Source organism: Mycobacterium vicinigordonae, from assembly GCF_013466425.1.
GTDB lineage: Bacteria > Actinomycetota > Actinomycetes > Mycobacteriales > Mycobacteriaceae > Mycobacterium > Mycobacterium vicinigordonae.
Genome location: NZ_CP059165.1, coordinates 3,328,365 through 3,441,851 on the forward strand (window position 1 = coordinate 3,328,365; position 113,487 = coordinate 3,441,851).

Consider the following 113,487-nt stretch of genomic DNA (forward strand, 5'->3'; position numbering starts at 1 on the left):
GGGCAGACCAGCCTGCTGGGATCTCAGCATCTGGAGTTGGCGGCGCCACTGGACCCCTCTCCGGAGCCGTTGCGGCCGAACGACACTATCCCGCTGAGGAACTCGTCGACGTACCCCACCACCGAGCAGACCCTGGCCAGTCTGGCGATGATCCTGCGCGGCGGCGGTGTCCCCAACGTCGAGGTGGTGCAGAATGAGGTCTACAACGTCCTGAACGGCCGGGCTGGTCAGATTCGAGACTTCCTCGGCAAGCTGGACACATTCACCGCCCGACTGGACGAACAACGCGAAGACATCACCCGTGCAATCGATTCCACCAATCGACTGCTGGGCTACGTGGGTCGTCGGGCGGCCGTCGTGGATCACGTTCTCACCGAGTTCCCACCGTTGCTCAAGCATTTCGCCGAAAAGCAGAACCTGTTGATCAATGCGGTCGACGCGACGGGACGACTCGGGCGGGTCGCCAACCAGCACCTGTCCGCCGCGCAGAGCGACTTCCACCAGGATCTGCTGTCGATGCAGTGTCCGCTACGCGAACTTGGCCGCGCCGCACCGTATTTGATTCGGGCCCTGAAGTTGATGCTGGTCCGGCCGTTCGACGTCGACGCCGTGCTCAAGTCGTTCCGCGGCGACTACTTCAATCTGTCGTTGACGCTCGACTTGACCTTGAGCGCCGTGGACAACGCCGTGCTGACCGGCACTGGCTTCTCCGGGGCGCTGCGCGCCCTCGAACAATCGTGGGGCCGCGACCCAGAAACGATGATTCCCGATGTCCGATACACGCCCAATCCCAACGATGTTCCTGGCGGACCGCTGGTCGAGCGGGCGGACATGCAATGCTGACCCGCTTCATCTGGCGCCAGTTGTTCATGTTCACGATGCTGAGCGCGATCACCGCGGTGGCGCTGGGCTGGTACTACCTCCAGATTCCCACCGCGGTCGGGATCGGCCAGTACACGCTCAAGGCGAACCTGCCGATCTCGGGCGGGCTGTACCGGACGTCCAACGTGACGTATCGCGGTGAAACCATCGGCAAGGTGACCTCCGTCGAGCCGACCGAACGGGGTGCGCTGGTGACCATGAGCATCTCCGACCGCTACCGGATCCCGATCGACGCGTCGGCGAACGTGCATTCGGTATCGGCAGTCGGCGAGCAGTATCTGGATCTGGTGTCGGAAACCGGTGTGCACGAATACTTCTCACCCGGACAGACCATCAGCAAGGGCACCGTACCCACCGAGATCGGACCCGCGCTGGATGCCGCCAATCGCGGGCTGGCTGCGCTACCCAAAGAAAAGATTGCGCTGCTCCTCGACGAGACAGCGCAGGCCGTCGGCGGGCTGGGTCCCGCGCTGCAACGCCTGGTCGACGCCACCCAGGCCATCGCTAGCGACTTGCAGGCCAACCTCTCCGACGTCGATGACATCATCGAGAACTCCGCGCCCATCATCGACAGCCAGGTCACGTCCCGCGATGCGATCGATCGGTGGGCGGACAACCTGGACGTCCTGGCCGCGCAGAGTGCGGAAAACGATCAACACGTGCAGAGCATCCTGGCCCAGGCGGCGCCGACGGCCGATCAGGTCAACGCGGTGTTCGACGACGTTCGCGAGTCGCTACCGCGGACGCTGGCCAACCTTGAGATCGTGCTGGACATGCTCAAGCGCTACCACAAAGGCGTCGAGCAACTGCTGGTGTCTTATCCGCAGGGCGCCGCCGAAGGGCAGACGGTCACGTCGGCTTTCCCTGGCTACGCCGCGCTGGGCACCTCGCTGACAATCAACCAACCCCCACCCTGTCTGACCGGCTTTCTGCCGGCGTCCCAGTGGCGGTCTCCGGCGGACACCAGCCTGGCGCCGATGCCGTCCGGAATCTATTGCAAGATCCCGCAAGACACTCCGGCCAACGCAGTGCGGGGCGCGCGCAACCTGCCGTGTGTCGACGTCCCCGGCAAGCGCGCCGCCACGCCGCGGGAGTGCCGCGACCCTAATCCGTATGTCCCGGCAGGAACCAATCCCTGGTACGGCGACCCGAACCAGATCCTGACCTGCCCGGCACCGGCGGCGCGGTGCGACCAACCAGTGAAGCCTGGTCAGGTGGTGCCGGCGCCGTCGGTCAACAACGGGCTCAACCCGGCGCCGGCCGACCGCGTACCTGGCACGCCTCCGCCGGTCAGTGACCCGTTGACTCGACCCGGGACGGGCAGCGTGGCCTGCAATGGGCAGCAACCCAACCCGTGTGCCTACACGCCCGGTGGGCTTCCGGCGTCGGTGTACCTCCCGCAGAGCGGTGAGCTGATCGGCCCGGATGGGGTCCGATACTCCGTCGGCGACTCGATCGGAATTGGCGACGACGGTTGGAAATTCATGTTGGCACCGCGACCATGAACCACGCGGTACCGCACTGACGGCGTGATGACTGCGCGGCGGCATGCACCTGTGCAGCTTCCCGACATGCGGGTCTTGGTCCGCGCGCCACAAAACACGCCCCGCGAAACCTCTGCCACACTTTGACACTGACCGCACGTACAGTCATATAATGGTCCTGCTGCGGATGGTGTGGCGGACGTCACCGCAGGAACGGAGCGAAATGCCGGAAGTGATTGGCCTGGGCCAACTTCGGAGTGATGCGTGCACCTATCTCGACCGAGTCCGGGCCGGTGAAGCATTTGACGTCATCCGCCGCGGCAGGCTGGTGGCCAGCATCGTGCCGGTCGGAGAGCGGAGAGTAGCTCCGATCCCGACGCAAAGCACCGCAGCAGCGAACCGAGGTGGGTGGGTCCGGCTGGCCGAATTGCGGACCCGCGCCGGGCAGTGCTTCGATCGTGTCGCAGGCGGGGAGACCCTCTACGTCGTTCGCGGCGGCAAGATCCTGGCGCAGATCAAGCCAGCCGGCGATGCACCGCAGCAACCCGTCCCGGCGGATGCCGGAGGGCGGGTTGCGCTGCACGAGCTGAGAAGTCGGCCCGGACGCTACTTGGACCAGGTGGCCGCGGGGCAGAGCATCGAGGTCAGCCGCGGCGGCAAGGTAGTCGCACGAATCGTGTCAGTGGCGTAGCCGGGTCAGACCAACTCGGATGCGTCGAAAATCCACGAGTTGTCGCCGCCGGCCAGCCTTTCGAAGTGCTGTGGTGGCGCGAAACCGACCAGACTATTCATGTCCCAATAGTCCTTCCAGACGGTGATCTTGCCGTCGACCACCTTGTGCACTGTGACAAAGCGCAGCACACCTTGCTCACCACTCTTGAAAGTCCAGGTCTCCGAGTGCTCGTAGATGACATCAGCGCCGTTGGACACCAGCACCCCGTCGTGGTTCTCATAACCCGCGAGGTCTTCCAGACCGAGTTTGAGCCGCGTCACGATGTCCTGCGGGCCGCGCGCCGATGCAGCTGGTATGGGCATGTCGACATAAAGGCAGTCCTCGGACAGGAACGTCTTGATCGCATCCCAGTCCCGCCGGGAGAGTGCCCGCCACATCCCGGTGACGACATCTGCTTCGGAGCTGGACACTGTCGGCGCGGAAACCTCTGTCATGGGGCCAATTAACCGGGCCGGCGGTCGAGTGTCAACCACAGCTCGGCGGCGCATACTCGCCAGACTGCCCGGTTTGCGACACTTCCTCGCCGAGGAGATCGCCACCGATCACGTCGACGGCCCGCTGACCAGGCGCGAGGCACTTTGTCGACTGACGTTGCTGGCGGGTCCGAGCGAACAGTTGCAGCACACCACCCTTGGAGCTAGCTGCCGCATAAATCTACGAAGAAATCAGCGAGTACGCCGGTCGAAGAGTCACCGGTAGCGTCGACCAGCCGCGCAGCACCCGCGTGCTGCGGCGGGTCCCCGACCCGGCGGCGGTTGCCTCGGGGAAGCGGTCGAAGAAGGTCCGTAGCCCGACCTCGCCTTCGGCACGAGCAAGTGCCGCTCCCAAACAGAAGTGGCGCCCGTTGGAGAAGGCGAGATGCTTTCCCGCATTGCGGCGTTCGATGTCGAAACGGTGCGGATCGGCGAACACCGACGGGTCGTGGTTGGCGGCAGCCAGGTAGACCAGAACCACGTCACCGCGCTCGATCTGCCGGCCTGCCAACTCGATGTCCCGGCGGGCGATCCGCGCGGTGAGCTGAACCGGTGAGTCCAGCCGCAGGATCTCCTCGACCGCGTTTGGCCACAACTCCGGACGAGCCCGCAGCTTCGCCAGCTGCGGCGGGTGGTCCAGCAGCATCCGGATTCCGTTGCTGAGCAGATTCACCGTGGTCTCGAAACCGGCTACCAAGACCAGCCCGGCCACCGCCTGGAGTTCAGTTTCGTCAAGATAGGTGTCCGGGCTGCCGCTTTCGGCGGTGCGGATCAACTGACTCATCAGGTCGTCGCCAGGGGCGCGCCGCAGTTGGCCGAGGTGTTGCACAAGCCACGCGTTGAAGCCCGCGATGCCGCGCTGCACCTGCTGGTACTGCCGCCAGGGCAACCCAACATCCAAACTGGGGGCGGCCAACTCACCGAACTCCAGCACGCGCCGGCGGTCGTACTCGGGCACGCCAAGGATGTCGCTGATGACGGTGATGGGCAGCTGCGAGCAATACCGCCCCACCACATCGACCGCGTCGAATCCCTCGCTGAGTTGGTCCAGCAGACCGGTCGCGGTGTGCTCGACCCGATCGCGCAACGCGGCCACCGCCCGGGAGGTGAACACCGCCGAGACGGTCTTGCGGTAGCGCGTGTGATCGGGCGGCTCGACAGCCAACAAGGACGGCGGTCGCAACGGATGCAACATGTCGTCGCGGGCGCGCTTTTCGAGCCAGCGCAACGGCGCCGGCAAACTGTCGCCGAACGAGATCACCTGGAAGTCGTCCGACCGCAGCAGCTCGTGGCAGAGGCGATGGTCGACCGTCATGTAACTCGCGCGGCTACGCACCAACGGGCCGCGGCTGCGGATTTCGTCGTAGAACGGCACCGGGTCCTCGTACACCGCCGGATCGGCGATCAACCGTGCCTGGAAGTCGCCGCGTCGGGCAGCGTACTTGGCGAACCCACGGACAACGCCGTGCATTGCGAACCAGTGCAGTCTGGCCTTCACCTTCACTCCCGAGATCGATCCGAGTGTGTCGTCGCCTAGCGTAGGCGCCTTATCAGCACTCGGCACTGATCTTGAAGTCGGTAGTCACCACCTTGTTGGGGTTGGCGCTATTGATCCCGGACGCACTGCCGGCGATGGTGTAGGCACCGTTGGCGAGGTCGACGTGTGCATCGCCGACCCCGCCCTCGTAGTAGCTGCCGGTGAAACCGTCGACGTCGCGGATTTTCACGAACTGGGGCATGACTCGGTCGCCGCTCATCAGTACCACCGCCTGGATCTGGCCGTCGTGGTCTCGGATGTCGATCGTGCGGTAACCCTGGATCTGGCTGCATGCGGGCGGGCGCGCAGTGTGCGTGCTTCCGTCGATGGTCACGTGTGCGCCCTTTCGGGGCACCGTCTGGGTATCGGCACACCCGGAAACAGCGCCGGCAAAAGTCAAGATGAGTCCCGCCGTCGCGACCAACCGCTTCTGCACCAGCCACCTCCGTGTCAGACCTGAGCGCCGCCCGCAGCAGGACTCATTGCAGGGAACATTATTGCCGCTTCGCGTCGGGCCCCGGCAGTGCTTTCCGGATCAGACCTCGAACCAGTTCGGGGCTGACAGCCTTGAGCCGGTCAATCCAGACGATGCTGCCGGGCACGTACCAATGCAGCCGTCGCGGGTGGTGATAGGCCCGCCAGGCCACCTCGGCGACGCTGGATGCGGGCATCAGCCGGAACATCCCCTTCTTTGGCGCGTTGGCACGAAGCTCGTCGCGCGACATCGGTGGTGCTGCGTTATCGGAGCCGCCGTCGCCGGAGTGCTGGGGCGTCGAGGTCAGGATCGCGGTGTCGATCAACCCGGGCAGCACGTCGGCGACCCGAACGTCGTGGCGCTGCCATTCCGCGCTCAGCGCCTCGGTCAGGCCCTTTACTGCGTGCTTGGTCGCCGAGTAGACGGCTATACGCGGCATGCCGTAAGTGCCCGAGGACGACGACGTCGAGAACATCAGGCTGCCCGGAACCTTCTTCAGATAGGGGAGTGCCCCGTAGGCTCCCGTCAGCACTGCCTTGAAGTTCACGTCGACGACGCGCATCGCGGCTTCGTAGGGAACGTCCTCGAACCAGCCGCCCTCACCGATGCCGGCGTTGTTCCACATCATGTCGAGTCCGCCGCCGGCGTTTCCGGAACAGAAGTCGGCTAACGCCGCGTCGAGCGCGGGCTTGTCCGTGACGTCGACGACCCGAGTCCACAGTCCCGGACCCAGCTCGAGGCTCAACGCGGCCAGCCCCTCGTCGTTGCGATCCACGGCGCCGACGCGCCAGCCTTTTGCGTGGAACAGCTTGACGCCTTCACGGCCCATCCCGCTGCCTGCGCCCGTAATGAATATCGACTTCATCAATCTGATCTCCGCTGTCCCTTAACCGGTTTCGACAACGCCTTTGATGCGCTGCAGCGTCTTCGTCATGTCACGGATGTTCCGGCGCTTACGCAAAAAGCCTCCGAACACCATGTAGACGTTGTTCAACGGCGACGCCGCGAGCCGAAAGGACTCGGTCACGTCCGTGCCGCTGCCATCCGGGCCGGTTGGCAGCAGTCGGTAGTGCCAGTTGTTGACCGCCCGGTCGCCGATCAACACAGCAAATCCGAATTCCCGGCCCGGCTCGCACGCCGTCACCTTGCAGGTGGTCCAGTAGACCGGGCCGATCTCGTTGCGCCGAACGTGGCCACGGAATCTCGCGCCGAGTTCCGGGCCGGCCGCTCCATCAAGCCATTCGGCTTCGAAGGTCTCCGGGGAGAAGCGTCCGGTATTTCTGATATCGGCGATTAATTCCCAGATCTTGTCCGCCGGTGCGGCCATATGCACCGTTACTGAACCCTCCATACGGGGATCCAATCACGTTACGTGTAACGAAACGAGGCTAGCCCTCGATAATAATTATCTGGGTGTGAAAATCCCGATGATCGAAGTCAGCGTCTGCTGCAGTTGCAGGGCCGGGTTGGGGACTCCCCCGTTCGCCGGGGTCATCCCGCCCGCTCGGGAACACTTGGGCCAGGCGCCCGGGCCCTGGCCGGCCAGCACCCGGTTGGCGACGGCTATTTGTTGCTGCTTAGAGGCTTGCGCCGGATTTCCGACGCCACCATATTCCTCCCAAGTCGCTTGCTTGAATTGCAGTCCGCCATAGGCGCCGTTGCCGGTGTTAGCTGCCCAGTTGCCACCGGATTCACATTGCGCGACGGCTTCCCAGTTCATGGAGTCGGCGCTGGCCACTGCGGTTCCCAGTGACATCCATGCGGCGCAGAAACCCGCGGCCACGACCGCCTTGAGGGGGGGCTTCACGATGTGCGTCATGACCGGCATTTCGCCGGGCGTGTTCAATCCGTTACCCGCCGGAAAAAATTATGAGATCAGTTATCCACCACTTTGAGATTGGCGCAAACGGCGGTTGTGCGGCTCGGTCAGGCTGGCTGTGCGGGCTGGCAGTAGGACCGGGTGGCGGCCGTCAGAGCACGTCGATAGAGGTCGTCGAAGTGGCGTTGCTGCATCACCAGCATGCTGGCGAGGGCGAGTTCGGTGGCACATGCGGGGGAGTGCAGCAAACTCCAGTTGAGAGATATGTGAGACAAAATCTTAGTGTTCAGGTCGTCGATCGCCGCCCTTGAGGTGGCCAAGTCTGCCGGTGGCGGCGGCGCGCTCGCGGGCATGAATTTCCAGGCGGCGAACCGGGTGTACTCGATGGCCTCCGTCGCGCTGATCTGGTCGGCGAAGGCCGCGGCGACGTAGTCCGGGTCGATCTGCTCGGACGCGGCCTCCTGGCGCAGGGTGGCGAGTTCGTGCTCGACACGCGCCGGATCCTCGACCGCGCCGTGGGTGTTCCATTTGAACGCGGCCACCGGTTCGGCAATCTGTAGCCGCTGTGCAGCCGCGTCGACCAGCGGCAGCAACGGCCCACCTGGCTCAGCCCGCGCCGGTGGCGCCGCCACCGTTGCCAACAACAGGGCTAGGGTCGCCAACCGGAATTTCAACGGCTCAGCTCCCGTCCAGCCAGATGTTCCGCGCGGTGTCCGCGGCAGCTACCGCCAGTCCACGCAGCAATTCTGGCATCTCGCCGACGCTCGCCGAAGACCCAGCGTCCGGACGCCGGGGCGCCAGTCGGCGTGCATGGTCACTGAGAGAAAGATGGTGTCATGCGGACAGATTGGCTGCGCTCGCGCCAGGCCCGGCTGCTGATCGCGGCCTCGCTGGTGGTCTCGCTGTTGCTGGGCGGAGCATTCCTGGCGTTCGACCAACTCCACTCCACACCGGCCGACGCAATCCGGCCGTCCGACAACCCCGCGACCGACCAACAGAGCCGTGATCAAGCCGTCGGCGCCGCCAGGAACATCGTCGCTGTCGCCAGCCTGCATCCGACGACCGCCGGTTATCTACTCATGTCGTGCCGGGACAGCCACAGCGCTCCGTACCAGGGGGCCGTCTATCTAACGTTCGCGGTGCCCGCCGAGACCCGAGCCGATACCTACCTGCCGGTTGTCGCGGCTCAGCTAGCCGCCGACGGATGGGCCGAGGGCCTGCCGCCGGCCAACCATGCCTTCGGCCGGACCCTCACCAAGAACGCCGTCACCGCGGTTATCTACCGCCACGACGACGACACCCGGCTGGGCGTGCTGCGCCTCTACGGGGAGTGCCGCAACATGAGCGACCATCGCGCTGACGCGACGGCCTGGATTGACATCACCGACCAGTTCGGCTCTACCGGCTGAAACCAGCGATGGCTGCCCCCAAACAGCGCTACTGCGCTTGACAGGAAGCCCGTCAAGCGCAGTAGCGGCTTGTTGCGAGGTCGGTCAGTGTGCGCCCAAGGCGCCCTGCAGGTCACCCTTCATGGCTTGCAGCTGCTGGCCCCAGTACTCCCAGCTGTGCGTCCCGTCGTTCTGGAAGTTGAACACCGCGTTGTGCCCGCCGGCGCCGGTGTAGGCGTCCTGGAACTTGATGTTGCTGCTGCGGACGAAGTTCTCCAGGAACTCGGCCGGCATGTTGGCGCCACCCAGCTCGTTCGGCTTGCCGTTACCGCAGTACACCCACAGCCGGGTGTTGTTGCCGACCAACAGCGGGATCTGCTGGGTCGGGTCGTTGCGCTGCCACGCCGGGTCACTGGACGGACCCCACATGTCGGAGGCCTTGTAGCCGCCGGCGTCACCCATTGCCAGGCCGATCAGCGACGGTCCCATGCCCGAAGACGGGTCCAGCAACGCCGACAGCGAGCCGGCGTAGACGAACTGCGCGGGGTGGTAGGCGGCGAGAATCATTGCCGAAGAGCCGGCCATCGAAATGCCGACTGCGGCGCTGCCGGTCGGCTTAACCGACTTCTGGCTCTGCAAGTAAGAGGGCAGCTCGCTGGTCAGGAACGTCTCCCACTTGTAGGTGGAGCAGCCCGCCTTGCCGCAGGCCGGGTTGTACCAGTCGCTGTAGAAGCTGGACTGGCCGCCCACCGGCATGACGACGGACAGACCGGACTGGTAGTACCACTCGAACGCCGGGGTGTTGATGTCCCAGCCGTTGTAGTCGTCCTGGGCGCGCAGGCCGTCGAGTAGATACACCGCAGGTGAATTGTCGCCGCCGCTCTGGAACTGCACCTTGATGTTGCGTCCCATCCCCGCCGACGGCACCTGCAGGTACTCGACTGGCAGACCCGGCCGCGAGAATGCTCCCGCGCTCGGTGCACCACCGGCGAGGCCGATCAGGCCCGGCAGGGTCGCGGCCGCAGCCGCACCGACCAGGAGTCGGCGACCCCAGGCCCGTATCTTCCCGCTCACCTCTGTCATAACCAGTGCCCCTTGTCCTTATGTCTTTTGCTCCCGGCAGAACTTACCGCGTGAATAGGCCGTATGTCGATTCGGACGCAAACACATTTCAGTTCCATATCGGTTACCGTCGCGGATACAGCAACTGTGTTAGTGGCGGCTCCACGTTGGTTGACCGCATTCGTTATAGCCCCGTCCCGACACGCCCGGGCGAGACACACGCCGCCACGTTATCCACGCGTTATGGACTTGGAATCGGAGCGAGTCGGGAGCGTCAGAAGCAATTGGCGCGGCATCACCACTCCCGCTGGACCATTACATCCGGGAGAGTTCAGCAACCTGCTGCGGAATAACTGAGCCGCGCATACCGGATTCTTGGCGGTAACAGGCGATGTTGAAGCCTTTCCAGGCGCTTTCCAGACCGAGGAAACCGAACTCGCGCGGACCGCGTAGGCTCGCTGCGAGCAAGCAGACTGCGGACACGCTATCTCGGGCCGTCTCATACTTTGCCGCGCCGCACCCGCCCCTTGGTGCCGGTCATATCGCGAAGAGTGCGCCACGCCCGAGAACGATTGAGGTGCGAAACTTTGGATACGGTACTTGGGCTGTCAGTGACTCCGACCACCTTCGGGTGGGTCCTTGCTGAAGGGCATGACGCCGACGGCGCAATTCTTGGCCACCGCGAGCTGCAAGTACAAGACGGCCGGCACGAAGGCCACGGCGTGCGGGCAATCAGCACCGCCGAGCAGGTGGCGGCCGAAGTGCTGCGTGCCCGGGACATCGCGACCGCTAGTGACCACCGGTTGCACGTGGTCGGCGTGACGTGGACCGACGAGGCGGCGGCCCAGGCCGCATTACTGCAGGAGGCGCTAGCCGATGCCGGTTTCGACAACGTAGTGCCGGTCCGCCTGCTGGACGCAGTCGAGACGTTGGCCAAAGCCATCGCACCGGTAATCGGATACCAGCAGACCGCGGTCTGCATTCTCGAGCACGAGTGGGCGACCGTTGTAATGGTCGACACCCACGATGGAGAGACGCAGACCGCCGTCAAGCATGTCCGCGGCGGCTTCGACGGCTTGTCGTCCTGGCTGTCTGGCATGTTCGACCGCAACACCTGGCGGCCGGCGGGCGTGGTCGTGGTCGGCGCCGAGGAAGACGTCAGCGACTTCTCCTGGCAGCTGGAGAAGGTGCTGCCGGTTCCTGTTTTCGCACAGACCATGGCGCAGGTGACAGTGGCGCGGGGCGCCGCGCTGACAGCGGCGCAGAGCACCGAATTCACCGACGCCGAATTGGTGGCCCTGGTGGACGGGGATGAGGAGCCAGTCGCTGCCGCGCCCGCGCGCTCGCGCCGCCAGTATGCCGGTGCGGCCACCACGCTGACTGCGGCCGCAGTGGCTTTCGTTGCGTCGGTCTCCGCGGCCGTGGGTCTTGCGCTGTCGCCGGGCAACGGGTCCGGCGCCGGACAGCACGTCGGGCACGAGCCCAAGCCGCCGGTCGCCGAAGCCGTGGCGTCACCCGCCGCGCCGACGTCCCGCCCTCCGGCGCCGGTGCATCTCACCGGCGGTGCACAGGTCGACGAATCCGTGCCAGGCGGACAGCCGAACCGCGCTGCGCCTGTCCCGGAACCCGCCGCCGGTCCGTATCAGCTCAGCGGAGCGATCGAGCAGCTTCCCGATGCGATCGCAGAACCCAGCCGTCCGCCCGAATAACGGCCGTCAGCGCGTGATCACCGGCCTTTTTGCCGGACAGCGTGGAACGACACCGTGACCTCGTCGGTGACCTGTAGGGAGCCCATGAACATCGAATACGGTTTGACGCCGTAATCTGTTTGGCGCACTACGGATTCGGCGTACAGTCGCCACGAGTCGCCGAGATCCTCGGTGCGCAGGTCGACTTGGTGGGCACGGGATTTTCCGGCTATCTGCAGTGTTCCGGTCAGGCGATAGCCCAGGTCGGTCGACTCGATGGCGTCGGAGGCGAAATGGATCCGAGGAAATCGATTGGCGGCCAACGATTTCAATGCATTGGTACGCACAATGGCTTTTTCTGGACCGGACAGGCTCTTGACGCCACCCTCGCCGCGAAGCACCTCGAACGAGTCGACCTCGACCAGCAACTCAGCCGCATCGGGTTGGTCATCAACCCAGTCCACCTCCGCCCGCCACTTCGTCATTGCGATGGTGAGGCGGTGACCCATCCGCGCTGCGCGCCCCGTGACTCCGGTGCGCAGGAGCAACTCGCCGTCGGCGGCATCGAACAGCCAGGACCCATTGTTGTTAGCAGCCACGGCCGAACTGTACTCGGGCCGCTGTCACATCGTCAGGACGGCGCGAGAGCGCGCTACGCCCTGATCCCGCTCCGCGGCTGAGCCGGGTTAAACCAATTGGATGCGGATATTAGTGCGCCACAGGGCATTTCGCCCCACTCTCGGTATGGTAGTCGACCTGCCAGTGCTTGATTCCGTTGAGCCATCCCGAGCGCAACCGCTCGGGTGTCCCTACCGATTCCAGGTTGGGCATAGCGTCGGCAATCGCGTTGAACATGAGGTCGATCGTCATTCGCGCCAGATTGGCCCCGATGCAGTAGTGCGCACCAGTGCCGCCGAATCCGACGTGCGGGTTGGGGTCCCGCAGAATGTTGAAGCTGAACGGGTCGTCGAACACCTCTTCGTCGAAGTTCGCCGATCGGTAGACCATCACCACCCGCTGACCCTTCTTGATCTGCACCCCGGAGAGTTCGTAGTCCTGTAGCGCGGTGCGCTGGAACGAGGTCACCGGCGTAGCCCAACGGACTATTTCGTCGGCCGTCGTCGCCGGACGCTCCCGCTTGTACAGCTCCCACTGGTCAGGAAAATCGGTGAAGGCCATCATGCCCTGGGTGATCGAGTTGCGGGTGGTCTCGTTGCCGGCGACTGCGAGCAGGATGACAAAGAAGCCGAACTCGTCGTCGGACAGCTTGTGGCCGTCGACGTCGGCCTGGACCAGTTTGGTGACGATGTCTTCGCCGGGGTTCTGAGCCCGATCGGCGGCCATCTGCATGGCGTACATGATCAGCTCCATTGACGCCGTGATGGCGTCGTTGCTTTCGAACTCCGGGTCCTGGTCGCCGACCATTTGATTGGACCAGTGGAAGAGCTTCATCCGATCTTCTTGGGGGACCCCGAGCAACCCGGCGATGGCCTGCAGCGGAAGCTCACAGGACACCTGCTCAACGAAGTCGCCGGCGCCTTGCGCTGCGGCCTGTTCGACGATGCGGCGGGCCCGCTCGTTGAGGTCGTCGCGCAACCGCTCGACGGCCCGGGGCGTGAAGCCGCGCGAGATGATCTTTCGCAGCCGAGTGTGGTGCGGGGCGTCCTGATTGAGCAGAACGAACTTTCCCCGATCGACCTGCTCTTGAACGGTGCCGTCTTTGTACCGGGGCAGCGCCGTTTTCTCGAGGCTGGAGAATACGTCGCTGCGCCGGGAAATCTCTTTGACGTCCTTGTGTTTGGTGACGACCCAGAAGCCGCCGTCATCGAAGCCACCGACTCCATAGGGCTGTTCGTTCCACCAGATCGGGGCGGTGCGACGCAGCTCGGCGAGTTCTTCGACGGGCAAGCGCTGGGCGTGGATATCGGGGTCGGTGAAATCGAATCCGGGCGGCAGGTTCGGCGTGACTTGCACTGCGGCTGCTGGCTGCGTCGTTGACAAGGCCCACTCCTTTGTAGTCCCAGGGGTTGTCTGGTGCCAATACTCCATTGCTACACCGCCATTGGGAAGCACCGGAGCAAAAACGGGGCCACGCCAAATTAAAGCCAAATTTAAGACGTGCAGTTCAGCGCCACTGGCGGCGGCAGCGGCCACGGCGGCGCCGTGCAACGACACCCAACCCGTCACACTCTCGCGCAGCAAACTCCAATCCTCTCCCCTGGGGAGGCACCGGCCGGCCGTCGACGACCTCGAACTGTTCGACGTACCCGCTTGCATCTGCACTTAACGGGGTCTCTGATCGCCGCAACGAGATGTCCCGCTTTCTCGCTGGCGCAGATTGGCAAAGTGAACCGCGCGGCAAGATGCGACCTTGTGGCGTCCGCGGCAATCGTTATGCTCTTTCATGAAGACCGGTGCCGAGAAGGGAACTTGATGATTCGCGAACTGCTCACCGCCACCGCGGTCACGGGTGCGGCGGTCGGACTGGCACCGCTGGCCGGTGCCGACAACGGACGCTGGGAAGGCGACGTGCCGGGAATGAACTACGACGCGTCGTTGGGCGCACCGTGCGACAACTACGAGCGCTTCATCTTCGGGCGCGGCCCCAGCGGTCAAGCCGAAGCTTGCCACTTCCCGCCGCCGAACCAGTTCCCTGCGGCCGAGACGGGGTACTGGGTGATCTCCTACCCGTTGCGCGGTGTCCAGCAGATCGGCGCGCCGTGCCCGGGGCCGAAGGTCGCGGCGCAGTCGCCGGCCGGCCTGCCCATGCTGTGCCTCGGCGCTCAGGGCTGGCAGGAGGGCTGGTTCACCGGGGCAGGATTCTTCCCGCCCGAGCCCTGACCGTTCCCGCCTGGCGACGATGAGCACCGCACCCGAGAGGACCCCAGTCCCGCGGTGGCTGCGCTTCGTCCTGGCTTCGGATCGCGCCGGCTCCGCGTGGTACATCGGGTGCGGTTTCTTCTTCGCACCCGCGCTGGCCGTAGTGTCGCCGTGGCCGACGGTCACCACGGTGCTGTGGTGGTTGATCGGGCTGGCAGGATTGTGGCTCGGTCTGCTTGGAATTGCGATGGCCGCAGGGCTCGCGCGAATCTTGCGGTCCGGCGCCGAGATTCCGGAGGATTACTGGCGAACTCTGGTCGACTACTGACCTTCGTCACTCGTCAGGCGAATTCTCCGGCTCTACAGTCAGATCATCCTCAACGAATAGGAGATTCCCATGGCTTTCGACCCCAAGGATGCCGTCGACGCGGTTCGCGACATTGCCGTGAATGCGGTCGAAAAATCCGCGGACATCGTCGAGAACGTCACCGCGATCATCAAAGGTGATGTTGCCGGTGGCGCCAGCGGCATCGTTCAGAGCTCAGTGGACATCGCCACCGACGCGGTCGACCGGGTGAAAGAGGTTTTCACCGACAAGGACGACGAACTCGATTGACGCGTGGCGAACCGCGCCGCCGTCAGGCGCCGGCGGCGGCGTTGAGTTCGTCGAGCTTGGTTGTCGCCTCGAGGTACTCCTGAACCCAGCGCTCGATCACGGCCGAGGTCTTCTCCACCTTGGTGAACTGGCCGACGACCTGCCCGACCGGATTGAAGGCCACGTCGACGGACTCGTTCGGATACCGGTTGGTGGCACGCACCGCCATGCCGGAGACCATGTACTGCAGCGGCATTCCGAGCGGCTTCGGGTTGTCCGGCTGTTCCCAAGCCTCGGTCCAGTCGTTGCGCAGCATGCGCGCCGGCTTGCCGGTGAATGACCGACTGCGCACGGTGTCGCGGCTACCCGCCTTGACGTAGGCCGCCTGCTGGACCGGGGTGTTGGAGGATTCTTCGACCATCAGCCACTGCGAGCCGGTCCAGGCGCCCTGGCAACCCAGCGCCAGCGCCGCCGCGATCTGTTGGCCGCTGCCGATGCCGCCCGCGCCGAGCACGGGCACCGGTGCGACTTCCTTGACGACCTGCGGCCACAGCACGATCGAGCCGACCTCGCCGCAGTGCCCCCCGGCCTCGCCGCCCTGCGCGATGATGATGTCCACGCCGGCGTCGGCATGCTTGCGCGCTTGCGAGGGAGAACCGCACAGGGCGGCGACCTTGAGGCCCGCGTCGTGGATGTGCTTGATCATCTCAGCCGGCGGGGTACCGAGTGCGTTGGCGATCATCTTCACCTTCGGGTGCTTCAACGCGACCTCGACCTGCGGGGTGGCGGTCGCCTCGGTCCATCCGAGCAGCTGCAGGCTGTCGCCGTCGCTGTCCTCTACCGGGACCCCGTGGTCGGCGAGGATCTTCTTGCCGAAGTCCAGGTGTTCCTGGGGCACCATCTTGCGCAACGTGTCGGCCAGCTCCTCGGCCGACAGGTGCGAATCCATACCCTCGTATTTGTTCGGGATGACGATGTCGACGCCGTAAGGATGGTCGCCGATGTTCTCGTCGATCCAGTTGAGTTCGATCTCGAGCTGCTCGGGTGTGAAGCCGACCGCTCCCAGCACGCCGAAGCCACCGGCCCTACTGACCGCGACCACGACATCGCGGCAGTGAGTGAAGGCGAAGATCGGGAACTCGATGCCGAGTTCATCGCAAATCGCGGTATGCATGCCTGCTCCTAGAAAGCTTGACCGAAGCTGAGGAATTGGAACGTGTTCTAGTTTAATACGGCTGGATGCGGCGAGGCCAGCCAGGTCTCGCGCCTGCCAACTAACGCCCTTCACCAGATGACCCTGCGGCCACCGCCATGCTGCTCTTGATCCGTTACAGGGCCGCGAGGTAGCGTAATCCCGCAATTACGAAACGTAGAGTAGCGTAATTTGAATCCACGGAAAGGACCCGCCTCGATGCGCAGCCGCTACGCCGGGAAGCCCTTCACCACCTCCACCACGGAGATCGCCGCCGCACTCGAAGACGTCAGCATCCCGACGCTACTGCTGTCGCTAGTACACATCACCGGAGATCCGCGCTTCATTCGCGACTTCAAGCAGCTCGGCGTGTTTCTAAACGAGGTCCAGGGATTCATGTCCGAGGAGGACAAGGCCCGTGCCCGCGCCGAGGCGCTGCCGGTGATTGTCGACTACCGCGATCGCGGTTGCCCAGAGCCCGAGCCGCTGAGCGATGACCTGATCCGGGAAATGATGGACTGGACGGCGTGCGAGCACGTTCCCGACGACTATCTGCTGCTGGCCCGCGAAGAGATGGACCTCGAGGGCGTTGACCCGCGCCACCCTGTCGCCCTGCCGCCGGATAGCATGGCCGAATTCCCGGTCGTCGTGATCGGGTGCGGCGAATCGGGCATTTTGGCCGGAATCCGGTTGAGACAAGCCAACATTCCATTCACAATTGTCGAGAAGAACGCCGGACCCGGCGGAACCTGGTGGGAAAACAGCTATCCTGGCGCCCGGGTCGACGTGGCAAATCACTTCTACTGCTACAGCTTCGAACCCAACAACGACTGGACGCACTACTTCGCCGAACAGCCTGAGCTTCGGGACTACTTCACCAAGGTGATGCAGAAGCACGACCTGGCGCCGCACACAAGGTGGAAGACCGAGGTCCTCGGGGCCGAGTGGGACGACGAATCCGACAGCTGGACAGTTCGATTGCGCACGGCCGACGGCGCGGACGACACGTTACGGGCACGCGCGGTGATCACCGCGGTAGGCCAGTTGAACCGGCCGCTGCTTCCCGACATCGAGGGCGCCGATACCTTCGAGGGGCCGTCGTTCCACTCAGCGGCCTGGGACCATTCCGTCGACTTGGCCGGCAAGCGCGTCGCGCTTGTTGGCGCCGGCGCCAGCGGGTTCCAAATCGCACCGGCGATCGCCAACCAGGTCGAGCATCTGACGGTGTTCCAGCGCACCGCACAGTGGATGTTCCCCAACACGATGTACCACGACGAGGTTCCCGCCGGCGTGCGCTGGGCGATGGACCACCTACCTTGCTACGGAAGGTGGTACCGGTTCCTGCTGCTATGGCCGGGCGCCGACAAAGGTCTGGACGCCGCCCAAGGCGACCCGCACTATATAGATCCCGATGGCCGGCAGGACTATGCGGTCAGCGACATCAATGCCGCCGCCCGGATGATGTTCAGCCAGTGGATCACTAGTCAGGTACCGGAAGGCCCGAACTCCGATGAGCTGCTGGCCAAGGTGCTGCCCAACTATCCGGCTACCGGTAAGCGCACTCTGCAGGACAACGGCAGCTGGCTGAAGACGTTGCAACGGGACGACGTCGAACTGGTGCGCACACCGATCCAGCGGATGACTCCGCGCGGCATCGTCACCGAGGACGGCGTTACACACGAGGTGGACATCATCGTCTACGCCACCGGATTCCGCCACACCGATGTACTGTGGCCGCTGAAGATAAAGGGCCGCAACGGAATCGACCTGCGCAAACTGTGGGGTAGCCGGCCATACGCTTACCTGGGCATCACCGTCCCGGGCTTTCCGAACCTGTTCCTGCTCTACGGGCCAGGCACCCACCTGGCCCACGGCGGCAGCCTGATCTTTCAATCCGAACTTCAGATGCGCTACGTCAACCTGTGCCTGCAGCACATGGCCGAACGAAACATCGCCGCCGTAGAGCCCACCGCTGAGGCCGCCACCGATTGGCATCGGCGCACCCAGACCGAGATCAAGAAGATGGTGTGGTCGCACCCCGCGGTCGAGCACTCCTACTTCAAGAACGCCGACGGCGAGATCCACACCGTCAGCCCGTGGCGCCTCAACCAGTACTGGGCCGCGGTACGCGAACCAGATTGGTCCAATTTCGTTGTGACAAAAGGAAAGTGAGCGCAATGCGTACGGTAGTCGTGGAAGGCCCGGCCAACATCCGGGTGGACACCCGGCCAGATCCCGTGCTGACCGGCCCGGACGGGGTGATCATCGCAGTGAGCGCCGCCGGCATCTGCGGCTCCGACCTGCACTTCTACGAGGGCGACTATCCGATGGCCGAGCCGATCGCCTTGGGCCACGAAGCCGTCGGCACGGTGGTTGAAGCCGGTCCCGATGTCCGCACCGTCAAGGTCGGTGACGAGGTGATGGTGTCGTCAGTTGCCGGTTGCGGATCATGCCCGGGGTGCGCCACCAACGACCCGGTGATGTGCCACTCGGGCTTGAACATCTTCGGCGGCGGGGTACTGCCCGGCGCTCAGACCGACCTGCTCGCCGTGCACGCAGCCGATTTCCAGGCCCGCAAGATTCCCGAGGGCATCACCACCGAACAAGCGCTGTTGCTCACCGACAACCTGGCCACCGGCTGGGCCGCCGCACAACGCGCCCACATCCCCTACGGTGGCACCGTCGCAGTGATCGGCTTGGGCGCGGTCGGCCTCTGTGCGTTACGCAGCGCGTTCGCACACGGTGCGGCAACGGTTTTCGCAGTGGACCGGGTACCGGGCCGACTGCAGCGGGCCGCCGACTGGGGCGCCACCCCGATCGAGCCGCCAGCCGTCGAGGCAATCTTGTCCGCCACCGGCGGCCGCGGCGCCGACGCGGTCATCGACGCCGTCGCCACCGATGCCTCGCTGACCGACGCGCTGTTCGCGGTGCGGCCGGGCGGTACCGTCTCCGTAGTCGGTGTGCATGACCTGCAACCGTTTCCGTTCCCGGCACTTGGCTGCCTGATCCGCAGCATCACGGTGCGCTGGACCACCGCGCCGGTGCAGCGCACCTGGCCCGAACTCATCCCGCTGCTGCAGTCGGGCCGGTTGGACGTCGACGGCATCTTCACCCGCACACTGCCGCTAGCCGATGCGGCGGCAGCCTATGCGACGGCCGCGTCACGTTCTGGCGAAGACGTCAAGATCCTCTTGCGGCCTTAACTTTTCGTCGCGGTGACGTATTGCGAGTGCATGAAAGCGTCGAGCTGGACATCGGTTTGCGACGGGGTCAGCCCGTAGCGCTGCTGTAGCTCCGGGTTGGTGCGCGTCGGTTCGACGGCCCAGCCGTGCCGGCTCAGCCATGCGGCGGGGTCGACGGGGTCGGCATAGGTGAGAGCGGAGAAGTCGACCTCACCGGACATGGTGACACCCGGGTGGGTCTTTTCCAATTCCGCCAGCCGATCCCGGTCCAGGCAAGACCCTAGCGCGCCAGTTGAAATCCGGCTGCCCGCTGCGCACAATTCGTCGATTCGCGTGAACAGCGCCTGTTGGGCACCACCGTTGAGATAGGGCAGCAGACCCTCCACCGACCAGGCGCTGGGCTGCCGCGGATCGAAGCCGGCCGCGCTCAACGCGGCCGCCCAATCGGCGCGCAAATCGGCGGCCACCTCGATTCGCCTGGCGGCCGGCACCACCCCCCGATCGGAAAGCACCCGCGTTTTGAACTCCAGCACTTTCGGTAGGTCGACCTCGAAAACTGTTGTGCCAGAGATCCATTGCAGCCGATATGCGCGTGAGTCCAGGCCTGCGGCGACGATTACCGCCTGTCGGATTCCGGCGTTGCCGGCGGCGGCGAAGAACTCGTCGAAGAATCGGGTCTGTACGCCGTAGAGCCGGGGAAAGGTCGTCTCGTCGTGCGAGGTCCCCGGGTTGGCCAACAAACCGGTGAGATAGGGGTCGGCGGACGCCTCGATGAACAGGGCGGCGAAGTCGTCGGCAACCAGCGGTTGCGCGCTTAGCGCGTGCAGCGCACGCCAGCCCGCCACCAACAGGGCGGTGTAGCCGACACCGCTGGCGATGTCCCACTGGTCGTCGTCGGAACGTAGCGAGCCGAATTTGGGTGACGTCATAGGGGCGAAGGTACTTTCACAGCTCGAGCAATACCGTCACCGGCCCGTCATTAACCAGCTCAACCTGCATGTGGGCCCCGAACACCCCGGTTTCCACAATTGCGCCCAGCTGCACAAGAGCGTCGGCGAAGCTCGCCACCAACGGCTCTGCAACCGTACCGGGGGCCGCGGCGTTCCACGACGGGCGCCGGCCCTTTGCAGTGTCGGCGTAGAGAGTGAATTGACTGATCACCAGAATAGGTGCGTCAACGTCGGCTGCGGATTTCTCGTCGGACAGGATGCGCAGGTTCCAGAGCTTCTCGGCCAGCCGCCGCGCCTGGTCGGGTCCGTCGTTGTGGGTGACACCGACCAGAGCCAGCAGGCCCTGCCGGCCGGGTTGGATCGCACCAACGACCTTGCCGTCCACCGAGACCGACGCCGATGTGACTCGCTGCACCAGAACCCGCATGGGCTCCGATGGTGCCATCTGGACCGTTGAGACCGATGCTGGGTACCCTCCCCAGATGTCTGTCTTGGTCGCTTTTTCGGTAACTCCGCTGGGCGTGGGGGAGGGTGTTGGCGAGATCGTCGCCGAAGCGGTTCGGGTAGTCCGTGCTTCGGGGCTACCCAACAAGACGGACTCGATGTTTACCGTGATCGAAGGCGACAGCTGGGACGAGGTGATGTCGGTGGTGCAGCGTGCGGTGGGGGCTGTCGCCGCCCGGGCACCGCGAGTCAGCACCGTTATCAAGGCGGACTGGCGAACCGGGGTCAACGACGCGATGACACGGAAGGTCGAGTCCGTCGAGCGGTATCTCGCCGACGATTAGCGCCGATTGAACTCGGGCCTGCGCGTAGCGTGGTGCGAGTTGACTCCCACCAGGCACAAGGAGGCCGTCCAATGACCGCTCATCGATCCGTTCCGGCGTCATGACCGACTACGAAGGCGGCGGCGCTGGCGGCCAAGGCGGCGCGGGCGGGCAAGGCGGTGCCGGCGGACGAGGCGGCGCGGGTGGAGCCGGCGGCCGCGGCGGCGACGGCGGCCGTGGAGGTCGCGGCGGAGACGGTGGACGCGGCGGCGACGGCGGCGGTGGAGGCCGCGGCGGAGACGGTGGGCGCGGCGGGGACGGCGGTCAGGGTGGTCAGCCAGGCCGGGGCGGTCCCGGCGGTGCCGGTGGATTGCCCGGCCAGCCCGGCGAACCAGGCCAACCGGGACAGCCAGGGCAACCGGGAGAGCCAGGCCAACCAGGCCGACCGGGGCAGCCCGGCCAACCAGGAGAGCCAGGTCAGCCCAGCGCCACCCGTTGAGCCCGGGCGTTCGCACCCGCCCGAACCTAGGGCGCTGCTTCGGGTTCACTCGCGACACTGCGTAGGCTCACGACGGTGAGCGCACGCGCAGGAATCGTGGTCACCGGAACCGAAGTCCTCACCGGACGTGTCCAAGATCAAAACGGCCCATGGATCGCCGATCGGCTCCTGGAGCTCGGCGTCGAGCTGGCCCACATCACTATCTGCGGGGACCGGCCCGCCGATATCGAGGCGCAGCTGCGTTTCATGGCCGGCCAGGGTGTGGACCTGATCGTCACCAGCGGCGGGCTGGGCCCGACCGCCGACGACATGACCGTCGAGGTGGTGGCCCGATTCTGCGATCGCGAGCTGGTGCTCGACGAAGAGGTCGAGGAGAAGATCGCCAATATCCTGAAAAAACTGATGGCACGCAATCCCGCGTTTCAATCCGCCTTGGACCCAGGCACTTTCGAATCTGTACGGGCCGCCAACCGCAAGCAGGCGATGGTCCCCGCCGGGGCGCAGGTGCTTGATCCAGTAGGTACCGCACCGGGCGTGGTGGTGCCCGGCAAGCCGACGGTCATAGTGCTGCCCGGCCCGCCGCGAGAGCTGCAGCCGATGTGGCACACGGCCATCGAAGCTCCCGCGGCGCAGGACGCGATCGCTGGCCGGACCGTCTATCGGCAGGAAATGCTGCGGATGTTCGGACTGCCTGAATCGGGATTAGCCGAGACCCTGCGGGAGGCCGAGACCGCCGTGCCCGGCTTTGCATCGCTGGAGATCACCACCTGCCTGCGCCGGGGCGAGGTCGAGATGGTCACCCGTTACGAGCCAGCCGCAGGCGAGGCATACGCGCAGCTCACCCAGCTGCTACGGGACAAGCACGGGCAACAGCTCTACTCCGAAGACGGTTCCAGCATTGACGATCTGGTCGCTCACCTGTTGAACGGGCGCCGCATCGCGACGGCCGAGTCCTGCACGGCCGGCTTGCTGGCTGCACGGCTCACCGACCGCCCCGGATCATCCGACTACGTGATGGGCGGCGTGGTCAGCTACTCCAATCAGGCCAAGGCCGAACTACTGGGTGTCGACCCGGCGCTAATCGAAGAACAGGGCGCCGTCTCCGAACCGGTCGCACGGGCGATGGCCGCCGGCGCCCTGAAGCGCTTCGGCGCCGACACCGCGGTGGCCATCACCGGGATCGCCGGGCCAGGCGGGGGGACACCCGAAAAGCCAGTCGGCACAGTCTGTTTCACGGTTATGTTGGCTGACGGTCGCGCCGACACCCGGACCATAAGGCTGCCCGGGAACCGTTCCGACGTACGGGAACGCTCCACCACCGTCGCCATGCACATGCTGCTGCGTGCGCTAAGTGGGGATGCGGCGGGATAGCCCAGCCAAACGCCGGGCGTCATGTCGCGTCACTCAGTTGGCAGGAAGGAACTTTCGGCGCTGCCGAACCTGATCCCGGTGGCGTCCTTGCCGACGAACGTCAGTAACGCCACCATCGTCAACACCGGCACGATGGTCGCCGCCAGTGCGAACGGGTAGCCGTGGGTCGCGGCCAGGTGTTCCTGAATCGGTAAGTTGAACGCCGCCAACAAGTTTCCCAATTGATACGTCACACCCGGGTACAGACCGCGGATCGCGTCGGGCGACATCTCCGTGAGGTGCGCTGGAATCACACCCCACGCCCCCTGCACGAACAGCTGCATCAGAAACGAACCCAGGCACAGCATCGCCGCAGTTCGTGAATAGGCGAACAGCGGTACGATCGGCAGCGCTAAGACCGCACAGAACACAATGGTGTAGCGGCGCCCGAATCGTTGCGACAGGGTGCCGAAGATCAGCCCGCCGATGATGGCGCCGACGTTGTAGCCAACCACGATCCAGCGTGCGGTGGTGCTGGTCAGCCCGGCGCCGCCATCGGTGGCCGCGTTCAAGAAGGTGGGGTAGACGTCCTGGGTGCCGTGACTCATCCAGTTGAACGCGGTCATCAACAGCACCAGGTAGAAGAAACGCCGAATAACCTTGGCCTCGCGCAACACATCGCGCACCCGCGTTTTGGTGAGCCGCATCCGGTCCTGTGCGGCCTCCCACACCTCGGATTCCTCGACGCGATACCGGATGATAAGGCTGACCAGCGCCGGGATGATGCTCAACGCAAACAGCCATCGCCACGACAATCCGAAGAGGTCCATCACCACCAGAGACGCAAGGGTGGCCAGCAGGTAACCGAACGAATAACCCTCCTGCAGCAACCCAGAGAAAAATCCCCGCCGCTGCGGCGGCACCTTCTCCATGGCTAGCGCGGCGCCCAAACCCCACTCACCACCCATGCCGATGCCGTAGAGCAGGCGCAGAATCACCAGCACCGTGAAGTTGGGAGCGAACGCGCACAGAAATCCGACAATTGAGTAGAACGCCACGTCGACCATCAACGGAAGCCGCCGGCCCACCCGGTCTGCCCACAACCCGAACAGCAGCGCCCCGACCGGACGCATTACCAGCGTGGCGGTGGTGACGAATGCGACCTCGGTCTTGCTGCGATGAAACGTCTGGGCAATATCCTGATAGACCAGTACGACGATGAAGTAGTCGAAGGCGTCCATCGTCCAACCCAGGAACGCCGCGATGAACGAGTTTCGTTGGTCACTGGTCAGCCGCTGTCGTGTCACGACGTGAATCGTGCCGGACACTCCGCACTACCGCGAATTCGACGCACCGCGAGTATGTTGCCGATATATGCGGATCGTCGACGCCGATGGACACGTTGCCGAGAACCCGACCCTGGCGGCTGAAGCGCTGCGGCGCTGGCCTGATCATGTGAAAGTCAGCGCCGGTGAGCGGCCACGGCTGGTGATCGAAGGCCGCAACTATCCCGAAGACCAAGGTCCTGGCGCAGGTTGCCCGGTCGAGCACGGCATCACTGACGCCCCGACCTGCATTGCACAACCGCCGCCGGGATGCTCGACGACGCCGACCGCGATTACCTCGACACGATGGTGCTCTATCCCAGCCTCGGCCTGTGCGTGCCCACGCTCGAGGATCCAGAGTTCGCGGCGGGCTTCGCGCGCCTCTACAACCAGTGGATCGCGGACTTCTGCGCACCGACGGAGGGCCGGCTGTGGGGTGTGGCGGCGACACCGATCGAACATGGGCAGGTCGCCATCGACGTCATGGCCGAGGCCAAAGACCTCGGGCTGGTCGCCACCCACCTGCCCCCGGCGCTGCGGACGCGCAATCTCGACCACCCCGACCTCGACCCGTTCTACGCCGCCGCGGTCGAACTGGATATGCCGCTGGGAATCCATGGTGCCCCCGGGATGCACCTGCCGAAGATCGGCGTGGACCGGTTCAGCAACTACATCCAGGTGCATTGTGTGAGCTTCCCGTTCGACCAGATGACGGCGATGACCGCGATAGTGTCCGGCGGTGTATTCGATCGCCATCCCGGGTTGCGGGTCGCTTTTCTGGAGGCGGGCGTCGGCTGGGTTCCGTTCTTCATGGATCGGTTGCACGAGCACTACGAGAAGCGTGGTGGGTGGATCGAGCGGGGTTGGCGACGCGACCCGAACGAGTATCTGAGCGCTGGCAACATCTGGGTGACCTGCGAACCGGAAGAGCCGATCCTGCCTGGGGTGATCGACGTGCTCGGCGACGACTTCATCATGTTCGCCAGCGACTACCCGCACTGGGACGGGGAATGGCCGGAGAGCACCAAGCATTTGCGCACCCGGCCCGATATCAGCGAACGGTCTAGAGAAAAGATCGGCGGACTCAACGCGCTCCGCTTCTACACGCTGACTTGAACCGCGCCGGACCGCTGAGAATGGCATTATCAGCGCATGGCGCCTTTTCTGCTGCGCGCGGCTCTGACCGGTGTCGCGCTATGGGTGGTGACTCTTTTCGTTCGCGGGATCAACTTCGTCGGCGGTGGTTCGACTTTGCAGCGGATCGGGATAATCTTCTTCGTCGCAGTGATTTTCGGTTTGGTCAACGCGATCATCAAGCCGATCGTGCAGATCTTGTCCATCCCGATGTACATCCTGACGCTGGGACTGTTCCACATCGTCATCAACGCCTTCATGCTGTGGATTACGGCACGGATCACCGAGCACACGACGTGGGGGCTGCAGATCGACCACTTCTGGTGGACGGCCATCTGGGCGGCGATCCTGCTGTCCGTGGTCAGTTGGTTTCTGTCCCTGCTGACGCGGCGCGCAACTCGATAGTCCGGCCCGGAAATTCGGTCTTACGCCTAGGCTGCCTCGCCTGTTAGACATATGCTGATTAAGCCCGTAATCACGAAACCCCTCGCCGAAACCGGCAGGCACTTACGCTGTCTCTCGGCAGGACGAGACCTGGCTGCCTCCGGACCGAGGTCGGCCCTAACCAAGACGACGGGACATTGCGAACGATGAAGACTGTCGCGATCGGATCTTCTCCTGCTCCGGCGGGCACGCGGCTCAATTCGCAGATCAATGATCCGAACGGCACGTTGACGGCGGTCACCGAGTGCACTGGTTCGGCCGTTGTCGTTCATGTCAGCGGCGATATCGACGCCAGCAACGAGACGATCTGGCAGCGCCTGGTGAACAGGAGTGCGGCCATCGCAATCGCCCCGGGACCGTTCGTCATCGACATTCGCGAACTCGACTTCCTCGGCTCGTGCGCCTACGCGGTGCTGGCCCAGGAGGCGGTGCGCTGCCGGCGGCGCGGTGTGAACCTACGGCTCGTCACCAGTCAGCCAATCGTGGCGCGCACCATTGCTGCGTGTGGGCTTCGCCGCCTGCTGCCGATGTACACCACGGTCGAGACCGCGCTAGCCCCGCCGGCCTAGCGCACGCGAGCGCTTCTTGACGCTGCCCGGGTCAGTTGGGCGGACGCGGACCGTTGGGTGCCAGCAACCCGTTGAGTATGCCGAGCGTTCCCTGCACCTGCGCGGTAGGCGCTTCAGGTGGCGGCGCATCGGTTGTCGGCTGCCACGGTTGGCAACCATTGGTCTTGAATGCCTTGTCGGTGGGCTCGATCTGCACCACCTGCGGCTTCTTGGTCATGGCATTGTCGATGAGTGCGCCGTCCGGGTTGGCGGTTCGCTTCCAGTAACAGGTGCCGCTGCCGACCGGCCCCGCCGAGCTGTAGACACCGGGAACAATGTCTTTGCCGACCAGATACGTCCCGTCGTGGTCGATCGTCGTCTTCGGCGCTCCCGCCGCTGCCGGAGCTCCCGCTGGCGCAGGTCCCGGCGGTGCAGGGGAGGGCGACGGCTCCGGGTCGGCGGAGGCGACACCCGCGGTGGCGGCCCAACCGGCGGTGAGCAGCACCGCGACGCCGAGGCGCACAGCACAACGCGCTGTTTCCTTAGAACCCATAACTAAAAAGAGTACCTCCCTGCGCAATTTGTTCCGAATCTCCGGCGTGACTGGTCACGGGGACGAGTTCAGTTCTCTTGGCTCGCCCGCTCGCGGACCAGCAGTGCACGGGCGTAGCCAAAGCAGAACGTCGTCCCGATGATCAGTGACGGTGCGAGCGTCTGGGCGATGTGCGGCGTGCCGTTTACCACGTGCCCCGCCGTCAGGACCGCCGCGGCCAACGACGATGCACCGAGCGAGGACAACCAGAAGCCCCGAGCTGGGGTACGCGCCCAGTAAAACAGACGCATGAGCAGTAGCTGCAGTAATAGGGAAGCGATAACGCTCGACGACATCTGCGTTACCGCCGCGCGCAGCGCTGCCGTAGTCCCGGCGCCGTGATTGACGAATGCTGCCCAACTCCCGTACAACGCCCCGATTCCCACGGCGAGCAGCAGCGGTCGCCCGCCGAGAGCCGCGCGACCTGCGATCATCGCTGCAGAAGCAGTCGAATCTGGCGATGGATGCCCCCCGCGATAGTCGCCATGTTGAGCGGTATCCACACCAGCAGCGCCTCCCCGTCGGTGTAATTGGGGTTTCGCTCGCGGTAGAACTGCACGTTGGGATGGCCGTCCAGCCGACGCATCCGGGAGACGTCATGCGGAACTGCGTCCGAGCGCACGATCCAGGGGTCGTCATTGACCGGGATGTAGTCGCGACCCGCGCTGAACTTGCGCACCAACGCTTCGACATCGGGTGGGGTTGACCGGGTTGGGCTTGGATAGACGCGCGGCATGGTACGCGCGAATAGGTGGTAAGCAACCGGCGACGACGTGCGAGCCAGGTAGCCCAATGCCACACCCGGGTGACGAAGTTTGAATCGGAGCGCTTCGCGCAGACCGTAGCGCATGCCCGGAACGCCACAGTCGCGATACTCCGGGCGAAAGAAGCCGCCCCCGGAAAACGCCGCGAAGGTTGTGCCCCGGTGCTCGACACACTGGATTCCGATGAAGGCAAAGCCCGCGATCTCGCCGGCGATTCCGTAATAGAGCGCCAAATGCAGGTTGCCGCTCCCCAACAGATGGTGTTCGAATTGTTCGCGGGTGTGACCGTACATGGTGGCGCGGTAGACGTCGTAGATGCCGTCGAATATCTCGGACAACCGCGCCCCGGACAGCGAGTCGGACTCGAAAAATTCGTGTCCGGTGATTCGCGGCGTGTCTATTGTGCGCTTTTTTCGGCCTGTTCGAGAGCGCAAAGACATCGTCGCCATGACAACTCCTCGCCGTTCCTGTGCTACTGCGCGTTTGATGTCGACAACGACACCCGATCCCGCGAATAAGCTAACAAAGGAGTAACAAACAATCGAGGAAACGGGATTCTAGAATCGCTTTTCAAATCTGACCGCCACTTTATCGAATTGCGAATGCACCCCTATACAAACCGGCATCTTGAAATTGCATATTCACCCGTGATTCACGCGCCTGCGCCGGCTGTCGCGTCAGCAGGACCGCCTCCACAACACCCGGCGGTGCTGCTGCTGTCCGAGCGCTCAGCCAACCGTATATTGACGTAGGCGTAGATCGCAGTTTGGAGAGGACCGGGCTGTCCGGTTAACGTCCAGGCAAACCTGAAACGAAGGCGTTCGGGCGGCCGCGCCGCGGGAGGTTGTGCCATTGCTGTTCATGCACGAAGTGCACACAGTGCGGGGACGCGCTGAGGACGAATTCGAAGCTGCGTTCCGTGATGGCTGGATGCCTATGCTCGCCGCCGGCGAAGAAGCCCGGCTGCTGTGGTACACCAACCAGGCGCAGGGCAGCGGACCCGCGTACACCGTCATCACCGTGACCGCAGTGCGCGACGGGGCAGCGTGGGAGCGGTTGACCAAGCGCGTGCAGCAAGGCGATCTGCGGGACTGGATGCATCACACTGACGAACTTCGCCACAGCGTCGACGCCAAGCTTATGGTGCCGCTCACCTGGTCACCCATGCAGGAGGTGTCTTTCGACGAAGTCCCCGTCGACGGACGTGAACACGACGTCAGCCTGTACATGGAAGACACCATGTGGCCTTACGAGGACAAATTCGACGAGTACATCGTGCGGTGCGGCGAGGTATACGCGCGCAGTCTCGAGCAGCCGTCGTCCATGCTCAACATGCACGCATCGTTCCAACCCGCCCTGGGTAGTCACCTGCGCCGCGAGGTGATCCTGATGCAACGAATCAGCCGGCCGGAGGCGTTGCTCGACTTGTTGCGCACCCATGTCCCGGCCGAATACCGCACCCCCGGCACCTGGTTGCACGACGCACTGGACCTGCGCGATCAATGGATCAGCAGGCTGCTGCGAACGTCTACCTGGTCACCGCTTTACTGAAGATCATGAACCTCGGCACGATCATCGACGCCGCCGCGACGCACGATCCGCAGCGCACCGCCCTGATCATCGACGGACATTTCGTCAGCTACGGAGAACTTGGCGGGGCTGTCCGCACGTGTGCCGCCGGTTTGGCCGCGCACGGCGTGGTGTCCGGCGACCGGGTCGCCGTCATCGACACCGCCAGCCCGCTGGCTATCGCATCGCTGCTGGGTGCGGCGCGTCTGGGTGCAACCGCCACGCTGATGAATCCCGCCCTCACCCCGCACGAGCTACGCGCGTTGCTCGACAACGCGGGTTGCGTTGACGCAGCGGTGGCCGGGCAGGCCTACGCGGACCGGGTCCGCGCGGCGAGGGTAGCCACGGTGTTGACCGACGCGCAGCTGCTCGGCAATCAGCGTTACGAATCCGCCGTGCCCGCCGATCACACCGACTCTCTTCCCGCGATGGTCTTGTTCACCAGCGGCACGACGGGACTGCCCAAGACGGTCGAGATCGGTCGCCGCCAGCTCGCCGCGCGGCTGGACAGAACGTCACAACCGTTCTCTCCAGACAGGCCGCCCGTCGCGGTGATGATGTGCGTCCCGTACTTTCACGTCGGCGGTTCCCTCGGGCTGCTGGCCAGCCTGTACTCCGGTAACACCTTGGTGGTGCAGCGGCGATTCGACGCCGGCGAGTGGTTGCGGCTGGTAGCTGAGTACCGGGTGACCGGCATGTTCCTGGTGCCGACGATGCTGCACCGGATTCTGGAACACCCCGAGTTCGCCGACACTGACCTGTCCTCGCTGGCCGCCATCACTTATGGTGCGGCTGCCGCACCAATCACGTTGATGCGCAAGGCAATCGCTGCGTTGCCGCACGTAGGGTTCACCAACGTCTTCGGCCAGACCGAAACCTTGGGCACCTATGCCCAATTGCTGCCCGAGGATCACTACGATCCGGCGCGCGCGGGTTCGGTGGGCCGGCCCCTGCCCGGCGTTCAGGTACGGGTGGTCGACCCTGATACCGGTGCAGACGTCGTTGCGGGGGAGGTCGGCGAACTGTGGGTCAACAGCCCGCTCAACACCGCCGGAGGATGGCTACGCACCGGCGACCTGGGCCGACAAGACCCCGACGGCTACCTCTATCCGAGCGGTAGGCTGCGCGACACGATCAACCGCGGCGGTGAGAAATTCGGCCCGATCGAGGTGGAGGAGGCGTTGCGGTCCCACCCGGCGGTGCGTGACGTCGCGGTAGCTGGAGTCCCTGACGAGGAACTGGGACAGCGGGTGGGAGTGGCAGCGGTGACTCGGGCGCCGTTGACGCTGGAGGATCTGCGGTCGCATTGTCGGCAGGCGATCGCGTACTTCAAGTTGCCCGAACGGCTCGCAATCGTCGACAACATCCCCTACAGCGCTACGGGCAAGATCAACCGCAGCCTGCTTGCCGCACTGATCGCCGAACGCTGCTGAGCCCTCTCGGCGCCGGCGTTAACTCAGTGGCGCCAGTCCCGAACGCACCAGCTCCAGGCTGGTGGCCACGAGTTCACCCAGATCGTCCGCGCACCCGTTTCGTCCCCAATTCTCTACTGCCACAACCAAGGCAGCGGCGATCACCGAACCCGCAACGTCTGCCGCCAGGCCGGCGGCCTCGGGGCGCCGGTCGCGAACGAAGTCGCCGAGCACCGTGGCGAACGACGACTGCACCACCCGCAGGTGTGCGGCGACGCGCTCGGCACTGATCAGTTCAGCACGAGCTGTGGCAGCCTGCCGGACCACCTCGAGGTCGTGCGGGAACGTGGCGACTGCGCCCAGCACCGCCTCGAACAGTGACTCGCCGGGCGGCCGCTGGGCGAGCGCGTCGGCCAGCCAATCCAGCTGGGTCTCGTAGTCCTGGAACAGGACGGCTTCCTTGGTCGGGAAATGCCGGAAGAAGGTCCGCTCGGTGACGCCCGCCTCACGCGCCAATTCCGTCACGGTCACATTGCCGAATCCCTTGTGGGCAAAGCATTTTAGCGCTGCCTGACGCAGTGCCTCGTGGGTCGATCGGCGACGAAGTTCGTGACCATTCGTCGAATCAGTCAGTACTGACATCTTTTGATTATGTCAGTACTGACATATTCTTGTCACGGACTCACCGGAGGAGGCCAACACCATGACTGACTACGACGTGATCGTTGTCGGGGCCGGACACAACGGACTGACTGCGGCAACCATTCTGCAGCGCGCCGGACTGCGCACGGTGTGCCTGGAGGCCAACACCTATGCCGGCGGCATGGCGGCCACGGTCGAGCTGATCGACGGATTTCGTTACGAAATAGCGGGTTCCGTGCAGTTCCCGACCGCGAGCCAGATCACCAAGGACCTCGGCCTGGACACACTGCCCACGGTCGAACCTGAGGTGATGTCGACCAACATCGGCGAGAACGGCGAAGAGGCCATGGTCTTCTACCGCGATCCCGTGCAATTGATGACGCACCTGGGGGACAAGCACGGCTCTGCTGCCGTAACCGGCATGGCTGAACTGATCGGCTGGAGCCTAGGGCCAGCAAAAGCATTGGGGCGCTTCGATGTTCGCACCCCACCCAAGACCTTCGACGAGATGTACGCATGCGCGGCCAACGACGCCGAGCGCCGTGCGATTCACGAGATACTGTTCGGTTCGGCGATGGACGTGATCGACCGCTATCTACCCGATCGCGACCGTCACGCCGTGATCCGCGGGATGTTGGCGTTTCTGGCGGTCAACTCCACCTACCGCGGACCCTACACCCCAGGCAGCGCCACTTGCCTGGCCTTCGCCCTGGCGGTGCCCGACAACAGCACCGCGATGATGACCAAGCTCAAGGGCGGCATCGGTGCCCTCACCGAGCATCTGCGCGAACTCTTCGTCTCCCACGGGGGTGAGATGCGGTTCCGCGCCAAGGTCGAGCAGATCCTCGTCGAGCATGATGCGGTGACTGGGGTACGACTGCGTGACGGATCAACCCTCACCGCGCCGATCGTGGTGTCCAACCTGTCGCCGGATCTCACCCTGACCGGGCTGATCGCCGCCGAACACGTTCCCGCCGAACTCATCTCACGGTTTTCCGGACGCGATCACCGAGCCTCGTTCGTGCAGATGCACTTCGCGCTGGACGGACTACCGGAGTTTTCACCGCCCTACGAGCTGCTGAACGAACCGGGAATGCAGATGTCGATCGGCATTTTCGGTTCACCCGAAGAGCAGCAACGACAATGGGAGAACTGCCGCCGTGGCATCGTCCCCGACAACCCGTCGATGGGTATGCAGATCCCCTCGGTGCACGACCCCGGCCTGGCGCCACCAGGCAAGCACGCCGCCAGCGCCTATGCATACGCTTTCCCGGTGGAAGCTAGCCGCGACCGACACGGCCACTTGAAAAACGAGATGGCCCAGCGTGTTATCGAAAAGATCAGCAGCTACGCACCCAACTTCAAGGACATCGTGCTGCGTCACATCACTTTCGCCCCGTACCACATGAATACCATGTTCGCGGCGCCGGCCGGCGACTTCTGCCACGGTCTGCTACACCCGGACCTGATGGGCCCCAACCGCCCAGGGCCCAAGGGATTTCTCGACTTTCCCATCCCCATCGAAGGCCTCTACCTCGGCGGTGCGGGATGTCATGGCGGACCGGGCATCACCTTCACGCCGGGCTACAACGCCGCCTATCAAGCACTCGACGACATCGCCGCGCGGGCTTAGCCGCTTTTGGTCTGCAGCACCCGCTTGCGCAGGCCGTCGGTGGCGGTCTCCATGAGACCTTTGGCTCCCCTCTTGATCAGGAAACCGGGGACGGGCACGCCGAGGTCGACGGTGAGCTCGAAGTGCACGCGGGTGGAATCACCTTCCCGTGTCAAGGTATAGCGTGCGTTCTGACCGCGCTGCTGCTTGGCGCTGACCAGCGTCCAACTGATGCCGTCATCATGAATCGAGTACTGGAGCACCTGCTCGTCCGTGACGCCGACGACTTTGACCACCTGCCGGGACTTTGTCGGATGTCCCTGTTCGTCTCGCTCGAGGATTTCGATCTTGCGATGCGCCGGCGACCACTCCGGCAGGGACTCCAGGTCGAACAGGACACCCAAGATCTCTTCCGGCGTCGCATCAATGACCACTTCTCTGGACTCGGTGACAGCCATGCACGCTACCTTGCCATGAATTGGGCTTGATTTTAGGGCACCAGCACGACCTTTCCGATGTTCTCCCGCGCCGCAAGGATCCGATGCGCTTCGGGTGCTTGCGAAAATGGAATCGCCGCGTGCACGATCGGCGCGACGATGCCGTCGTCGAGCGCTTTTCGCAGCGGGGTTATCCAGCGTTCCAGGGTGCCGCGGTCGTCCCACAACTTCAACATGTTCAGCCCGATCACCGTCTTGGATTCGGACAGTTGATCCATCAGGTTAAAACCGCGCAGCATCGCCAACGCCTGTGGCGCCACTCGGCGAAGCGACCGCGTCTCGCCCTCCTGCAGGTTCGAAATACCGTAACCGACAACACGACCGCCGGGCCGCAGCATACGGTAGGACCGTCGCAGGGATGTGCCGCCCAGCGCATCGAGGACCAAATCGTAAGGCGGTAGACCCTTCCACCAGTTGTCACGTCGATAGTCGATCGCGCGGTCAACCCCCAGCTCGGCCAGCGTCTGGTGCTTGCCGGGCGAGGCGGTGCCGTGAATCTCGGCCCCGGCGGCCTTGGCGAACTGAATCGCCGCAATACCCACCCCGCCGCCCGCGGCGTGAATCAGCACCCGCTCGCCGGTGCTAAGCGATCCGTAGCCATGTAGCCCTGCCCAGGCGGTTGCATAGTTGACCGGTACAGCGGCACCCTGTTCAAAGCTGACCGACTCCGGCAGCCGCACGGAGTCCGCTTCGGCGACGTTGACGATCTCGGCATAGCCACCGAATCGTGTTCCGGCCAAGACTCTTTCGCCGATGTGTCCGGAATCCACGCCGGCGCCGACGTCCACCACCGTGCCGGCGACTTCATAGCCGACCACGGCGGGCAGCCTGGGCGCGTCCGGATACAGGCCGACGCGGGCGAGGTGGTCGGCGAAGTTGACACCGGACGCCTTCACCTCGATGCGCAGCTGGCCGGGAGCGGGCGGCGGCGGATCGGGACGTTGCTGCACCTGCAGAACCGACGGGTCGCCGTGTTTGGTGATGACCACTGCGCGCATTGCGTTCCTCCCTGGTATTTATCTCGTCATACACGGTCCTCATCACGGCACGACGACAGCCTGCCTGGTTCCGTGTCCATCGGCGGCTGCCGGCATCTAACGTTCCGGGTGTGACTGCTGTGTACGACTCCTACGACATCGGCACCCCAGGCTGCGTCGTCATGATTGTGACCCGGCTGCAGAAGCAGACGGAAGAGATCAGCACGACGATGCGGAAAGCACTCGAAGAGCAGATCCCCGAACTGGGCGCAGACGCGCGGATGAGCGAGATGCTGGCGGCGGGGATCCAGGCCAACATCGAGACGATCTTCGACGCCCTGCTGCGCAACATCCCAGTCGCAGGATTGTCCGCGCCGCCGGCAGCGTTGGATTACGCGCGGCGGGCCGCACAGCACGATCTGCCCGTTACTGTTCTAATCCGTGGCTATCGACTCGGCCAGCGGAATATGACCCAGCGGGTGTTCGCCGAACTGCAGGCACTCGACATCCAAACCAACACCAAGGTCGCGGTCATCGAGGCGATCACCACGAAAGTGTTGGAATACGTCGACCGGGTGTCACAGCTGGTAGTCGCCGAATACGAAGCTGAACGATCTCACTGGTTGGAGAATCAGGACAGCATTCGCGCGATGCGAGTACGCGACGTGCTCATCGACAGCGCTGACGTTGACAGCGAGAAGGCGTCTGCCACAATCGATTACCCGCTTCACGAGCGGCACCTGGCGCTCATCGGTTGGTATCCTGAACGGGCGGCCCCTGCTGACGCGTTGTCCCGGATCCAGCGCTTCATCCGAGTCCTCGCCAGCACCGTGGACACCTCTTCCAACCCCCTTTTTGCGGTCGCCGACCACACCAGCGCCTGGATTTGGCTGCCGTTCCGGTCGGCGCCGAGTCGCGTCGTCGCCGATATTCGCGCCTTCGCGCGCGGTCGGGCAGATTCGCCGCACATGGCACTGGGTGCGGTGGGGACCGGGGTCGCGGGATTTCGGCGCTCTCATCGTCAGGCGCAGCGGGTGCGGGCGGCGGTGTTGGCGCGCGGTTGGGAACAACCCTCGGCGCAACCCATTCCGGATCGGACGATCGCCGCAGCCACCGATCCAGACATGGTGGCCGCGGCCCTGCTGGGCACGGGTGCCGCCGAGATTCGCGGCTGGGTGGCTGACGTGCTGGGCGCCTTGGCTTCGGATACCGCCGACGACGCTCGGCTACGGGAGGCCCTGCGGGTATTCCTGCAGAGCGGCTCGCTACACGAGGTCGCCGCCCGCGAACTCAATGTCACGTTCACTGCCCTGAAGAGCCATCTAGAGCGGGCCGTGGCACGGCGCGGTCGGCCGATCGATGACCGGCTCGATGTTGAGCTGGCGCTGTTCACCTGCCATAGGTATGGCCCAACTGTACTGCGCCCAACCTGAGTCCAAGCGACCGTGCACTACGACTGGGAACAGCTGACCACCACGGTGCATCGTTGCCGCTTGCCCTTCTGCGATGTCACTGTCGGGCTGGTGCGGGGACACAACGGCAGCTTGCTGGTGGACTCCGGTACCACGCTGGAAGAGGCCACGTTCCTCAACGCGGACATCGATGAGCTCGGCGGCGCTCCGGTGACCGACGTTGTGCTGACCCACCAGCACTTCGATCACGTCCTTGGGTCGTCGGTGTTCGCCGACGCTGAAATCCACTGCGCGCCAGAAGTTGTTGACTATATGCGGGCGGGTGCTGCGCTGCTGAGGGCCGATGCCCTTACTCATGGTGCCGACCCGATACAGATTGACCGCGCACTCCAGGCGCTTCGCCTCCCGCGGCAGGGAATCCGCCACGGTGTCGTCGATCTCGGTGACCGCACGGTCAGCATCGGCTACCTAGGCGCGGGCCACACGGCCTCGGACCTGGTCGTACTGGTGCCCGCACGCGGCAGCGACCCGGCGGTGGTGTTCACCGGGGACCTCGTCGAGGAATCCGGCGACCCCGAAATCGATGCCGATTCCGACGTGACGGCCTGGCCGCAAACGCTCGATCGTCTTCTGAAGATCGGGGGACCGGAGGCTATCTACGTTCCAGGACACGGACGCGTGGTCGACGCGGCATTCATTCGCGGTCAGCAAGATTGGTTACGGTTTCACGGCGCCGGTCAATGATTCTGGCGAAACGATGTTGACCGCCGTGGCGCACGCTAGGCAGGCCCCGGACCCCTCCGCGATGACCTCATCCGGTGACCCAGCTCACTATCCGGGGGCATAGACTCACTGGCGTCAGGGGAATCAGGGCTGAGGAGGAGCGAAAGGCCATGGCGATCGCCGAAACGGACAATGCGGTCCATTCACAGTTCGAACAAGAGGTTGCCGCCACCGAGCGGTACTTCGCCAGCTCGCGATTCGACGGAATCACGCGCCTCTATACCGCGCGACAGGTTGTCGAGCAGCGCGGCACCATTTCCGTCGATTACACCGTGGCACGTGAGGCAGCGACCGCCTTCTATCCACGCTTGCGTGAACTCTTTGCCGAGAAGAAGAGCATCACCACCTTCGGCCCGTATTCGCCGGGGCAAGCCGTGAGCATGAAACGGATGGGCATCGAGGCGATCTATCTGGGCGGTTGGGCGACCTCGGCCAAAGGGTCCATCACCGAAGACCCTGGACCAGATCTCGCCAGCTACCCGCTGAGCCAAGTGCCCGATGACGCCGCGGTTCTGGTCCGCGCCCTGCTCACTGCGGATCGCAATCAGGAGTACCTCCGCCTGCAGATGAACGAAAAGCAGCGCGCCGCAGCTACCGTTTATGACTTTCGGCCCTTCATCATCGCCGACGCCGACACCGGCCACGGAGGAGACCCACACGTGCGCAACCTGATTCGGCGTTTCGTCGAGGTAGGTGTGCCGGGCTACCACATCGAGGACCAGCGCCCGGGGACCAAGAAATGTGGTCACCAGGGCGGCAAGGTTCTGGTGCCGTCCGATGAGCAGATCAAGCGACTCAACACCGCCCGCTTCCAACTCGACATCATGAACGTGCCCGGCATCATCGTTGCGCGTACCGACGCCGAGGCGGCAAACCTCATCGACAGCCGCGGCGACGAACGCGACCAGCCTTTCCTACTCGGCGCCACCAACCTGAACATCCCGTCCTACAAAGGATGCTTCTTGGCCATGGTCCGGCGCTTCTATGACCTGGGGCTCGAGGACATCAACGGCCACCTGCTCTATGCGCTCAGCGCCGGTGAATACGCGGCGGCTGACGCGTGGCTGGAACGCCACGGCATCCACGGGCTGATCTCAGACGCGGTCACCTCGTGGAAATCGGAAGCTGCGGAATCGGTTGACGACCTGTTCGACCATGTCGAATCGAAGTTCGTGGCGGCGTGGGAGGAAGACGCCGGCGTGATGACCTACGGCGAGGCGGTGGCCGAGGTGCTGCAGTTCGGCGAAAGCGAAGGCGAACCGAGCACCATGAGCCCCGACGAGTGGCGTGAGTTCGCCGCGACCGCGTCCCTGTACTCGGCCCGGGCAAAGGCCAAAGAGCTTGGTGCCGAAGCTAGCTGGGATTGCGAGCTGACCAAGACGCCGGAGGGCTACTACCAGATCCGCGGCGGGATCCCCTATGCAATCGCCAAGTCGTTGGCCGCGGCACCATTCGCCGACATTCTCTGGATGGAGACCAAGACCGCAGACTTGGCCGACGCCAAGCAGTTCGCCGACGCGATCCACGCCAAGTTCCCCGACCAGATGCTGGCCTACAACCTCTCGCCGTCGTTCAACTGGGACACCACCGGCATGAGCGACGACGAGATGAAGCAGTTCCCGGCGGAACTCGGCAAGATGGGCTTCGTCTTCAACTTCATCACCTACGGCGGACACCAAATCGACGGTGTCGCCGCCGAAGAGTTCGCCACCAACCTCAGGCAGGACGGGATGCTGGCGCTGGCCCGGCTGCAGCGCAAGATGCGTTTGGTCGAGTCGCCGTATCGGACCCCGCAGACTCTGGTCGGCGGACCGCGCAGCGATGCGGCGCTGGCCGCCTCCTCGGGCCGCACCGCCACCACAAAGTCGATGGGCAAGGGCTCTACGCAGCATCAGCATCTGGTGCAGACCGAGGTGCCCAAGAAGCTGCTCGAGGAATGGCTGGGGCTGTGGAGTGACCACTACCAGCTCGGTGAGAAACTGCGTGTCACCTTGCGCCCCCGCCGGGCCGGCAGCGATGTGCTCGAACTCGGTATCTACGGCGAAGGCGAAGACCAGCTAGCTAACGTCGTCGTCGACCCCATCAAGGACCGACACGGCCGCAGCATTCTGCAGGTTCGCGATCAAAACACCTTCGCCGAGAAGCTTCGGCAAAAGCGGCTGATGACGTTGATCCATCTGTGGCTGGTGCATCGGTTCAAGGCCGACGCGGTGTACTACGTCACGCCGACCGAGGACAACCAGTATCAGACCGAGAAGATGAAGTCGCACGGCATCTTCAGCGAGGTTTACCAGGAGGTCGGCGAGATCATCGTCGCTGAGGTCAACAAGCCTCGTATCGAGGAGCTGTTGAAGCCTGACCAAGAAGCGCTGCGGAAATTGATCCTCAAACAGGACTGATTGCCGAAACCTAGCCCCGTCAAACGTAATTCGCGCCCGTCCCGAGGATGGGCGCGAATTACGTTGAGATGAGGCTTATGTCGTTCCCTGGAAGAATAGGCCCGACAGGTTGTTACCGATGTTGGCCAGGCCTGAGACGAAGTTGGTTACTGCTACGCCCAGTGCACCGGTGTTGGCGAAGCCGGAGATGCCGCTGCCAATGTTGTTGAATCCGGAGATCAGGCCGCCGTAGTTCTGAGATCCCGATCCACCGAGCAGGCCCGGTCCGTTGGAGTTCCACCAACCCGACAGACCCGCGCCGTTGTTGGCAAAGCCCGAGTTCCCGCCGATGCCGGAATTGAAGAATCCCGACGATGGATTGACGCTCGAATTCAGGTAGCCCGGTGCCGGGGGGAACGAGATCGAGGCGATAGTCGTGCTCGGCAGGTGGATGCTCGGGATGGTGATCGGTGGTGTGGTGAACGGCGACAAGCCGAACGGAGGAATGCTCAGGGCCGGGGTGGTGAATGCCGCGGTGGTGATGTCGGGCAACGTGAAGCTGCTCAGCCCGATCGGGCCAACCGTCAACGGCGGCGTCGAGAACGCCGGAGTCGTGATATCGGGCAACGTGAAGCTGCTCAACCCAATCGGGCCAACCGTCAACGGCGGCGTCGAGAACGCCGGAGTCGTGATATCGGGCAACGTGAAGCTGCTCAACCCAATCGGGCCAACCGTCAACGGCGGCGTCGAGAACGCCGGAGTCGTGATATCGGGCAACGTGAAGCTGCTCAACCCAATCGGGCCAACCGTCAACGGCGGCGTCGAGAACGCCGGAGTCGTGATATCGGGCAACGTGAAGCTGCTCAACCCAATCGGGCCAACCGTCAACGGCGGCGTCGAGAACGCCGGAGTCGTGATATCGGGCAACGTGAAGCTGCTCAACCCAATCGGGCCAACCGTCAACGGCGGCGTCGAGAACGCCGGAGTCGTGATATCGGGCAACGTGAAGCTGCTCAACCCAATCGGGCCAACCGTCAACGGCGGCGTCGAGAACGCCGGAGTCGTGACACTCGGAAGAGTGAACGCCTGGACCGAAATGGGGTTGATCGTCAAAGGCGGCGTCGAGAACGCCGGAGTCGTGATATTCGGAAGGCTAAATGCTCCCGCCCCGATCGGGTTGATTGTCAACGGCGGCGTGCTGAATGCCGGTGTGGTGATACTCGGGAGGCTAAAGCCAGCCACGCTGATCGGGGACACATTGATACCGGGGATCGTGAAGTCGGGGAGCGTGAAGCCGCCTACCGTGATAGGGGCGGATAGCGAGTACGGATAGATCCTGAGATAGGGCAGGAAGAAATTATCCACCGCGAAAGCACCGCTTATATTAGCGGGTTCGAGGTTAAGCGGCGCCTGCAGCGTAAGTACGTTAGTCCAGTAAGAGAGAGTAAACGGGACAGCAAAGCCGCTAACTTCAATCAAAGGTGTGCTGATGATACTGGACCAGCCGATGCTAGGTAACGTGAATTGGCCAGTCGAAATACCGTTGACATGAATTGACGGCGTACTAATTGCGGGCAGATTGAATCCACCGATCGCGGTGCCCGCCGGAATAGAAATCGATGGCACGCTGATCGCCGGAATGCTCAACGCCGGCAGATTGAACCCGCCCAGGGCCGTGCCCGCCGGAATCGATATCGGCGGCACACTAATCGCGGGAATACCTAACCCGGGCAGCTCGAACCCACCGATCAACGTCCCCGAGGGAAGGGTGAACGACGGCACGTTGATCGCCGGAATGCTCAGCTTGGGCAAGTTGAACGCCCCCAACGCCGTACCCGCCGGAATCGAGATCGGCGGCACGTTGATCGGCGGAATGCTCAACGTCGGCAGATTGAACGCCCCCAACGCCGTACCCGCCGGAATCGAGATCGACGGCACATTCAGCGCCGGAATACTCAACGTCGGCAGATTGAACGCCCCCAACGCCGTACCCGCCGGAATCGAGATCGACGGCACATTCAGCGGCGGAATACTCAACGTCGGCAGATTGAACGCCCCCAACGCCGTACCCGCCGGAATCGAGATCGACGGCACATTCAGCGCCGGAATACTCAACGTCGGCAAGTTGAACGCCCCCAACGCCGTACCCGCCGGAATCGAGATCGACGGCACATTCAGCGCCGGAATACTCAACGTCGGCAAGTTGAACGCCCCCAACGCCGTACCCGCCGGAATCGAGATCGACGGCACATTCAGCGCCGGAATACTCAACGTCGGCAAGTTGAACGCCCCCAACGCCGTACCCGCCGGAATGGAAATCGGCGGCACATTGATCGGCGGAATGCTCAGTGCCGGAAGGTCAAAGCCGGGAATTGAGATGCCGGGTATCTCCAGCGGAGGGAGCGTCAAGTCGGGTGTGGTGATCGCGAATTGGAGGCTGCCCTGTCCGACACCACGATAGAAGATGCCGTTGTTGGCTTGGCCCGTGTTGAAGAGGCCGTTGTTCATGTCACCAAGGTTCCAAAGACCGGTGTTAATGTTGCCGGAATTGAAGAACCCAGTATTGGTGGAGCCGGTGTTGAAGGAGCCAGTGTTCGAGGCTCCCGGATTGAAGTTTCCCATGTTGAAGTTACCGACGTTGAAATTGCCGGTATTTGCATCCCCGACATTCACGGCGCCAGTATTGAACGAGCCGGCATTGAACAAACCCGTGTTACCCGAGCCAGAACTCCAGAAGCCTGTGTTGAAGCTGCCCGAATTCCCAATACCGAAATTGCCGTTGCCCGAGTTGAAGAATCCGATGTTTCCGTTGCCCGAGTTGAACAATCCGATATTGCCGGAGCCCGAGTTCAGTCCGCCAATACCGATCTGCCCCGTACCGTTCAGCCCGAAGCCGATATTGTTGGTACCGGTATTCCCAAAGCCGATATTGCCGGTGCCGATATTTCCGAAACCGAAGTTCCCGTTGCCGAGGTTCGCCAGACCAAAGTTGCCACCGCCCAAGTTGGCGAGGCCAAGATTCCAGGCGCCGGAGTTTCCCCAGCCCAGGTTCATCTCGCCGAGGTTGCCACCACCAAAGTTGCTGTAGCCGAAGTTGCCGTTGCCGACATTGCCGCCACCGAGATTGGCCAACCCGAGGCTAATGGTGAGCAGCCTGCTCGCTGTTAATGCGGGTGTGGCGGCCGCGGCCGGTATGTCCGCGGCCATACCGGCGATCTGGCCGGGAAGGTTGACAAGGCCTTGCAGCGAAGGCGCGAACGGCGCCAGTGCGGAGGCGACCGCCGAGGCGCCGGCGTGGTAAGCCGCCATTGCCGACACGTCGAGCGCCCACATTTCCTCGTAGAGGAACTCGGCGGAGGCGATAGCCGGAGCGTTCTGTCCGAAAATGTTGGACAGCACCAGCGAGACGAACGCCTGCCGGTTGGCGGCCACGAATTCCGGGTGCACCATCGTCGCGCGGACCGCTTCGAACTCGGCAGCCATGGCACCCGCCTGCGCCGCGGATCGCCCTGCCAGCGATGCCGCGGCACTGAGCCATCCCGCATAGGGAGAGGCGGCGGCCGTCATCGCTGCCGCAGCCGGACCCTGCCACGCCCCATTGATCAAATTGGACGTTATAGACCCGAAAGAATTTGCGGCAGTGGCGAGTTCTTCAGCGAGGGCATCCCAGGCCGCCGCGGCGGCCAGCATCGGTTCCGATCCAGCGCCGGCGTAGATGAGGGCCGAGTTGATCTCTGGGGGCAGCACAGCAAAGTTCATTGCCAAGACCTCTTTCAGATTGGCGTGCACCGATAGCAGCTCACGGGAACCCAACCGGCCACCCGGGCCCTTGGTCGCCATCCAGCTGCTGACGTAGCGGTCAAGCTACGGGGTCACCCGCAGACAGAAGTGTCGTACTGATCAGAACGAGATTTAAACGTTACCAAACCGTTATAATTATATAAAGCAAGCTGACTATTTACTTTACAAACGAAAAATGGAGCGCAGGTTCCGGCATTCGTGTCAACGAGCCATAACGGTCGGTACATCGACTTCGTTGCATGCCAATGAATCTCGGCAGCCGCCACCGACCTCGGCCCGCAGAACGGGGATCTTCGGATGCAGACACCTTCCGTCCCATACAAGACTCAGATGTCGCGCAAATAAGTTCGATAAAGCAGGTTTATCGTTTTACCAGAATTCTCTCGAATCGTTCATTTGAGGTGGCACCAGCCGGCGAGAAGATCTCTGACCCAGTAGCCCACTCTGCTGCCGCAGTCCCGACGCCTGTAGTCATGGTCGCTCGGCCCGATGCGAGCGATGCGGAGGCCACCCAAGAGATCGGCCGAATTCCGGAATTCTCGGCGGAGGTGGCCGGTAGGCCAGCAAATCGGTCAACTCCGTACGTGAGTGTCGCTTCAGCCAAAACTATTGCCTCCGCACATGATTCGATCAGAGGACGTCGATCAATCATCAACCCGAACGCGCTCACCTGCATCGCGCCGGATATCACCGTCCTGGAATCGGAAGCCGCCGAAGCCCACGTGCGGCAGGATTACCGGGATGTACGCCAGGCTCGGCGAGTTTCATTTGGCGGTATGCCGGCGGTTCTCGTCGGCGGTGCAAGCCGCAGAAGGAAAGTGGGAGCGAGCCACGCCATGCCCCGACTGGGATGCCCGAGCAATCGTGGAGCATGTGATCGGCTTCCATGATGTGCTGCTGTTGCGCCCACTGGGTTTGAAGCCAGAACGGCCACGTGACGATCCGCGGAAGCGCTGGCAACTCACGTATGAGCGGCTCGAATTGGCCCTTGGGCCTATCGCAGCGCTCGACGAACGGTCCGATCTATTGCCGCGGCTGACCCAGGACGTCCTGATCCACGCGTGGGACCTGGCGCGCGCGGTCGGGGCCGACGACGTTCTCGATCCCGGTTGGTGCCGGCACTTCTTGGACCACCCGCCTGCCGACGCAGCAGCCCTGAGCGCCTCGGGGATGTTCGGGCCGCTCGTCGTGGTAGACCCCGGCAGCAACCCACAGTCGCAGCTGCTCGCTCGGCTCGGCCGTGACCCTCGGTAGAGCAAGTTTCCACCCACGAGTCAGGGGGTATGCGATGCGCGCCCCAATCGAGTCGAGAGTGGAGTTTGGTGAAACTGATGAGATCTGAAGCCAGGACGGCCTTCGCAGTCTTCGGCGGGGGAGCCATGCTGGTTATGGCCGTTGCCTGCGGCCACAATGACAACAAGTCGCCCGGCAGCAGCACCACCCCGACGACTCCGGCGTCGGTTACGTCGACGTCCGCGCCTGCCGGCACTCCTGGACCGTCGGAAACCTCGCCCGCGCCTACGGGACCCAGCGGCACCGGTGGTCCGGGCGGCGGAGGCGGCAGCGTCCCAGGCGGCCCCACCGGTGGCGGTGGACCCAACGGCGGTGGCGGCAGCATTCCCGGCGGCCCCACCGGCGGCGGCGGCCCCGGCGGCGGCAGCGGATCCATTCCGGGTGTTGGCGGAGGTGGTGGCGGACCAGGCGGCGGCGGCGGCTGCGTCGGCAACCTCTGCGGCGGCTTCCCGTGATCGTCCACAGTCGTTGAGTCTGCGTAGTCGAGGGCCGGTAACTACCCGGCCCTCGACTGCTATTTGGTGGGGATTGGTCCTCAGCCCACCGTTCCGGCGAGCATCGTCGTCGGGCTAAGAACACCGGCCCACTCCTCAGCCCACCGTTCCGGCGAGCATCGTCGTCGGGCTAAGAACACCGGCCCACTCCTCAGCCCACCGTTCCGGCGAGCATCGTCGTCGGGCTAAGAACACCGGCCCACTCCTCAGCCCACCGTTCCGGCGAGCATCGTCGTCGGGCTAAAGTTCGGTCAAAGCCGATCGCAAGGGAGACCCCGATGGCCAAGCTCAGGTTCGGGTATTTCATCGCACCATTCCACCGCGCCGGCACCAATCCGACCCTCGCGCTGCAGCGTGACCTGGAGTTCGTCGAACACCTCGACGCGCTCGGCTACGACGAGGCGTGGATCGGCGAACATCATTCGGCAGGCAGCGAGATCATCAGCTCCCCTGAGGTGTTCATCGGCGCAGCGGCGCAGCGCGCCAAGCGAATTCGGTTCGGCACCGGCGTCATCTCGCTGTCGTACCACAACCCGCTGTGGGTCGCGGACCGGCTGATGTTGCTCGACCACCTCACCCACGGCCGCATCATCGGCGGCATGGGACCCGGCTCGCTACCCACCGACTCGTCCATGATCGGGCTAACGCCCACCGACACCCGTGAGCTACTCGAGACCAATCTCGACATCGTGGTCCGTCTGCTGGCGGGGGAGACGGTAAGCGCCAAGACCCCCACCCATCAACTCGTCGACGCCAAGCTGCAATTGGCCCCGTATTCGGATGGCGGAATTCCGCTGGCCGTCGCGGCTGTCGCGTCCCCGACCGGCGCGCGGCTGGCGGGCAAGCACGGCATTGGGCTGTTGTCCATTGGCGCCACCCTGGTGATCGAGGGCTTCGACGCACTCGCCTATCACTGGGGCATAGTGGAGGAGCGCGCCGCGAAATTCGGGACCACCGTCGACCGAAGCAACTGGAGCCTGGTCGGGCCGATGCATATCGCAGAGACTGACGAGCAAGCTCGCGCCGACGTGAAATTCGGTATCGAGCCGTGGTTCCGCTACTTCCAGAAGATCGCCGCCTTCCCGCAAATGACCATGCCGGGCGACCATCTCGACGAAATGATCGACATGATCAACGCGAACGGCGCCGGGGTCATCGGCACCCCCGAACGCGCCCGCGAACAGGTACAGCGGCTGTGGGAACAATCCGGCGGCTTCGGTTGCATGCTGCAAATGGGCCACGAGTGGGCCAACCCCGCGGCAACCCGGCGTTCGGCAGAACTGTTTGCCGCGGAAGTGATTCCGCATTTCCAGGGCCAGGCCCAGCCAACTTTGGACGCTGCGGGGCGAGCCGGTCAGATGCGCGACGACCTGGCCGCGACCCAAATAGAGGCCATAGAGCACATGACAAAGAAGTACCAGGACGAGGTTGGCGCGAATTAGCGTTGCGCGGCAACGGGTTAAACTTTTGCGGCCTCGCGCTCAGCCGCCTGCACCAGCTTGCCGGCGAAAAACTTGACCGCACCGCCCATCGCCGCCTTTGCCGCGGCACCGGTGCCGCGGGCCTTCTCGGTGAACGACCCACTCCAGCGGATGTCGGTGCCCCCGGAGGCGGTCGGGGTCAAGACAACCTCGCCGAAATAGTCGTTGACGGGCTGGCGCGGACCCACCAGCTTGTACTTGTGCCGTCGGTCCTGTTCGTACTCGACGGTCTCCTCCTGCACGAACACTGGAAACATGCCGAGCTTGCGAACGGCGCCGACGCCTCCGGGGGCCGGGTCGCCCTCGCGAGCCCAGCTGGATTGCACGACGATCGGCTTGGCCCAGTCTTTCCAGTTGGCACCATCGGCCACCAGGCGGAACACGATCTCGGGCGGTGCGCTGGTGGTCTTATTGACCTCGAAAGAGAACGTGCGTCCCGTCATGGCTGACTCCCCAATATGCCGACTGCCCGAGTTGGTGCTGCCGGGTACCCTACCGCGCAGCGTCCGAGTGTTCGGTCGCGGTACCTGACCTGCGCAGATGATCAGGTCCGAGTCGCGATGACCCGGAGTCGTCCACCCTCCAGCAACAGCCGCCGATCGAGGTCCAGTTCGTGCAGGAACCGCTCGTCGTGGCTGACGATCACGAGTGCGCCTTGGTAGGCGGTCAGCGCACTCTGTAGTTGCGCGACGCTCGGTAAGTCCAGGTTGTTGGTGGGTTCGTCGAGCAACAGCAGCTGCGGAGGTGGTTCGGCACTGAGCAGACAGGCCAGGGTCGCCCGCAACAGCTCGCCGCCGGAGAGCGTGCCGACAGTCTGGTGTGCCCCCGGACCGGGGAAGAGAAAGCGCGCCAGCCGCGTCATGCGGTCGGCTTGGGACATTGCGGGTGCGTACGCGGCGAGGTTCTCGGCGACGGTCTGCTCCATGCTCAGGACATCCTGCCGCTGCGGCAGGTAGCCGACCGGACCGAACACCGCACGAGAGCCCTGCACGGCAACCTGGCCGCTGATCGCCCGCAGCAAGGTGGATTTGCCGGCGCCGTTGGGGCCGGTCAGCGCGATCCGCTCGGGACCGCGAATCACCAGGTCGACGCCCGGCTCGGCAAATAAGGGTGTCCCGTCAAGCAAAATCTGGATACCTGAGCCGGCAAAGACTGTGCGGCCGGCCGGCACCTGGGTATCGGGCAAATCGACGACGAGGACCGGTTCAGCCCGCAGCTCACGTTCAACCTCGTCGACTCGCGCGGAGGCGGCTTCGATGCGGGCCGTGTGCGTCTGGTATGCCCGGCCCGCAGATTCTTGGGCGCTGCTCTGTCGTTTGTCGAGTAGCGCCTTGGGCAGGCCAAGGTCTCGGCGATTTCGCACCGCGTTTCGGTTCCGTCGAGCGGCACGTTCGCGAGCGCTCTGCCTGGCCCGTTTCTGCCGTTCCAAGTCGAGTTCGGCATTGCGCAGTCCCTGCCGAGCGACCTCCCGATCCCGCTCTACCACCCTCTCGTAGAATGTGAAATCGCCGCCGTACAAACGGATCTCGTCGACCCGCAACTCTGCGATTCGATCCATGCGGTCCAGTAGCGAGCGGTCGTGGCTGGCCAGCACCAGGCAACCGGTGTAACCGTCGAGCACCCGGTAGAGGCGCTGCCGCTGGTCCACGTCGAGGTTGTTGGTGGGCTCATCGAGCACCAGCACATCGGGTCGGCGCAGAAGCTGTGCCGCCAAACCCAGTGCAACGATCTCGCCGCCGGAAATGGTCCGTAACGGACGATCCAGTGCGAGATGGCCGAGGCCGACACGTTCCAATTCGACGCCAACCCGCTCGCCGACATTCCAGTCGTCACCGATCGCAGTGAACACCTCGTCGCGGACGTCTCCGGCATCCAGCGCGTCCAGTGCCGCCAAAACCGGTGCAACGCCCAGCACTTCGGCCACGGATAGATTCGAGGAAGGCTCCGCGGCGAACGGCAGGCGCTGCGGTAGATAACCGAGCACTCCATGCACCGACACGACTCCTTGATCGGGTAGCAGGCGCCCGGCGATCAGTTCCAGCAGCGTGGTCTTGCCCGCACCGTTGGGTGCGACAAGGCCGGTGCGGCCGGTGTCGAAAGTGAACGACATGTGCTCAAGCACTCGGGTGCCGTCGGGCCAGGAGAACGACAGGTTGGAACAGACGACGCGGGCGTCAGACATGGGCGAGCCCTTCGAGGACGAAGTGATGCGAGAAACCGGTGCGAGCCGAAGCTCACGCTGAGATGCCGCTGCTCCTGTCCATGGCTGTATTCCTAACAGCCCCGCTGAGTACCCGCAAACGATTTTTGGCGCCGTCGCCGGCGATCGCATCGGAAAATCGTCATTCCGGTGCGATGAGCACGGTGGTGGCTGTAATCATTCACGTTATGGCGCAATCGTCTCTTCTCACCACCGACAACGGCTTACCTTCTGGCGTTCAAGGTGCATGCGATCCGCATTTCCTGAACGTCATCCGCGCGTTCGCCGGGCTGTATCCGGGACGCAAGTTCGGCGGCGGGGCGCTGTCCGTTTACGTCGAGGGCCGTCAAGTGGTCGACGTGTGGACGGGATATGCCGACCGCAAGGGCGAGGTGCCGTGGACCGCCGACACCGGGGCCATGGTGTTCTCGGCCACAAAAGGCTTGGCGGCCACTATCATTCACCTTCTCGTCGACCGCGGCCTGCTGTCCTACGACGCACCGGTCGCCGACTACTGGCCGGAGTTCGGCGTGAACGGCAAGTCCGAGATCACGGTCAGCGATATGTTGCGGCACCGCGCCGGCCTGTCGCATCTCAAAGGTGTCGACAAGGACACCATCATGGATCACCTGCTGATGGAGAAGCGACTCGCCGCGGCGACGGCGGGCCGCGCCCACGGCAAAATGGCCTACCACGCGATCACCTACGGGTGGTTGCTGTCGGGCCTCGCCCGCGCGGTGACCGGCAAAGGGATGCGCGAGCTGTTCCGCGAAGAGCTGGCCAGACCGCTAAACACCGACGGTCTCCATCTCGGCCGCCCGCCGGGCGGCTGTCCGACGACGGCGGCGCAGACCTTACTGCCACAAGCCAAGATTCCGACACCGCTGCTGGACTTCATCGCTCCGAAGGTGGCTGGGCTGTCGTTTTCCGGGCTGCTCGGCTCGATCTACTTCCCCGGCATCATGTCGATGCTGCAGGACGACATGCCGTTCCTGGACGGCGAACTGCCGGCAGTCAACGGCGTGGTGACGGCCCGCGCGCTGGCCAAGACCTACGCGGTGCTGGCCAACGACGGCGTCATCGACGACACCCGGCTGCTGTCCTCGGAGGCGGTAGCCGGAATGAAGGGAAAGTCCGAGTTCTGGCCGGATCTGAACCTGGGTCTTCCTTTCACCTATCACCAGGGCTACCAATCTTCGCCCGTACCGGGCTTTTTGGAGGGTTACGGTCACATCGGACTGGGCGGCACGGTCGGGTGGGCGGACCCGGAGACTGGCAGTGCGTTCGGTTATGTGCACAACCGCCTATTGACGTTGCTGTTGTTCGACGTCGGATCCTTCGCCGGCCTGGCCCCGTTGCTCACCAGCGCCGTCTCGGCTGCGCGCAGGGACGGCCCCGTGCAGGTGCCGCATTTCGGTTCGGCCTACCACGACCCGGATCACCACGAGCCCGCGGCCGGCGAATAGTCGTCGTTTTAGCCCCCGACCCTTGACGGTGTCGGGGACCACACCGTTGCTTATCCGGTTCGGCAGGCACCGGTTTATAGACTGCGCGTATGAATGGCGGTGCCGGGTCGAGACCTGCGGTGCGCGACGGCCTGCTGCAAATCGAGGATTGCCTCGGCGTCGACGGAAACATCGTATTGCCGCCGGATACCACCTTGATCTCGTTGATCGACCGCAACATCAGATGCGTAGGCGACACAGTCGCCTATCGTTTCCTGGACCACAGTGGGGCGGGGGAGGGCCGCGCCAAGGAAGTTACGTGGGCCCAGTTCGGAGTCCGGCTGCGTGCCGTCGGCGCACGTGTTCAGCAACTCGCTGGCCCGGGGGAGCGGGTTGCGGTCCTGGCACCGCAGAGCATCGACTGGGTGGTCGGCTACTACGCGGCGATCAAGGCGGGCACGATTGCGGTGCCACTGTTCGCCCCTGAACTGCCTGGACATGCCGAGCGCCTCGAAACGGCGCTGCGCGATTCGCAACCAGCGGTGGTCCTGACCACGACCGCGGCCAAACGCGCCATCGAAGACTTTCTGGGCACACTTCCGCGGCTGAACCAGCCGCACGTCCTGGTCATCGACGAGATTCCCGACGCGGCCGCCGACCGGTTCTCCGCTACCCACCTGGACATGGACGCAGTCTCGTATCTGCAGTACACCTCGGGTGCCACGCGACCGCCGATCGGCGTGGAGATCACCCACCGCGCAGTCGCCACCAACCTGGTCCAGATGATCCTGTCGATCGACCTGTTGAACCGGAACACCCACGGAGTCAGCTGGTTGCCGCTGTATCACGACATGGGGTTGTCGATGATCGGCTTCCCGACGGTGTACGGCGGTCATACCACATTGATGTCGCCGACGGCATTCGTGCGCCGACCGCTGCGCTGGATACAAGCCCTGTCGGAGGGTTCGCGGACCGGGCGAGTGGTCACCGCCGCGCCGAACTTCGCCTACGAGTGGGCGGCCCAGCGCGGCCTGCCGGCATCCGGCGACGACGTCGACCTCGGCAATGTCATCCTGATCATCGGTTCCGAGCCGGTCAGCATCGATGCGGTGACGTCATTCAATAATGCGTTCGCGCCCTTCGGATTACCGCGTACCGCGTTCAAGCCGTCCTATGGCATCGCCGAGGCGACCCTGATGATCGCCACCATCGACCACGCCGCCGAGACATCGGTCATCCACTTGGACCGCGAGCGGCTGGGTGCTGGATACGCAGTGCGGGTGAGCGCTGAGGACCCCACCGCCGTAGTGCAGGTGTCGTGCGGCCAGGTGGCTCGCAGCCTGTGGGCCGTGGTGGTGGACCCTGACACCGGAACCGAGCTGCCGGACGGCCGGGTCGGTGAAGTGTGGTTGCAGGGCAACAACGTTGGGCGCGGATATTGGGGGCGGCCCGAGGAAACGAAGCTGACGTTTGGCGCCAAGTTGGGGGTAACGCGCGATGCCGGCAGTCACGCGGTCGGCGCCGACCTCGACGGCGACTGGCTGCGTACCGGCGACCTGGCCGTGTACCTCGACGGCGAGCTGTACATCACCGGCCGGATCGCCGACCTGGTGACCATCGACGGACGAAACCACTATCCGCAAGACATAGAGGCTACCGTCGCCGAGGCCTCGCCGATGGTGCGCCGCGGATATGTCACCGCTTTCGCGTCGCCGGACGGTTTGGTGGTGATCGCTGAGCGCGCCACCGGCACCAGTCGCAGCGACCCAGAGCCGGCCAAGAACGCCATCCGTGCGGCAGTGCTTGCCAGACACAGGGTTTCGGTTGCCGACGTGCGTTTCTTGCCGGCCGGCGCCATCCCACGCACCACCAGCGGCAAGCTCGCTCGGGTCGCCTGCCGCGCCACATACCTGGACGGCACCCTGGGTGTGCACTGATAATCACAATCCCGCCGCAGCAGATCCCGGCGACGCTGCGGAGTTATCGGGCTATCCCGTTACACCGCCGGCGCTCCCGCGCCCGGTCACCTTCGATCAGCACTGGGCCGACCTGACCTTCGTGCACTGGCCGGTGCACCCGGAGAGCATCGCTCATATGTACCCGTCGGGCACCCGCCCCGACGTGTTCGCCGACGGGATGACCTATGTCGGTCTGATCCCGTTCGCGATGTCCTACACCAAAGTCGGCTCCGCAGTGCCGCTTCCGTATTTCGGGCGGTTCCTGGAGACGAACGTGCGACTGTACTCGGTCGACGCCGCCGGGCACCACGGCGTACTGTTCCGGTCGCTGGAAACCGCTCGGCTAGCGGTGGTACCCGTTACCAGGATCGGCCTCGGCGTCCCGTACACCTGGGCGAAAATGCGAATGTCCAAGTCCAGCAACGAGATTACATATCACAGCATTCGCCGCTGGCCTCGGCGCGGGCTGCGCACTCTGATGACGGTCACCGTCGGCGACGTGGTCACGCCTACCCCCTTGGAGGTGTGGCTGACCGCGCGCTGGGGCGCACATACCCGCAAGGCGGGCCAAACCTGGTGGATTCCCAACGAACATGTGCAATGGCCGCTGCAGGTGGCGGAGGTCCACGAACTGCACGACGAACTGGTGGAGGCGGCCGGCGTGCACCGCTGCGGTAACCGGCTGCGCGCACTCTATTCGCCTGGCGTACGAACCTACTTCGGCAGACCCTGCCTTATTCACTAATGTCGCGCGGTCGAACTCACGGCAGGCAGTAACCACCGTCGATCACCAAGTCGGAGCCGGTCATGTAACTGGATGCCGCGCTGGCCAGATACAAATAGAGGCCGGTGAGTTCTTCGGACCGGCCGATGCGTCCCAGCGGGATTTTGGGCTCCCACAGCCGGTGATACTGTGCGAGCGGTTCGACTAGCTCGGTCATAATGTAGCCCGGGCTGATGCTGTTGACCCGGATGCCGTGCGGCGCGAACTCCACCGCCATGGCCTTGGTCAGGTGAATCACGGCCGCCTTGGACGTGCAGTAGTGGCCCACCTGCTGCGGAATGTTGACTATGCGACCCGACATCGATGCGGTGGTGATGATCGACCCACCCCGCCCCTGCCCGACCATCGCCTTGGCCGCTGCCTGCGCGGTGAGGAAGACGCCGATGACATTGGTGTTCTGGACGCGCTCGAACTCCTCGAGCGGCATATCCAGCAGCGGGGTGACCGAGACGATGCCGGCGTTGCAGACCGCGATATCGATGCCGCCCAACTGCTCGGTCGCCCGGGCGACCATAGCGGTCACCTGGTCCTGCCGGGTGACGTCGCAGGCAATCGGGACGGCCCTGCCACCTGCCGCGGCAATCTCCTCAGCCAACACCTCCAAAGTATCCAAGTTCCTTGCGGCAATGGCTAATTCGGCTCCGGCTTCGACATAAGCCAGGGCAACACTCCTACCGATACCGCTGGACGCCCCAGTCACTAGGGCCCGCTTGCCGCGCAGGTCGAACAGCTCCATGACGCTCATAGGTTCTAGTGTGTCCGTTTATGGGCAAGTTCTCCAAAGCTGAGATCGAAGAAGCCGTTAAGCACTACACCACCGTTGTCGAGGGGTGCTCCGCCTCCGGCGACTGGCGCCCGTTCGCTGACCTGTTCACCGAAGACGTCGTCTACACCGAACACCACTATGGTGTTTTCCACGGCCGCGAGGCGGTGCGGGAGTGGATCGTCGATGTCATGGCACCGTTTCCACACATGCGGTTTCCTTCGGACTGGACGGCCTACGACGAGGACAACGACGCTGTCGTCGTCATGATCAGGAACTTGCTCGACCATCCCACCGATCCGGACGGCGAGCCATTCTGGTTCCCGAACTGGACCCGGCTGGTCTACGCCGGCGACGGCCTGTTCTCGTCCGAGGAAGACATTTACAACCCGAATCGCGACGCGCCGCGAGTGGTGGGTGCCTGGCTGCGCGCGGGCGGCAAGCTCGCCACGGATACCGTCCCGCAGCCCCGTGGCGATCACCAGCGCGACACTGCGCCGTGATGCCGAGGGGGATATGTACTTGCTCTTAACGCTTTTCGCGCATCGGCTCCACGTTCGGCGACTAGGCCAGTTGGCGCTTGCGTCGGGCCGGGCGGGCCGCCGCCAGGGCCCGCTCCCAGGCCAGTAGCGTGACGGACTTCAGGGTTGCCGGCGTGACGCTGTCCTTCGACAGCAATGCAGTGGCAGCAGCTTTGGTGGCGGGCGAGGCCTTGGACATGTGCCCAGAGTCGAACGGCGGCTGCGGGTCGTACTCGATGGCCAACTGGATCGCCTTCGCCCGGCCTTCACCGCCGATCTGACCGGCCAGCCAAATTGCCAGGTCGAGGCCCGCGGATACCCCGGCGCTGGTAATAACGCTGCCTTCGCGCACAATTCGCTCATCGCCGACGGGCGTGGCGCCGAACATCTTCAGCGCTTGCAGACAGATCCAGTGCGACGTGGCACGTTTGTCCTGTAGCAGACCGGCCGCGGCCAAAATCACCGATCCCGAGCACACCGACGTCGTCCAGCTGGCGGTCCGGTGCGCCTGACGCAGCCAGTCGAGCAGCTTCTCGTCGCGGGCGTGGACCGGCGTGGCCGGCCCCCCGGGCACCAGAATCACGTCGGGAGCGGGTGTTTCGGCCAACGAATGTGTCGCGCCGAGCACCAGCACACCGGAGTCCGCGGTGATCGGCCCGGATTCGTGCCAGACGAACCGCACATCGGCGTCCGGCAGCTGCCGCAGGACTTCGTAGGGGCCAATCATGTCCAGGGCGGTGAAGCCCGGGTAGGCCACAAACGCGATTTGCGTCATCACTATCCTCTCTAGCCTGTCTAGGCGAAGACGTTGCGGTACTGGTCCGGCGGGATGCCGACCCGACGAATGAAGTTGCGCCGCATGGTTTCCGCAGTGCCGAAGCCGCAGCGCGACGCGATGGCGACGACGGTGTCGTCAGTCTCTTCCAGCTGACGGCGCGCGGCCTCGGTGCGGATCCGTTCCACGTACTGGCCGGGCGCCTCGCCCACCTCCTCGGTGAATACCCGGGTGAAATGCCGCGGGCTCATCGCCGCGCGTCGCGCCAGATCCTCGATGCTGTGTGCCCCGCCGGGCTCGGACTCGATGGCTTCCTGCACGTGGCGAATCGGGGTTCGCTTGGCGCGGGGCATCCATACCGGCGCGGCGAACTGCGTTTGACCGCCGGGCCGGCGCAGGTAGAGCACCAGCCAGCGGGCCACCGTCTGGGCCACCTCGGTGCCGTGGTCGTCCTCGACCAGTGCGAGGGCGAGGTCGATACCGGCGGTGACGCCGGCGGCCGTCCACACTTGTTCGCTGCTGCGGATGAAGATCGGGTCCGGGTCGACCTCGATGTCCGGGAATTCGCTGGCCAACCGTTCTGCGAAGGCCCAGTGGGTGGTTACGCGAAGGCCCTCGAGCAACCCCGCTTCGGCGGCCAGAAATGCACCCGTGCAGACGCTGACCACGCGGCGCGCGGAGGGTGCGATCGTCCTGATCCAATTCAAGAACTGCGTGTCGGTTCGCGCCTCGTTCACACCGGCGCCGCCGGGCAGGACGACGGTGTCGATCCCGTCACTAGGGTCGGGCAGCGAGGTGGCGACGAAGCCCAGACCTCCCGGGGTGGTGATGGGTTGCGCATCGCGCGATGCCACCACCACCTCATAATTGCCCTCGGTCAGCAGCGACGCTCCGGTGAAGACTTCGTAGGGGCCCACCAGGTCGAGCCCCTGCACGCCGGGGAAGCCGGCGATCACTACTTTGCGTGCCATTTGGACAGTCTCTGCCCGCCGCAACATGTCGTCTACGCCAGGTATCCCACAAATTAGGACAAACGCAGCTTGGATCCGGTTTAGCGGACCTGGTCGACGACCGCGATTCGGGCGTTGGCAGACTGTGTACATGGCACAGATAACCTTGCGTGGAAATGCGATCAACACAGTCGGCGAGCTTCCCGCGGTCGGGTCCCCAGCCCCCGCCTTCACCTTGACGGGCGGCGATCTGAGCCCGCTCAGCAACGAGCAGTTCACGGGTAAGCCGGTGTTGCTGAACATCTTTCCGTCCATAGATACCCCCGTATGCGCGTCCAGTGTGCGCAAGTTCAACGAGCGAGCCGGCGCGAGCGGTGCATCGGTGGTATGCGTCTCCAAGGATCTGCCGTTCGCCCAGATGCGGTTCTGCGGCGCCGAGGGCTTGGAGAATGTGGCGGTAGCATCGGCGTTTCGCGACAGTTTCGGCGAGGACTATGGCGTCACGCTGGTCGACGGGCCGATGGCCGGATTGCTGGCGCGGGCCGTCGTGGTGATCGGTGCGGACGGCAAGGTCGCCTACACCGAGCTGGTGCCCGAGATTGCCCAGGAGCCGGATTACGACGCGGCATTGGCCGCGCTGGCCGGATAAACCTCGGTCCACCGTTCGGGCCCCGTCACAAGTTGGGCTTTCAGCGGACCACCACGTCGGTGGCGCGCGGCTGGAGGGGCTGCCCGGCATCGACCGGGCAGCCTGCCAGCATCATCGCTCCCATCGCCGTAATCAGCGCCGCCAGTGCCACGCGGACCGCCAGGATTCTGTGTCTATCCGTCATCATGCGCTCCTTGCATTGGCCTTGATGCCGAAATGCTATCGGTGTGGTAGCCGATTGGGGAATATCTCCTTTTCGAGAAGGCTATCCAGCGATTTAATTTCATGGCGCTCAAGGGGAGGAGCGCCTGACCCCCGCTGAAATACGTTGTTATGCAGTGCTTCTCATCTGCCATTTGAGCCAGATGCGCTTTGTCGACCCGGTTGACACTACTAAAATTGTTCGGCACTTTGGCGCCCTTGTGTCAACTCTTCAAAACTTTTCGATGCAAGGCACCCAAAATTTCTCGCTGCCCCGAACACCGCAAAGACACTGATAATCCGGTACGCGTCAGAAGCGGAATACCAACACTTCGCGGTCGTTTCCTGACAGCCTGTCAGCTATAAGCCTGCCCGGTCGGCAAGTAGTGCCCGGTTCGCCGCGGTACTGCCAAACAAGGCCTCGCTGGTCTTTGCCCGGCGAAAATAGCGGTGCAGGTTGTGCTCCCAGGTGAAGGCGATCCCGCCGTGAATCTGGATCGCGGATTCGACGCACCGGACGAAGGTCTCCGCCGCCTGGGCTTTCGCCAAGGGTGCGGCGACGCTCAAATCGTCGTCGTCGGCGGCACTCATCGCCGCGAACATCACCGCCGCACGGGTAGCGTCAACCTCGATCATCATGTCTGCGCAGAGGTGCTTGATCGCCTGAAACGAGCCGATGGCACGACCGAATTGCCTTCGGCTGCAGGCGTATTCGACGGTGCGCTCAAGGCAGGCCTCGGCACCGCCGAGCATCTCGGCGGCCAATAGCACCCGAGCAGTGTCCAGTACCCGCTCGAGGCCAGTGATGCTGCTCGCGGCCAAGAGTTCCGCCCGGACCCTGTTCAACCGCAACCTCGCCACGGGCCGGGTGGTGTCGAACGACGGCAGCCGCTCCGCGACGATACCCGAGGCGTCAGCTGCTACTACGTACAAACGCACTGTCCCTCGGTCGGCCGCCGGCACTACGAACACGTTGGCGACGTGGCCGTGTAGTACGGGTGCGCACTCACCGGTCAGCACACTGTGGCGACCGCTGTGGTCAGCTCGTACGGTTGCGCTCGTCGCTGCGTTGGGACCGCAGGCGGCGAACGCTGCGATCAGTTCGCCGCCGAGCAGGCCGGCGAGGAGGTCTTTGCGCTGTTCGGAGTCTCCCGCGCGCAGGACCGCAGCTATCGCAAAGATGTGGGTGGCGAACGGAACTGGTGCCAGTGATCGTCCAAGCTCATCGAACGCTATCGCGGTCTCGACGAGCGTTGCGCCCGCACCGCCAAACTCCGCCGGGACGTGCAAGCCGGGCAGTTCCATCTCGGTGCTCAGCCGCTTCCAGAGCTTGGGGTCGTGACCGTTGGCCCAGTCAGCGGGCTGCGGGGTGTCCTCGCGCAGTAGACCGCGCAGCGATGCGCGGAAATCGTCTTGTTCGGTGCTATACCGAAAATCCATCTCAGTGCGCCGCCTCGGGTCGGGGCTCACGGGGCAGACCCAGCAGTTGCTCGCCGATCACATTGCGCTGGATCTGTGAGCTGCCCGCGTAGATCGTTGCCGCACGGGAATAGAGCAATTCGTCCATCCAGCACGAAGGCGAATTAGGTGTGCCCGCCTCGGGGACCACCCGCGCGCCGCCGTTGCCCGGCCCAGACGGACTCAGGAGTTCGAGTCCGAGGATCTCGACTGCCAGATCGGTGTAACGGCGGAAGTATTCACTCCAGATGACCTTGCTGATGGCGGCATCCGCGCCGGGCGACGCTCCATGTAGTGCCGACGTCAGGGCACGGTAGCCGCGGTATCGCATGATTTGGACGCGGGAATAGCACCACGCCAACTCGTTTCGGATTCGCGGTTCGCTGTTCAGTGCGTGTTGATCGGCAAGTTCGCATAGCCGCCGTAGGTCGCGCCCGAATTCGATGGCGGCCGTGGTGATCTGAAATCCGCGTTCGAAACCCAGCAGGGTCATGGCCGTTCGCCACCCGCATCCAACACCACCCAGCACGTTGCCGGCCACGGCCCGGGCCTCGGTCAGAAAAACCTCGTTGAACGAGGAATGGCCGGCCGCGTTGACGATCGGCCGGACCACCACGCCGGGTTGGTTCATCGGCACCAGCAGCATCGACAGCGCCCGATGCTTCGGTGCGTCGGGGTCGGTGCGCGCCAGCAGGAAGATCCAGTTCGCGGTCGACCCAGCCGACGTCCAGACCTTCTGTCCGTTGATCACCCATTCGCCCGCCTCGAGCACCGCCCTGGTTCGCACGGACGCCAGATCGGAACCGGCCTCGGGTTCGGAGAATCCCTGGCACCAGCGGTCCTCGCCGGACAGAATGCGCGGCAGCAAGTGCCGCTTCTGCTCCGCTGTGCCCAGCGCGATGACGGTGTTGCCCAGCAGCTCGATTCCGAAGAGATCGTTCTCCGAGCGCTCCGGCGCACCGGCGCGGGCGAACTCCTCGGCGAGCACCAACTGCTCGACGGGTGATAGTCCGCCGCCGCCATACTCTTTCGGCCAGCACACGGCTACCAGGCCGTTCTGGGTCAACGCCCGTCGCCACCTTCGCGCGAACGCGTCCCGGTGTCTAGGCGTGAGTGCCCCGGGTCCCGACCAGTCAGCCGGCAGGTGTTCGGCCAGGAAGGCCCGGGTCCGGTCACGAAACGCTTCCGCTTCAAACGGGTAAGTAATATCCACGCTCGACACCGGCCTCAGGGGCGTTGCTTGAGCGCGGGCAGGATCGCGGGCGCGTCCCGCCAGTCGTCGAGGCCGTACTCGACTGTCCCATAGGACAACTTTCCACCGGTCACCTCGGACCAATGCGCATGATTGAGCTGATGGATCTTGAAGCACCCGTCGAGTGCTGTCGAGAACCCCATTGCATCGACGGTCTGGTTAACCGACTCCTTGATCAGCAAGGCCGCCATCGTCGGCATCTTGGCGATCCGGCACGCGAACTCGACTGTGCTGTCCGCAAGTTCGCCATCCGGAAAGACCTTGCTGACCATTCCCAGTGCGTGGGCTTCGTCGGCGCCGATCGAGTCGCCGGTCAACAGCAGCTCCTTGGCCTTACGCGGACCGAACTCCCACGGATGGCCGAAGTACTCGACGCCGCACATGCCCAGGCGGGTGCCCACCACGTCCGCGAAGACGGTGGTCTCGCCCGCCACGATCAAGTCGCAGCACCACGCGAGCATCAGCCCCGCTGACAGGACATTTCCGTGCACCTGCGCGATGGTGATCTTGCGCAGATTGCGCCACCGCCTGGTGTTCTCGAAGTAGTAGTGCCATTCCTGTCGGTTGCGGGATTCCACTCCGCCGTAGCTGCCGCCGTTGCACTGGTAGGTCGGGTGCTGGCCGGGCCCTGGCGTGCGTTCGCGGACGTCGTCCGCCGAGCCCAGGTCGTGCCCCGCCGAGAAGGTCGGTCCCGAGCCGCGCAGGATGACCACCCGCACCGTGTCGTCGGCCTCCGCGAAATCGAACGCTATCCCCAACTCCACGAGTAGCCCACGCGTCTGGGCATTGCGTTGACTAGGGCGCTCAAGGGTGATTACCGCGATCAGGCCCTCGGCGATCGTCTCGTATTTGAGGAACGAGAACGCTTTCTCCGAACGCTGGCCGTTGGACACGCGTCCGGCCGAACCGGCCCCGATGGCACTCATGATGGCTCCTTGCTGCCCAGGAACGGGTGACCCGTGCGAGGCTACCCGGCGATCTACAAATATGTCCATAGGCGATACGCTATTTCGCAAGATATGTTCGCATCAAAGTACGAGTTGAAATGGTACTTGTAACTCGAGAAGTATCTTGATAGTACTGTGGTATACCTACTGACGCCGCATCAGCGTGCCGGTTCACCGGCCCTGGCCCAACCAAGAAGGGTTAACGATGGAGATCGGAATATTCCTCATGCCGGCCCATCCACCGGAGCGCTCCTTGTACGACGCGACCCAGTGGGACCTCGACATCATCGAGTTAGCCGACCAACTGGGGTACGTGGAAGCCTGGGTCGGCGAGCACTTCACCGTGCCCTGGGAGCCTATCTGCGCTCCCGATCTGTTGCTGGCCCAAGCGTTGTTGCGTACCAAGCACATCAAGCTCGCACCCGGCGCGCATCTCTTGCCCTACCACCACCCAGTCGAATTGGCCCATCGCGTAGCCTATTTCGATCACCTCGCGCAAGGCCGGTTCATGCTCGGCGTCGGCGCCAGCGGCATCCCGGGCGACTGGGCGCTCTACGACGTCGATGGTAAAAACGGCGAGCACCCCACCGCGACATGACGCGTGAAGCACTTGAAATCATGCTGCGCATCTGGACTGAAGATGCACCTTGGGAGCATCGCGGAAAGTACTGGAACGCCAACGGAATTGCACCAATGTTCGAAGGATTGATGAAGCGTCACATCAAGCCGTTCCAGGAACCGCACCCGCCGATTGGTGTCACAGGGTTCAGCGCAGGATCCGAAACACTCAAACTGGCCGGCGAACGTGGTTATCTGCCAATGAGTTTAGATCTCAACGCCGAATACGTCGCCACCCACTGGGATGCGGTCTTGGAAGGGGCAGAACGTAGTGGGCGAAGGCCCGATCGACGCGACTGGCGATTGGTACGCGAGGTGTTGGTAGCTGAAACCGATGAGCAGGCATTCCGCTATGCGGTTGACGGCGCTATGGGCCGTGCTATGCGGGAGTATGTGCTGCCGACGTTCCGAATGTTTGGCATGACCAAGTTCTACAAGCACAACCCCTCGGTGCCCGACGACGACGTCACGGCGGAGTACCTCGCCGAGAACACCTTCGTGGTCGGCTCGGTGGAAACGGTCGTGGACAAGCTCGAGGCGACCTATGACCAGGTGGGCGGCTTCGGTCACCTGCTGGTGCTCGGGTTCGACTACCGGGAGCACCCCGGGCCATGGAAGGAGTCGTTGCGGTTGCTTGCCGAGGAAGTGATGCCCGCGCTCAACGCCCGAATCGCCAAGAAGCCGGTAGCCCTGGTCGTGTAGCCGTCGTCTGGAAAGGGGCGCCGAGATGTCGGTTCGTCAGGTCACCGTCAGCTATTCGGACGGCACACAAAAAACCATGCCGGTCCGGTCGGACCAGTCAATCCTGGATGCTGCCGAAGAACACGGTGTGGCCATTGTCAACGAATGCCAAAGCGGCATCTGTGGTACTTGCGTGGCCACGTGTGCCTCCGGTCGCTACGACATGGGACGCACCGAGGGGCTCTCCGATGTCGAGCGCGCGGCGCGAAAGATTCTGACCTGCCAGACATTTGCGACCTCGGACTGCCAGATCGAGCTGCAGTACCCGGCCGACGACAACGCCGCGATGCTGGTCAGTGGCGACGGGGTGGTGACTGGAGTCGACCGGGTGTCACCCACCACCGCCATCCTGCGGGTAGAGATCTCGGCTTTGGGTGCTGGATTGCGTTATCGGGAGGGCCAGTTCGCGCAGCTACAGGTCCCTGGCACCGACACCTGGCGCAACTACTCCTACGCCGATCCTGCTGACGGCCGCACCGAGGTGGAGTTCATTATCCGTCTGCTGCCCGACGGGGTGATGTCAAACTATCTGCGTGACCGCGCCAAACCGGGCGATCGGATCGCCATGCGATGCAGCAAGGGCAACTTCTATCTGCGTCCGGTGGTGCGGCCGGTAATACTGGTCGCCGGCGGCACCGGCCTATCGGCGATCCTGGCCATGGCATCGAGCTTGAATGCCGACCTCACCCAGCCGGTTTACCTCCTCTATGGGGTCACTGGTGCACAGGACGTGTGCAAGCTCGACGAACTAAGCGCGCTGCGCCGCCAAATCCCCGGACTCGAACTGCAAGTAATCGTCGCGGATCCCGACGACGACTGGGAGGGGCGAACCGGACTCGTCACCGACCTGCTGGACGAGCGGATGTTGGCCGGCGGCGATGCGGACGTCTACCTATGCGGCCCCGCCGCGATGGTCGAAGCAACCCGAACTTGGTTGGAGAACAACGGCTTCCATCGAGTTGGCCTCTACTACGAGAAGTTCGTGGCCAGCGGGGCGGCGCGGCGGCGCACCCCGATACACATTGACTGCACCCAGCTCGATCTCGGCGAGATACGCCGTTGCGGCCGCGGTACCGCGGTGGTGATCGGCGGCAGCATCGCCGGCATCGCCGCGGCGAAGGTGTGCAGTGAGACTTTCGAACACGTCATTGTGCTGGAGAAGGACGATCCGCATCGCCGCCGCGAGGGCCGGCCGGGTGCGGCCCAAGGCTGGCACCTCCATCACTTGTTGACCGCTGGACAGATCGAGCTGGAGCGGTTCTTTCCCGGCATCGTCGACGATATGGTGCGCGAAGGTGCGTTTAAGGTCGACATGGCCGAGCAATACCGGATCCGGCTGGGCGGCACCTGGAAGAAGCCCGGAACCAGCGACATTGAGATCGTCTGCGCAGGAAGACCGCTACTGGAATGGTGTGTGCGGCGCCGGCTGGACGACGAACCGCGCGTCGAATTCCGCTACGAGTCCGAGGTTACCGACCTTATATACGACCGGGTGAACAACGCGGTCACCGGCGTAGTGGTCGGCGGGGACGATGGGTTTGCGGTGATCCCAGCCGAATTCGTCGTGGACGCTTCCGGGAAGAACACCCGCATCCCAGAATTCTTGGAGCGCGTCGGTATCGGGGCTCCCGAAGTCGAACAAGACATCATCAATTGTTTCTATTCGACCATGCAGCACCGGGTTCCACCGGAACGGCAATGGCAGGACAAGGTGATGGTGATCTGTTACGCCTACCGGCCGTTCGAGGACACCTATGCGGCGCAGTACTATATCGACAGCTCTCGCACCATATTGTCCACCTCGCTGGTGGCCTACAACTGCTACTCACCGCCACGCACCGCCAAGGAGTTTCGCGAGTTCGCAGACCTGATGCCCTCGGCGGTGGTGGGGGAGAACATCGACGGTCTGGAACCGGCCTCGCCGATCTATAACTTTCGCTACCCCAATATGCTGCGTCTGCACTATGAGAACAAGCGCAATCTACCGCGTGCGCTAGTGGCCGTCGGCGACGCCTATACCAGCGCAGACCCCGTATCCGGCCTCGGAATGAGCCTGGCACTCAAAGAGGTTCGAGAGATGCAGCTGCTGCTGGCCAGGTACGGTCCCGAACATCGGGATCTGCCGCGTCGCTACTATCGCAGGATCGCGAAGATGGCCGATACGGCGTGGTTTGTGATCCGCGAGCAGAACCTGCGCTTCGACTGGATGCAGGATGTGGACAAGAAGCGCCCGGTCTACTTCCGCGTCCTCACCTGGTACATGGACCGCCTGCTGGAGTTGGTGCACGACGACCTGGACGCCTATCGCCAGTTCCTGGCCGTGGTGCACCTCGTCAAACCGCCACTGGCGCTGATGAAGCCGGGAATCGCGAGTCGTGTGATAGCCAAGTGGGCGCGAACCCGACTTTCGGGTGAGAAGACGTTGATCGTCCGCAATTACGAGAATCGTTCGATACCAGACCAACCGCTGAATCACCTGGTCGGCGCGGTCGCCGGTGACGGCAACTAGGCGAGAGGCACAAATGTCGCAGCTACATCGCATGCTGAACTGCCGAGGTACGCGCATCCACGCGGTGGAAGACGGCGAGGGCCCGCTGATCGTCCTCATCCACGGCTTTCCCGAGTCCTGGTACTCCTGGCGTCACCAGATTCCTGCGCTGGCCGCGGCAGGCTACCGGGTGGTGGCCATCGACCAGCGTGGCTACGGGCGTTCGTCGAAGTATCATCTCAATTCCGCTTACCGCATAAAGGAATTGGTGGGCGACATCCTCGGCGTCGTCGACGCCTACGGGCAAGAGCGCGCCTTCGTGGTCGGCCACGACTGGGGCGCACCTGTCGCCTGGACCTTCGCCTGGCTGCACCCGCAGCGGTGTGCGGGGGTGGCTGGAATCAGCGTCCCGTTCGCGGGACGCGGTGTAATCGGTTTGCCCGGAAGCCCCTTCGGTGAGCACCGGCCGAATGACTACCACCTCGAACTCGCCGGCGTGGGGCGAGTCTGGTACCAGGACTACTTCGCCGCCCAGGACGGAATCATCGCCGAGATCGAAGAAGATGTGCGCAGTTGGCTGCTCGGGCTGACCTATACGGTCTCCGGTGAGGGCATGATCGCCGCGACCAAGGCGGCCGCCGACGCCGGGGTGGACCTGGCCGCGATGGATCCGATCGACGTCATTCGCGCCGGCCCACTATGCATGGCCGAGGGTGCCCGGCTCAAGGACGCATTCGTTTATCCCGAGACGATGCCGACCTGGTTCACCGATGCCGACGTCGACTTCTACACAAACGAATTCGAGCGTTCCGGCTTTGGCGGCCCACTGAGCTTCTACCACAATATCGACAACGACTGGCATGATCTGGCCGAGCAGGAAGGCAAACCACTTACCCCGCCGGCGCTGTTCATCGGCGGCCAGTATGACGTCGGCACCACCTGGGGAGCCGAGTCCGTGCAACGAGCCGAGGAGGTCATATTGGACTTCCGCGGCACGCATCTGGTTGCCGACGTCGGACACTGGATACAACAGGAGGCGCCCGAGGAGACCAACCGGCTGCTGCTGGAATTCCTTGCTGGGCTTCGATGATCGTGAGCACGGCCTCCCTCGACCCAGCGCTGGTGTCCGTGTGCATACCGCTCAGCGAGATCTGTTCTCTGCGAGCCGAACCCCAAGCTGTGCCGCTGGTCTTTCACGCCAGCCGTTTTCGCCGGCTCGCAGTGGAGGAACAGGCATGAAAACCACCGATGTTCGGGTGCTGCGTGCCGTTACTGCGATCACCGCAGGCCAAGCCGTCGTCCTCACCGACGGCACCGACGGCGATGGCTCCCTGGTCTTCGCGGCCGCTGCCGCCACCCCCCAGCTGCTGCACTTCACTATCCGCCACACCGCGGGCTATGTGCGAGTGGCGTTGTCGAGCGACGAGTGCAAGCGCCTCGACCTACCGCCCATGTGTCACGGGGACAGTCCGCAATGTGTGTCGGTCGACGTCCGCGGGACCGGCACCGGGATCTCGGCGGGGGATCGGGCCCGGACCATCGCCGCCCTCGCCTCCCCGCACACCGTCGCGACGGATCTGCAGCGCCCCGGCCACGTGGCGCCGGTGCGAGCCGAAACGGGTGGGGTGCTCAAGCGACGCGGCACCGCTGAGGCGGCCGCCGACCTAGCCCAACTGGCGCAGCGGGGACGAGCCGCGGCGCTCTGCGAGATCGTCTCGCGCCGCAGCCCGACCGGAATCGCGCGTGGCGCCGAATTGGTCGAGTTCGCGGTCGAACATGGACTTGCCGTGGTCTCCATGACCGAACTCGTCGAGTACCGGCGACGGACCGAGCCACAGGTCGTTCGACTGGCCGAGACCACCCTGCCGATCTGGGCCGGCGACTCCCGCGTGATCGGGTTCCGTGATGTGCACGGCGATGGTGAGCATCTGGCGTTGATCATTGGAACGGCCAGTTCCGGCATACCGGTACCGTTGCATGTTCACGTCGAGTGTCTGGCCGGAGATGTGTTCGGCTCCAAGGCCTGCCACTGCGCCGGCGAACTCAACGCGGCGTTGGCCAGGATGTCGGCGCAAGGCAGCGGCGTGGTCGTGTACCTGCGACCGTCCGGACCGCCACGCGCATGTGGCCTATTCACACCCGGTGCGGCCGGTAACCCTACCGCCGAATCCGTGGCTTGGATCCTGCGCAATCTCGGGGTGTATGCCTTAAAACTCTCCGACGACATGCCAGGATTCGGATTAGTGCTATTCGGCGCCATTCGGGAGCACGGCAGTCAAACCTGGGCTGCTGCCGGTTAATCGAGCAGTGGCGCAAACGTATTCGTGAGGACAAATGACCTATTCCGACCTGGCTGGTAAAGCGGCAATCGTCACCGGAGCAGGAGCCGGGATAGGACTGGCAGTCGCAAAGCGGCTCGCCGCCGAAGGCTGCCGGGTGCTGTGCGCGGACATCGATGCCATCGCCGCCGAGGCCGCCGCTAGGAAGGTCGGCGCCGGCGCGGTCGGTCATCGCGCCGATATCAGCGACGAAGAAGAGGTCATCGGCATGGTCGAGGCCTGCGTCGCAGCGTTCGGTGGCGTCGACAAGCTAGTCGCCAATGCCGGGGTGGTGCATATGGCTTCGTTGTTCGACACCACCGTCGAGGACTTCGACCGGGTCATCGGCATCAACCTGCGGGGCGCATGGCTGTGCACCAAGCACGCCGCGCCCAGGATGATCGAGCGGGGCGGCGGAGCAATCGTGAACATGTCGTCACTGGCCGGTCACATCGGCGTCGCCGGCACGGGGGCCTACGGCATGTCGAAGGCCGGAGTCGGTCATCTGAGCCGGATCGCCGCCGCGGAATTGCGGTCATCCAACATCCGCGCCAACGCGGTGTTGCCGGCGTTCGTAGACACGTCGATGCAGCAGGCGGCAATGACGATGTTCGATCAAGCACTCGGGCAAGGTGGTGCGCTTACCATGATCGGCCGGTTGCAGGGCCGGATGGCCGCACCCGAGGAGATCGCCGGCATCGTGGCGTTCCTGTTGTCCAACGATGCATCGATGATCACCGGTACCACGCAAATCGCCGACGGCGGAACCATCGCTGCACTCTGGTAAGCCAGTCAGACCCCGCTCCAACGGTATCCGGTCGGCTAGGTCAGTAGCGGAGGTTCCGGGGCCGGATGGTGGCGAACCCCGTTGCCCCCGGCACGTTTGGCCTCGTACATGGCCGTGTCGGAAGTCCGGATGAGATCGTCGATGAGTTCTATGTCTCGCAGTACCCGGCGGCCACCCAGTGGGACGCCGGTGGTGCCGATGCTCGCGGTGATGCCGAACGGCAGGGCGGCAACCGCCAGGCGCAGCCGCTCGGCCCTCTCGGTGGGGTTTGACATCGTATCGGCATCGGCGATTACAAATTCCTCCCCACCTACCCGCGCGATCACGGCTGTGGGACGGCAAACCTGCTCGAACGCCGCCGCCACGGCGACCAAAGCCTCGTCGCCCACCGCGTGGCCCCGAGTGTCGTTGAGGTGTTTGAAGTTGTCGAGATCGATCACGGCGACGGTCAGGTGCATGCCTGTGCGACGTTGGGCAAGCGCAATCAGTTGGCAGACCGAGTCGTAAAACGAGCGCCGATTGTGCAGCCCAGTGAGCGAATCGCGATCGGACGTGCGCAAATCGGTTCGCAGGGAGTGCACCAAGTATTGAATTCCGAAGGGCACGCCGACGTTGAGCGATGCCACCGTGATCACACTGGAGATGACCAGCGCCGCGTCACCGGAGGAGACCAGAAGTCGGTACGCCAGAATCGCGGTGCACACGGTGGCCACTGCAAAGTTGGCGACCACATAGCGTGGGGCGTGGAAGTAGCCGAGGAAGCCACCGAGGGCGGCGAACGTCGTACATCCCACCAAACCCGAATACGGGTTCGACATGGACAGCAGGAGCGCCGCGATCGCCATACTTGACGTGATCGAAAAGGCGATCGACTGCTGCCGTGTCGGCCAACACACCAACCATAGGATTGCGGCCGATGCGCCGGCAGCTGATGCGGCAACCGCCACGGCCCGGGTTAAGGCATGGTCGGGCCCAAACGGGCTGCTCAGCAACACCAACGGTAGGGCAGCCTGGACCGCTGTGACGCCAAATATTGCCCCGCGCCAGATGACCTGGAGGTCGCGCGCCTTCAGATAGGCACTGATCCAGTCAAACTGATCGGACGGTGTCACCACCGAAATGCCAACTGAATCATGCGGCCCTTCCCAGCCCTGCCCACGTGACGGGATTTCAGCATCTGCTGCAGGCTGATGGCGCTTAACGTGCCAGATTGCCCCCGAATATTGCAACCAGGGTGCCTGGTTACGGACACAGCGCTTCGATCAGCCGGCGGCCAACCAGGCACCGGCAGCCCAAACTCGGCGGCCCAAGAACTCCGCCGCAAACCGCTGATTCGGGCGACTGATGGCGACCTGGCTTTCAGTTTCGACACACCCAGGCGGCCCGCCTATGCCGACTAAGCCCCTGGTATGACAACTGATTGACTTCCGATCCGCAGCCGGTCTCGGTAACCCACGTGCGGCGCGGGTGATCAGTTTGGTGTGCTGCCAGGTTGCCGACGGAGACAGAGCGTTACGCCCGACTGGTCAGGATGGCCATCGCAACTGCGGCGATCTCGTCAGCAATACCGGCGTAACGCGTGAGATGCCATGTGCGAGCGACATCTTCGATAAAGCTGAGCGCCGCGGCGACCAACAGTCGAGCCTGGACCGCGGTGGTTTCCGGAACCACCTCGGCGATGAGGCCGATCCACACCCCCTCACGGTCCGCTTGGTTGCGTAGATAGCCGTCGTGCACTTCGCCGGATGCATGTGAGAGTTCAGTGATACTGGCGGCCACCAGGTCGGGGGCATCCAAACTGATCCGGACGTGCCCTTTTACCAGCCCACTCAGTCGTTGCGCTGGTTCAGAATTCGCGCGAAGCGCGCGAATGGCCTCCAGGCTGTGCCACTCGTCAAGACGTCGGATGAGCGCGTCGAGGATCGCCTGCTTGGACGAGAACGAGCGGTACAGACCCGGCCCGGCGATGTTGGCGCCCTTGGCGATTTCATTGGTGCTGACTGCGGGATAACCCCGCGCCCGGAACAGCTTGGCCCCGGTTGCCAGCAGCGTTTCGTACCGCGAAAACAGCACGTCGTCACCATCGACAGTTTGCAGGGGCTCCAAATTGGCAACCGGCGGTGTTCGGGCCGCAGCCATGCATGCTTGGTACAGAAGAACTTTGAGATCTTCAGCCGGCGGCATCAGATTGTGCCGACCCAAACTTGTCAGCGTGCTGGATACGGCCCACGCCCGCACTTCGGAATGCTGCGGGCTCAGACGAGGCACCTCCAGCAGCACGCTGTCGCGCATGCCTGACACGATCGCGTTGATTCGGCGGCGCACCTCGGCGCGGTCGTCATCCCCCAGGTAGCGGGCCTCGCGCTGCCACAACACCGTCAGGGACCGCGACGCGATGGCTGCGGCGATCAAGTCCGGCAGGTCAACACTCAGCTTTCGAGGCCGCCGCGCGTCGCGGCCTTCGGCCTGGTCCTCGGTGAGACGACGTGCGCTCTGGTACTGGTTCTGCCCGGTCCGGATGGCTTCGGCGAGCAACGCCTGCTTGTTGTCGTAGTGACGGTACAGCGCGCGTGCGGTGACCCCGGCAGCCTCGGCGATATCCTCCAGCTTGACCGAATGGAAGCCCCGGTCGATAAACATCCCGACAGCCTGATCCAAGATTTGTTGCTTGCGGTCCTTGGGACGGCGCTTCACGGGTTGGACGGCGGTATCCATCGACACAAATCCTGCCAGAGTCGGCGAGGCTAGGGCTTCAACCCGCTCCGCGCCGCGAAATCGGCGAAACCGGTGCAGTCCCTGACGAGGCTCGCGCCGGCTTCTTTGGTATCGGTCATACGAAACCACTCCTCAAGTCAGGACATTCATCAGTGCCGAACTACCAAAATACATCATGCGGCTGATAGTCAGCTATGACACAGGATTTCAACCGATTTCTGATGGGGACACGCGTACTAGCTATAGACATCAACGCAGCCTGACGGTCCAGTTGACCACCACAGATGACAATCGTGCAGATCAACGATGCACGCCAAATCCATCACCCGCCGTCCCTTGGCCAGTAGCGGCCGATCAGGAACGCCGATTCGACCCGGTCCTCAACTGCTTCCCGGCGCACTCGCCAGACGCACGTAGGCCGATGCCGCCTCGGCGCGGTTGGTCGCGTTGAGCTTGCGTAGCACGCGTTTGACGTGCGACTTGACCGTACCCGCCGAAATCACCAACTCATCGGCGATCTGCTGATTGGTGCGCCCGGCCGCCATCAACCGGAGCACCTCGACCTCGCGGCGAGTCAACACGGTCATCACTTTGGTCTGCACCTCGGCCAGCGACCGGGCGGCGGGGCTCCGCGCGATCGGTTCGATCTTGCGTAGATCGAGGTCGGCGTCCTGTAAGGCCCGTGCCGCCTCGTCCGCCGATGCCAACGCCCGGCGCACCTCCGCGTGCTGCCGACGCATCCGCTCCAGCAGCACCGTGCGCTCGTAGGCATAGCCGAAGCCCTCGGCAAACGCCCATACCGTATCGCGGTCGATCTCGTCGACCGTGCGACCCGAATACAAGCGGTCGGCATGCAGAAATCCGATTACCTTGCCTGTCGGCATCACGGGCGCGGCCACGTAGGAGTGTGTCAGCGAGAAATCGATGATGGGCCGGTTGACGCGCGGGTCGTTGCGGGCGTCGCGCACGATGGCGGGCGCATGGCGGCGGATCATCTGCGTTTCCAGCAACATGTGGTCCAGCAATGGGGCCACTGCCTGGGCGAAGGCGACCATCTTCTCGGCCCCGGCGCTGTCCTCGCCGAAATATGCCGATTCCATCACCATTCGACCCTCGTGCACCCGGAAGAGCACGGCCCGGTCAAACCCGCACGACTCCACCAATTCTCTTGGCGCCCGGTCCACGACAGTCGCGACATCCTCGACAGCGCGTAGCTTGCTCAGGCCCTCCTGTACCTGTAACAACGCGAGTGTGCGCCGTTTGGCTCCGTCCTCGATGAGGTCGCGCTCCAGCGATGACAAATCCAGCACCGCCTCGAGTGCGTTGAGAGCCCGGGCATCCCCGAGTTCCTCCAGCGCGGCCCGCACGATGCCCGCGTTGGTATCGACCGCCTCTGCCACCATCGCCGTCGGGTCATCGGTGGGATCGACTCCCCAGCCGGCGAATGCCTCCCGGTAGTGAAGCTCGGCGGCGGACTCCCGTACCGGTCGCGACGCCCAACCGGGATGGTCGCCCTCGGCCAGCGTGGCGAGCGATGCGGGATCTGGCAAATCGCTGACATCGATCACGTTCCCACTGTCCACCCTCGGCACGACGGCCGGGGCGAAAAGCCGAAACTGCCCTCCTTAGGGGGCAGTAGTCCTCCCCATCGGGGGATCGCTTTATCTCCCCGGCTGACAGAGGCTGGTCGCCATGCCAGTCACGACCGCTTCCCGCCTCGAAATGCTCACCACCCCGCAGGGCATCGCCAACCCGTACCCGCTGTACGACGAGCTACGTGATGCCTCTCCCGTTGCGGGATACCGAGATTGGCCGCCGGGAACTATTCCCGGCGCCGACGAGCCGGTCACCGCCTGGGCGCTCTTCCGGTACGACCAGGTCCACGAAGCCGCGCGGGACAGCGCGACCTTCTCATCCCGAGACCCATTGCAGGAGGCCTCCTCGGCGCCCAGCCTGATGCTGGTCAACACCGATCCGCCCAAGCATGAGGTTGAACGAAAACTGGTGAGCCAGGCGTTTTCTCCGCGCCGGGTCAAGCGCCTCGAGGGTTGGCTCAACGAACTGGTGCCGCAGTTACTCGAGGACCTCGACAATTCGTCCCGGCAAAGCCGGGTCGAAGTGATGGAGTTCGCCGCCGAGGTGCCGACTCGGGCCATGGTGCGCCTGCTGGGACTGCCCGACGGCGACCACGTCCGCTTCCGCCGCTGGGCCAATGCATTCATGCTGTCCTCCTCGCTCACCCCGGAAGAACGAATCGCCAGCAACCAGGAGATGGTCGCGACATTCGCCAACCGGCTGGCGGAGCACACAATACGACTGGCCGAGAGCGCGCCCGGCGACGACGTCGAGGACGCCGAAGATCTCATCTCAGCCCTGTTGCGCGCCGAAGTGGACGGGCAGCGCCTCACACCTGAGGAGATTGTCCGGTTCTGCGTCACCCTCGTCGTCGCGGGCAGCGAGACCACCACCTTCCTGATCGGCAATCTGCTGCACGCGCTGGCACGCGAGCCCGAGGTGACCGCACGCATTCGCGCCGACCGCACCCTGCTGAATCTCTTTGTCGAAGAGACACTTCGGCTCGACGGTCCACCGCAACGGCTGTTCCGCATCGCCACCCGCGATGTCGAGGTCGGCGGCAAGATGATCCGGAAAGGAGAGTGGGTTGCCCTGTTCTTCGGTGCGGCCAACCGCGACCCCGCGGTATTCCACGCCCCCGCGATACTGGACATCGACCGGCCTAACATTCGCCAGCAACTCTCGCTGGGCCACGGTCTGCACTTCTGCCTCGGCGCGTCGCTGGCGCGCCTGGAGGTGATCGCGGTGCTCAACGCCGTGTTGGATCGCTATCGGACGATAGCGCTGACCGACGACCCGGGCACCAAACAGACCGCCAGCCTGCTCACCCACGCCTACGTCCGGCTGCCGCTGCACCTGTCATGACCCGCAATATCGAAGCAACACAGGCGATTTACGCCGCGGTGCCCGCCGGAGATCTCAACACGGTGCTTGCACATCTCGATCCAGAGGTGCGCATCACCTACTACGGCACCGAAAAGATCCCGTACGCAGGTGATTACCGAGGTATCGACGAGGCGATCACTTTCCTCGGCAAGGTGGGAAATGCTGTCGAGATCATCGCCATGGAGGCGTGGAAGTTCATCGAACAGGGCGACGACCTGGCGACCTGGGGCAGCCAACGTTTCCGTCGACTCGAGACCGGACTGGAGTGGGAAACCGAGTTCGCACATATCATCACGTTGCGCGACGGTCGCTGGCTGCATTTCCGCGACTTCGCCAATTCGGCTGCGGCGCTTGAGGTATTCGACACATGAAGGTCGAGGCCGACCGCGAGGTCTGCATCTCCGCAGGCACGTGTGTGATGACCGCAGGTGCGGTCTTCGACCAGGACACCGACGGAATCGTCCGGCTTGTCGGCGCCGAAGTGCCCGTGGGCGAGGAACTCCGGGCGCACAACGCCGTCAAATTGTGTCCCTCCGGAGCGCTGCAAGTGGCGCGGGAGTAACCGCTGAGCATGCGCAAGCAAACGTCGTCAACGCCCCACATGCAGTTACTGGCAAGATACATCACCAATCGCAATAACTACTTAACTTTGTACTTTACTGGCCTTGAGGAAACGAATTCGCGTATTGCCTATGGACATGTTGGGCGTGGTCCGCGTACCCTCACCGGTGTCACTCGTCCAACTCGACCCGCCCGGGGGATCGGCGTGAACATTTCCGCGGAGTCACGGTGACCGCGATCGGCCAGGTGGCCCTTCCGGTCGCCAAGCCGGTACTCGCACTGGGCGACTTCTTCGCGACCACATTGGACACCTTCGTCGCAATGTTTAGGCGGCCCTTCGCGTGGCGCGAATACTTGCTGCAATGCTGGTTCGTGGCTAGAGTCTCGACGCTGCCCGGGATATTGATGACCATCCCGTGGGCGGTGATCTCGGGATTCCTGTTCAACGTCCTGCTGACCGACATCGGTGCCGCCGACTTCTCCGGCACCGGCTGCGCCATTTTCACAGTCGACCAGAGCGCACCCATTGTCACCGTCCTGGTCGTCGCGGGCGCCGGCTCCACCGCCATGTGCGCAGACCTGGGAGCGCGGACCATCCGTGAGGAACTCGACGCATTGCGGGTGATGGGCATCAATCCGATTCAGACGCTGGCAGTTCCGCGAGTCCTGGCCGCGACCACTGTGTCGCTGGCACTCAGTTCGGTCGTGACCGCGACCGGTCTACTCGGCGCGTTCTTCTGCTCGGTATTCCTGATGCATGTCTCGGCCGGCGCGTGGGTTACCGGCCTGACCACCCTGACCCACAGCGTCGACGTGGTCATCTCGATGATCAAGGCGACGCTGTTCGGACTGATGGCTGGCCTGATCGCCTGCTATAAGGGCATGTCGGTGGGCGGCGGGCCGGCCGGGGTGGGTCGCGCGGTTAACGAAACAGTGGTTTTCGCCTTCATCGTCTTGTTTGTCATCAACATCATCGTCACTGCCGTCGGCATGCCGTTCATGGTGTCCTGAGGGGAAGTCGTGACGATAGCGAAGACACTCACAGGCGGATGGAATCGGCTGGGGTCACAGATGCGGTTCTACGTAAGCACCTTGACCGGGATCCCCGATGCCGTCGGTAACTACCGCGGCGAGCTGCTGCGAGTAATCGCCCAAATGGGCTTGGGCACAGGTGTTCTCGCGGTGATCGGTGGGACCGTTGTCATCGTCGGGTTCCTGGCAATGACCACCGGCGCGATCGTCGCCGTGCAAGGTTACAACCAGTTCGCCTCCGTCGGTGTAGAGGCGTTGACCGGATTCGCGTCAGCCTTCTTCAATACCAGGGAAATTCAGCCCGGAACCGTGATGGTCGCACTGGCGGCCACCGTGGGTGCCGGCGCCACCGCGCAACTGGGCGCGATGCGGATCAATGAGGAAGTCGACGCGCTCGAGGTGATCGGTATCCACAGTGTCAGCTACCTGGCAAGCACCCGCGTGCTCGCTGGGGTGGTAGTGGCGGTTCCGCTGTTCTGCGTGGGGTTGATGACCGCGTACCTGGCCGCCCGGCTGGGCACTACCTCCGTCTACGGCCAGGGCTCCGGCGTGTACGACCACTACTTCAACACCTTCCTGCAGCCCACCGACGTGCTCTGGTCATCCTTCGAAGTCGTCGTGGTGGCGCTGATGATCATGCTGGTTTGCACCTACTACGGTTACACCGCGCACGGCGGTCCGGCCGGAGTCGGCGAGGCAGTGGGCCGGGCCGTGCGCGCCTCGATGGTGGTCGCATCGATCGCCATCGTGATCATGACGTTGGCGATCTACGGCCAGTCGCCTCACTTTCATCTGGCGAGCTAGTGCGATGAGTCGCGGGCCCGCTCGACACCGCCTTCACGACGCGTGGTGGACGCTGATCCTGGTCGCTGCCGTCGTAGCGGTCGTCGCGGTGACCGCGGCATCGTTCACCGGAGCCCTGCGGTCTTATGTGCCGGTGACCCTGACATCCGAGCGCTCGGGCCTGGTGATGGATGCCGGCGCCAAGGTGATGATGCGCGGAGTTCAGGTCGGCAAGGTCAGCCGGATTGGCTCCGACCGGCGTGGTGCCAGCCTGCGGCTGGAGATCGAGCCCAACCAGATTCGCTACATCCCAGCCAATGTGGAGGCGCAGATCAGCGCCACCACCGCTTTCGGCGCCAAGTTCGTGGAGCTTGTGTTGCCGCAGACTCCGAGTCCCGCAAGACTTTCCGCGGGTGCCGTGTTGCACTCGAAGAATGTCAGCGCCGAAATCAACACTGTCTTCCAGAATGTCGTCGACCTGCTCGACATGATCGACCCGCTCAAGCTCAACGCGGTGCTGACCGCCCTTGCCGACGCCGTACGCGGCCAGGGCGAGCGGATGGGACAGGCCGTCAGCAGCCTCAACGAGGTATTGGCGGCCCTCAATGCGCGCCGCGGAACCCTGCGCGCCGACTGGCGATCGCTGCGAAACTTCAACGACACGTATCACGCGGCCGCCCAAGACATCTTGACGATCCTCGACGCTGCCAGCACCACCGGTGCCACCATCGTGAATCATTCGGCGCAACTGGATGCCCTACTGCTCAACGTCATCGGATTGTCGACCAGCGGCACCCAACTCCTCGGGCAGAGCCGGGATAGCCTAGTCGCCGCGATCAATACCCTCGAGCCCACCACCGATCTGCTGTTGAGGTACAGCCCGGAGTACACCTGCTTTCTGCAGGGCACCAAGTGGTACCTCGACAACGGCGGCTACGCGGCCTGGGGTGGCGCCGACAGCCGGACCCTGCAACTCGACGTTGCGCTGCTACTGGGCAACGATCCCTACACCACTCCCGACAATCTTCCGATCGTCGGCGCCAAGGGTGGCCCAGGTGGTAGGCCCGGCTGCGGGTCGCTGCCGGATGCCAGCAAGAATTTCCCCGTTCGCCAACTCATCACCGACACCGGTTGGGGGACCGGGCTCGATATCCGGCCCAACCCGGGGATCGGGCATCCCTGCTGGGCGGACTACTTCCCGGCAACCCGTTCCGACCCGCAACCACCCTCGGTGCGGCAATGCATCCCAGGACCGGCAATCGGCCCGAACCCCACCGGGCCACCGTACGGGGCGCCGCTCTACGGCCCGGGCGGGGTGCCGCTGTGGCCGGAAGTCCCTGCGCCACCAACGCCTTCACCGCCGCCATGACGACACCGGCAAAGACCAAGAGGAGGATGCGATGAAGCAGAACCTACGCGGCCCCTTGCTGCGCCTGGGAATCTTCCTGACGGTGTGTCTACTGACCGCGTTCGTGCTGTTCGCGGTATTCGGTGAGGTGCGGTTCGGATCTGGCAAGAGCTACTTCGCCGAATTCACCAACGTGTCGAATCTACGGGTGGGCAAGCTGGTTCGCATCGCTGGTGTCGAGGTCGGCAAGGTCAAGAAGATCTCGGTAAATCCCGACGCCACCGTACGGGTCGAGTTCACCGCCGACGACTCGGTCGTCCTCACCGAGGGAACAGTTGCCGTCATTCGCTACGACAACCTGTTTGGCGACCGCTATCTCGCGTTAGAGGAGGGCACCGACAGATCAGCCGTCCTCCCTCCCGGCCAGACGATTCCGTTGTCTCGCACCAAACCGGCGCTGGATCTGGACGCCCTGATTGGTGGATTCAAGCCGCTGTTCCGCGCCCTGAATCCCGACCAGGTCAACGCGCTGAGCGAACAATTGCTGCAGGCATTCCAGGGGCAGGGTGCCACCATCTCCTCGTTTCTGGAACAGACCGCCGCCGTCACCAACACCTTGGCCGACCGCGATCAGCTCATCGGACAGGTAGTGGACAACCTCAATGTGGTTCTGGGTTCGCTTGGCGGACAAAGCGATCGGCTGGATCAGGCGGTAACATCGCTGGCACAGTTAGTCCGTGGCCTCGCCGAGCGCAAGACCGAAATCAGCAACGCGGTGGCCTATACCAACGCCGCCGCCGGATCGGTCGCCGACCTTTTGACCCGGACCCGAGCACCCTTTACAAAAGTGCTGCACGAGACGGACCGGGTGGCGGGTATCGCGGCTGATGACCACGACTATCTCGACAATCTGCTCAACACCCTGCCCGATAAATACCAAGCGCTGTACCGACAGGGCATGTACGGCGACTTCTTCGCCTTCTACCTGTGCGACATCGTGCTCAAGGTCAACGGCAAAGGCGGCCAACCGGTGTATGTCAAACTGGCCGGCCAGCCCACCGGACGGTGCGCGCCGAAATGAAGTCATTCGCTGAACGCAACCGGTTGGTCGTCGGCGGTGTCGGCACCGCGGTGGTGGCCGCAATCATGTTGGCAGCCTTGCAATATCAGCAGTTGCCATTCCTGGATCAAGGCAAGCGTGTGGCCGCCTACTTCGTCGACGCGGGCGGCCTGCGCGCCGACAACACCGTAGAGGTATCCGGCTATCCGGTCGGCAAGGTGTCCAGCATCGAGCTCGACGGTCCCGGCGTGCTGGTGAAATTCAAAGTGGACCAAAATATTCGGCTCGGTGACCGAACGGAGGTGGCGATCAAGACCAAGGGTCTGCTGGGTAGCAAGTTCCTCGAGGTACTGCCCCGCGGCGAAGGCCAACTCGGCGGGCCGATCCCGATCGAGCGAACGACGTCGCCCTACCAATTGCCGTACGCTCTAGGCGATCTGGCCAGCACGATCAGTGGGCTCGACACCAACCGGCTGTCCGAGTCGCTGGGCACCCTGGCCCGGACATTCGCCGACACACCGGCCGATTTCCATAACGCGATGACGGGGGTGGCGCGCCTAGCGCAGACCCTCGATCAGCGTGACGCCCAATTACGCGGCCTGCTGGACAAGGCCGCCAGGGCGACGGGAGTGCTGGCCAAGCGCACCGACCAGATCGTCGGCCTGGTGCGCGATACCAACGCGCTACTGGCGCAGCTGCGCACCCAGAGCGCCGCCCTGGACCAAATCTGGGGAAACATCTCGGCGGTCTCGCGGCAGCTGCAGGGCTTCATCACCGAGAACCGGCAGCAAATGAAGCCTGCGCTGGACAAGCTGAACCGGGTGCTCTCGATCGTCGACAACCGCAGAGATCGCATCAAGCAGGCCCTTCCACTGCTCAACTCCTACATCATGTCGCTGGGCGAATCCGTCTCGTCCGGACCGTTCTTCAAGGCATACGTCGTCAACCTGCTACCCGGCCAGTTTGTACAGCCGTTTATTAACTCGGCGTTCTCAGATCTGGGACTGGACCCGGCCACGCTGCTGCCCTCGCAGCTGTCCGACCCACCGACTGGGCAGCCCGGAACTCCGCCGCTACCGGTCCCGTACCCGCGTACCGGACAGGGCGGCGAACCGCGGTTGACGCTGCCCAATGCAATCACGGGCAACCCTGGCGATTCGCGCTATCCCTACCGACCCGAGCCACCGGCGCAGCCGCCCGGCGGACCACCGCCCGGTCCACCAGCGCAGCCGCCGGGGGGCCAGCCATGACGACCAAGCTGCGCCGCGCCCGTTCCGTGTTGGCGACCGTTCTCGCCTTGGTACTCACTGCCGGTGTCGTTATGGCAATGCGTGGCGCGGGGGAGTCTGCGCGAACGTTCGTCGTCGCCTACTTCGACAACAGCAACGGCGTGTTCGCCGGCGACGACGTACAGATCCGCGGAGTGCCGGTGGGCAAGATCCTCAAGATCGAACCGCAACCGCTGCAGTCCAAGATCTCGTTCTGGTTCGACCACAGGCACAAGGTCCCCGCCGACGCCGCCGCGGCCATCTTGTCGCCGCAGCTGGTGACCGGGCGAGCCATCCAGCTGACACCGCCCTACACCGGTGGCCCAACTATGACCAGCGGGGCCGTCATTGCGCGGGAACGCACTGTAGTCCCCGTGGAGTGGGACGACCTGCGCACCCAGCTGCAACGCCTCACCGAACTGCTGAAGCCGGCCGAGGACGGGTTCAGCACGCTTGGCGCCCTGATCAACACGGCCGCCGACAACCTACGTGGGCAGGGGCCGACCATCCGCGACACGATCATCAAACTGTCCCAAACGGTTTCGATGCTAGGGGACCACAGCAGCGACATCTTCACCACTGTGAAGAATCTGTCCACGCTGGTCTCGGCGCTCAAAGACAGCGCCGATCTGCTCGAGCAGCTGAATCACAACCTGGCCGCGGTGACCTCGGTGCTGGCCGACGATCCCGGCAAAGTTGGCGTAGCCGCCGACGACCTCAACGCGGTGGTGTCCGATGTGCAGAGTTTCGCTTCGGAGAACAGCGACGCGATCGGCACCACGTCGGACCGGCTGACGTCGATCAGCACGATGCTGGTCGAAAGCCTTGATGACATCAAACAGACTCTGCATATCAGTCCCACGGTGCTGCAGAACTTCAACAACATCTTCGAACCAGCCAACGGGGCGCTGACCGGTGCGCTGGCTGGGGTCAATATGGCTAATCCGCTGGCTTTCCTGTGCGGGGCGGTCCAGGCTGCATCCAGATTGGGCGGTGAGCAAGCGGCCAAACTCTGCGTGCAGTACCTCGCGCCGATCATGAAGAACCGACAGTACAACTTCCCGCCGTTAGGGGAGAACCTCTTAGTCGGAGCCCAGGCCCGGCCCAACGAAGTCACCTTCAGCGAAGAGTGGATGCGTCCTGATTTTGTACCGCCGGCACCCAATATACCTGGGGTGCAACCCGTCCCGGGCCGCCCGCTGTCCACCGACCCGGCGGCAGGATGGCGTGGCCTATTGCTACCACCGGGTGGCGGCTGATGCGGGTAGGCAGGTGGTGCGTGGGCCTGGCGACGATCGTCGTCATGGCCGGAATCTCCGGCTGTGGCTGGCGCGGGCTGAATTCGCTGCCCCTGCCGGGCACCGAAGGCAATGGCCCCGGGTCCTTCGTAATCCAGGCCCAGCTGCCTGACGTGAACAATATCCAGGCGAACTCGCGGGTACGCATCGCCGACGTGACGGTCGGGCACGTGACGAAGATCGAACGTCAGGGTTGGCACGCGTTGGTGACCATACGCCTGGACGGTGACGTCGACCTACCCGCCAACGCCACCGTCAAGATCGGCACCACCAGCTTGCTCGGGTCCTACCACATCGAACTCGGAATCCCGAAAGGTGAAGCTGCGCAAGGAAAGTTGCACGCTGGTTCACTGATCCCGCTGTCCCGCGGCGGAGCCTACCCGAGTACCGAGCAGACACTGGCTGCCCTGTCACTGGTCCTCAACGGCGGCGGTCTGGGCCAGGTACAGGACATCACCGAAGCGCTGAGCACGGCGTTTCGCGGACGCGAGCACGATCTACGCGGCCTGATCGGGCAGTTGGATCGATTCACTGAATACCTCAAGGACCAGTCCGCCGACATCATCGCGGCCACCGAAAGCTTGAACCGTCTAGTCGGCAGATTCGCTGCCCAGCAGCCCGTTCTGGACCGTGCTCTGGCGACCATTCCCGACGCGCTGACAGTGCTCAACGGCAACCGGCACCTCCTAGTCGAGGCCGCCGATCAGCTCAGCAAGTTCAGTGCGCTGACCGTGGACACGGTCAACAAGACAAAAATCAATCTATTCAACGAATTGCGACAACTCGGGCCGGTGCTGGAGTCGCTGGCCAACGCCGGACCCGCCCTGACACGCTCGCTGTCGCTGCTGGCGACCTTCCCATTTCCGAACGAGACTTTCCAGAATTTTCAACGCGGCGACTACGCCAACCTGACCGCCATCATCGACCTCACCTTGAGCCGCATCGACCAGGGCCTGTTCACTGGCACCCGCTGGGAGTGTCATCTCACTCAACTGGAGCTGCAGTGGGGCCGAACCATCGGTCAATACCCCAGCCCTTGCACCTCCGGTTACCGAGGCACACCCGGCAATCCACTGACCGCTCCCTATCGCGATGACCAGGGGCCCTAGATGCTGCAGCTACCGCGACGAGTCTTACTGCAACTGACCATCTTTGCCGTAATCGCGGTTGGCGTGGTGGCGGTCACGTATCTACATTTCGCCAAGCTGCCCGCGACTCTGTTCGGCGTCGGGCGCTACACGGTGACCGTGCAGCTGCGGGAAAGCGGCGGGCTATACGACACCGGCAACGTCACCTATCGTGGCTCCGAAGTCGGCCGGGTCCAGTCGGTACGACTCACCGACACCGGCGTCGAAGCGGTGCTGTCGCTCAAATCGGGCATCGACATTCCCTCCAGCCTGCGGGCCGAGGTGCACAGCCACACCGCGATCGGCGAAACATATATCGAATTGCTGCCTCGGAATGCCACCGCGCCGCCGCTGAAAGACGGCGACGTCATCGCCTTGACCGACACCTCGGTGCCACCCAATATCAACGCCCTGCTCAGCGCCGCGAACACCGCTCTCGCCGCGATCCCGCGCGAAAACCTGCGCACGGTCGTGGACGAGTCGTATACAGCCGTCGGCGGGCTCGGCCCCGAACTCTCGCGACTGGTCGCCGGCTCGGCGACCCTGGCGATCGACGCGCGCAACAACCTGGACCCGCTGCTGGCGCTGGTGGACCACACGCCAGTGGTGCTGGACTCGCAGAGCCGGAGCGCGGCAGCCATCACCGAATGGGCATCGCACCTGGCGACCGTGACCCGGCAGCTCCAGAACCACGATGTGGCCGTCGGCGGCGTCGTCGATCGAGGTGGCCCCGCGCTGGCCGAGCTGCGCCAGCTCGTCGAGCGCGTGCAACCGGCACTGCCGACTCTGCTGGCCAACCTGACCAGCGTGGGCCAAGTGGCACTCACCTACCAGAACGACATCGAGCAACTGCTGGTGGTGTTCCCCATGGCAATTGCCGCCGAGCAAGCCGGCATCCTGGCCAACCTGAACACCAAACAGCCCTATCGGGGTCAGTATCTGAGCTTCAATCTCAACCTGAACCTACCGCCGCCGTGCACAACCGGGTTCCTGCCGGCACAGCAACAACGCGTCCCGACGTTCCAGGACGCACCGGACCGTCCACCGGGTGATCTGTACTGCCGGGTGCCGCAAGACTCGCCGCTCAACGTGCGGGGCGCTCGGAACATCCCGTGCGAAACGGTTCCCGGCAAACGCGCGCCCACCGTAAAGCTCTGCGAAAGTGCCGAATCGTTCATACCGCTCAACGGGGGCAATAACTGGAAAGGTGACCCGAACGCAACCCTGTCCGGTCAAGATATTCCGCAATTGCCACCACCCGCGACACCCCTGATGCCGGCTCCGATCACCGTCACGCAGTACGACCCGGGCAGTGGGACGTTCGTCGGACTCGACGGGCAGCCCTACCCGCCGACCGACCCGACGGGAACCGAACCGGGAGACAAGACCTGGCAATCGATCCTGCTGCCGACGGGCCGCTGAACCTCACGGCATCACTACGGCAGCACGATTCCGGTGGCCTGCCCGAGAATGATCTGCTGGCCGCCCGGCGGTACGTAGTTGCGGAACGTGCCGTACACGCCGTATATCGGGTTCTCCGGGCTGGCGCCGGCGTAGATGTCGTTGATCCAGCCGGACGCCAATGTGTAGACGGCGGCGGTGTTGCCGGGCGGGGAAAACCCGGTGAGCAGCTGCGCAGCGAAGTCGACGACCGGATTTCCGCCCAGCATCGAGTCAACATGCGAGCCATTGACGAGGGTCACCCCGACGAACTGGCCGGGGTTCATACTGACGAGTTGATTCGTCGTGGCGCCGAAGGCATTCCACGGCTGCGGTGGTGCCGCCACCACGTAGACGGGAACCTGCGCGGCCTTGAGGCTGGCCACGGCTGCACCGAACGCGCCGGCGTCGTTGGCGACCCCATCGAACATCACCACGCCGCGAAGGTGACTGCTGGCGATATTGCCCCCGAGGTCCGCAAGGTAGTCGCCAGCGGCGATAGTGGCCAGGCCACCGCCCGCGGAGTGCCCGGACAGGATGAAGTCCTGCGGCAGTACGCCCTGATAGCCGGCCTGGCTCGCGCTGATGTTCAGCGCCGTCTGGTTGCCCAGGAACAACGACGCCACGCCCTGCTGCATCTGCGGGCTATTGAGCCAAAGACCTAACGGCAACGGAATCGACGGGATGGTGGGAACGACTACGACGCTGTTGGTCTGTTGGGCCAGTTGCATCGCCAGCGGTTGGTAGAACCAACCGATTGCACCGAAGCCGTGCTGCAGATAGACCACGCCGTTGGCGTGCACCGTTCCATCGGCCTGCGTCGGGAAGTACCAAAGGGTGGGTGCGGGGTAGGTGATGGAAGGGATCGGAATACCGAGGAAGGACTGTGGTGGAAGGGTGATGGGCAGGAAAGAGAACCCGACCCGCACACCGGTCACCGTGTTTGTGGCCGGAGCCGAAAGCACACTACTTGCGGTGTTGACCACGGTCCCGCCGGTGGGGGCGGGAATGCTGCCCGCCCCGCCGCCGGCATTGCCGGAGGCGAACAACTGGTGCCCGATCGACCTCTCGAATGGCGAGAAAAACCCCAGACTCTCAGCTTGTTCCAGGAGTCCCCGCAGCGGCTGTTCCAGGAGTCCCCGCAGCGGTGACATGTTGGCGGCCTCGGCGGTCGCGTAGGCGGACCCGGCCTCGCTTAGCGCGCGCTCGAACTGCGTCTGCAGCTGCGTCGTCCGCGCGCTGAGCGTCTGGAATTCCCGGGCGTACCCGCCGAAAAACCTGGCGATGGCCGCCGATACTTCGTCGCCCGCGGCCGCCGCGATCCCCGTCGTCGAAGGCACCGCCGCCGCGGTCGCCTCCTTGATCACCGTCCCGATCCCGGTCAGATCCGCCGATGCCGTGGCAAGAGCATCAGGCGCTGCGATTACATACGCCGACATCGGCCGCTCCCATCTCGCGCGCGCTGGAACTTCCGCGAGCCTAACCGGGCCGTGAATTCGCCGGGGCACTTTCACGACGCGGCGGTCCCGTCCGCGGCGGCTCGCCCAGTCGATCGGCTGTCGCGGCCAATACCTCCCGGCACCCGGCCCACATCCCGGCGATGATCTCTGCCGCCGGCGGCACGTCCTCGATTCGGCCAGCCACCTGACCGGTGTTGGCGACGCTGGCGTCCATGTCGCCGTCGAAATAAAGCCGCTGCACTCGTTGGAGTGCGGCGCCACCTTCGGTCGAAGAGGCCAAAGCGTCCAGCTTTTCCGCGGCCGCAGTGCGGATCACCCGCATCATCCGGCGGCCGTCCAGGGGCAGCAGCACGGTACCCGTCTCGTCGGCACGCACCACCGCCTCCTTGAGGTTGGCATGCACTGGCGAGTCCGCCGAAGCAAGCAAGCGGGTGCCCATCTGCACACCATCGGCCCCGAGCACCAGCGCCGCCGCCATGGACCGGGCATCGCAGATACCGCCGGCAGCCACAATCGGCACGTCGACATGCGCCGCCACCAACGGCAGCAGCACCATGGTCGAGGCGCCGAACCGGTTCTTGAAACCGCCGCCCTCGATGCCCTCGACCACCAGGCCGTCCACCCCGGCGTCGACGGCCTTCTTGGCCGCGGCCAGGGTGCCCACCACGTGGAAGACGGTGATGCCGGCTTCGTGCAGCCGCGCGGTGAATAGTGACGGATCGCCCGCCGATGTGGTAACGAATCGAATCCCGTTGTCCACCAACAGGTCTATCACTGCGGGATCGCGGTTGAACAGCAGCGCGATGTTGGCCCCGACTGGCCGGCTGGTGAGCTCGCGCACCCCGCGCAGGTCTGCGCGGCCCTGCTCTGAGGTGGTCTCGATGATGCCCAGCGCGCCGGCGTTGGACACCGCCGCGGCCAGCCGTGCGCCGGCGATGTAAGTCATCGGCGCCTGGATGATCGGGATGTCGATTCGCGCGAGCGAGCAGACCGGGTTCACCGCGGGCGCCCGCGCCTGTTCAGTCATCGTGCCGCCTTCCAGGTTGGTCGCCACGCGGATCGATGAGGTCACGGAACCGTTCGGCGCGGTGCACGGTTGCGCCAAGGCTGGCGACGCGGCCGGCCAGCGCCTTGTCTGACGTCACGACGTGAATCTCGGCGGTCTGATCTTCCTCCTGCACCAAGCCCCGCACCAACCGGACGATCTCGTCGTCGGCCGAATTGGCAGCCGCCATGGGTGCATGTGCCACTTCGATCACCGACGAGCGCAGAGGCGGGGTTGGCGGTCGCTCGAAAACCACTGTCACCCGATCGGATGCCGGCGCCCACCGCTCGAGTTTTTCCACCAGCGCCGTCATCGCGCCCTTGCGGTCTTTCCACCAGCCGTCGGGCCGACTGCCGATCACATTCATCCCGTCCACGATCCAGCGCACACCTGACCATATGACCGCCGAGGCGCGGCAGCGACAGCACGGTCTGTGCGGTGGATCAGAACCACCGGCGCTTGCGGGACCTCTTGTCGATCTGCACGCGGGCACGCTCGTCAATGGTTCCCAGGGCGTTGATGACCTCCAGCTGGGAAAGGATCATCAACCCGTTGAGTTGCTTGAGTCGCTCCGGGTTGTTCTCGATCGAGTCTTGATCGTCGATGTAGACAAGCAGGAAGTTGCGCAGAGCCTGGCTGCCGGTCATCCGTTCGGGGACCTTCATGTTCCGCAAGACGGTGGCCATGTCAGGTTCATCGGTCACAACCATCGCTCCTTCACGATCCGGCACCCATGACGACGCGATAGGCCGCTAAAGCACACGCTCACCGACATTCTGGTCGCCGTCGCCGTCACGCCGGTTCTCGTCGTGATCGTCAGCGGGCGCGCTGGCCGACGCCAGTCCGGGTTTGGCGGTACCGGCGGCCGATGCGCCGGCGCCCATTCCGCTGCCGAGCGGCGCGCTGCCCATTGCCGAGGAGCCGGCGCTGGCGACGGCCGACATTGCCGACGACGACGGTGCCTGCACCAATCCGGCCACCACCGGGTTGGCGGCGGCAGCGGCAAGCTGGCTCTGTAGTGTTGCGGCGCTTGCCATTCCGGCGACACCGCTGGATGCACTCGACGACGCCAGCCGGGACATCGGAGTGGAGCTGAACGCCAAAGCACCGGCTGCGGTGTCATCGGATTCCCCGTACATCCGCGCGATGTCGGTCAACGCGCTGCCGGTTCGCATCAGTTCCTCTTGCGCCGCCGCGTTGGAAGCCAGCATTGTGGCGGCCTCTTGGGCAAACGCCATCACCGCCTGAGCCGAGACCTCCTCGCCGCCGGCAGGGATTAGCCCGGTCAGCACCGATGCCGCTGCAGTAGTGCCGGCGTTGATGCCCTGGCTGCCGATGTCCACCAGCTGCGAGCCGATGTCTCCGGCGGCAGGATTGTGGGACATGGAATCCATTGCCATTGAGTGCCGCTCCTGTGTCTTTCGGACAACACATCAATTCTAAGGTGCCTGGGGTCGACCGGATGCACATTTTCGCAGCTGTGGGTGACACACGCGATCCGACTCAGCCTCGGTGCTCTCACAAGCCGGCCAACCAGCTTCGATGGCGCTCCTGGGCCGGTCAGCGCGGTGCCGGCGAAGGGGACCTACCACATGGGGTGAGCAGAATGCGCAAAAGTCGCCAGGGCGCCCGCTGCCACAACGAGGAATACCAACAGGTCCGTCCAGGTGGCTACGTTCTCGTCACGGTTCTTTCCTCGCCTAGCGACGTGGCGCAGACCGGCCAGGCCGAGATAGACGGCGCCCGCGGACGCCCCCAGCGGCCACCAGCGACCAGCGAAGGCGCTGAACATCGCGACGAGTCCCATACTCAGGTTGGCATAGCCGAGTTCGTGTACCACCAATTCGGCGCCCGGATCGTTGACGCCGAGGATGCCTTGGGCGGTGCGAGTCGGATTCACCAGCTGGCTGACACCCGCGACGAATAGCCGAGTACCCACGCCCCAGAATGCCCAGCAGAGGCCGAACACGATCGCGGGGTTGCCGCCCGAAATGGCTAGGTCGATGCCACCGGAGACCGCTGGAAGAATCAGGGTCTGCAGCAGTACCACAATGATATACATTGCGCTGCTTTACTTTTCGACTCGTTCGCTACGAGTGGTTGACATAGCTGCGATCCGGGCGCACATCCATGAACATCTCGGCTACAATCCGCCATGCGCCGTCGGCCTGCCGGGACACCACCCGGATGGAGTGGTTGTCCCGCAGAGTGATCGCTCCGCCGCCGAGCAAGGACTGACCGGCGATCTGCAAGTGGGCGTGTACGAGCACGTCGTCGGCGCCGAGGCGCCGCAACGAGCACACCGGGCCAGCAACCAGCTGCCCGTCAGTGAAATTCTGGTCGGCAAAGAGTCCGCGCAGATATTCAACGATCTGCGCACCGCCCTTCTTTGTGCTGCCGAAGGCGTTGATCCAGTCGGCGTCCACGCAATAGACGTCGTCCAGGAGGTCGGCGTCGCGTAGCGCGAACCCTCGGAAAAGCCGTTCGAGGGTCGCCCTGATTTTGGGACGGTCAGACTCGTGCATTTGCACGAGTCCGGAAATGGCGATGATGCCCTCGCTTTCGTCGACCATTGCGGCCCTCCTTAAACTAACAAGCGTTTGCTTATCCAAGTAAGCTAACATGTGTTAGATTTAAGACGCAAGCACGGAAAGGTGGGCCTCGACAACGTGGCGGAAGTAGCACGCGCCCGGAACCAGCGCGGCCAGGGCGACCGACTGCGCGATGAGATAATCACTGCTGCAACAGTTCTCATCGATGAAGCAACCGATCCCGCGTCGGTGACGCTGCGGGGGATCGCACGCCGGGCGGGCATCAGCGCCCCGTCGATATATCCGCACTTCCAGGATCTGGCCGCCATCCTCGATGCCGTCCTGGAGCGCAGCTTTGCCGACCTCGACGGCGTGGTGGCCACGGCGATGTCTGCCCCAGCAGCAGCGGATGCGCGATTGGTCGCTGGGTGTCTGGCCTACGTGCGTTACGGCTGGGAGCATCGGTCCCGGTACCGATTCATGATCGCGGGAACCGGATTCGCGCCCGGCGCCGGCGCCACCTTCGCACGGATCGAAGCTGCAGTGCAGGCATGCGTCGAAGCGGGGCTGTCGACAAGCGCAGATCCGCACTCCGACGCCTTCCTCCTGTGGGTAAGCATGCATGGCATGGCGACGCTGGAAAAGCCCGACCGCCGCGAGCTTCGCCGGCTGGGCCCGCTGGATCGGGTCGCCCTGACCGAGCAGCTAGCACGGCGCGTGGCAGGGCTGCCTACGGTTGCGGCGCGTCATTTACCATCAGCCCATGCATGATTCGAAGATCCTCATCACCGGAGCAACCGGTCAGGTCGCGACGCCGATCGCCCTGGCCATGGCGCCGGATAACGAGGTATGGGGCATCGCCCGGTTCACCGACGCGGCCGCCCGCGCCGGACTGGAGCAGGGGGGCGTCCGGTGTGAGACGGTCAATCTGGCCGCCGGGGACTTCAGCGGTCTGCCGTCCGACTTCGATTATGTGCTCAACCTCGCGGTAGCCAAGAGCGGCCGATGGGATAAGGATCTGGGCGCCAACGCGGACTCGGTCGGACTACTGATGGCGCACTGCCGTACTGCGAAGGCGTTTCTGCACTGCTCATCTGCGGCCGTCTACGACCCGCCTGACGAGGAAGTGCGCACCGAGCGTGCCGCCTTGGGCGACAACCACAAACCCCTGTTCCCCACTTACTCGATCTCCAAGATCGCCGGCGAGGCCGTCGCTCGAACGACGGCGCGTGTCCTGGGGGTGCCCACCACGATCGCCCGTCTCAACGTGCCATACGGCGACAATGGGGGATGGCCGTTCTACCACATGGAGATGATCCTGGGCGGCGTTCCGATCCCGGTTCCACCCGGCGAGCCGGCCCGATACAACCCCATCCACCAAGACGACATCATCGCGAGCATCCCGAAATTGCTTGCGGTGGCTTCGGTTCCCGCAACGACGGTGAACTGGGCCGGCGACCAAATCGTCAGCATCCAGGAGTGGTGCCACTTTCTCGGCACCCTGGTCGGCCGAGAGCCGGTGTTCATCGAGAGCGAGCAAGCATTACGCGGCAATCCCGTCGACGTGACCCGGCTGCGGGAACTGATCGGTTCCAGCAGCAGCGTCGACTGGCGGGATGGCCTGCGGCGGCTAGCCGCCAAATCTCACCCAGAGCTGGTGCACTCGTAACTGACTTCGACTGGATGGCTCAGCGCGGCAACACTATTCGCGTCCAATTCCGCGGCAACGCGGTGGCCCGTTGCGTAACGCGCACCCGCGCTCATCGATAGATCGAGGCAACCCAGGGTTGCGTGCAGAACCGATCCTGCGCGGTGGCCGGGTCAATTCCGGCGGCCCGCAGCGCCGCCTCGCGCTGAACACGAGCACCGGCCGGATAATCATCCTCGCTGAGGGCGCACAGCACCTCTCCGTTGTGCACCCAGCGCCGCTGCGTGTCGTCAGGCGCCGCCGCGGCTTGGGTGTCGAGTACAGCCACGGTGGTCAGTTTGTCGTCGACCCAGCGGTACAGCGTCACGGTCCCGGATACCGCACTGGAGTGGGAGTAGTTGCCGAAGAACCCCTCAGCCGACACGAAAAAGCGGCGGAAACCGAATAGTTCGCCGGCGCGGACGAACCGCGGTGGTTGGCCGGTGAGTCGCCATACGGCCATCGGTTCGCCACCGGTGCCACCGCGACCCGTCACCACCAGCAACACCGGCGTACCGCTGTTGTCGATGTCTTGCAGCAGCGGCGCAACGGCGGTTTCGCCGATCTCGTCGGTGGGCTCGCTGAACTGCTGGACCACCGCGCCTTTGGCGCTGTTGTCGCGCAGACTGAATGACCAGGCGGGGTCGCTCGAGACTTCGAGCGTCATACCCTTGATCGACAGCACGCAGCGCACATGCTGGTCTTCCAGCGCACCGAGACCAATCTTGACGTTCGCGCAATCAACCAGACTCGGTTGTGCAGTAATCGAACTCGCTGTCGATGAGACGCTCTGTGCGCTACGGTTCGAACTGCCGCAGCCGCCGATGGTGAGCGCTGATGCAGCGGTGAGCACCGTAAGGACGGCACTGCGGGCGATCCGGACAAGCAGCATCCGGCGAGCCTAACCGAGCCCATAGTGGGTGCTCACTCGAACATATGCCCACGCTAGACCACGACCGACGAGACCCGCTAAACCGGTTGGCGCGCAGATGGTTTTCCGATCACCGCTGCGATGGGTCAGGGAGTGCCAACACAACCGCTCACGCTGACGCGACGACCGACGTCGACGCACGCGGTGACATTTCCGGCCGGACCCTGCGGCGGTTCGGCGGATTCCGCTGCGGGAGCATACTGTTCGACAGTGCCGGCGACGTCGCTGCAACCTTCGATCGAGACGTGGACTCCGTCGACGCTGCCGCATGCGTCAGCGCGGGCTTCTGCCGGCGCCGCGAGCGCCAGTGTTGACGCCGCCCCTGCCATGGCCAGAACCAAGACCACCGAACGCTTCGATCCCCGCCGGTGAGCCGATTTGTGCATCTCGCTGGTGCCGCCAGTGTTCCCCGAGGTCATCTTGATGCCTTTCGAGTAAATCGATGCCGAGCCGGAATGCTCACTCACCACTGTGCTCCGACGAAGCCGGGGAATCCTTCCTGCAATGGACCGATTCGGCGGACGAACTTTCGCTCGTCCGATCGGGGGAGATCGGGCCGGCTCGAACGGCCGCGCTTCGTTGCCGCGGCCCACGTTGCGGGCGACAATGGGAACGCCCGTCCGCCGGCCGGGCAAAATTGTGTCGCGAGCCTTGGAGTAGTCAATGGTCAACCCCCCCGACCGCGTCAGAGTCGTCGTCGCCGACGATCACCCGGTGACGCGCCAGGGTGTGGTGCGCGCGCTGAAGTCGAGCGGGCGTGTGGAGGTCGTGGCCGAAGTCGCCGACGGTCGTGCGGCCCTGGAAGCAATCCGCAAACTGCACCCATCAGTCGCATTGCTGGACTACAAGATGCCGAAGCTGGACGGTCTGGAAGTGACTCACGCCGTCAGCCGTGACGGCCTGCCCACCCGGGTGGTGCTGCTCAGCGCCTTCGATGACAGCTCGGTCGTGTACAAGGCACTCGCCGAGGGCGCATCAGGGTACCTGACCAAGGAGTCGGACAGCGACGAGATCATCTCCGCGGTTATAAAGTGCGCCGGCGGCGGCACGTACCTGCCCAGCGAGGTGGCCGGGGGACTTGTTGACGAGGTCAAACACCGGGCCAAAGGCTCGGCGACCTTGCTGACCGAGCGCGAAGGTCAGGTGGTGACGATGATGGCCGACGGATTGTCGGTTCCGCAGATCGCGTCGCAGCTGCACCTGTCGCCGAGCACTGTCAAGACCCACGTGCAGAACTTGTACGAGAAGCTCGGAGTATCCGACCGGGGTGCCGCCGTCGCCGAGGCGATGCGCCGGCGGTTGGTTGATTGACCGCGGCCGAACCTGTCAGCCGCGTAGCGGCACCTCGACGCGCAGACGGGCGCCTGTGGGGTCGTCGATGATGCGCAGCGTGCCACCCGCCGCCTCGACACGAGCCCGCTGCGAGGCCAAGCCGATATGCCCTTCGGACAGCCGTCGTATGACCGTGGCACCGGTGATCCCGACCCCGTTGTCCACAACGTCGATTCGGGCGACGCCGTCGGCGGCGGCCAGGTGCACCGATGCCGTATCGGCGCCGGAATGGCGGACCACGTTGGACAACAACTCCCGGATCGCTCCGAACAAGATCGGGTCGATCGCGTCCGTGCCGGGATAATCGCAGTCGGTCGTGATCGCGATGCCCGAGCGTTCTTGCGTTACCGCGGCGAGTTTCTTTACGGCAGCGGCCAACCCGACCTGATCGAGAACCGCCGGGTGCAGTTCGAAAGTCGCCGCCCGCAACTGGCGGGAGGCATCGTGCAGGCTCGCCAACGCGTGCTGCAACGGCGCCTCGGGCGCAACCTTTAGATAGTCGGCGACGTCACGACGCGCCGCGAGAACATCTTGTAGCGGGCCGTCGTGGATCGCTTCGGAGATCTGTCTGCGCTCGGCCTCCGACGTGGTCATCGTCTCGGCCAGCAATTCTTCCCGGGACGTGGTGAGTCGAACCATGTCGTCGATATTTCGCAGCCGAAATATCACTACCAACAGCGCTGTGCCACAGACGAACGCGTACAGCAGCACGATCAGTACGATGCCCGTGGGGCCGAGCCGCGGCGTAATCACGTCATCTTGCAGAACCGACGCGGTAAAGATAATCATGCTGCCGCCCAGTACCACGGCGGCACGCCGCAAGGACAATTCGACAGCGACCAGCCGGGGCAGTAACGCCATCACCAGCAGCGGCATGTATCCCCCGGGGGAAAGCAGCTTGAAACCGAATACCGCCACTACATCGACCAGCGCGAAAGCCAAGATTGCGTCGTCGTTGTCGAAAACCTTGCTCCGGCCCGAAAACGCCAACACCAGCGCCAAACCGGTGCTCACCGCGTAGATACCGAGCAGGGCGGCTTGCGCGGGCCACCGAACGGGGTCGGTCCGCTGCAGCATGGCGCCGAGCATGATCACCACGACCCCGACGCGTAGCAGCGAGCCGCCCTGGAGTGAACGCAGCCGCTGCCTGCGGAGTACCTGTCCGACTTCGGTGCTGCTCATGTGCTCCTGCAACGGGTCGCTGAAGTGGTCGCCTGTTAGATCGGAGCTATTGTCACGTAGAGCTTCTCGCGGTACAACGTTGGCGACCACTCACTGATTGGCGGACTGGGCGCCGACGAGCTGCGCGAGCAGGATCTCGGCGAGCTGCTCACCGCGATCTTCCTGCAGGAAATGGGCGGCGCCCTCGATACGCACCTGCTCGCCCGCGGTCGGGATGAGATCGCAGAAGAGTTGTCCCGACTTGGGGTAGGGGAACACCGGATCGCTGTCCGAGAAGGCCACTAGCGCAGGCTTATTCCACCGGGAGAGCTCGTCGGTGACGGCCTGCATCTGCGCGGCGCCGACCGCGTCTTCGGTGATCGGGACCAGCAGCGGGAACTGCGCGGCGCCCGCCTTGGACTCGGCTGTGGGGAAGGGCGCGTCGTAGGCGGCGACGACATCCTCACATAGTTGCGTAGTGGTTGCGCTCTGCACGACAAATCCCACCGGCAGATCAGGATTTTTCTCGGCGAAGTCGCGCCAGGCCATGAATCCTTTGGAGACCCTGCCGGTGAATAGGCCGGTGTTCATTACCATCAGCGCGTCGACGCGGTCTGCGTTGTCCACGGCCCAGCGCAACCCGATCGGACCGCCCCAGTCCTGGACCACCACGGTTGCATGCTGTAGACCAAGGGAGCCAAGCACTTTCGTCACGAACTGGGTGTGCCGATCGAAGGTATACCAGCGCCGATCGGTGGGCTTGTCGGAGCGCCCGAAGCCGACGAGATCGGGCACGATCACCCGGTGCCCGGCCGCGACCAGCGGCGGCAGCATCTTTCGATAGAGAAAGGCCCAGCTCGGCTCGCCGTGAAAACACACGATCGGCACGCCGTCACGAGGGCCCTCGTCGAGATAATGCATGCGCAACCCGTCGACATCGTGATAGTTCGGTGCGAAGTCATACCCCGGCAGTTTCTCGAACCGAGCGTCGGGAGTGCGGAAAACCTCCGGGGGCGCTGGACTCATTGCTGTGATCTCCGTTCTGTCGCCGGTGAGCCGTAACCTAGCGAATAGTTGACCGACCAGTCAACTATTAATACACTGCGGCCATGCCACGAACCTCGGACGCACGCGATCGGATCGTGTCGACGGCGGCTCGATTGTTCCTGCAACGCAGCTACCACGATGTCGGTGTCGAAGAACTGTGTACGGCGGCCGATGTCCGCAAAGGCAGCTTTTACCACTACTTTTCGTCCAAAGCGGATCTGGCGAAAGCGGTGGTCGACCTGCATATGCGGGTCTTCGAGACACGCTTGGCCGGTGCGCAGTGCACAACACCGGCCGAACGATTGCTGGCGATCCCGGACGCGATCGGCGACATCCAATCGGCGCTGCACACGCAGTTCGGCCGATTCGTCGGCTGCCCGTTCGGGAACCTCGCTGCCGAACTGTCGACCACCGACGAAGACGTGCGCACCTACCTCGCCGAGCGGTTAGCGGGGCTGGAAAATGGACTAGCGCAAGTTTGCCGCGATGCCGCCGATGCCAACGTGCTGCGCGACGAGGTCGACCCGGACCGCCTCGCCCATGCGCTGCTCGCCCACTATCAAGGCCTCATCCTGCTCGCCAAGCTGCACGGTTCAACCGCTTCCGACCTGGCGCCCGCGCTGCACGAGTTCCTCGACGGGCACCTGGTCCGCGGTATTAGGTGATCTTCACCATCAGCTTGCCGACGTTCTTCCCGTCGAACAGCATGTTGATCGCCGTCGGCAATTGGTCGAAGCCTTCGACGACGGTCTCCAACGGGGTCAGCTTGCCTTCGGCGATCAAACCGGCGATCTCGCTGATCGCGTCGGGGGCACGGCCGAAGTGATCCAACACAATGAAGCCCTGCACTGTCGCGCGCTGAATGAGCAGATTGCCGAAGGCACGCGGCCCCGGCGGCGGGTCGGCTTCGTTGTAGCCGGAGATCAGTCCACACAGCGCCACCCGCGCACCGATGTTCAGTCGCGCAAAGATGGCGTCCATGATGATGCCGCCGACGTTCTCGAAGTCGACGTCGATGCCGTTAGGCGTGGCCGCGACCAGCTGGGCGTGCCAGTCATCGGCCTTGTGGTCGACGGCGGCGTCGAATCCGAGCTGTTCGGTGAGCAGCGCGCACTTATCCGGACCGCCGGCGATACCGACCACCCGGGCTCCATCGGCCTTGGCGAGCTGGCCGGCCACCGACCCGACCGCTCCGGCGGCTGCCGATACCACCACCGTCTCACCGGGCTTCGGTTTTCCTATGTCCCGGATACCGATCCACGCCGTGAGTCCGGTCATTCCGAGCGCACCCATGTATGCGCTGGGCGATACCCCTTCGGCGACGTCAACCGGCATCAGCGGCATCGAGTCGGAGGCAACGACGTACTCCTGCCAGCCAACGAGCCCCTGCACGGTCTTACCCACCGGGTAGTTCGCATTCTTCGAGGCGATGACCTGGCCGATTCCGCCAGCCCGCATCACCTCGCCGATCCCCACCGGCGGCAGGTAGGTCGGCACGTCGGTGATCCACATGCGGTTGGTCGGGTCCAGCGAAATCCAGTCGACGCGAACCAACGCCTCGCCTTCTGCGATCTGAGGAATCGGTTCCTCGCTGAGCTTGAAGGTGGTGGGCCCGATCCGCCCGGTGGGGCGTTCGTGGAGGAGAAAGCGGCGATTCTGGTCAGCCATGAGCGAACCGTACTCCTGCGCATCGTCGAGTCCGATACGCACCCGAACCGCCACCGGACCGACTTGTCACCGCCCGGTGCTACAACCAACCCCATGATGGATCAACCCGTGATTGGACAGGACACCCGAAATTGTGATGCAGATAACTAGCCGATTGCGGTTTCACGGCAAATTCTCATGTTCAGACACGGTTAGGTCACAGTTTTGCTGGGCATCCTTACCTAGCGGACTTCGATACCTCCTGGTATTGGTTCCGCATCCCGAGACGAGAGGAGCTGATAATCGTGGCGAATCCATCTGGGGCGAAGGTCATCGATCTCCAATCGCACCCGCTGTGGGCTGCAGCTCAGCGTCGTGAACGCCAACTCGACGAGTCAATGCGCCGTCATCCGGCGTTTATCGGCCGACAGCGCGGACTCACATCGGGGCCAGCCGCGCAGGTTTACCGCACCGCCGACGCGCCAGCCTGAGCTTTTCTCCGTTGCCGACGGATTTAGACCGCGGGTGACCCCCACCGACACCGAGCCCCTCTATCTGGCCTTATCGCAGCACCTCAGATTTGCTGAGAATATTTCGCCGCTAACCCCACGATTCAGAATCGGAAATCGTGGGGATGGCTTTATTCCCCCCGCCCGTGGTCTGCGGGCAATTTCCACGCACGTTCGCCAGCATCGGATACCTCACCCTGCGCTGCAGTATGTCCACCCGAAATGCTCTGCTCTGGCTACCAGACGCGTACGTAATCGACGAGCATCTGCGCAGGGTAGGTGCCCGGCCCGGGGTCGCCTCCGCCGGAGCCGGCGACGGCGAGATTGAGAATCGGAAAGACCTGGTAGCCGGGATTGTTGAAGGGCCAGTCCGGCAACGAGTTGGCCGCGACTGTGAAGTACGGCTGTGCCCCGTCGGCGTAGTCCTGCCAGAACCGCATACCGATTTCGTCCCATTGGACTCGCCAGGTGTGCCAGGCGCTATCCAGGGCGATGTTGTGGGTCTTCCATTCCGAACCGTTGGCTTTGGCGTGCACGGTGGTCGCCGACGGCCACTTGCCGTTTCCGTACCACTCAATGATGTCGATTTCGCCCTGCGCGTCGCTGGACAGCCAAAACGCCGGCCAAGCTCCCGGGGTCAGACAGTCGAATTTGATGCGGGCTTCCCAGGTGTGGCCGATGCCGCCCTGCCAGGGGCTGAACACCTTGCCGCCGTAATAGGTGTTGCCGTCCTTGGCCGCTCTGATCACCAGGTTGGAGTTGCCGTCGATGAACACGTTCTGTCGATCATCGCGGTACTGACCAACATGCTCGGGCAGCTCCCAATACGTCGGGTCCTTGATCGTTTCGCGAGCTTTGGACACCGTCCACTTAGACGGGTCAGGCGCCGACCCGGCCGGGCCGTCGAACTCGTCGTGGAAAATGTAAGAACCCGACGCCCCGCTGGGCGCGGCCTGCGCGGTCGGCATTTTGGACGAGGAAAGCCCGGCCAGCGCAGCCGAGCCTGTCAAGAGGCCCGTCATCAGCAGCATGCGGCGGCGATCTAGTTCGGGCATTAGCAAGGCACCCTAGCAGCCAAACCAGGCCGCATGCATACCGTTAGCCGCGGCTGCGTCCACTTAGCCCGCCGCCGGCGGCCTGGTCATGAAGGTGAGCCGGAAGCCGTAAGACGGAGTTTTGCGGCCGTTGCCGGCATTGATGAACTGACCGAAAGGCGGCGCGACAGGGGTGTTGCCGGTCGCTGCAGCGGCTTCGACGGCGGCCGGCAGGGCAGTGGTGTTAGATGCGGCTGTCACTCCGGCGGGTCCGGTTGCCCCGGTCAGGGTTGTAGTCCAGCTGGCTGGCACCGACAGCCCGCCGAGCGGAATGGCCCTGCCCACGCCGGCCGCGACGCTGCCGACTTTTGTCGCGGCGCCGGTAGCGGCCGCTCCCGCGGCCTGAGCCGCTCCTTTTGCCGCCTCCGCCGCCGGAGTGACACCACCGAAAACATTCACGATGGCCGACATACCGGAAGCCTCGTTGGAGAAGGCCAGCAACCCGGTTTCGAACGCGGCGATTGTGCTGACGTAGGGGGAGATGTACTTGGAGTAAAGCGGAACTATGTCGTCCAGCGGGGTGTTTGCCACGATCCACTGGTCGATCGCGGGGCCTTGACCATTCAGCGGCGAGGACAGCGTCTGCAGCACCTCGCCGATGCGGGGAGCCAATTGCGAACCTACGTTGTTCAGTTGCGCCTGAACCGCCTGACCCGCGCCCTTGAACACCGCGATCGCTTGGTCCAGCGCCGATGCGGGGTCGGCGACTTCGGCGGGTTCGGGCAACTCGTTGAGTTGGGTTGCCGCCGCTGCGCTGCCCGCGTAGTTGTACATCGCGGCGGCGTCTTGGGCCCAGAACTCGGCGTAGACGGCCTCGGTCGCGGCGATCGCGGGGGTGTTCTGCCCCAGAAAGTTGGTCGCGATCAACGCCGCTAACAGTGCACGGTTAGCCGCGATCACCGGTGGCGGCACACTACTTGCGAATGCCGTCTCGTATGCGCCGGCGGCCGCGTAGGACTGACTGGCAGCCAGAGCGGCCTCATCACCACTGCTTTCCAGCCAGGCAATGAACGGCGTCACCGCCGAGACCAGCGCCTTTGAGGCTGGGCCAAGCCACGGGCCGCCCGTCAACTCAGTGATCACCGACCGATGTCCTGCCGCCGCGGCGTGCAGGTCAGCCGACAACCCACTCCATGCGGACGCGGCGGCCAGCAGTGGCCCAGCCCCCGGACCGGTATAGATGCGCCCGGAGTTGATCTCGGGCGGCAGCAGGCCATAATCGACCATCGCTCGTTAACCCCTCCTGCGTGCGGCCGCGTCGTGCGCAGCCGATGCGATGATCCGGCCAGTTACCCGGCGGCCGGCGGCTTGGCCATAACCGAGGGCTTGAACCCATAGGTCGGCTGGTTGCGGCCATAACCGCCGTTGACGAACTGCCCGAATGGCGGAGCCATCGGAAAGTTGTTGCCTTCAGCAGCAGCGGGAATCGCCGACGCCACCCCCGGGCTGGTGGTGGCGTGCCACGGCACCCAGCCGGCCGGCGCCGACAACCCACCTATCGGAATGGCCTTGCCCAGACCCGCCGCCACGCCCCCGAGGTTGGCCGCCGCGCCCGTCGCGGCCTGCCCGGCGCCTGAGGCCGCCGCCCCCGCCGCCGAGGCCGCACCTTCGGCCGCCTTCGCTGCCGCCGCTGCGGGCTTGGCCAGATTAGCGAGCGCGGAAATACCACTGCTGTTCTGCCCGAACGTCTGCGTCACCTGCAGCGTCGCCGCGATCGAATTCATGTACGGCGATATGTACTTGCTGTAGAGCGGGACGATGTCATCGAACGGCGTGTTGGCCGCGATCCACGCATCGATCGCGGGTCCCTGGCCGTTCAGCGGCGAGGACAACGTCTTGATGACGTCGCTGAACCGCGGCGCGACCTGTGCACCCACGTTGTTGAGTTGCGTCTGCACCGCCTGACCCTGGGCCTTGAACACGGCAATCGCCTGGTCGGCCAAACCGGCCGGATCCGCCACCTCCGCCGGAGCCGACAACTCCGATACCTGAGTCGCCGCCGCCGAGCTGCTCGCGTAGGTGTACATCGCCTGCGAATCCTGAGCCCAGAACTCCGCGTACTGGGCTTCGAGTGTCGAAATCGCCGAACTGTTTTGACCCAGGATGTTCGTGGCTACCAGCTGGGCCAGCTGCGCCCGATTCGCCGCGATCAAGGCCGGTGGCACGCTGGCCGCAAACGCTCGCTCATATGCACTCGCGGCCGCACCTGCCTGAGTCGCCGCCTCGGCAGCCTGCTCGGCACTGTTGGACAGCCACGTAATGAACGGTGATACAGCCGAAACCAGCTGCGCCGAGGCCGGGCCCAACCACGGTCCCGAGGTCAGGCTCTCGATCACCGAACGATGCCCTGAAGCCGCAGCCTGAAAATCCGCGGCCAAACCACTCCACGCCGTGGCCGCCGTCACCAACGACGCCGCACCCGGCCCGGCGTAGATCCGCGCTGAGTTCAGCTCAGGCGGCAACAACCCGTAGTCCACCACTGCAATGACTCCCTAAATAATCTGACTAGCGCCTGGACCCGCTCAGCCCGCCGATGCGGCGTTGGCCGCTTCGGTGGCTGCGTACGAACCGCCGCTGGTCGCCAGCGTCGCAGCCAACGTCGCCTGAATCCTGGATGCTTGAGCACTCAACTCCTGGAAGCGCTGACCGTGCGTGGCGAACTGCGCCGCGGTGAGAAGCGACACCTCATCAGCAGCTGCCGGAACCACGCTGGTAATCGGCCCCGCCGCGGCGGCACTGCCGACATTCAAAGCCGCTCCCAGCGACTGCAAGTTGCTGGCCGCGGCCGCCAAGTGCTCCGGATAGGTGCGCACGAAAGACATGTAATTCCTCCAACGGGCCTTGAAAAAATCGATGCGACACGTCCATGTGTTGCCGTTATTTCGACACGCTATTGACTCAGTACCGATTCGCTCAACGCGCCCGGGCAGCACAAACACCCTGATCTTGATGTTTCGGCAATAATCCCGTTGATTTTTAGTCACATTAACCTCATAGATTACTTACAGCCTTCTTGCAGGATGTGAGCGACGATGCGTCACCTTCGGCGCGCACCGGCCCGCCCGGGGTCTGCGCACTGCGGGCACAGGCCCCACACCCACGCGGTCGCCCGCCGCCAGTGCCTCTGCGAATTCACCCGTCTTGCTTGTGTTCCTGTCCGAGCCCAGGGGATGGTTGCACTAGGCGGTAGAGCAGCAGTGAAAGACAGGGCGGCGCTTGCAGCCGAAGCGTCGGGTCTGCGCCAATGCGGCGTCGGACGACCCGCCGGTACTTTCCGAACTGCCGCACCGCCGGCCATGATGTGCCGTCGCCTCGTTCCTTCAAAGGGGATTGTGGACGCAGGAAAATTGCAAATTGACCTGCAAGACTTTCACTCAGCGTGAATGTTTTGAATTCACTAAGTTTCAACGCGACGACGGCTATCCACGTTATTCTCGTGATGATTTTTTTATCCGTTGCCCCGTGTCACCGGTCATGTTAGCTGGGTGGCACGCGGCGGCCGTCCCGCTCGGCTTTGTTGGCCGATGCGTAGCTGCGGTGTGACTCTGCTGCGACCGCGACCAAGGACGCTTGATCCTCATGACGGCGCTTCTGGTCGCTTTCGCGCTGGTGACCGCTTTGGGCACTGGCTATCAATTTGGCCGCCACGCGGGCAACCGACCGTTTCCACGGCGCGGCCGGGTGCCATGGCGCAAACGCACCAGCCGTGTCGCCGTGGGCCGAGCAGCTGCGAGCTTAGCGATACTGGTCATTGCGCGCCGAATCGTGGCTAGCGGCACGGCTCAGCGTGGGCTGCCTGCGTGGGCTATCAGCGGCGCCCTAGGACGGCCAGGTCGACGCAGATAGCGCGCGCCTGCTCACAGCTTGCCCGCGACGAAATCAGCGGCCTGATTGGCCATGCCGTCCTTGACATAGGCACTGGCCAGGTGCTGCGGCCAGTTCTCTTTCCAGGTGTTCGGGTCGGCGGGATTGCAGATCGGGTCAGCGCCGTGGCACAGCTCGATGGTCCGGTCGTTATAGAGCGGATTGAAGTTGGTGATCGGCCCCACCCACTGACTTCCGTTGCCGAACAATGCGACTGCAGCGATGTGCTGATCAGAACCATCCGGCAGCGGGCTGTCGAATCCGAACGCGCTCATCGGTACCGCGAGAACCACGTCGGTGACGGCCGCACCAAGTGAGTAACCGCCGAGGACCAGGCGAGTGTTCGGGCAGTTGTTGACCATGTACTGAATGTGGCGGCTCATGTCGTTGGCCCCGACGTCGACCTCGGTGTCTGCGGGGTACTTCACGGCGTATGTGCCCATGCTGCGGCCGCCGATCTTCGAGCTCAGCGCATTGATGAACGCGTTGCCCAGAACCCCGGTCCCCGGCGATTCCAACCGACCTCGGGCAAAAACCACCTCCACGTCAGGACAGTTCGCGGCGCCGGCCGGCGCTGCTGCACCGGGTGTGCCGGCCGGTGGCACGACAGCGGCACACCACAACGCCGTCACAATCGCGGCGACCAAAACGCTGAGATCGGTGAATTTATGCACGTTCAGTGGAGGCACAGCAAGATCGTAACGACAGACCACTGCGGTGTGCAGAGGAAATCAGACGGCTCAGCCGGGCCCTGCCGAGCGGCTATAACCGAAGCAGACCTGCTCCCGGTGTGGCTTTGTTACCATCGCGCGATGCCGGCTGAACCACCAGGTAAACGCGGGATGCGTTCTCTCACGCGGCGCGCGGCCCTCAAATCCGCCATTCAATATGCCTCGGTGCCGGTCGCGCTCGGCCTAGGGGCTTTTGCCGCGTCGGGCGGTGCACCGAAGGCGTCGGCCGCCGGTGGTCAACTGATCGATTTCGCCGAGCGCAGAGTCCCGCCAGAAGAGATCAAGGCGGCCGGTTACGACGGAGTGGTGAACTACGTATCCACGGAGCGCCCCGGCGCACACTTCGAGGCGAAGCCCATCACCCGCGCATACGCCGACTCGCTGCGCGCCGCCGGTCTGCACATCGTGAGCAACTTCCAGTACGGCAAGCCGGGTTGGCCCGACTCTCCCTCGGACTACACCCGTGGATACGACGGCGGTGTCTCGGATGCCCAAACCGCGCAGAATCTGCACGCGGCCGCCGGTGGACCGCCGTCCGCGCCCATCTTCTTCAGCGTCGACGAAGACATCGACGCTGATACCTGGAACTCCGTTGCGCTGCAATGGTTTCGCGGCATCAATTCGGTATTGGGAGTAGGTCGCTCCGGCATTTACGGCAGCTACCAGGTTTGCGGCTGGGCCATCAGAGACGGCGTCATCGGCAATTCGTCCACCCCCGGCCACCGCTGGGCATGGCAAACGATTGGGTGGTCACACGGGCAGCGCGAGGCCGCCGCGGTCCTGTACCAAAGGGTGCTCGACGGCCCGGTCCTAGGTGGCATCCGGGTTGATGTGGACGACATCCTGGCATCCGACTACGGGCAATGGGACTTGAATCGCTGAACGACCCCGGCGTAAAAGGCACGGCGCCCCGAGAGCGATGGCTCGCGGGGCGCCGCACTGCATTGAACGGTTTCGCTACTTGATGTCGAAGCGGTCGTTGTTCATCACCTTGGCCCAGGCCGCGACGAAGTCGTCGACGAACTTGCCGTGGTTGTCGTCCTGCGCGTAGACCTCAACGAGCGCGCGCAGCACTGAATTCGAGCCGAACACAAGGTCATTGGCGGTCGCGGTCCACTTGAGGTCCCCGGTGCTGCGGTCGCGACCCTCGTAGACGTTCTCCGCAGATTCCGACGGCTTCCACTCGGTGCCCATGTCGAGCAGATTGACAAAGAAGTCGTTGCTCAACACGCCCACCCGGTCGGTGAAGACGCCGTGCTTGCTGCCGCCGTGGTTAGCCCCGAGAGCCCGCAGCCCGCCGAGCAGCACCGTGAGTTCCGGCCCGGTCACACCCAACAGGTAGGCCCGCTCCAGCAGCAACTGCTCAAGGGGTGCCTTCTCGCCGGAACGGAAATAGTTGCGGAACCCGTCGGCGCGCGGTTCGAGCACGGCGAACGAGTCCACGTCGGTGTTCTCCTGCGTGGCGTCGGTACGACCGGGCGCGAAAGGCACAGTCACCTGGTGACCAGCATCCTTGGCCGCCTTTTCCACCGCGGCGGACCCCGCCAACACAATGAGATCGGCCAACGAGATCTTCTTGCCCCCGGACGCTGAGCCGTTGAAGTCCCGCTGAATCTGCTCCAGAACGGACAACACCTTGTCCAGCTCTGCCGGCTCATTGACTTCCCAACTCCGTTGCGGCTCCAGACGGATCCGGGCGCCGTTGGCACCGCCGCGCTTGTCGGTGTTGCGGTAGCTTCCCGCCGCTGACCAAGCCGCTTTCACCAATTGCGGGACCGATAGGCCGGCGTCGAGCACCTTGCTCTTCAGCGCGGCCACGTCGTTGTCGTCGACCAGTTCGTGGTCGACTGCCGGCACCGGGTCCTGCCAGAGTTGCGGTTCGGCAACCCACGGTCCGAGGTAGCGGGTGATCGGACCCAGGTCGCGGTGCAACAGCTTGTACCACGCCTTGGCGAAGGCCTCAGACAGCTCGTCGGGATTCTTGAGCCAGCGTGAAGTGATCTCGCGGTAGATCGGGTCCTCGCGCAACGAGACGTCGGTGACCAGCATTGTCGGGGCACGGCCCGGCCCACCGAACGGGTCGGGGATGGTGCCGGCCCCGGCACCGTCCTTGGCGGTGTACTGCCAGGCCCCCGCAGGACTCTTGGTCAGCTCCCACTCGTAGCCGTACAGGGTCTCGAGGAAGCTGTTGTCCCACTTGGTCGGAGTTGGCGTCCACACCACTTCCAGGCCACTGGTGATGGCGTCCTTGCCTACTCCGCTGCCATAGGAACTCTTCCACCCGAGCCCTTGCTGCTCGATCGGGGCCGCCTCCGGTTCCGGCCCGACGAGATCGGCATCGCCGGCCCCGTGGGTCTTGCCGAAGCTGTGGCCCCCCACAATGAGCGCCGCGGTCTCCTCGTCGTTCATCGCCATCCGGCCGAACGTTTCGCGGATGTCGTGCGCTGCGGCGACCGGGTCCGGCTTGCCTTCGGGCCCTTCGGGATTGACGTAGATCAGACCCATGGTGGTCGCGCCGTAGGGCTGTGCGAGATCCCGACTACCGGAGTAGCGCTTGTTGGTGCCCAGCCACTCGTCCTCCTCGCCGAACAAGACCTCCTCGGGCTCCCAGACGTCGGGGCGGCCGAACCCGAACCCGAATGTCTTGAATCCCATCGACTCCAGCGCCACGTTGCCGGCGAACACCAGCAGGTCGGCCCAGGAGATCTTGTTGCCGTACTTCTTCTTGACGGGCCATAGCAGCCGGCGCGCTTTGTCCAGGCTGGCGTTGTCCGGCCAGCTGTTGAGCGGAGCGAACCGCTGCAGCCCCTGACCGCCGCCGCCGCGACCGTCGTAGATCCGGTAGGTACCGGCCGCGTGCCAGCTCATTCGGATGAAAAAGCCGCCGTAGTGCCCGTAGTCGGCTGGCCACCAATCCTGCGAGGTGGTCATCACCGACACCAGGTCGGCTTTGAGCGCTTCGACGTCGAGCTTGGCGAACTCCGCGGCGTAGTCGAAATCGTCACCTAGGGGGTTGGCCTGCGGCGAGTGCGGATGCAACCTCGACACGTCAACCTGGTCGGGCCACCAGTCCTGATTCGTCAGCGGCGCGTGGGACTTCGGTTGGGGCGACGAGATCGCCGGGTTCTCACTTTCGCTGGCGCTGGCCGTTTTCTCGGCTGTCTCGGATGACACAACATTCCTTCCGGGGGTTGGTGAAACGGGCTGCGATCACGGATGTGATCAGGAATCAACACTGGAACAGTCGGGGCACAGGCCCCAATAGATGACTTCGGCCTCGTCGAGAACGAAGCCATCCAAGACGTTGTCATCCGCCGGCGTCAGGCACGGGGCCTCACCCACCGCGCAGTCGATATCGGCGATGACTCCACAGGAACGGCACACCACGTGATGATGGTTGTCGCCGACGCGGGATTCGTAGCGCGCCACCAGCCCCGAGGGCTGAATCCGCCGGACCAGGCCAGCAGCCGTCAAGGCGCCGAGGACGTCGTACACGGCTTGCCGGGAGACGTCAGTCAGGCCCCGCCGGACCGCTGAGAAGATCGTGTCGGTGTCGGCGTGCGGATTGTCCTGCACCGCCTCCAGCACGGCGAGTCGGGGTCGCGTCACCCGAAGATCCGCCATTCGCAACCGCTCGGCGTAATCCGGAGCTGAGGACACACGGCCCATATTTCGCGCTCATCTGGAATCAGTCAAGAGTCTGTCGGGTCCCGATTAGGCGGGCCGTCCGGCCGCCGTCAGCTGGTGACCGCCCGCTCCAAGGACGCCAGCGAGGCGTCGAGGTAGTCGGCCGCAAAGGGCGGCATTCCGCCGATTTCGTCGCGAAACTCCTGCGGTGTTGCCGACCAGTCGTACGTGAGGCGGACCTCCGTTCCATCGCCGTCGGGCGCGAGATCGTAGCGCCAGAACCAGCCACCGGCCCGGTGGTTGCCGGCGTCGTCGAGTTGACCGGTCATCCAGGCGATCGCGGACTCTCGTTCGTACACGGTGACCAGGTTGTGCGAGACGTAATCAGCATCAACGTCCGGCCGGTCGAAATGCATGTTCATGGCAAACAGCTGCCCGTTGCCGGTAATGAGTTTGCTGTCCACCGCATCGCGTACCCAGTCGCCCGGCTCGGTGCTGTGGTGTCGGGCCGGATCGGACAACACGGCAAAGATCTCCGCTGGGGACGCGGCGATGGTGCGGGTGGCGACAAAGCGGTCGACGCTCATTGGGTTGCTCCCGTAACGGATCCGTATGCGCGGGCGATGTCGGGGGAGTCCAGCCAGCCGGAGTAGGTGGGTCGCGACGGCCATCCATCGGGCGAATCCTGCCAATCCTCCTGACGACCCCAAGGCAGGAGGTCGATCAGGCCAAACGAGTGGCTGAGCTGCTCGGTGCCACGACCATTGGTGTGCCAGGTGCGGTACACGGTGTCGCCGTCACGCAGGAAGACGTTGACGGCGAATCCGCCACCGGGTGGCGCATCCATATCGGAGGCGAACGTGCTGTCCGCCGAGGAATACCACTGCATCTGGTTGCCTACCTTGCGCTTGTAGGCAAGCGCCTCGTCGATGTCCCCGGTGGTGACGATCACGAAGCGGGCGTCGTAGGCATCCAGGAACTCCAACCGGGTGAACTGTGAGGTGAAGCCCGTGCAACCGCCGCATTGCCACTCAGCACCCGGTGTCCACATGTGGTGATAGGTGATGAGCTGCGAGCGGCCATCGAACACATCGAGCAGGCGCACGGGGCCATCAGCGCCGACCAGTGCGTAAGGCGGCAGAGCGACCATCGGCAGCCGTCTGCGCTGGGCCGCGATCGCATCCAGCTCGCGGGTCGCAGCCTTCTCACGGGCGCGCAACTCGTCGAGTTGAAGACGCCAGGTCCGGTGATCGACGACGGGCGGTAATGCTTGGGCCGGAGGGTGCGATTGTGGCATGGATCCACCTCTGATTCTGGGTCTTGTGTCGATGTCTCCGTTCTCGACGGTAGGACCCGTCCAGGCGCCAAAACTCATCGCGATGGCCCCTCGAGCGTTTGGAAAATCCCGCCCGGGTGTACTAGTTAGCTAACACTCCGACTGCAGAAGGGCCACCGATGAAGCGCATTGCACCAGCCTTGATTGTCATACTCACGCTGATGTTCAGTGCCTGTTCGCCGTCGAAGATCATCAACACCGGCGGCGACACCAAGTGCAAGGACTTCGTCACGCAGGACGAGAAGAAGCAAACCGAAGAAGTCACCAAGATGCTCAAGGACGCCAGCGGCACCGAGCCGGAGTCCATCAAGGTCACCGCTACCCGCGCCTCGACGCAGACGTGGTGCCAGACGCTGGGCAAGCCCGACAGCAAGATCTCGGAGGCTCCGCACCTCTGAGTGAGCGAGCCGGCTAGCTGATCCCGACCGGACTGCTGTCCAGCTAATCCGGCCGTGCCAGATCCCAGCAAGTTTTGACAAGGCGCCACCGGGTGATGAACGCCGTCGGCGCAGCGGTTAAGTTCAGTTGATGAGCGATGACGACGCGAGCCGGCGGTTGTTCGCACTCGCCGAGCAGGTGTCCGGTTTCATGCCCGCAGACGAGGGTCGCGCACTCTATGACGCGGCGTTGCACTATCTCGACGGAGGCAGCGGTGTCGAGATCGGCACCTATTGTGGCAAGTCCACGCTGTTGCTAGGGGCGGCGGCGCTGCATACCGCGAGTGTGCTGTACACGATCGACCATCACCACGGGTCGGAAGAGCACCAGGCAGGCTGGGAGTACCACGACGCCTCCCTGGTCGACGAGGTTACCGGGCTGTTCGACACGCTGCCAACCTTCCGCCGGACCATGGACGCCGCCGGACTCGACGAGCACGTGGTGGCTGTGGTGGGCAAATCGCCAGTCGTCGCGCGGGGGTGGCGCTCGCCGCTGCAATTTCTGTTCATCGACGGCGGGCACACCGAGGCCGCGGCAGACCGCGACTTCGACGGTTGGGCGAAGTGGGTGGCCGTCGGCGGGGCGCTGGCCATCCACGACGTGTTTCCCGATCCCAGCGACGGCGGCCGGGCACCATACCAAATCTATTGCCGTGCTTTAGCTTCCGGAAAATTCAAGGAAGTCAGTGCGGTGGGTTCGCTTCGGTTGCTCGAACGCACCGGCGGCGAAGTCGGCGAGAAGGTCTGAGGACAGCGAGGCGGCTAGCGGCCGGGCCCGGCCGCTACGCACTCGCAGTCGAAGTCGGTCTGCAGGCCCCGCGGTAACGCGTCGCCACGGAAGATTCCGCCACCCGGTGTGGTGTCGGACAGCGCGTCGGCAGCCAGGATCATCGCCGCGCCGGTCCAGGTGGTGCGCTCCTCGGGCCACCGCTTTCCGTCCGCGAACACCAAACCCGTCCAGTAGGAGCCGTCGGCTTCACGCAGGTGTTGCATCGCGCCGAATTGTCGATGCGCGGCGGAGCGATGACCGATGGCGTCCAGCGCGAGAACCAGTTCGCATGTTTCGGCACCAGTAACCCAGGGCCGGTCCAGCACACACCGAATGCCCAAGCCACCCACCACGAATTCGTCCCACCGCTGCTTAATGCGTGCGGCGGCATCCGGGCCTCGCAGCGCGCTGCCGAGAATGGGGTAGTACCAGTCCATCGAGTAGCGGTCCTTCTCGGTGAACGCGTCGGGATGCGCGACCAGTGCGTGACCCAGTCGACCAACGGCCAGTTCCCATTCCGGTTGCGGCTCCCCGATAAACGCGGCCAGCGCAAGCGCACACCGGATGCTGTGGAAGATGCTCGAGCAACCGGTCAGCAGCGCCTCCGGAACGGGACCGGCTTCGCTTCGGGCCCAACAGATCTCGCCGTAACCGACTTGGAGGTCTATGACGAAGTCGATGGCCTTCTGCACGACTGGCCACATATGGGCGGCGAACTTCTCGTCCCCGGTGATCAGCACGTGGTGCCAAACGCCGGTGGCGATGTAGGCGCAGAAGTTGCTGTCGCTATTGGCGTCTTCCACGATGCCCGAGCGAATCTGGAGAGGCCAGGAACCGTCGGCGCGCTGGGTACGCCGGCACCATTCGAACGCGGCCCGGGCCTGCTCCAGCAAGCCAGCCGCGGTGAGCGCCATCGCGTTCTCCACGTGATCCCAGGGATCGGTGTGGCCGCCTGCGAACCAGGGGATAGCCCCCGACGGCTCCTGCGCGGCGGCGATGGCCGCGGCGGTCTGTCGGCACTGCTTCGGCGTGAGAATGCCGGGCACCGCCGGCGCATCATCCCAACGCAACTGAACACCCTTGTTCTGCTTGACTTTCCGTGGGTCGCGGCTTGATGAAGTACATCGCGACACTCTTGCCTACCAGCGGATTGAGCACCGTCTCCGCCAGCTGGGTAATCTTAGGCCGTTGCATCAGGTCCCAGACCAGCAGTTTGTGGTAGGCGGTGACCGCGGGATGGCCGGTATTGGCCACGCCGACAGCGCATTTGAGCCACCAGAACGGAGAATGCAGCGCGTGCGCATGGTGCGTGTGCGTCAATTCCAGTCCACTGCCGAGGATCTTGTCCCGCAGCGCACTGGCCCGGTAGATGCGCACATGTCCGCCCTCATTGCTGTGGTACTCCTCGGACAGCAGCCAGCAGACTTGCTCGGGAAGCCACCGCGGCACGCTGACCGCCAGTGTGCCGCCGACTTTGAGGACCCGGATCAACTCGGCGATGGCGGCGTCGTCTTCGGGTATGTGCTCCAAGATTTCCGACGCGATCACGCAATCAAACGTCTCGTCGGCGTACGGCAGGTTGAGCGCGTCTCCACGAACCACCTTCGCGGCAGCGTTTTCGGGGGCCTCGCCGTTCTCGGCCATCGCGTGCAGAATCGAATCCACGGATCGCAGGTCGTCTTCATTCTGGTCGAATGCAACCACGTCGGCGCCGCGCCGATACGCTTCGAACGCATGCCTTCCGGCCCCACAGCCCACGTCGATGACCTTGGTGACCGGGCCAATTCCCAGGCGATCGAAGTCGATCGTCAGCACGGCGTGGCGCCTTCGATATTGCCCACGCGGGCGATAGCCCGCTCGTAGACCCGAACAGTCTGAGCGGCCACTGCCTCCCAGCTGAAGACGCTCACCGCGCGTTGCCTGCCCGCCTTACCCATCCTGCGCCGTGTTTCCGGTGAGTCGAGTAGCCTGCCCAACGCGTTAGTAAGCGCGTCGACGTCGGCGGGCGCAACCAATTCCGCGCAGGCGCCGCCGGTGCCGAGGACCTCGGGCAGCGCACCCACCCGGGAGGCCACGATCGGGGTACCGCTCGCCATTGCCTCCACCGCGGGCAGCGAAAATCCCTCGTAGAGAGAGGGAATACAGGCTACCTCCGCGGAGGCGAACAACGCGGCAAGGTCGGCATCGGACAATCCGCTGGCGATGTGGACAATGTCAGAGATACCAAGTTCGGCAATGAGTTTGTGGGTGGGCCCGTTCGGTTCAACCCGAGCGACCAGTCGCAACTCAAGGTCCCGGTTCACGCGCAACTTCGCTATCGCGTGCAGCAATGTGCTGACACCCTTCAGCGGCGTGTCGGCGCTCGCAATGGCCATCACCCGGCCTGGTTGCCGGGGCAACGAAACAGGTTGGAACAGCTCGGTATTTACACCTAATGGCACCACGTGCAGTTGATCCGGAGACACTCCGAAATCAGAGACGATGTCCTGGGCGGACGACGACGAAACGGTCAACAGGTCGGGGATCTTTGCGGCCACCTGCTTCTGCATGGCGGCAAAGCCATACCAGCGGTGCACCAACGGTTTCCGCCACCACTTCGCGGCCGCGAGGTCGAGCAGCCGATCGCGGGTGATGGGGTGGTGCACGGTGGCCACCACCGGCATACCGGTGCCGGCGACAGCGAGCAGACCGGTGCCCAAGCTTTGGTTGTCGTGGACCACATCGAAATCTCCGGCCCGTTCGGCCAGAATCCGGGCCACTCGCAACGTGAATGTGCGTGGCTCCGGGAAACCCGCCGTCCACATCGTGGCGAGCTCGAGCAGGTCGATCGAGTCCCGAATCTCGCTCGGCCGCGGCACCCGGAAGGGATCGGGCTCGCGGTACAGATCCAGGCTCGGCACTTTGGTCAGGCGCACCCGAGGATCGAGCAACTCGGGATACGGCTGACCGGAGAACACCTCGACGTGGTGACCCAGATCCACCAGACCACGGCTCAGATGCCGCACATAGACACCCTGCCCGCCGCAGTGATCCTTACTCCGGTAGGACAACAGAGCAATACGCATAGTCAACCCTTTACCGCCAACGACCCACCGGGAAGGGCACCAATCCCATTGCGGTCAACGAACCCGAGAACGGCGCGACAGCAAACTGGACATGTGTCCAGATCATAGTTCGATCAGCTAAACAGCGCAAACGCGCCCCCGGAAATACACCCCAACGACAGGATGGACGCGTGCGGAATACGTACCGGTGCCCTGCGATTCACCGACGGCGAACATCCTGCACCGCATCTGCTCATCCCCCAACGTCGAGCACCCCACCGGATCAAACCGATGGCCCTAAGCTACGACACCGCCCGCGAGCGCGAGCGGACACCTTGCCGGTGCCGATAGGACGCGATGCGCCCCGATCCGGCAGTGATAGCTCTAAAGGCAGTCGAATCGGTTTAGTCTCATCGAGATGACCCGGCCACGCCTCCCGAAGGAACTTCGCCACCGCGATCCGGAGTTCATCCGTGCCATCCTGCCCCCGTTATGGCTGGCCGCGACGGTATGGTTCCGGGCCGAAGTCAACGGTTTCGAGAAGGTGCCCGACGAGCCGGTGTTGTTTGTGTGCAATCACAGTGGTGGCGGCGCCACCCCGGACACCTTCATCTTTCTGCTCGCCTACAACACCTACTTCACCGTCGAAGGCCGCCCCCTCTACGCGCTGGCACACGACACCATCACCGCCGCCCCTTTCGTCGGCGGACTGACTCGCAAGCTGGGCGTCGTTCCGGCCGCGCATTCCTTCGCCGAACGCGTTTTCGCATCCGACGGCTCGGCTCTGGTGTACCCGGGGGGCGATGTCGAGGCCCTGCGTCCATGGCGGGACCGGAACAAGATCATCTTCTCCGGCCGCAAGGGATACCTGCGGCTCGCTCACGAGAGCAAGGTCAAGATCGTGCCGGTGGTAGCCACCGGTGGTCACGACACCTTGATTGTGCTGAACGACGGTCGACGCACCGCGCAGCTGCTGCGTCTGGACAAACTGGCCAGGGTGAAAAGCATGCCGATGACCCTCAGCATCCCCTGGGGCCTGTCGCCGTTGCCGCTGCCGCACTTTCCACTACCGGCGAAGATCCGCATGCAGGTACTCGATCCAATCGACGTACGCGCCCGGTTCGGGGACGAACCGGATTGGGACCGCGCGGCGGCCTACGTCACCAGCGTCATGCAGGTCGGGCTGTCGAAGCTGGCCAGCAAGACCATCGTTCCCCTGGTCCGGTGACATGACACAAACAGTCAGCGTCACCCGCGACATCGACTGCCCGTTCGCGGAGATCGGCCGTTTCGTCACCGATCCGCACAGCCTGTTTCCTCAGGTCTCGATCTTCAGCCGATGCAAATTCGTCACGTCCCGCGACGACGGCGAGCTGTGGGACGTCTACCTCGACAGCGGCACTATCCAACTCGGCGGACGAGTGCTCATCGCAACGCCAACCGGCAGCCTGCTGAAATGGCGGTCGGTGCAGGGGACCCGCCACTCCTTCTCGGCGTTGGCCGAAGCGCATGGAGAACGCAGCCGACTCACCCTGACACTGACATTCACCACCACCGGACTCGGAGTCGCCCGGCTCAGCGAATGGCTGGGGCGCGGGTTGGTCACCCGGAATCTGGAGGCCGCGGCCGAAGAGATACGCCACCACCTCGAGTTCGAGAGGTAACGACACTCGAGCACGACCACCGTTTGTGATGACGACCACGCCGTTTGCCAGGCGGCGAAATTTAAGTCATGGGACGTTTATGTGATTTATTGGTAACGGCTGTGCGAACGACGGGCGACATCCTGTCGACCTGCCGTCGCGCATCCAGGTGCTTTTCAGTTCATACGCTGCAGCGACGGGGGGAACGTCGTACCGACCATCCGGCGGACTGGACCCCGCAGAGCCGGAGTCCTGACGCCGTCGCGGATGGCCGGAAGGGCGCCGGAGCGCACGGGCTTGCGCCCGACCAAACGACCGGAGGAAACGCCATGGACTTCGGATTGTTGCCGCCGGAGATCAACTCCGCGTTGATGTATGCCGGTCCTGGTTCAGGTTCGATGCTGGGCGCGGCCGCGGCGTGGGACGGGCTGTCCGCCGAGCTGTATTCGACGGCGAGCGCGTACCAGTCGGTGATCTCGACGCTGACTTCGGCCCCGTGGGTGGGCCCGGCATCAGCGTCGATGGCCGGGGCGGCTGCTCCGTACGTAGCGTGGTTGCAGGCCACCGCGATCCAAGCCGAGCAAACCTCCGGCCAGGCGAAAGCGGCGGCCGTCGCATATGAGACTGCCTTCGCCGAAACGGTGCCACCTCCGGTTGTCGCGGCAAACCGCGCCCTGCTGGCGACGCTCGTCGCGACAAACTTCTTCGGCCAGAACACTCCGGCAATCGCACTGACCGAAACGCAGTACGCGGAGATGTGGGCCCAGGACTCGGCCGCGATGCTGACCTACGCCGCGTCGTCGGCCTCGGCGACCACCTTGACCCCGTTCACCGAGCCCGAGCCCACCACCAGTTCCGGTGGTTTGCCGGCCCAGGCGGCCGCGGTGGCGCAAGCGACCAGCACGTCTGCCGGCGACGCGCAGAGCGCCGTGTCGTCGGCGCAACAAACGTTCGCCGCGGTACCCAACGCACTGACCGGGTTGGCCAGCCCGGCCGCGGTGACCGACCCCCTGGTGTCCGGCCTGTCGCTCCTGCAATTGCTGGACCTGGTGGCCGACCTCAGTGGCATCTTCGTCGATCCGGAACTCGG

The 113,487-nt window shown here is 64.2% G+C and carries 110 protein-coding genes and 4 pseudogenes (2 of these 114 running past the window's edge); 56 read left to right on the plus strand and 58 right to left on the minus strand.

The genetic code is table 11. From position 1 onward, the window contains the following. The 3 genes from H0P51_RS15010 to H0P51_RS15020 form a co-directional block, all read left to right on the plus strand. On the plus strand, positions 1–843 hold the 3' portion of the coding sequence (locus H0P51_RS15010; protein ID WP_180918987.1) for an MCE family protein. It extends 264 nt beyond the left edge of the window; the window shows 843 of its 1,107 coding nt (coding positions 265–1,107); the start codon falls outside the window, past its left edge; the stop codon is at positions 841–843. Continuing rightward, positions 837–2,387 carry an MlaD family protein gene (locus tag H0P51_RS15015; RefSeq protein ID WP_180913613.1) on the plus strand — a complete coding sequence of 517 codons (1,551 nt, stop codon included), beginning with the start codon at positions 837–839 and terminating at the stop codon, positions 2,385–2,387. The genes H0P51_RS15010 and H0P51_RS15015 overlap by 7 nt, the downstream gene beginning before the upstream one ends. Positions 2,388–2,538: 151 nt before the next feature. Next, positions 2,539–3,057: a type II toxin-antitoxin system prevent-host-death family antitoxin gene (locus H0P51_RS15020; RefSeq protein ID WP_180913614.1), complete on the plus strand. Its 519-nt coding sequence runs from the start codon at positions 2,539–2,541 to the stop codon at positions 3,055–3,057. Between the two features lie 5 nt (positions 3,058–3,062). Here the strand turns inward: H0P51_RS15020 and H0P51_RS15025 are convergent, their stop codons facing one another. From H0P51_RS15025 to H0P51_RS15055, 7 genes are all read right to left on the minus strand, one after another. After that, positions 3,063–3,533 (minus strand): limonene-1,2-epoxide hydrolase family protein, encoded by a 471-nt coding sequence (locus H0P51_RS15025; RefSeq protein ID WP_180913615.1) that lies wholly within the window; start codon positions 3,531–3,533, stop codon positions 3,063–3,065. A gap of 220 nt (positions 3,534–3,753) precedes the next feature. Then, positions 3,754–5,070 (minus strand): cytochrome P450, encoded by a 1,317-nt coding sequence (locus tag H0P51_RS15030; protein ID WP_180913616.1) that lies wholly within the window; start codon positions 5,068–5,070, stop codon positions 3,754–3,756. Between the two features lie 52 nt (positions 5,071–5,122). Then, positions 5,123–5,545 (minus strand): lipoprotein LpqH, encoded by a 423-nt coding sequence (locus H0P51_RS15035; protein WP_180913617.1) that lies wholly within the window; start codon positions 5,543–5,545, stop codon positions 5,123–5,125. A gap of 58 nt (positions 5,546–5,603) precedes the next feature. Further along, positions 5,604–6,449, minus strand: coding sequence for an SDR family oxidoreductase (locus H0P51_RS15040; RefSeq protein ID WP_180913618.1), 846 nt, complete (start codon positions 6,447–6,449; stop codon positions 5,604–5,606). Positions 6,450–6,470: 21 nt separating this feature from the next. Further along, a complete protein-coding gene (locus tag H0P51_RS15045; RefSeq protein ID WP_180913619.1) occupies positions 6,471–6,935 on the minus strand; it encodes an SRPBCC family protein in 465 nt (154 codons plus the stop codon). Positions 6,936–6,989: 54 nt separating this feature from the next. Further along, positions 6,990–7,403, minus strand: coding sequence for a transglycosylase family protein (locus tag H0P51_RS15050; RefSeq protein ID WP_180913620.1), 414 nt, complete (start codon positions 7,401–7,403; stop codon positions 6,990–6,992). 107 nt (positions 7,404–7,510) lie between these two features. Further along, on the minus strand, positions 7,511–8,065 hold the full coding sequence (locus tag H0P51_RS15055; protein ID WP_246397971.1) for a chorismate mutase: 555 nt from the start codon (positions 8,063–8,065) through the stop codon (positions 7,511–7,513). A 174-nt stretch (positions 8,066–8,239) separates the two neighbouring features. On the opposite strand from H0P51_RS15055, the gene H0P51_RS15060 reads away from it, so the two are divergent. Continuing rightward, positions 8,240–8,812, plus strand: a complete 573-nt coding sequence (locus tag H0P51_RS15060; RefSeq protein ID WP_180913622.1) for a hypothetical protein — start codon at positions 8,240–8,242, stop codon at positions 8,810–8,812. Between the two features lie 84 nt (positions 8,813–8,896). Here the strand turns inward: H0P51_RS15060 and ag85B are convergent, their stop codons facing one another. Continuing rightward, positions 8,897–9,874: a diacylglycerol acyltransferase/mycolyltransferase Ag85B gene (gene ag85B, locus H0P51_RS15065; protein WP_180913623.1), complete on the minus strand. Its 978-nt coding sequence runs from the start codon at positions 9,872–9,874 to the stop codon at positions 8,897–8,899. 566 nt (positions 9,875–10,440) lie between these two features. On the opposite strand from ag85B, the gene H0P51_RS15070 reads away from it, so the two are divergent. After that, entirely contained in the window at positions 10,441–11,562 is a 1,122-nt protein-coding gene (locus tag H0P51_RS15070) for a DUF7159 family protein (RefSeq protein WP_246397974.1), read from the plus strand. Between the two features lie 17 nt (positions 11,563–11,579). Here H0P51_RS15070 and H0P51_RS15075 read toward each other — a convergent pair whose 3' ends face one another. Both H0P51_RS15075 and H0P51_RS15080 read right to left on the minus strand, forming a co-directional pair. Then, the gene (locus H0P51_RS15075) at positions 11,580–12,140 is read right to left on the minus strand and encodes a YceI family protein (RefSeq protein WP_246397975.1); all 561 of its coding nucleotides are present in this window, start codon (positions 12,138–12,140) and stop codon (positions 11,580–11,582) included. Between the two features lie 109 nt (positions 12,141–12,249). Further along, positions 12,250–13,542 (minus strand): cytochrome P450, encoded by a 1,293-nt coding sequence (locus H0P51_RS15080; RefSeq protein ID WP_180913624.1) that lies wholly within the window; start codon positions 13,540–13,542, stop codon positions 12,250–12,252. 432 nt (positions 13,543–13,974) lie between these two features. Between H0P51_RS15080 and H0P51_RS15085 the strand changes: the two genes are divergently transcribed. The 3 genes from H0P51_RS15085 (at position 13,975) to H0P51_RS15095 (ending at position 14,977) form a co-directional block, all read left to right on the plus strand. Beyond that, a complete protein-coding gene (locus H0P51_RS15085) occupies positions 13,975–14,382 on the plus strand; it encodes a hypothetical protein (protein WP_180913625.1) in 408 nt (135 codons plus the stop codon). Between the two features lie 19 nt (positions 14,383–14,401). Beyond that, positions 14,402–14,689, plus strand: coding sequence for a hypothetical protein (locus tag H0P51_RS15090; RefSeq protein ID WP_180913626.1), 288 nt, complete (start codon positions 14,402–14,404; stop codon positions 14,687–14,689). Between the two features lie 69 nt (positions 14,690–14,758). Next, positions 14,759–14,977 (plus strand): Rv1893 family protein, encoded by a 219-nt coding sequence (locus H0P51_RS15095; protein ID WP_180913627.1) that lies wholly within the window; start codon positions 14,759–14,761, stop codon positions 14,975–14,977. A 22-nt stretch (positions 14,978–14,999) separates the two neighbouring features. Here the strand turns inward: H0P51_RS15095 and H0P51_RS15100 are convergent, their stop codons facing one another. Beyond that, entirely contained in the window at positions 15,000–16,130 is a 1,131-nt protein-coding gene (locus H0P51_RS15100; RefSeq protein ID WP_180913628.1) for a nitronate monooxygenase, read from the minus strand. Positions 16,131–16,367: 237 nt separating this feature from the next. Between H0P51_RS15100 and H0P51_RS15105 the strand changes: the two genes are divergently transcribed. Beyond that, positions 16,368–18,320, plus strand: a complete 1,953-nt coding sequence (locus tag H0P51_RS15105; RefSeq protein WP_180913629.1) for a flavin-containing monooxygenase — start codon at positions 16,368–16,370, stop codon at positions 18,318–18,320. 5 nt (positions 18,321–18,325) lie between these two features. Then, positions 18,326–19,440 (plus strand): annotated as a pseudogene (locus H0P51_RS15110) (alcohol dehydrogenase catalytic domain-containing protein). On the opposite strand, the pseudogene H0P51_RS15115 reads toward H0P51_RS15110, so the two are convergent. Continuing rightward, a pseudogene (locus tag H0P51_RS15115) lies at positions 19,354–20,259 on the minus strand (SAM-dependent methyltransferase); the annotation flags it as partial. The pseudogenes H0P51_RS15110 and H0P51_RS15115 sit on opposite strands and share 87 nt — an antisense overlap. Before the next feature lie 16 nt (positions 20,260–20,275). Continuing rightward, positions 20,276–20,707: a D-aminoacyl-tRNA deacylase gene (gene dtd / locus H0P51_RS15120; RefSeq protein WP_180913632.1), complete on the minus strand. Its 432-nt coding sequence runs from the start codon at positions 20,705–20,707 to the stop codon at positions 20,276–20,278. Positions 20,708–20,762: 55 nt separating this feature from the next. On the opposite strand from dtd, the gene H0P51_RS15125 reads away from it, so the two are divergent. Next, complete coding sequence (locus H0P51_RS15125) at positions 20,763–21,068, plus strand: MTH1187 family thiamine-binding protein (RefSeq protein ID WP_180913633.1); 306 nt, start codon at positions 20,763–20,765, stop codon at positions 21,066–21,068. A 79-nt stretch (positions 21,069–21,147) separates the two neighbouring features. On the opposite strand, the gene H0P51_RS15130 is transcribed toward H0P51_RS15125, so the two are convergent. Beyond that, on the minus strand, positions 21,148–21,510 hold the full coding sequence (locus H0P51_RS15130) for a hypothetical protein (RefSeq protein WP_180913634.1): 363 nt from the start codon (positions 21,508–21,510) through the stop codon (positions 21,148–21,150). A gap of 111 nt (positions 21,511–21,621) precedes the next feature. On the opposite strand from H0P51_RS15130, the gene H0P51_RS15135 reads away from it, so the two are divergent. Further along, positions 21,622–22,917 (plus strand): competence/damage-inducible protein A, encoded by a 1,296-nt coding sequence (locus H0P51_RS15135; protein ID WP_180913635.1) that lies wholly within the window; start codon positions 21,622–21,624, stop codon positions 22,915–22,917. A gap of 29 nt (positions 22,918–22,946) precedes the next feature. Here the strand turns inward: H0P51_RS15135 and H0P51_RS15140 are convergent, their stop codons facing one another. After that, entirely contained in the window at positions 22,947–24,203 is a 1,257-nt protein-coding gene (locus H0P51_RS15140; protein ID WP_180913636.1) for an MFS transporter, read from the minus strand. Positions 24,204–24,270: 67 nt separating this feature from the next. On the opposite strand from H0P51_RS15140, the pseudogene H0P51_RS15145 reads away from it, so the two are divergent. The 3 genes and pseudogenes from H0P51_RS15145 (at position 24,271) to H0P51_RS15155 (ending at position 26,368) form a co-directional block, all read left to right on the plus strand. Further along, a pseudogene (locus H0P51_RS15145) lies at positions 24,271–25,337 on the plus strand (amidohydrolase family protein). 36 nt (positions 25,338–25,373) lie between these two features. Continuing rightward, on the plus strand, positions 25,374–25,760 hold the full coding sequence (locus tag H0P51_RS15150) for a phage holin family protein (protein ID WP_180913637.1): 387 nt from the start codon (positions 25,374–25,376) through the stop codon (positions 25,758–25,760). Positions 25,761–25,945: 185 nt separating this feature from the next. Beyond that, on the plus strand, positions 25,946–26,368 hold the full coding sequence (locus H0P51_RS15155; protein WP_180913638.1) for an anti-sigma factor antagonist: 423 nt from the start codon (positions 25,946–25,948) through the stop codon (positions 26,366–26,368). 31 nt (positions 26,369–26,399) lie between these two features. Here the strand turns inward: H0P51_RS15155 and H0P51_RS15160 are convergent, their stop codons facing one another. From H0P51_RS15160 to H0P51_RS15170, 3 genes are all read right to left on the minus strand, one after another. Next, positions 26,400–26,900, minus strand: a complete 501-nt coding sequence (locus H0P51_RS15160; protein WP_180913639.1) for an Rv1352/Rv1906c domain-containing protein — start codon at positions 26,898–26,900, stop codon at positions 26,400–26,402. Between the two features lie 68 nt (positions 26,901–26,968). Further along, entirely contained in the window at positions 26,969–27,373 is a 405-nt protein-coding gene (locus H0P51_RS15165; RefSeq protein ID WP_180913640.1) for a hypothetical protein, read from the minus strand. Beyond that, positions 27,370–28,152 carry a hypothetical protein gene (locus H0P51_RS15170; protein ID WP_246397976.1) on the minus strand — a complete coding sequence of 261 codons (783 nt, stop codon included), beginning with the start codon at positions 28,150–28,152 and terminating at the stop codon, positions 27,370–27,372. The genes H0P51_RS15165 and H0P51_RS15170 overlap by 4 nt, the downstream gene beginning before the upstream one ends. A 430-nt stretch (positions 28,153–28,582) precedes the next feature. Between H0P51_RS15170 and H0P51_RS15175 the strand changes: the two genes are divergently transcribed. Together H0P51_RS15175 and H0P51_RS15180 are read left to right on the plus strand one after the other, a co-directional pair. Then, a complete protein-coding gene (locus H0P51_RS15175; protein WP_246397978.1) occupies positions 28,583–29,254 on the plus strand; it encodes a hypothetical protein in 672 nt (223 codons plus the stop codon). Between the two features lie 5 nt (positions 29,255–29,259). Then, positions 29,260–30,705: a class I adenylate-forming enzyme family protein gene (locus tag H0P51_RS15180; RefSeq protein WP_180913642.1), complete on the plus strand. Its 1,446-nt coding sequence runs from the start codon at positions 29,260–29,262 to the stop codon at positions 30,703–30,705. Between the two features lie 18 nt (positions 30,706–30,723). Here H0P51_RS15180 and H0P51_RS15185 read toward each other — a convergent pair whose 3' ends face one another. Then, the gene (locus H0P51_RS15185; protein WP_180913643.1) at positions 30,724–31,326 is read right to left on the minus strand and encodes a TetR/AcrR family transcriptional regulator; all 603 of its coding nucleotides are present in this window, start codon (positions 31,324–31,326) and stop codon (positions 30,724–30,726) included. A 61-nt stretch (positions 31,327–31,387) separates the two neighbouring features. On the opposite strand from H0P51_RS15185, the gene H0P51_RS15190 reads away from it, so the two are divergent. Further along, positions 31,388–32,959 (plus strand): phytoene desaturase family protein, encoded by a 1,572-nt coding sequence (locus H0P51_RS15190; protein ID WP_180913644.1) that lies wholly within the window; start codon positions 31,388–31,390, stop codon positions 32,957–32,959. Here the strand turns inward: H0P51_RS15190 and H0P51_RS15195 are convergent. Both H0P51_RS15195 and H0P51_RS15200 read right to left on the minus strand, forming a co-directional pair. Beyond that, a complete protein-coding gene (locus H0P51_RS15195) occupies positions 32,956–33,396 on the minus strand; it encodes an SRPBCC family protein (RefSeq protein WP_180913645.1) in 441 nt (146 codons plus the stop codon). The two genes, H0P51_RS15190 and H0P51_RS15195, sit on opposite strands and share 4 nt — an antisense overlap. A gap of 32 nt (positions 33,397–33,428) precedes the next feature. Continuing rightward, the gene (locus tag H0P51_RS15200) at positions 33,429–34,433 is read right to left on the minus strand and encodes a zinc-binding dehydrogenase (RefSeq protein WP_180913646.1); all 1,005 of its coding nucleotides are present in this window, start codon (positions 34,431–34,433) and stop codon (positions 33,429–33,431) included. A gap of 110 nt (positions 34,434–34,543) precedes the next feature. On the opposite strand from H0P51_RS15200, the gene H0P51_RS15205 reads away from it, so the two are divergent. The 3 genes from H0P51_RS15205 to aceA all read left to right on the plus strand — a co-directional run bounded on the left by H0P51_RS15205 (position 34,544) and on the right by aceA (position 39,006). After that, on the plus strand, positions 34,544–35,845 hold the full coding sequence (locus tag H0P51_RS15205; RefSeq protein WP_180913647.1) for an RsbRD N-terminal domain-containing protein: 1,302 nt from the start codon (positions 34,544–34,546) through the stop codon (positions 35,843–35,845). A 12-nt stretch (positions 35,846–35,857) separates the two neighbouring features. Next, the gene (locus H0P51_RS15210; protein ID WP_180913648.1) at positions 35,858–36,568 is read left to right on the plus strand and encodes an MBL fold metallo-hydrolase; all 711 of its coding nucleotides are present in this window, start codon (positions 35,858–35,860) and stop codon (positions 36,566–36,568) included. 149 nt (positions 36,569–36,717) lie between these two features. Continuing rightward, entirely contained in the window at positions 36,718–39,006 is a 2,289-nt protein-coding gene (aceA, locus tag H0P51_RS15215; RefSeq protein WP_180913649.1) for an isocitrate lyase ICL2, read from the plus strand. A gap of 75 nt (positions 39,007–39,081) precedes the next feature. On the opposite strand, the gene H0P51_RS29245 is transcribed toward aceA, so the two are convergent. After that, positions 39,082–42,744 carry a PPE family protein gene (locus tag H0P51_RS29245; protein ID WP_425489053.1) on the minus strand — a complete coding sequence of 1,221 codons (3,663 nt, stop codon included), beginning with the start codon at positions 42,742–42,744 and terminating at the stop codon, positions 39,082–39,084. Between the two features lie 783 nt (positions 42,745–43,527). Between H0P51_RS29245 and H0P51_RS15240 the strand changes: the two genes are divergently transcribed. From H0P51_RS15240 to H0P51_RS15250, 3 genes are all read left to right on the plus strand, one after another. After that, entirely contained in the window at positions 43,528–44,040 is a 513-nt protein-coding gene (locus H0P51_RS15240) for a maleylpyruvate isomerase family mycothiol-dependent enzyme (RefSeq protein WP_180913652.1), read from the plus strand. A 77-nt stretch (positions 44,041–44,117) separates the two neighbouring features. After that, positions 44,118–44,534: a hypothetical protein gene (locus tag H0P51_RS15245; protein ID WP_180913653.1), complete on the plus strand. Its 417-nt coding sequence runs from the start codon at positions 44,118–44,120 to the stop codon at positions 44,532–44,534. 317 nt (positions 44,535–44,851) lie between these two features. After that, positions 44,852–46,015, plus strand: coding sequence for an LLM class flavin-dependent oxidoreductase (locus H0P51_RS15250; protein WP_180913654.1), 1,164 nt, complete (start codon positions 44,852–44,854; stop codon positions 46,013–46,015). A 17-nt stretch (positions 46,016–46,032) separates the two neighbouring features. Here the strand turns inward: H0P51_RS15250 and H0P51_RS15255 are convergent, their stop codons facing one another. Together H0P51_RS15255 and H0P51_RS15260 are read right to left on the minus strand one after the other, a co-directional pair. Further along, positions 46,033–46,497, minus strand: coding sequence for an SRPBCC family protein (locus tag H0P51_RS15255; protein ID WP_180913655.1), 465 nt, complete (start codon positions 46,495–46,497; stop codon positions 46,033–46,035). Positions 46,498–46,598: 101 nt separating this feature from the next. Continuing rightward, positions 46,599–48,236 (minus strand): ABC-F family ATP-binding cassette domain-containing protein, encoded by a 1,638-nt coding sequence (locus H0P51_RS15260; RefSeq protein WP_180913656.1) that lies wholly within the window; start codon positions 48,234–48,236, stop codon positions 46,599–46,601. Between the two features lie 206 nt (positions 48,237–48,442). Here H0P51_RS15260 and lipD point away from each other — a divergent pair, with 206 nt between their 5' ends. The 3 genes from lipD (at position 48,443) to H0P51_RS15275 (ending at position 52,402) form a co-directional block, all read left to right on the plus strand. Then, the gene (gene lipD, locus H0P51_RS15265) at positions 48,443–49,720 is read left to right on the plus strand and encodes a lipase LipD (RefSeq protein ID WP_180913657.1); all 1,278 of its coding nucleotides are present in this window, start codon (positions 48,443–48,445) and stop codon (positions 49,718–49,720) included. Between the two features lie 89 nt (positions 49,721–49,809). Then, positions 49,810–51,636, plus strand: coding sequence for a fatty acyl-AMP ligase (locus tag H0P51_RS15270; protein ID WP_180913658.1), 1,827 nt, complete (start codon positions 49,810–49,812; stop codon positions 51,634–51,636). Beyond that, positions 51,626–52,402 (plus strand): YqjF family protein, encoded by a 777-nt coding sequence (locus H0P51_RS15275; protein WP_180913659.1) that lies wholly within the window; start codon positions 51,626–51,628, stop codon positions 52,400–52,402. Before H0P51_RS15270 ends, H0P51_RS15275 begins: the two co-directional genes overlap by 11 nt. A 16-nt stretch (positions 52,403–52,418) precedes the next feature. Here H0P51_RS15275 and H0P51_RS15280 read toward each other — a convergent pair whose 3' ends face one another. Beyond that, a complete protein-coding gene (locus tag H0P51_RS15280; protein ID WP_180913660.1) occupies positions 52,419–53,186 on the minus strand; it encodes an SDR family oxidoreductase in 768 nt (255 codons plus the stop codon). A 20-nt stretch (positions 53,187–53,206) separates the two neighbouring features. On the opposite strand from H0P51_RS15280, the gene H0P51_RS15285 reads away from it, so the two are divergent. Next, complete coding sequence (locus H0P51_RS15285; RefSeq protein ID WP_180913661.1) at positions 53,207–53,707, plus strand: nuclear transport factor 2 family protein; 501 nt, start codon at positions 53,207–53,209, stop codon at positions 53,705–53,707. Positions 53,708–53,768: 61 nt separating this feature from the next. On the opposite strand, the gene H0P51_RS15290 is transcribed toward H0P51_RS15285, so the two are convergent. Together H0P51_RS15290 and H0P51_RS15295 are read right to left on the minus strand one after the other, a co-directional pair. Then, a complete protein-coding gene (locus H0P51_RS15290) occupies positions 53,769–54,500 on the minus strand; it encodes a DJ-1/PfpI family protein (RefSeq protein ID WP_180913662.1) in 732 nt (243 codons plus the stop codon). Positions 54,501–54,520: 20 nt separating this feature from the next. After that, positions 54,521–55,471, minus strand: coding sequence for a GlxA family transcriptional regulator (locus H0P51_RS15295; RefSeq protein WP_180913663.1), 951 nt, complete (start codon positions 55,469–55,471; stop codon positions 54,521–54,523). 130 nt (positions 55,472–55,601) lie between these two features. Here H0P51_RS15295 and tpx point away from each other — a divergent pair, with 130 nt between their 5' ends. After that, a complete protein-coding gene (gene tpx, locus H0P51_RS15300) occupies positions 55,602–56,099 on the plus strand; it encodes a thiol peroxidase (protein WP_180913664.1) in 498 nt (165 codons plus the stop codon). Between the two features lie 40 nt (positions 56,100–56,139). On the opposite strand, the gene H0P51_RS15305 is transcribed toward tpx, so the two are convergent. The 4 genes from H0P51_RS15305 to H0P51_RS15320 all read right to left on the minus strand — a co-directional run bounded on the left by H0P51_RS15305 (position 56,140) and on the right by H0P51_RS15320 (position 59,936). Then, on the minus strand, positions 56,140–56,283 hold the full coding sequence (locus tag H0P51_RS15305) for a hypothetical protein (protein ID WP_180913665.1): 144 nt from the start codon (positions 56,281–56,283) through the stop codon (positions 56,140–56,142). 377 nt (positions 56,284–56,660) lie between these two features. Continuing rightward, positions 56,661–57,740, minus strand: coding sequence for an acyl-CoA dehydrogenase family protein (locus H0P51_RS15310; RefSeq protein WP_180913666.1), 1,080 nt, complete (start codon positions 57,738–57,740; stop codon positions 56,661–56,663). 1 nt (position 57,741) lies between these two features. Further along, positions 57,742–58,971, minus strand: coding sequence for an acyl-CoA dehydrogenase (locus tag H0P51_RS15315; protein ID WP_180913667.1), 1,230 nt, complete (start codon positions 58,969–58,971; stop codon positions 57,742–57,744). A gap of 14 nt (positions 58,972–58,985) precedes the next feature. Continuing rightward, positions 58,986–59,936 carry an enoyl-CoA hydratase gene (locus H0P51_RS15320; protein WP_180913668.1) on the minus strand — a complete coding sequence of 317 codons (951 nt, stop codon included), beginning with the start codon at positions 59,934–59,936 and terminating at the stop codon, positions 58,986–58,988. A gap of 226 nt (positions 59,937–60,162) precedes the next feature. Between H0P51_RS15320 and H0P51_RS15325 the strand changes: the two are divergent. From H0P51_RS15325 to H0P51_RS15345, 5 genes and pseudogenes are all read left to right on the plus strand, one after another. Beyond that, positions 60,163–61,277: pseudogene (locus tag H0P51_RS15325) on the plus strand (LLM class flavin-dependent oxidoreductase). 25 nt (positions 61,278–61,302) lie between these two features. Then, positions 61,303–63,825, plus strand: a complete 2,523-nt coding sequence (locus H0P51_RS15330; RefSeq protein ID WP_180913669.1) for an FAD-binding oxidoreductase — start codon at positions 61,303–61,305, stop codon at positions 63,823–63,825. A gap of 13 nt (positions 63,826–63,838) precedes the next feature. Next, complete coding sequence (locus H0P51_RS15335) at positions 63,839–64,894, plus strand: alpha/beta fold hydrolase (RefSeq protein WP_180913670.1); 1,056 nt, start codon at positions 63,839–63,841, stop codon at positions 64,892–64,894. Positions 64,895–65,039: 145 nt separating this feature from the next. Beyond that, entirely contained in the window at positions 65,040–66,104 is a 1,065-nt protein-coding gene (locus H0P51_RS15340) for a 3,4-dihydroxy-2-butanone-4-phosphate synthase (protein WP_180913671.1), read from the plus strand. Between the two features lie 34 nt (positions 66,105–66,138). After that, positions 66,139–66,909, plus strand: coding sequence for an SDR family oxidoreductase (locus H0P51_RS15345; protein WP_180913672.1), 771 nt, complete (start codon positions 66,139–66,141; stop codon positions 66,907–66,909). A 35-nt stretch (positions 66,910–66,944) separates the two neighbouring features. Here the strand turns inward: H0P51_RS15345 and H0P51_RS15350 are convergent, their stop codons facing one another. The 3 genes from H0P51_RS15350 to H0P51_RS15360 all read right to left on the minus strand — a co-directional run bounded on the left by H0P51_RS15350 (position 66,945) and on the right by H0P51_RS15360 (position 71,192). Next, positions 66,945–68,021, minus strand: coding sequence for a GGDEF domain-containing protein (locus tag H0P51_RS15350; RefSeq protein ID WP_246397980.1), 1,077 nt, complete (start codon positions 68,019–68,021; stop codon positions 66,945–66,947). A gap of 400 nt (positions 68,022–68,421) precedes the next feature. After that, the gene (locus H0P51_RS15355; RefSeq protein WP_180913673.1) at positions 68,422–69,624 is read right to left on the minus strand and encodes a TetR/AcrR family transcriptional regulator; all 1,203 of its coding nucleotides are present in this window, start codon (positions 69,622–69,624) and stop codon (positions 68,422–68,424) included. A 380-nt stretch (positions 69,625–70,004) separates the two neighbouring features. Further along, positions 70,005–71,192 (minus strand): LuxR C-terminal-related transcriptional regulator, encoded by a 1,188-nt coding sequence (locus tag H0P51_RS15360; RefSeq protein WP_180913674.1) that lies wholly within the window; start codon positions 71,190–71,192, stop codon positions 70,005–70,007. Between the two features lie 124 nt (positions 71,193–71,316). Between H0P51_RS15360 and H0P51_RS15365 the strand changes: the two genes are divergently transcribed. The 11 genes from H0P51_RS15365 (at position 71,317) to H0P51_RS15415 (ending at position 82,484) form a co-directional block, all read left to right on the plus strand. Next, the gene (locus H0P51_RS15365) at positions 71,317–72,564 is read left to right on the plus strand and encodes a cytochrome P450 (RefSeq protein WP_180913675.1); all 1,248 of its coding nucleotides are present in this window, start codon (positions 71,317–71,319) and stop codon (positions 72,562–72,564) included. Beyond that, the gene (locus H0P51_RS15370; RefSeq protein ID WP_180913676.1) at positions 72,561–72,956 is read left to right on the plus strand and encodes a nuclear transport factor 2 family protein; all 396 of its coding nucleotides are present in this window, start codon (positions 72,561–72,563) and stop codon (positions 72,954–72,956) included. The genes H0P51_RS15365 and H0P51_RS15370 overlap by 4 nt, the downstream gene beginning before the upstream one ends. Continuing rightward, positions 72,953–73,147 (plus strand): ferredoxin, encoded by a 195-nt coding sequence (locus H0P51_RS15375; RefSeq protein WP_180913677.1) that lies wholly within the window; start codon positions 72,953–72,955, stop codon positions 73,145–73,147. Before H0P51_RS15370 ends, H0P51_RS15375 begins: the two co-directional genes overlap by 4 nt. Before the next feature lie 227 nt (positions 73,148–73,374). Continuing rightward, on the plus strand, positions 73,375–74,157 hold the full coding sequence (locus H0P51_RS15380; RefSeq protein WP_180913678.1) for an MlaE family ABC transporter permease: 783 nt from the start codon (positions 73,375–73,377) through the stop codon (positions 74,155–74,157). A gap of 9 nt (positions 74,158–74,166) precedes the next feature. Further along, entirely contained in the window at positions 74,167–74,982 is an 816-nt protein-coding gene (locus H0P51_RS15385; protein ID WP_180913679.1) for an ABC transporter permease, read from the plus strand. A gap of 4 nt (positions 74,983–74,986) precedes the next feature. Beyond that, a complete protein-coding gene (locus H0P51_RS15390) occupies positions 74,987–76,330 on the plus strand; it encodes an MCE family protein (RefSeq protein WP_180913680.1) in 1,344 nt (447 codons plus the stop codon). Between the two features lie 31 nt (positions 76,331–76,361). Next, the gene (locus tag H0P51_RS15395; RefSeq protein WP_180913681.1) at positions 76,362–77,390 is read left to right on the plus strand and encodes a virulence factor Mce family protein; all 1,029 of its coding nucleotides are present in this window, start codon (positions 76,362–76,364) and stop codon (positions 77,388–77,390) included. Then, a complete protein-coding gene (locus tag H0P51_RS15400; RefSeq protein ID WP_180913682.1) occupies positions 77,387–78,619 on the plus strand; it encodes an MCE family protein in 1,233 nt (410 codons plus the stop codon). Before H0P51_RS15395 ends, H0P51_RS15400 begins: the two co-directional genes overlap by 4 nt. Next, complete coding sequence (locus H0P51_RS15405) at positions 78,616–79,896, plus strand: MCE family protein (protein ID WP_180913683.1); 1,281 nt, start codon at positions 78,616–78,618, stop codon at positions 79,894–79,896. The genes H0P51_RS15400 and H0P51_RS15405 overlap by 4 nt, the downstream gene beginning before the upstream one ends. Before the next feature lie 44 nt (positions 79,897–79,940). Beyond that, positions 79,941–81,044 carry a virulence factor Mce family protein gene (locus H0P51_RS15410; RefSeq protein ID WP_425489054.1) on the plus strand — a complete coding sequence of 368 codons (1,104 nt, stop codon included), beginning with the start codon at positions 79,941–79,943 and terminating at the stop codon, positions 81,042–81,044. Next, on the plus strand, positions 81,045–82,484 hold the full coding sequence (locus H0P51_RS15415) for an MCE family protein (RefSeq protein ID WP_180913685.1): 1,440 nt from the start codon (positions 81,045–81,047) through the stop codon (positions 82,482–82,484). It abuts the gene before it with no gap. Positions 82,485–82,498: 14 nt separating this feature from the next. Here H0P51_RS15415 and H0P51_RS15420 read toward each other — a convergent pair whose 3' ends face one another. The 7 genes from H0P51_RS15420 to H0P51_RS15450 form a co-directional block, all read right to left on the minus strand. Next, on the minus strand, positions 82,499–83,941 hold the full coding sequence (locus H0P51_RS15420) for a PE domain-containing protein (RefSeq protein ID WP_180913686.1): 1,443 nt from the start codon (positions 83,939–83,941) through the stop codon (positions 82,499–82,501). 40 nt (positions 83,942–83,981) lie between these two features. Then, positions 83,982–84,908: an NAD(P)H-dependent flavin oxidoreductase gene (locus tag H0P51_RS15425; RefSeq protein ID WP_246398820.1), complete on the minus strand. Its 927-nt coding sequence runs from the start codon at positions 84,906–84,908 to the stop codon at positions 83,982–83,984. A 73-nt stretch (positions 84,909–84,981) separates the two neighbouring features. After that, complete coding sequence (locus H0P51_RS15430) at positions 84,982–85,395, minus strand: NYN domain-containing protein (RefSeq protein ID WP_180913688.1); 414 nt, start codon at positions 85,393–85,395, stop codon at positions 84,982–84,984. A gap of 55 nt (positions 85,396–85,450) precedes the next feature. Next, entirely contained in the window at positions 85,451–85,717 is a 267-nt protein-coding gene (locus tag H0P51_RS15435) for a hypothetical protein (protein WP_246397982.1), read from the minus strand. A 42-nt stretch (positions 85,718–85,759) separates the two neighbouring features. Next, positions 85,760–86,407, minus strand: coding sequence for a PE family protein (locus H0P51_RS15440; RefSeq protein ID WP_281373689.1), 648 nt, complete (start codon positions 86,405–86,407; stop codon positions 85,760–85,762). Positions 86,408–86,592: 185 nt separating this feature from the next. Continuing rightward, positions 86,593–87,069, minus strand: a complete 477-nt coding sequence (locus H0P51_RS15445) for a hypothetical protein (RefSeq protein ID WP_180913690.1) — start codon at positions 87,067–87,069, stop codon at positions 86,593–86,595. A 28-nt stretch (positions 87,070–87,097) separates the two neighbouring features. Further along, a complete protein-coding gene (locus tag H0P51_RS15450) occupies positions 87,098–87,580 on the minus strand; it encodes an SgcJ/EcaC family oxidoreductase (RefSeq protein WP_180913691.1) in 483 nt (160 codons plus the stop codon). Between the two features lie 96 nt (positions 87,581–87,676). On the opposite strand from H0P51_RS15450, the gene H0P51_RS15455 reads away from it, so the two are divergent. Together H0P51_RS15455 and H0P51_RS15460 are read left to right on the plus strand one after the other, a co-directional pair. Further along, positions 87,677–88,309, plus strand: a complete 633-nt coding sequence (locus H0P51_RS15455; protein WP_180913692.1) for a TetR/AcrR family transcriptional regulator — start codon at positions 87,677–87,679, stop codon at positions 88,307–88,309. Further along, positions 88,302–89,207 carry an NAD-dependent epimerase/dehydratase family protein gene (locus H0P51_RS15460; RefSeq protein WP_180913693.1) on the plus strand — a complete coding sequence of 302 codons (906 nt, stop codon included), beginning with the start codon at positions 88,302–88,304 and terminating at the stop codon, positions 89,205–89,207. The genes H0P51_RS15455 and H0P51_RS15460 overlap by 8 nt, the downstream gene beginning before the upstream one ends. Positions 89,208–89,298: 91 nt before the next feature. Here H0P51_RS15460 and H0P51_RS15465 read toward each other — a convergent pair whose 3' ends face one another. Together H0P51_RS15465 and H0P51_RS28560 are read right to left on the minus strand one after the other, a co-directional pair. Beyond that, on the minus strand, positions 89,299–90,117 hold the full coding sequence (locus tag H0P51_RS15465) for a hypothetical protein (RefSeq protein WP_180913694.1): 819 nt from the start codon (positions 90,115–90,117) through the stop codon (positions 89,299–89,301). A gap of 125 nt (positions 90,118–90,242) precedes the next feature. Then, positions 90,243–90,623, minus strand: coding sequence for a hypothetical protein (locus H0P51_RS28560; RefSeq protein WP_246397984.1), 381 nt, complete (start codon positions 90,621–90,623; stop codon positions 90,243–90,245). A gap of 196 nt (positions 90,624–90,819) precedes the next feature. Between H0P51_RS28560 and H0P51_RS15475 the strand changes: the two genes are divergently transcribed. Next, complete coding sequence (locus H0P51_RS15475) at positions 90,820–91,467, plus strand: response regulator transcription factor (protein WP_180913695.1); 648 nt, start codon at positions 90,820–90,822, stop codon at positions 91,465–91,467. Positions 91,468–91,482: 15 nt separating this feature from the next. Here the strand turns inward: H0P51_RS15475 and H0P51_RS15480 are convergent, their stop codons facing one another. After that, the gene (locus H0P51_RS15480) at positions 91,483–92,670 is read right to left on the minus strand and encodes a sensor histidine kinase (RefSeq protein WP_180913696.1); all 1,188 of its coding nucleotides are present in this window, start codon (positions 92,668–92,670) and stop codon (positions 91,483–91,485) included. Positions 92,671–92,760: 90 nt separating this feature from the next. Continuing rightward, on the minus strand, positions 92,761–93,675 hold the full coding sequence (locus H0P51_RS15485) for a haloalkane dehalogenase (protein WP_180913697.1): 915 nt from the start codon (positions 93,673–93,675) through the stop codon (positions 92,761–92,763). Between the two features lie 83 nt (positions 93,676–93,758). On the opposite strand from H0P51_RS15485, the gene H0P51_RS15490 reads away from it, so the two are divergent. Further along, the gene (locus H0P51_RS15490) at positions 93,759–94,361 is read left to right on the plus strand and encodes a TetR/AcrR family transcriptional regulator (RefSeq protein WP_180913698.1); all 603 of its coding nucleotides are present in this window, start codon (positions 93,759–93,761) and stop codon (positions 94,359–94,361) included. Here the strand turns inward: H0P51_RS15490 and H0P51_RS15495 are convergent. Then, positions 94,354–95,364, minus strand: coding sequence for an NADP-dependent oxidoreductase (locus H0P51_RS15495; protein ID WP_180913699.1), 1,011 nt, complete (start codon positions 95,362–95,364; stop codon positions 94,354–94,356). The two genes, H0P51_RS15490 and H0P51_RS15495, sit on opposite strands and share 8 nt — an antisense overlap. A gap of 284 nt (positions 95,365–95,648) precedes the next feature. Between H0P51_RS15495 and H0P51_RS15500 the strand changes: the two genes are divergently transcribed. After that, a complete protein-coding gene (locus H0P51_RS15500; RefSeq protein WP_180913700.1) occupies positions 95,649–95,834 on the plus strand; it encodes a hypothetical protein in 186 nt (61 codons plus the stop codon). Between the two features lie 254 nt (positions 95,835–96,088). On the opposite strand, the gene H0P51_RS15505 is transcribed toward H0P51_RS15500, so the two are convergent. From H0P51_RS15505 to H0P51_RS15525, 5 genes are all read right to left on the minus strand, one after another. Beyond that, positions 96,089–96,907 carry a glycoside hydrolase family 16 protein gene (locus H0P51_RS15505; RefSeq protein ID WP_180913701.1) on the minus strand — a complete coding sequence of 273 codons (819 nt, stop codon included), beginning with the start codon at positions 96,905–96,907 and terminating at the stop codon, positions 96,089–96,091. Positions 96,908–96,970: 63 nt separating this feature from the next. Continuing rightward, entirely contained in the window at positions 96,971–98,173 is a 1,203-nt protein-coding gene (locus tag H0P51_RS15510) for a PPE family protein (protein WP_180913702.1), read from the minus strand. A gap of 62 nt (positions 98,174–98,235) precedes the next feature. Beyond that, on the minus strand, positions 98,236–99,426 hold the full coding sequence (locus H0P51_RS15515; RefSeq protein WP_180913703.1) for a PPE family protein: 1,191 nt from the start codon (positions 99,424–99,426) through the stop codon (positions 98,236–98,238). A 42-nt stretch (positions 99,427–99,468) separates the two neighbouring features. Further along, a complete protein-coding gene (locus H0P51_RS15520) occupies positions 99,469–99,768 on the minus strand; it encodes a PE family protein (RefSeq protein WP_180913704.1) in 300 nt (99 codons plus the stop codon). 1,035 nt (positions 99,769–100,803) lie between these two features. After that, complete coding sequence (locus H0P51_RS15525; protein WP_425489055.1) at positions 100,804–101,457, minus strand: cutinase family protein; 654 nt, start codon at positions 101,455–101,457, stop codon at positions 100,804–100,806. Between the two features lie 165 nt (positions 101,458–101,622). On the opposite strand from H0P51_RS15525, the gene H0P51_RS15530 reads away from it, so the two are divergent. Further along, positions 101,623–102,423 (plus strand): DUF1906 domain-containing protein, encoded by an 801-nt coding sequence (locus tag H0P51_RS15530; protein WP_425488863.1) that lies wholly within the window; start codon positions 101,623–101,625, stop codon positions 102,421–102,423. 75 nt (positions 102,424–102,498) lie between these two features. Here H0P51_RS15530 and katG read toward each other — a convergent pair whose 3' ends face one another. The 4 genes from katG to H0P51_RS15550 all read right to left on the minus strand — a co-directional run bounded on the left by katG (position 102,499) and on the right by H0P51_RS15550 (position 106,465). Continuing rightward, entirely contained in the window at positions 102,499–104,715 is a 2,217-nt protein-coding gene (katG, locus tag H0P51_RS15535) for a catalase/peroxidase HPI (protein ID WP_180913706.1), read from the minus strand. A gap of 48 nt (positions 104,716–104,763) precedes the next feature. After that, on the minus strand, positions 104,764–105,201 hold the full coding sequence (locus H0P51_RS15540; protein WP_180913707.1) for a Fur family transcriptional regulator: 438 nt from the start codon (positions 105,199–105,201) through the stop codon (positions 104,764–104,766). A 77-nt stretch (positions 105,202–105,278) separates the two neighbouring features. Then, a complete protein-coding gene (locus H0P51_RS15545; protein WP_180913708.1) occupies positions 105,279–105,755 on the minus strand; it encodes an SRPBCC family protein in 477 nt (158 codons plus the stop codon). Beyond that, the gene (locus H0P51_RS15550; protein WP_180913709.1) at positions 105,752–106,465 is read right to left on the minus strand and encodes a DUF899 domain-containing protein; all 714 of its coding nucleotides are present in this window, start codon (positions 106,463–106,465) and stop codon (positions 105,752–105,754) included. The genes H0P51_RS15545 and H0P51_RS15550 overlap by 4 nt, the downstream gene beginning before the upstream one ends. A 158-nt stretch (positions 106,466–106,623) precedes the next feature. On the opposite strand from H0P51_RS15550, the gene H0P51_RS15555 reads away from it, so the two are divergent. Further along, on the plus strand, positions 106,624–106,902 hold the full coding sequence (locus H0P51_RS15555; protein ID WP_180913710.1) for a hypothetical protein: 279 nt from the start codon (positions 106,624–106,626) through the stop codon (positions 106,900–106,902). A 130-nt stretch (positions 106,903–107,032) separates the two neighbouring features. Further along, entirely contained in the window at positions 107,033–107,689 is a 657-nt protein-coding gene (locus H0P51_RS15560) for a class I SAM-dependent methyltransferase (protein ID WP_180913711.1), read from the plus strand. Positions 107,690–107,703: 14 nt separating this feature from the next. On the opposite strand, the gene mmpH is transcribed toward H0P51_RS15560, so the two are convergent. Genes mmpH through manT form a run of 3 tightly spaced genes read right to left on the minus strand, consistent with a single transcriptional unit; the run spans position 107,704 to position 110,775 of the window. Further along, positions 107,704–108,747 carry an MMP endo-(1,4)-3-O-methyl-alpha-D-mannosidase gene (mmpH, locus tag H0P51_RS15565; protein WP_425489056.1) on the minus strand — a complete coding sequence of 348 codons (1,044 nt, stop codon included), beginning with the start codon at positions 108,745–108,747 and terminating at the stop codon, positions 107,704–107,706. Between the two features lie 19 nt (positions 108,748–108,766). Next, entirely contained in the window at positions 108,767–109,525 is a 759-nt protein-coding gene (locus H0P51_RS15570; protein ID WP_180913713.1) for a class I SAM-dependent methyltransferase, read from the minus strand. Next, the gene (gene manT / locus H0P51_RS15575) at positions 109,519–110,775 is read right to left on the minus strand and encodes an MMP alpha-(1->4)-mannosyltransferase (RefSeq protein WP_180913714.1); all 1,257 of its coding nucleotides are present in this window, start codon (positions 110,773–110,775) and stop codon (positions 109,519–109,521) included. Before manT ends, H0P51_RS15570 begins: the two co-directional genes overlap by 7 nt. 397 nt (positions 110,776–111,172) lie before the next feature. On the opposite strand from manT, the gene H0P51_RS15580 reads away from it, so the two are divergent. The 3 genes from H0P51_RS15580 to H0P51_RS15590 all read left to right on the plus strand — a co-directional run. After that, positions 111,173–111,982: a 1-acyl-sn-glycerol-3-phosphate acyltransferase gene (locus H0P51_RS15580; protein ID WP_180913715.1), complete on the plus strand. Its 810-nt coding sequence runs from the start codon at positions 111,173–111,175 to the stop codon at positions 111,980–111,982. A 1-nt stretch (position 111,983) separates the two neighbouring features. Continuing rightward, positions 111,984–112,418 (plus strand): hypothetical protein, encoded by a 435-nt coding sequence (locus H0P51_RS15585; protein WP_180913716.1) that lies wholly within the window; start codon positions 111,984–111,986, stop codon positions 112,416–112,418. 308 nt (positions 112,419–112,726) lie between these two features. Beyond that, positions 112,727–113,487, plus strand: the 5' portion of a protein-coding gene (locus H0P51_RS15590) for a PPE family protein, SVP subgroup (RefSeq protein WP_180913717.1). It continues 658 nt past the right edge of the window; the window shows 761 of its 1,419 coding nt (coding positions 1–761); the start codon lies at positions 112,727–112,729; the stop codon falls past the right edge of the window.

What these genes read in the sequence shown, in the direction of transcription:
- H0P51_RS15435 (WP_246397982.1), bottom strand. Translation starts at nt 85,717, where the DNA reads ATGGTTGTGACCGATGAACCTGACATGGCCACCGTCTTGCGGAACATG.
- H0P51_RS15370 (WP_180913676.1), top strand. Translation starts at nt 72,561, where the DNA reads ATGACCCGCAATATCGAAGCAACACAGGCGATTTACGCCGCGGTGCCC.
- H0P51_RS15400 (WP_180913682.1), top strand. Translation starts at nt 77,387, where the DNA reads ATGAAGTCATTCGCTGAACGCAACCGGTTGGTCGTCGGCGGTGTCGGC.
- H0P51_RS15025 (WP_180913615.1), bottom strand. Translation starts at nt 3,533, where the DNA reads ATGACAGAGGTTTCCGCGCCGACAGTGTCCAGCTCCGAAGCAGATGTC.
- H0P51_RS15160 (WP_180913639.1), bottom strand. Translation starts at nt 26,900, where the DNA reads ATGGGTTCTAAGGAAACAGCGCGTTGTGCTGTGCGCCTCGGCGTCGCG.
- H0P51_RS29245 (WP_425489053.1), bottom strand. Translation starts at nt 42,744, where the DNA reads ATGAACTTTGCTGTGCTGCCCCCAGAGATCAACTCGGCCCTCATCTAC.
- H0P51_RS15415 (WP_180913685.1), top strand. Translation starts at nt 81,045, where the DNA reads ATGCTGCAGCTACCGCGACGAGTCTTACTGCAACTGACCATCTTTGCC.
- H0P51_RS15020 (WP_180913614.1), top strand. Translation starts at nt 2,539, where the DNA reads ATGGTCCTGCTGCGGATGGTGTGGCGGACGTCACCGCAGGAACGGAGC.
- H0P51_RS15465 (WP_180913694.1), bottom strand. Translation starts at nt 90,117, where the DNA reads ATGCTGCTTGTCCGGATCGCCCGCAGTGCCGTCCTTACGGTGCTCACC.
- H0P51_RS15155 (WP_180913638.1), top strand. Translation starts at nt 25,946, where the DNA reads ATGAAGACTGTCGCGATCGGATCTTCTCCTGCTCCGGCGGGCACGCGG.
- H0P51_RS15285 (WP_180913661.1), top strand. Translation starts at nt 53,207, where the DNA reads ATGGGCAAGTTCTCCAAAGCTGAGATCGAAGAAGCCGTTAAGCACTAC.
- H0P51_RS15485 (WP_180913697.1), bottom strand. Translation starts at nt 93,675, where the DNA reads ATGAGTCCAGCGCCCCCGGAGGTTTTCCGCACTCCCGACGCTCGGTTC.
- H0P51_RS15185 (WP_180913643.1), bottom strand. Translation starts at nt 31,326, where the DNA reads ATGTCAGTACTGACTGATTCGACGAATGGTCACGAACTTCGTCGCCGA.
- dtd (WP_180913632.1), bottom strand. Translation starts at nt 20,707, where the DNA reads ATGCGGGTTCTGGTGCAGCGAGTCACATCGGCGTCGGTCTCGGTGGAC.
- H0P51_RS15105 (WP_180913629.1), top strand. Translation starts at nt 16,368, where the DNA reads ATGCGCAGCCGCTACGCCGGGAAGCCCTTCACCACCTCCACCACGGAG.
- H0P51_RS15450 (WP_180913691.1), bottom strand. Translation starts at nt 87,580, where the DNA reads ATGGTCGACGAAAGCGAGGGCATCATCGCCATTTCCGGACTCGTGCAA.
- tpx (WP_180913664.1), top strand. Translation starts at nt 55,602, where the DNA reads ATGGCACAGATAACCTTGCGTGGAAATGCGATCAACACAGTCGGCGAG.
- ag85B (WP_180913623.1), bottom strand. Translation starts at nt 9,874, where the DNA reads ATGACAGAGGTGAGCGGGAAGATACGGGCCTGGGGTCGCCGACTCCTG.
- H0P51_RS15550 (WP_180913709.1), bottom strand. Translation starts at nt 106,465, where the DNA reads ATGCCACAATCGCACCCTCCGGCCCAAGCATTACCGCCCGTCGTCGAT.
- H0P51_RS15180 (WP_180913642.1), top strand. Translation starts at nt 29,260, where the DNA reads ATGAACCTCGGCACGATCATCGACGCCGCCGCGACGCACGATCCGCAG.
- H0P51_RS15310 (WP_180913666.1), bottom strand. Translation starts at nt 57,740, where the DNA reads ATGGATTTTCGGTATAGCACCGAACAAGACGATTTCCGCGCATCGCTG.
- H0P51_RS15355 (WP_180913673.1), bottom strand. Translation starts at nt 69,624, where the DNA reads ATGGATACCGCCGTCCAACCCGTGAAGCGCCGTCCCAAGGACCGCAAG.
- manT (WP_180913714.1), bottom strand. Translation starts at nt 110,775, where the DNA reads ATGCGTATTGCTCTGTTGTCCTACCGGAGTAAGGATCACTGCGGCGGG.
- H0P51_RS15255 (WP_180913655.1), bottom strand. Translation starts at nt 46,497, where the DNA reads ATGACGGGACGCACGTTCTCTTTCGAGGTCAATAAGACCACCAGCGCA.
- H0P51_RS15290 (WP_180913662.1), bottom strand. Translation starts at nt 54,500, where the DNA reads ATGACGCAAATCGCGTTTGTGGCCTACCCGGGCTTCACCGCCCTGGAC.
- H0P51_RS15480 (WP_180913696.1), bottom strand. Translation starts at nt 92,670, where the DNA reads ATGAGCAGCACCGAAGTCGGACAGGTACTCCGCAGGCAGCGGCTGCGT.
- H0P51_RS15190 (WP_180913644.1), top strand. Translation starts at nt 31,388, where the DNA reads ATGACTGACTACGACGTGATCGTTGTCGGGGCCGGACACAACGGACTG.
- H0P51_RS15170 (WP_246397976.1), bottom strand. Translation starts at nt 28,152, where the DNA reads ATGGCGACGATGTCTTTGCGCTCTCGAACAGGCCGAAAAAAGCGCACA.
- H0P51_RS15270 (WP_180913658.1), top strand. Translation starts at nt 49,810, where the DNA reads ATGAATGGCGGTGCCGGGTCGAGACCTGCGGTGCGCGACGGCCTGCTG.
- H0P51_RS15445 (WP_180913690.1), bottom strand. Translation starts at nt 87,069, where the DNA reads ATGTATATCATTGTGGTACTGCTGCAGACCCTGATTCTTCCAGCGGTC.
- H0P51_RS15320 (WP_180913668.1), bottom strand. Translation starts at nt 59,936, where the DNA reads ATGAGTGCCATCGGGGCCGGTTCGGCCGGACGCGTGTCCAACGGCCAG.
- lipD (WP_180913657.1), top strand. Translation starts at nt 48,443, where the DNA reads ATGGCGCAATCGTCTCTTCTCACCACCGACAACGGCTTACCTTCTGGC.
- H0P51_RS15090 (WP_180913626.1), top strand. Translation starts at nt 14,402, where the DNA reads ATGAGCACCGCACCCGAGAGGACCCCAGTCCCGCGGTGGCTGCGCTTC.
- H0P51_RS15305 (WP_180913665.1), bottom strand. Translation starts at nt 56,283, where the DNA reads ATGACGGATAGACACAGAATCCTGGCGGTCCGCGTGGCACTGGCGGCG.
- H0P51_RS15330 (WP_180913669.1), top strand. Translation starts at nt 61,303, where the DNA reads ATGTCGGTTCGTCAGGTCACCGTCAGCTATTCGGACGGCACACAAAAA.
- H0P51_RS15490 (WP_180913698.1), top strand. Translation starts at nt 93,759, where the DNA reads ATGCCACGAACCTCGGACGCACGCGATCGGATCGTGTCGACGGCGGCT.
- H0P51_RS15410 (WP_425489054.1), top strand. Translation starts at nt 79,941, where the DNA reads ATGGCCGGAATCTCCGGCTGTGGCTGGCGCGGGCTGAATTCGCTGCCC.
- H0P51_RS15425 (WP_246398820.1), bottom strand. Translation starts at nt 84,908, where the DNA reads ATGACTTACATCGCCGGCGCACGGCTGGCCGCGGCGGTGTCCAACGCC.
- H0P51_RS15165 (WP_180913640.1), bottom strand. Translation starts at nt 27,373, where the DNA reads ATGATCGCAGGTCGCGCGGCTCTCGGCGGGCGACCGCTGCTGCTCGCC.
- H0P51_RS15580 (WP_180913715.1), top strand. Translation starts at nt 111,173, where the DNA reads ATGACCCGGCCACGCCTCCCGAAGGAACTTCGCCACCGCGATCCGGAG.
- H0P51_RS15420 (WP_180913686.1), bottom strand. Translation starts at nt 83,941, where the DNA reads ATGTCGGCGTATGTAATCGCAGCGCCTGATGCTCTTGCCACGGCATCG.
- H0P51_RS15520 (WP_180913704.1), bottom strand. Translation starts at nt 99,768, where the DNA reads ATGTCTTTCGTGCGCACCTATCCGGAGCACTTGGCGGCCGCGGCCAGC.
- H0P51_RS15060 (WP_180913622.1), top strand. Translation starts at nt 8,240, where the DNA reads ATGCGGACAGATTGGCTGCGCTCGCGCCAGGCCCGGCTGCTGATCGCG.
- aceA (WP_180913649.1), top strand. Translation starts at nt 36,718, where the DNA reads ATGGCGATCGCCGAAACGGACAATGCGGTCCATTCACAGTTCGAACAA.
- H0P51_RS15475 (WP_180913695.1), top strand. Translation starts at nt 90,820, where the DNA reads ATGGTCAACCCCCCCGACCGCGTCAGAGTCGTCGTCGCCGACGATCAC.
- H0P51_RS15195 (WP_180913645.1), bottom strand. Translation starts at nt 33,396, where the DNA reads ATGGCTGTCACCGAGTCCAGAGAAGTGGTCATTGATGCGACGCCGGAA.
- H0P51_RS15335 (WP_180913670.1), top strand. Translation starts at nt 63,839, where the DNA reads ATGTCGCAGCTACATCGCATGCTGAACTGCCGAGGTACGCGCATCCAC.
- H0P51_RS15375 (WP_180913677.1), top strand. Translation starts at nt 72,953, where the DNA reads ATGAAGGTCGAGGCCGACCGCGAGGTCTGCATCTCCGCAGGCACGTGT.
- H0P51_RS15585 (WP_180913716.1), top strand. Translation starts at nt 111,984, where the DNA reads ATGACACAAACAGTCAGCGTCACCCGCGACATCGACTGCCCGTTCGCG.
- H0P51_RS15150 (WP_180913637.1), top strand. Translation starts at nt 25,374, where the DNA reads ATGGCGCCTTTTCTGCTGCGCGCGGCTCTGACCGGTGTCGCGCTATGG.
- H0P51_RS15250 (WP_180913654.1), top strand. Translation starts at nt 44,852, where the DNA reads ATGGCCAAGCTCAGGTTCGGGTATTTCATCGCACCATTCCACCGCGCC.
- H0P51_RS15530 (WP_425488863.1), top strand. Translation starts at nt 101,623, where the DNA reads ATGCCGGCTGAACCACCAGGTAAACGCGGGATGCGTTCTCTCACGCGG.
- H0P51_RS15295 (WP_180913663.1), bottom strand. Translation starts at nt 55,471, where the DNA reads ATGGCACGCAAAGTAGTGATCGCCGGCTTCCCCGGCGTGCAGGGGCTC.
- H0P51_RS15085 (WP_180913625.1), top strand. Translation starts at nt 13,975, where the DNA reads ATGATTCGCGAACTGCTCACCGCCACCGCGGTCACGGGTGCGGCGGTC.
- H0P51_RS15260 (WP_180913656.1), bottom strand. Translation starts at nt 48,236, where the DNA reads ATGTCTGACGCCCGCGTCGTCTGTTCCAACCTGTCGTTCTCCTGGCCC.
- H0P51_RS15440 (WP_281373689.1), bottom strand. Translation starts at nt 86,407, where the DNA reads ATGGCAATGGATTCCATGTCCCACAATCCTGCCGCCGGAGACATCGGC.
- H0P51_RS15495 (WP_180913699.1), bottom strand. Translation starts at nt 95,364, where the DNA reads ATGGCTGACCAGAATCGCCGCTTTCTCCTCCACGAACGCCCCACCGGG.
- H0P51_RS15340 (WP_180913671.1), top strand. Translation starts at nt 65,040, where the DNA reads ATGAAAACCACCGATGTTCGGGTGCTGCGTGCCGTTACTGCGATCACC.
- H0P51_RS15100 (WP_180913628.1), bottom strand. Translation starts at nt 16,130, where the DNA reads ATGCATACCGCGATTTGCGATGAACTCGGCATCGAGTTCCCGATCTTC.
- H0P51_RS15505 (WP_180913701.1), bottom strand. Translation starts at nt 96,907, where the DNA reads ATGCCCGAACTAGATCGCCGCCGCATGCTGCTGATGACGGGCCTCTTG.
- H0P51_RS15125 (WP_180913633.1), top strand. Translation starts at nt 20,763, where the DNA reads ATGTCTGTCTTGGTCGCTTTTTCGGTAACTCCGCTGGGCGTGGGGGAG.
- H0P51_RS15345 (WP_180913672.1), top strand. Translation starts at nt 66,139, where the DNA reads ATGACCTATTCCGACCTGGCTGGTAAAGCGGCAATCGTCACCGGAGCA.
- H0P51_RS15050 (WP_180913620.1), bottom strand. Translation starts at nt 7,403, where the DNA reads ATGACGCACATCGTGAAGCCCCCCCTCAAGGCGGTCGTGGCCGCGGGT.
- H0P51_RS15560 (WP_180913711.1), top strand. Translation starts at nt 107,033, where the DNA reads ATGAGCGATGACGACGCGAGCCGGCGGTTGTTCGCACTCGCCGAGCAG.
- H0P51_RS15040 (WP_180913618.1), bottom strand. Translation starts at nt 6,449, where the DNA reads ATGAAGTCGATATTCATTACGGGCGCAGGCAGCGGGATGGGCCGTGAA.
- H0P51_RS15545 (WP_180913708.1), bottom strand. Translation starts at nt 105,755, where the DNA reads ATGAGCGTCGACCGCTTTGTCGCCACCCGCACCATCGCCGCGTCCCCA.
- H0P51_RS15095 (WP_180913627.1), top strand. Translation starts at nt 14,759, where the DNA reads ATGGCTTTCGACCCCAAGGATGCCGTCGACGCGGTTCGCGACATTGCC.
- H0P51_RS15280 (WP_180913660.1), bottom strand. Translation starts at nt 53,186, where the DNA reads ATGAGCGTCATGGAGCTGTTCGACCTGCGCGGCAAGCGGGCCCTAGTG.
- H0P51_RS15460 (WP_180913693.1), top strand. Translation starts at nt 88,302, where the DNA reads ATGCATGATTCGAAGATCCTCATCACCGGAGCAACCGGTCAGGTCGCG.
- H0P51_RS15045 (WP_180913619.1), bottom strand. Translation starts at nt 6,935, where the DNA reads ATGGAGGGTTCAGTAACGGTGCATATGGCCGCACCGGCGGACAAGATC.
- H0P51_RS15245 (WP_180913653.1), top strand. Translation starts at nt 44,118, where the DNA reads ATGAGATCTGAAGCCAGGACGGCCTTCGCAGTCTTCGGCGGGGGAGCC.
- H0P51_RS15015 (WP_180913613.1), top strand. Translation starts at nt 837, where the DNA reads ATGCTGACCCGCTTCATCTGGCGCCAGTTGTTCATGTTCACGATGCTG.
- H0P51_RS15395 (WP_180913681.1), top strand. Translation starts at nt 76,362, where the DNA reads ATGAAGCAGAACCTACGCGGCCCCTTGCTGCGCCTGGGAATCTTCCTG.
- H0P51_RS15240 (WP_180913652.1), top strand. Translation starts at nt 43,528, where the DNA reads ATGTACGCCAGGCTCGGCGAGTTTCATTTGGCGGTATGCCGGCGGTTC.
- H0P51_RS15200 (WP_180913646.1), bottom strand. Translation starts at nt 34,433, where the DNA reads ATGCGCGCAGTGGTCATCACCAAACACGGCGACCCGTCGGTTCTGCAG.
- H0P51_RS15405 (WP_180913683.1), top strand. Translation starts at nt 78,616, where the DNA reads ATGACGACCAAGCTGCGCCGCGCCCGTTCCGTGTTGGCGACCGTTCTC.
- H0P51_RS15555 (WP_180913710.1), top strand. Translation starts at nt 106,624, where the DNA reads ATGAAGCGCATTGCACCAGCCTTGATTGTCATACTCACGCTGATGTTC.
- H0P51_RS15365 (WP_180913675.1), top strand. Translation starts at nt 71,317, where the DNA reads ATGCCAGTCACGACCGCTTCCCGCCTCGAAATGCTCACCACCCCGCAG.
- H0P51_RS15510 (WP_180913702.1), bottom strand. Translation starts at nt 98,173, where the DNA reads ATGGTCGATTATGGCCTGCTGCCGCCCGAGATCAACTCCGGGCGCATC.
- H0P51_RS15390 (WP_180913680.1), top strand. Translation starts at nt 74,987, where the DNA reads ATGAGTCGCGGGCCCGCTCGACACCGCCTTCACGACGCGTGGTGGACG.